Annotated in this window: 104 protein-coding genes, 1 other RNA gene and 1 pseudogene (2 of these 106 cut by a window edge); 36 read left to right on the forward strand and 70 right to left on the reverse strand. The window is 63.0% G+C overall.

Translation table 11 applies throughout. From position 1 onward, the window contains the following. From BC360_RS01420 to BC360_RS01430, 3 genes are all read right to left on the reverse strand, one after another. Window positions 1-329, reverse strand: partial view of a VOC family protein gene (locus BC360_RS01420; protein WP_065793980.1) — the 5' portion only. It extends 46 nt beyond the left edge of the window; the window shows 329 of its 375 coding nt (coding positions 1-329); it begins with the start codon at window positions 327-329; its stop codon lies beyond the left edge, outside the window. 134 nt (window positions 330-463) lie between these two features. Then, window positions 464-1,735, reverse strand: coding sequence for an FAD-dependent oxidoreductase (locus BC360_RS01425; RefSeq protein WP_065793981.1), 1,272 nt, complete (start codon window positions 1,733-1,735; stop codon window positions 464-466). Between the two features lie 18 nt (window positions 1,736-1,753). Next, window positions 1,754-2,158 carry a winged helix-turn-helix transcriptional regulator gene (locus tag BC360_RS01430; RefSeq protein WP_065793982.1) on the reverse strand — a complete coding sequence of 135 codons (405 nt, stop codon included), beginning with the start codon at window positions 2,156-2,158 and terminating at the stop codon, window positions 1,754-1,756. A gap of 222 nt (window positions 2,159-2,380) precedes the next feature. Here BC360_RS01430 and BC360_RS01435 point away from each other — a divergent pair, with 222 nt between their 5' ends. After that, window positions 2,381-3,268, forward strand: coding sequence for an SDR family oxidoreductase (locus BC360_RS01435; RefSeq protein ID WP_065793983.1), 888 nt, complete (start codon window positions 2,381-2,383; stop codon window positions 3,266-3,268). A 104-nt stretch (window positions 3,269-3,372) separates the two neighbouring features. Here the strand turns inward: BC360_RS01435 and BC360_RS01440 are convergent, their stop codons facing one another. Both BC360_RS01440 and BC360_RS01445 read right to left on the reverse strand, forming a co-directional pair. Next, a complete protein-coding gene (locus tag BC360_RS01440; protein ID WP_065793984.1) occupies window positions 3,373-4,587 on the reverse strand; it encodes a multidrug effflux MFS transporter in 1,215 nt (404 codons plus the stop codon). Between the two features lie 452 nt (window positions 4,588-5,039). Further along, window positions 5,040-5,792, reverse strand: a complete 753-nt coding sequence (locus BC360_RS01445) for a pyridoxine 5'-phosphate synthase (protein ID WP_065786871.1) — start codon at window positions 5,790-5,792, stop codon at window positions 5,040-5,042. Window positions 5,793-6,252: 460 nt separating this feature from the next. Here BC360_RS01445 and BC360_RS01450 point away from each other — a divergent pair, with 460 nt between their 5' ends. From BC360_RS01450 to BC360_RS01460, 3 genes are all read left to right on the forward strand, one after another. Beyond that, entirely contained in the window at window positions 6,253-7,365 is a 1,113-nt protein-coding gene (locus BC360_RS01450) for a hypothetical protein (protein ID WP_065793985.1), read from the forward strand. A 418-nt stretch (window positions 7,366-7,783) separates the two neighbouring features. Beyond that, window positions 7,784-8,464 (forward strand): MerR family transcriptional regulator, encoded by a 681-nt coding sequence (locus BC360_RS01455; protein WP_065793986.1) that lies wholly within the window; start codon window positions 7,784-7,786, stop codon window positions 8,462-8,464. A 228-nt stretch (window positions 8,465-8,692) separates the two neighbouring features. Next, window positions 8,693-9,367 (forward strand): MnmC family methyltransferase, encoded by a 675-nt coding sequence (locus BC360_RS01460; protein ID WP_065793987.1) that lies wholly within the window; start codon window positions 8,693-8,695, stop codon window positions 9,365-9,367. 55 nt (window positions 9,368-9,422) lie between these two features. Here BC360_RS01460 and BC360_RS01465 read toward each other — a convergent pair whose 3' ends face one another. Beyond that, window positions 9,423-9,782, reverse strand: coding sequence for a VOC family protein (locus tag BC360_RS01465; RefSeq protein WP_065786867.1), 360 nt, complete (start codon window positions 9,780-9,782; stop codon window positions 9,423-9,425). Window positions 9,783-9,821: 39 nt separating this feature from the next. After that, window positions 9,822-10,949 carry an ATP-dependent DNA helicase gene (locus BC360_RS01470; RefSeq protein WP_065787029.1) on the reverse strand — a complete coding sequence of 376 codons (1,128 nt, stop codon included), beginning with the start codon at window positions 10,947-10,949 and terminating at the stop codon, window positions 9,822-9,824. A gap of 396 nt (window positions 10,950-11,345) precedes the next feature. Between BC360_RS01470 and BC360_RS01475 the strand changes: the two genes are divergently transcribed. The 4 genes from BC360_RS01475 to BC360_RS01490 all read left to right on the forward strand — a co-directional run bounded on the left by BC360_RS01475 (window position 11,346) and on the right by BC360_RS01490 (window position 14,362). Then, the gene (locus BC360_RS01475; protein WP_065793988.1) at window positions 11,346-12,434 is read left to right on the forward strand and encodes an AbrB family transcriptional regulator; all 1,089 of its coding nucleotides are present in this window, start codon (window positions 11,346-11,348) and stop codon (window positions 12,432-12,434) included. Window positions 12,435-12,634: 200 nt separating this feature from the next. Further along, window positions 12,635-13,006 (forward strand): hypothetical protein, encoded by a 372-nt coding sequence (locus BC360_RS01480; RefSeq protein ID WP_065786865.1) that lies wholly within the window; start codon window positions 12,635-12,637, stop codon window positions 13,004-13,006. Further along, window positions 12,990-13,544, forward strand: a complete 555-nt coding sequence (locus tag BC360_RS01485) for an RNA polymerase sigma factor (RefSeq protein ID WP_065786864.1) — start codon at window positions 12,990-12,992, stop codon at window positions 13,542-13,544. Before BC360_RS01480 ends, BC360_RS01485 begins: the two co-directional genes overlap by 17 nt. Then, a complete protein-coding gene (locus BC360_RS01490) occupies window positions 13,541-14,362 on the forward strand; it encodes an anti-sigma factor family protein (protein ID WP_065793989.1) in 822 nt (273 codons plus the stop codon). The genes BC360_RS01485 and BC360_RS01490 overlap by 4 nt, the downstream gene beginning before the upstream one ends. A 366-nt stretch (window positions 14,363-14,728) precedes the next feature. Here BC360_RS01490 and BC360_RS01495 read toward each other — a convergent pair whose 3' ends face one another. The 6 genes from BC360_RS01495 to BC360_RS01520 form a co-directional block, all read right to left on the reverse strand. Beyond that, window positions 14,729-15,436 (reverse strand): DUF2092 domain-containing protein, encoded by a 708-nt coding sequence (locus BC360_RS01495; RefSeq protein ID WP_244512650.1) that lies wholly within the window; start codon window positions 15,434-15,436, stop codon window positions 14,729-14,731. 399 nt (window positions 15,437-15,835) lie between these two features. After that, the gene (locus BC360_RS01500) at window positions 15,836-16,225 is read right to left on the reverse strand and encodes a nitrile hydratase accessory protein (RefSeq protein WP_413813714.1); all 390 of its coding nucleotides are present in this window, start codon (window positions 16,223-16,225) and stop codon (window positions 15,836-15,838) included. Then, window positions 16,194-16,853 carry a nitrile hydratase subunit beta gene (gene nthB / locus BC360_RS01505; RefSeq protein WP_065786858.1) on the reverse strand — a complete coding sequence of 220 codons (660 nt, stop codon included), beginning with the start codon at window positions 16,851-16,853 and terminating at the stop codon, window positions 16,194-16,196. The genes BC360_RS01500 and nthB overlap by 32 nt, the downstream gene beginning before the upstream one ends. Next, a complete protein-coding gene (gene nthA / locus BC360_RS01510) occupies window positions 16,850-17,494 on the reverse strand; it encodes a nitrile hydratase subunit alpha (protein ID WP_065793991.1) in 645 nt (214 codons plus the stop codon). Before nthA ends, nthB begins: the two co-directional genes overlap by 4 nt. Window positions 17,495-17,666: 172 nt before the next feature. After that, window positions 17,667-18,260 carry a LysE family translocator gene (locus tag BC360_RS01515; protein WP_065786856.1) on the reverse strand — a complete coding sequence of 198 codons (594 nt, stop codon included), beginning with the start codon at window positions 18,258-18,260 and terminating at the stop codon, window positions 17,667-17,669. A gap of 161 nt (window positions 18,261-18,421) precedes the next feature. Further along, window positions 18,422-18,652, reverse strand: coding sequence for a hypothetical protein (locus tag BC360_RS01520; RefSeq protein ID WP_065793992.1), 231 nt, complete (start codon window positions 18,650-18,652; stop codon window positions 18,422-18,424). Between the two features lie 288 nt (window positions 18,653-18,940). On the opposite strand from BC360_RS01520, the gene BC360_RS01525 reads away from it, so the two are divergent. Next, window positions 18,941-19,786, forward strand: a complete 846-nt coding sequence (locus tag BC360_RS01525) for an aldo/keto reductase (RefSeq protein ID WP_065793993.1) — start codon at window positions 18,941-18,943, stop codon at window positions 19,784-19,786. Window positions 19,787-20,001: 215 nt separating this feature from the next. Here the strand turns inward: BC360_RS01525 and ilvN are convergent, their stop codons facing one another. Both ilvN and BC360_RS01535 read right to left on the reverse strand, forming a co-directional pair. Further along, window positions 20,002-20,574 (reverse strand): acetolactate synthase small subunit, encoded by a 573-nt coding sequence (gene ilvN / locus BC360_RS01530; RefSeq protein ID WP_065786853.1) that lies wholly within the window; start codon window positions 20,572-20,574, stop codon window positions 20,002-20,004. Between the two features lie 22 nt (window positions 20,575-20,596). Next, window positions 20,597-22,375, reverse strand: coding sequence for an acetolactate synthase 3 large subunit (locus BC360_RS01535; RefSeq protein WP_065786852.1), 1,779 nt, complete (start codon window positions 22,373-22,375; stop codon window positions 20,597-20,599). A 771-nt stretch (window positions 22,376-23,146) separates the two neighbouring features. On the opposite strand from BC360_RS01535, the gene BC360_RS01540 reads away from it, so the two are divergent. Beyond that, entirely contained in the window at window positions 23,147-24,346 is a 1,200-nt protein-coding gene (locus tag BC360_RS01540) for an NAD-dependent formate dehydrogenase (protein ID WP_065793994.1), read from the forward strand. Window positions 24,347-24,488: 142 nt separating this feature from the next. Here BC360_RS01540 and BC360_RS01545 read toward each other — a convergent pair whose 3' ends face one another. Beyond that, window positions 24,489-25,022 (reverse strand): SRPBCC family protein, encoded by a 534-nt coding sequence (locus BC360_RS01545; RefSeq protein WP_065793995.1) that lies wholly within the window; start codon window positions 25,020-25,022, stop codon window positions 24,489-24,491. Between the two features lie 411 nt (window positions 25,023-25,433). Between BC360_RS01545 and BC360_RS01550 the strand changes: the two genes are divergently transcribed. Together BC360_RS01550 and BC360_RS01555 are read left to right on the forward strand one after the other, a co-directional pair. Continuing rightward, on the forward strand, window positions 25,434-27,482 hold the full coding sequence (locus tag BC360_RS01550) for an ATP-binding protein (RefSeq protein ID WP_065793996.1): 2,049 nt from the start codon (window positions 25,434-25,436) through the stop codon (window positions 27,480-27,482). Between the two features lie 292 nt (window positions 27,483-27,774). Beyond that, complete coding sequence (locus BC360_RS01555) at window positions 27,775-28,575, forward strand: hypothetical protein (protein ID WP_065793997.1); 801 nt, start codon at window positions 27,775-27,777, stop codon at window positions 28,573-28,575. A 63-nt stretch (window positions 28,576-28,638) separates the two neighbouring features. Here BC360_RS01555 and cax read toward each other — a convergent pair whose 3' ends face one another. The 3 genes from cax to miaA form a co-directional block, all read right to left on the reverse strand. Continuing rightward, window positions 28,639-29,739: a calcium/proton exchanger gene (gene cax / locus BC360_RS01560; RefSeq protein WP_065793998.1), complete on the reverse strand. Its 1,101-nt coding sequence runs from the start codon at window positions 29,737-29,739 to the stop codon at window positions 28,639-28,641. Between the two features lie 60 nt (window positions 29,740-29,799). Beyond that, window positions 29,800-30,141, reverse strand: coding sequence for a potassium channel family protein (locus tag BC360_RS01565; RefSeq protein WP_208858142.1), 342 nt, complete (start codon window positions 30,139-30,141; stop codon window positions 29,800-29,802). Between the two features lie 299 nt (window positions 30,142-30,440). Continuing rightward, window positions 30,441-31,352 carry a tRNA (adenosine(37)-N6)-dimethylallyltransferase MiaA gene (gene miaA / locus BC360_RS01570; RefSeq protein ID WP_065793999.1) on the reverse strand — a complete coding sequence of 304 codons (912 nt, stop codon included), beginning with the start codon at window positions 31,350-31,352 and terminating at the stop codon, window positions 30,441-30,443. Here miaA and serB point away from each other — a divergent pair. Further along, on the forward strand, window positions 31,351-32,238 hold the full coding sequence (gene serB / locus BC360_RS01575) for a phosphoserine phosphatase SerB (RefSeq protein WP_065786845.1): 888 nt from the start codon (window positions 31,351-31,353) through the stop codon (window positions 32,236-32,238). The two genes, miaA and serB, sit on opposite strands and share 2 nt — an antisense overlap. Next, the gene (locus tag BC360_RS01580; protein ID WP_065794000.1) at window positions 32,235-32,810 is read left to right on the forward strand and encodes a GNAT family N-acetyltransferase; all 576 of its coding nucleotides are present in this window, start codon (window positions 32,235-32,237) and stop codon (window positions 32,808-32,810) included. The genes serB and BC360_RS01580 overlap by 4 nt, the downstream gene beginning before the upstream one ends. A 447-nt stretch (window positions 32,811-33,257) precedes the next feature. Here the strand turns inward: BC360_RS01580 and BC360_RS01590 are convergent, their stop codons facing one another. Next, window positions 33,258-34,160, reverse strand: a complete 903-nt coding sequence (locus BC360_RS01590) for a LysR substrate-binding domain-containing protein (protein WP_065794002.1) — start codon at window positions 34,158-34,160, stop codon at window positions 33,258-33,260. Between the two features lie 94 nt (window positions 34,161-34,254). Here BC360_RS01590 and BC360_RS32070 point away from each other — a divergent pair, with 94 nt between their 5' ends. Next, window positions 34,255-34,392, forward strand: a complete 138-nt coding sequence (locus tag BC360_RS32070; protein ID WP_161491352.1) for a hypothetical protein — start codon at window positions 34,255-34,257, stop codon at window positions 34,390-34,392. A gap of 379 nt (window positions 34,393-34,771) precedes the next feature. On the opposite strand, the gene BC360_RS01595 is transcribed toward BC360_RS32070, so the two are convergent. The 8 genes from BC360_RS01595 to BC360_RS01630 all read right to left on the reverse strand — a co-directional run bounded on the left by BC360_RS01595 (window position 34,772) and on the right by BC360_RS01630 (window position 41,078). Further along, window positions 34,772-36,211, reverse strand: a complete 1,440-nt coding sequence (locus BC360_RS01595) for a DegQ family serine endoprotease (RefSeq protein WP_167590799.1) — start codon at window positions 36,209-36,211, stop codon at window positions 34,772-34,774. Window positions 36,212-36,572: 361 nt separating this feature from the next. Continuing rightward, on the reverse strand, window positions 36,573-36,959 hold the full coding sequence (locus BC360_RS01600) for an ACT domain-containing protein (RefSeq protein ID WP_053253329.1): 387 nt from the start codon (window positions 36,957-36,959) through the stop codon (window positions 36,573-36,575). A 6-nt stretch (window positions 36,960-36,965) separates the two neighbouring features. Then, entirely contained in the window at window positions 36,966-37,151 is a 186-nt protein-coding gene (locus BC360_RS01605) for a DUF2065 domain-containing protein (RefSeq protein WP_025427670.1), read from the reverse strand. A gap of 7 nt (window positions 37,152-37,158) precedes the next feature. Next, window positions 37,159-38,082 carry a protease modulator HflC gene (gene hflC / locus BC360_RS01610; protein ID WP_065786840.1) on the reverse strand — a complete coding sequence of 308 codons (924 nt, stop codon included), beginning with the start codon at window positions 38,080-38,082 and terminating at the stop codon, window positions 37,159-37,161. Then, window positions 38,079-39,164, reverse strand: coding sequence for an FtsH protease activity modulator HflK (gene hflK, locus BC360_RS01615; RefSeq protein WP_065794004.1), 1,086 nt, complete (start codon window positions 39,162-39,164; stop codon window positions 38,079-38,081). Before hflK ends, hflC begins: the two co-directional genes overlap by 4 nt. Before the next feature lie 251 nt (window positions 39,165-39,415). Next, a complete protein-coding gene (locus BC360_RS01620; protein ID WP_065794262.1) occupies window positions 39,416-39,958 on the reverse strand; it encodes a dihydrofolate reductase in 543 nt (180 codons plus the stop codon). Beyond that, on the reverse strand, window positions 39,951-40,556 hold the full coding sequence (locus BC360_RS01625) for a glutathione S-transferase (protein ID WP_053253333.1): 606 nt from the start codon (window positions 40,554-40,556) through the stop codon (window positions 39,951-39,953). The genes BC360_RS01620 and BC360_RS01625 overlap by 8 nt, the downstream gene beginning before the upstream one ends. Before the next feature lie 258 nt (window positions 40,557-40,814). Continuing rightward, window positions 40,815-41,078, reverse strand: a complete 264-nt coding sequence (locus BC360_RS01630) for a hypothetical protein (RefSeq protein ID WP_065794005.1) — start codon at window positions 41,076-41,078, stop codon at window positions 40,815-40,817. 470 nt (window positions 41,079-41,548) lie between these two features. On the opposite strand from BC360_RS01630, the gene BC360_RS01640 reads away from it, so the two are divergent. Further along, window positions 41,549-43,198, forward strand: a complete 1,650-nt coding sequence (locus BC360_RS01640) for an arylsulfatase (protein WP_413813715.1) — start codon at window positions 41,549-41,551, stop codon at window positions 43,196-43,198. Between the two features lie 137 nt (window positions 43,199-43,335). After that, on the forward strand, window positions 43,336-45,777 hold the full coding sequence (locus BC360_RS01645) for a spermidine synthase (protein ID WP_244512651.1): 2,442 nt from the start codon (window positions 43,336-43,338) through the stop codon (window positions 45,775-45,777). Between the two features lie 126 nt (window positions 45,778-45,903). Here BC360_RS01645 and thyA read toward each other — a convergent pair whose 3' ends face one another. Both thyA and BC360_RS01655 read right to left on the reverse strand, forming a co-directional pair. Beyond that, entirely contained in the window at window positions 45,904-46,833 is a 930-nt protein-coding gene (gene thyA, locus BC360_RS01650; protein WP_065794008.1) for a thymidylate synthase, read from the reverse strand. Window positions 46,834-47,298: 465 nt separating this feature from the next. Beyond that, window positions 47,299-47,607, reverse strand: coding sequence for a DUF2853 family protein (locus tag BC360_RS01655; protein ID WP_065786832.1), 309 nt, complete (start codon window positions 47,605-47,607; stop codon window positions 47,299-47,301). Window positions 47,608-47,770: 163 nt separating this feature from the next. Between BC360_RS01655 and ssrA the strand changes: the two genes are divergently transcribed. The 4 genes from ssrA to BC360_RS01675 all read left to right on the forward strand — a co-directional run bounded on the left by ssrA (window position 47,771) and on the right by BC360_RS01675 (window position 49,404). Continuing rightward, window positions 47,771-48,134, forward strand: a transfer-messenger RNA (tmRNA) gene (gene ssrA / locus BC360_RS01660). A gap of 111 nt (window positions 48,135-48,245) precedes the next feature. Then, complete coding sequence (locus BC360_RS01665; RefSeq protein ID WP_065786831.1) at window positions 48,246-48,761, forward strand: SspB family protein; 516 nt, start codon at window positions 48,246-48,248, stop codon at window positions 48,759-48,761. A gap of 20 nt (window positions 48,762-48,781) precedes the next feature. Beyond that, complete coding sequence (locus tag BC360_RS01670; protein ID WP_065794009.1) at window positions 48,782-48,991, forward strand: DUF4169 family protein; 210 nt, start codon at window positions 48,782-48,784, stop codon at window positions 48,989-48,991. Between the two features lie 176 nt (window positions 48,992-49,167). Beyond that, window positions 49,168-49,404, forward strand: a complete 237-nt coding sequence (locus tag BC360_RS01675; RefSeq protein ID WP_065794010.1) for a ribbon-helix-helix domain-containing protein — start codon at window positions 49,168-49,170, stop codon at window positions 49,402-49,404. Here BC360_RS01675 and BC360_RS01680 read toward each other — a convergent pair. Together BC360_RS01680 and BC360_RS32940 are read right to left on the reverse strand one after the other, a co-directional pair. After that, window positions 49,384-49,779, reverse strand: coding sequence for a diguanylate cyclase (locus tag BC360_RS01680; RefSeq protein ID WP_065794011.1), 396 nt, complete (start codon window positions 49,777-49,779; stop codon window positions 49,384-49,386). The genes BC360_RS01675 and BC360_RS01680 overlap by 21 nt on opposite strands. 82 nt (window positions 49,780-49,861) lie before the next feature. Further along, window positions 49,862-50,023 (reverse strand): annotated as a pseudogene (locus BC360_RS32940) (diguanylate cyclase domain-containing protein); the annotation flags it as partial. Between the two features lie 488 nt (window positions 50,024-50,511). Between BC360_RS32940 and BC360_RS01685 the strand changes: the two are divergent. Beyond that, window positions 50,512-51,306: a hypothetical protein gene (locus tag BC360_RS01685; protein ID WP_413813722.1), complete on the forward strand. Its 795-nt coding sequence runs from the start codon at window positions 50,512-50,514 to the stop codon at window positions 51,304-51,306. A 210-nt stretch (window positions 51,307-51,516) separates the two neighbouring features. On the opposite strand, the gene BC360_RS01690 is transcribed toward BC360_RS01685, so the two are convergent. Next, window positions 51,517-55,254, reverse strand: a complete 3,738-nt coding sequence (locus BC360_RS01690) for an AsmA-like C-terminal region-containing protein (RefSeq protein WP_083222418.1) — start codon at window positions 55,252-55,254, stop codon at window positions 51,517-51,519. A 183-nt stretch (window positions 55,255-55,437) separates the two neighbouring features. Next, window positions 55,438-56,844, reverse strand: coding sequence for an FAD-binding oxidoreductase (locus tag BC360_RS01695; protein WP_065786826.1), 1,407 nt, complete (start codon window positions 56,842-56,844; stop codon window positions 55,438-55,440). Window positions 56,845-57,351: 507 nt separating this feature from the next. Between BC360_RS01695 and BC360_RS01700 the strand changes: the two genes are divergently transcribed. Further along, entirely contained in the window at window positions 57,352-57,792 is a 441-nt protein-coding gene (locus tag BC360_RS01700) for a DUF1772 domain-containing protein (protein WP_065786825.1), read from the forward strand. A 116-nt stretch (window positions 57,793-57,908) separates the two neighbouring features. Here the strand turns inward: BC360_RS01700 and BC360_RS01705 are convergent, their stop codons facing one another. Both BC360_RS01705 and BC360_RS01710 read right to left on the reverse strand, forming a co-directional pair. After that, window positions 57,909-61,046, reverse strand: coding sequence for an efflux RND transporter permease subunit (locus tag BC360_RS01705; protein ID WP_065786824.1), 3,138 nt, complete (start codon window positions 61,044-61,046; stop codon window positions 57,909-57,911). After that, window positions 61,043-62,227, reverse strand: a complete 1,185-nt coding sequence (locus BC360_RS01710; protein ID WP_065794013.1) for an efflux RND transporter periplasmic adaptor subunit — start codon at window positions 62,225-62,227, stop codon at window positions 61,043-61,045. Before BC360_RS01710 ends, BC360_RS01705 begins: the two co-directional genes overlap by 4 nt. 317 nt (window positions 62,228-62,544) lie before the next feature. Here BC360_RS01710 and BC360_RS01715 point away from each other — a divergent pair, with 317 nt between their 5' ends. The 3 genes from BC360_RS01715 to BC360_RS01725 all read left to right on the forward strand — a co-directional run bounded on the left by BC360_RS01715 (window position 62,545) and on the right by BC360_RS01725 (window position 66,594). Then, window positions 62,545-63,366: a cyclase family protein gene (locus tag BC360_RS01715; RefSeq protein ID WP_065794014.1), complete on the forward strand. Its 822-nt coding sequence runs from the start codon at window positions 62,545-62,547 to the stop codon at window positions 63,364-63,366. Between the two features lie 72 nt (window positions 63,367-63,438). Continuing rightward, entirely contained in the window at window positions 63,439-63,843 is a 405-nt protein-coding gene (locus BC360_RS01720) for a carboxymuconolactone decarboxylase family protein (RefSeq protein WP_065786821.1), read from the forward strand. 135 nt (window positions 63,844-63,978) lie between these two features. After that, complete coding sequence (locus tag BC360_RS01725) at window positions 63,979-66,594, forward strand: ATP-dependent helicase (protein ID WP_065794015.1); 2,616 nt, start codon at window positions 63,979-63,981, stop codon at window positions 66,592-66,594. A 32-nt stretch (window positions 66,595-66,626) separates the two neighbouring features. On the opposite strand, the gene BC360_RS01730 is transcribed toward BC360_RS01725, so the two are convergent. Together BC360_RS01730 and BC360_RS01735 are read right to left on the reverse strand one after the other, a co-directional pair. Continuing rightward, on the reverse strand, window positions 66,627-67,073 hold the full coding sequence (locus BC360_RS01730) for a DUF488 family protein (protein ID WP_065786819.1): 447 nt from the start codon (window positions 67,071-67,073) through the stop codon (window positions 66,627-66,629). Window positions 67,074-67,123: 50 nt separating this feature from the next. Next, a complete protein-coding gene (locus BC360_RS01735; RefSeq protein WP_065794268.1) occupies window positions 67,124-67,585 on the reverse strand; it encodes a GNAT family N-acetyltransferase in 462 nt (153 codons plus the stop codon). Between the two features lie 167 nt (window positions 67,586-67,752). Here BC360_RS01735 and BC360_RS01740 point away from each other — a divergent pair, with 167 nt between their 5' ends. Further along, entirely contained in the window at window positions 67,753-68,973 is a 1,221-nt protein-coding gene (locus tag BC360_RS01740) for an adenylate/guanylate cyclase domain-containing protein (RefSeq protein ID WP_139109876.1), read from the forward strand. A gap of 193 nt (window positions 68,974-69,166) precedes the next feature. Here BC360_RS01740 and BC360_RS01745 read toward each other — a convergent pair whose 3' ends face one another. The 3 genes from BC360_RS01745 to BC360_RS01755 form a co-directional block, all read right to left on the reverse strand. Then, entirely contained in the window at window positions 69,167-69,829 is a 663-nt protein-coding gene (locus tag BC360_RS01745) for a cysteine hydrolase family protein (RefSeq protein WP_065794017.1), read from the reverse strand. A 118-nt stretch (window positions 69,830-69,947) separates the two neighbouring features. Continuing rightward, window positions 69,948-71,027 (reverse strand): type I restriction endonuclease, encoded by a 1,080-nt coding sequence (locus BC360_RS01750; RefSeq protein ID WP_065794018.1) that lies wholly within the window; start codon window positions 71,025-71,027, stop codon window positions 69,948-69,950. A 200-nt stretch (window positions 71,028-71,227) separates the two neighbouring features. Then, window positions 71,228-71,902 carry a phosphoribosyltransferase gene (locus tag BC360_RS01755; RefSeq protein WP_065794019.1) on the reverse strand — a complete coding sequence of 225 codons (675 nt, stop codon included), beginning with the start codon at window positions 71,900-71,902 and terminating at the stop codon, window positions 71,228-71,230. 247 nt (window positions 71,903-72,149) lie between these two features. Between BC360_RS01755 and BC360_RS01760 the strand changes: the two genes are divergently transcribed. Next, window positions 72,150-73,394, forward strand: a complete 1,245-nt coding sequence (locus BC360_RS01760) for a sensor domain-containing diguanylate cyclase (protein ID WP_065794270.1) — start codon at window positions 72,150-72,152, stop codon at window positions 73,392-73,394. Between the two features lie 91 nt (window positions 73,395-73,485). Then, window positions 73,486-73,986: a CreA family protein gene (locus tag BC360_RS01765; protein WP_065786814.1), complete on the forward strand. Its 501-nt coding sequence runs from the start codon at window positions 73,486-73,488 to the stop codon at window positions 73,984-73,986. Between the two features lie 82 nt (window positions 73,987-74,068). Here BC360_RS01765 and BC360_RS01770 read toward each other — a convergent pair whose 3' ends face one another. The 3 genes from BC360_RS01770 to BC360_RS01780 form a co-directional block, all read right to left on the reverse strand. Next, window positions 74,069-74,365: a hypothetical protein gene (locus BC360_RS01770; protein WP_065794020.1), complete on the reverse strand. Its 297-nt coding sequence runs from the start codon at window positions 74,363-74,365 to the stop codon at window positions 74,069-74,071. A 397-nt stretch (window positions 74,366-74,762) separates the two neighbouring features. Next, a complete protein-coding gene (locus BC360_RS01775; RefSeq protein WP_018326507.1) occupies window positions 74,763-75,227 on the reverse strand; it encodes a chemotaxis protein CheW in 465 nt (154 codons plus the stop codon). 2 nt (window positions 75,228-75,229) lie between these two features. Then, entirely contained in the window at window positions 75,230-77,350 is a 2,121-nt protein-coding gene (locus tag BC360_RS01780; RefSeq protein ID WP_065794271.1) for a methyl-accepting chemotaxis protein, read from the reverse strand. Window positions 77,351-77,608: 258 nt separating this feature from the next. Here BC360_RS01780 and BC360_RS32285 point away from each other — a divergent pair, with 258 nt between their 5' ends. The 3 genes from BC360_RS32285 (at window position 77,609) to BC360_RS01790 (ending at window position 79,584) form a co-directional block, all read left to right on the forward strand. Beyond that, window positions 77,609-77,767 carry a hypothetical protein gene (locus BC360_RS32285; protein WP_167590793.1) on the forward strand — a complete coding sequence of 53 codons (159 nt, stop codon included), beginning with the start codon at window positions 77,609-77,611 and terminating at the stop codon, window positions 77,765-77,767. Between the two features lie 186 nt (window positions 77,768-77,953). Continuing rightward, window positions 77,954-78,553 (forward strand): SCO family protein, encoded by a 600-nt coding sequence (locus BC360_RS01785; RefSeq protein WP_065794021.1) that lies wholly within the window; start codon window positions 77,954-77,956, stop codon window positions 78,551-78,553. A gap of 155 nt (window positions 78,554-78,708) precedes the next feature. Beyond that, window positions 78,709-79,584 carry a 50S ribosomal protein L11 methyltransferase gene (locus BC360_RS01790; RefSeq protein WP_065794022.1) on the forward strand — a complete coding sequence of 292 codons (876 nt, stop codon included), beginning with the start codon at window positions 78,709-78,711 and terminating at the stop codon, window positions 79,582-79,584. Window positions 79,585-79,834: 250 nt separating this feature from the next. On the opposite strand, the gene BC360_RS01795 is transcribed toward BC360_RS01790, so the two are convergent. Next, window positions 79,835-80,107 (reverse strand): hypothetical protein, encoded by a 273-nt coding sequence (locus tag BC360_RS01795; RefSeq protein ID WP_065794023.1) that lies wholly within the window; start codon window positions 80,105-80,107, stop codon window positions 79,835-79,837. Window positions 80,108-80,670: 563 nt separating this feature from the next. On the opposite strand from BC360_RS01795, the gene BC360_RS01800 reads away from it, so the two are divergent. Further along, entirely contained in the window at window positions 80,671-82,506 is a 1,836-nt protein-coding gene (locus BC360_RS01800) for an aminopeptidase P family protein (protein ID WP_065794024.1), read from the forward strand. Window positions 82,507-82,891: 385 nt separating this feature from the next. Here the strand turns inward: BC360_RS01800 and BC360_RS01805 are convergent, their stop codons facing one another. The 8 genes from BC360_RS01805 to BC360_RS01840 form a co-directional block, all read right to left on the reverse strand. Continuing rightward, a complete protein-coding gene (locus BC360_RS01805; RefSeq protein ID WP_065786809.1) occupies window positions 82,892-83,131 on the reverse strand; it encodes a hypothetical protein in 240 nt (79 codons plus the stop codon). Window positions 83,132-83,389: 258 nt separating this feature from the next. After that, window positions 83,390-83,704: an AzlD family protein gene (locus BC360_RS01810; RefSeq protein ID WP_025427706.1), complete on the reverse strand. Its 315-nt coding sequence runs from the start codon at window positions 83,702-83,704 to the stop codon at window positions 83,390-83,392. A gap of 3 nt (window positions 83,705-83,707) precedes the next feature. Beyond that, on the reverse strand, window positions 83,708-84,427 hold the full coding sequence (locus BC360_RS01815; RefSeq protein ID WP_065794025.1) for an AzlC family ABC transporter permease: 720 nt from the start codon (window positions 84,425-84,427) through the stop codon (window positions 83,708-83,710). Between the two features lie 394 nt (window positions 84,428-84,821). Then, on the reverse strand, window positions 84,822-85,643 hold the full coding sequence (gene panB / locus BC360_RS01820) for a 3-methyl-2-oxobutanoate hydroxymethyltransferase (protein ID WP_065786806.1): 822 nt from the start codon (window positions 85,641-85,643) through the stop codon (window positions 84,822-84,824). Between the two features lie 2 nt (window positions 85,644-85,645). Beyond that, window positions 85,646-86,521, reverse strand: a complete 876-nt coding sequence (gene panC / locus BC360_RS01825; protein WP_065794026.1) for a pantoate--beta-alanine ligase — start codon at window positions 86,519-86,521, stop codon at window positions 85,646-85,648. 246 nt (window positions 86,522-86,767) lie between these two features. Beyond that, the gene (locus tag BC360_RS01830; RefSeq protein ID WP_065786804.1) at window positions 86,768-87,154 is read right to left on the reverse strand and encodes a VOC family protein; all 387 of its coding nucleotides are present in this window, start codon (window positions 87,152-87,154) and stop codon (window positions 86,768-86,770) included. 247 nt (window positions 87,155-87,401) lie between these two features. Next, window positions 87,402-88,001, reverse strand: a complete 600-nt coding sequence (locus BC360_RS01835) for an NADPH-dependent F420 reductase (protein WP_065794027.1) — start codon at window positions 87,999-88,001, stop codon at window positions 87,402-87,404. Window positions 88,002-88,126: 125 nt separating this feature from the next. Further along, a complete protein-coding gene (locus BC360_RS01840; RefSeq protein WP_065786802.1) occupies window positions 88,127-88,879 on the reverse strand; it encodes a 3-oxoacyl-ACP reductase family protein in 753 nt (250 codons plus the stop codon). A 109-nt stretch (window positions 88,880-88,988) separates the two neighbouring features. Between BC360_RS01840 and BC360_RS01845 the strand changes: the two genes are divergently transcribed. Both BC360_RS01845 and BC360_RS01850 read left to right on the forward strand, forming a co-directional pair. Continuing rightward, window positions 88,989-89,918: a LysR family transcriptional regulator gene (locus BC360_RS01845; RefSeq protein WP_065786801.1), complete on the forward strand. Its 930-nt coding sequence runs from the start codon at window positions 88,989-88,991 to the stop codon at window positions 89,916-89,918. 150 nt (window positions 89,919-90,068) lie between these two features. After that, window positions 90,069-90,479 carry a VOC family protein gene (locus BC360_RS01850; RefSeq protein WP_065794028.1) on the forward strand — a complete coding sequence of 137 codons (411 nt, stop codon included), beginning with the start codon at window positions 90,069-90,071 and terminating at the stop codon, window positions 90,477-90,479. 61 nt (window positions 90,480-90,540) lie between these two features. On the opposite strand, the gene ligA is transcribed toward BC360_RS01850, so the two are convergent. From ligA to aqpZ, 9 genes are all read right to left on the reverse strand, one after another. Beyond that, entirely contained in the window at window positions 90,541-92,694 is a 2,154-nt protein-coding gene (ligA, locus tag BC360_RS01855; RefSeq protein ID WP_065794029.1) for an NAD-dependent DNA ligase LigA, read from the reverse strand. Between the two features lie 235 nt (window positions 92,695-92,929). Beyond that, window positions 92,930-94,603 (reverse strand): DNA repair protein RecN, encoded by a 1,674-nt coding sequence (recN, locus tag BC360_RS01860; RefSeq protein ID WP_065794030.1) that lies wholly within the window; start codon window positions 94,601-94,603, stop codon window positions 92,930-92,932. Between the two features lie 20 nt (window positions 94,604-94,623). Beyond that, complete coding sequence (locus BC360_RS01865; protein ID WP_065786797.1) at window positions 94,624-95,490, reverse strand: outer membrane protein assembly factor BamD; 867 nt, start codon at window positions 95,488-95,490, stop codon at window positions 94,624-94,626. Between the two features lie 172 nt (window positions 95,491-95,662). Further along, window positions 95,663-96,616, reverse strand: coding sequence for a UDP-3-O-acyl-N-acetylglucosamine deacetylase (gene lpxC / locus BC360_RS01870; protein ID WP_065794031.1), 954 nt, complete (start codon window positions 96,614-96,616; stop codon window positions 95,663-95,665). A 337-nt stretch (window positions 96,617-96,953) separates the two neighbouring features. Next, window positions 96,954-98,726 carry a cell division protein FtsZ gene (gene ftsZ, locus BC360_RS01875; RefSeq protein WP_065794032.1) on the reverse strand — a complete coding sequence of 591 codons (1,773 nt, stop codon included), beginning with the start codon at window positions 98,724-98,726 and terminating at the stop codon, window positions 96,954-96,956. A gap of 106 nt (window positions 98,727-98,832) precedes the next feature. After that, window positions 98,833-100,164 (reverse strand): cell division protein FtsA, encoded by a 1,332-nt coding sequence (ftsA, locus tag BC360_RS01880; protein WP_065786794.1) that lies wholly within the window; start codon window positions 100,162-100,164, stop codon window positions 98,833-98,835. Further along, window positions 100,161-101,102, reverse strand: coding sequence for a cell division protein FtsQ (gene ftsQ / locus BC360_RS01885; protein ID WP_274533900.1), 942 nt, complete (start codon window positions 101,100-101,102; stop codon window positions 100,161-100,163). The genes ftsA and ftsQ overlap by 4 nt, the downstream gene beginning before the upstream one ends. After that, entirely contained in the window at window positions 101,099-102,025 is a 927-nt protein-coding gene (locus BC360_RS01890; protein ID WP_065794034.1) for a D-alanine--D-alanine ligase, read from the reverse strand. The genes ftsQ and BC360_RS01890 overlap by 4 nt, the downstream gene beginning before the upstream one ends. A 374-nt stretch (window positions 102,026-102,399) precedes the next feature. Next, complete coding sequence (gene aqpZ / locus BC360_RS01895; RefSeq protein ID WP_065786791.1) at window positions 102,400-103,125, reverse strand: aquaporin Z; 726 nt, start codon at window positions 103,123-103,125, stop codon at window positions 102,400-102,402. A gap of 323 nt (window positions 103,126-103,448) precedes the next feature. On the opposite strand from aqpZ, the gene BC360_RS01900 reads away from it, so the two are divergent. Further along, window positions 103,449-104,759 (forward strand): MFS transporter, encoded by a 1,311-nt coding sequence (locus tag BC360_RS01900; RefSeq protein ID WP_065786790.1) that lies wholly within the window; start codon window positions 103,449-103,451, stop codon window positions 104,757-104,759. Between the two features lie 835 nt (window positions 104,760-105,594). Here the strand turns inward: BC360_RS01900 and murB are convergent. The 8 genes from murB to BC360_RS01940 form a co-directional block, all read right to left on the reverse strand. After that, window positions 105,595-106,569: a UDP-N-acetylmuramate dehydrogenase gene (gene murB / locus BC360_RS01905; RefSeq protein WP_065794035.1), complete on the reverse strand. Its 975-nt coding sequence runs from the start codon at window positions 106,567-106,569 to the stop codon at window positions 105,595-105,597. Window positions 106,570-106,571: 2 nt separating this feature from the next. Continuing rightward, complete coding sequence (murC, locus tag BC360_RS01910) at window positions 106,572-107,981, reverse strand: UDP-N-acetylmuramate--L-alanine ligase (protein WP_065794036.1); 1,410 nt, start codon at window positions 107,979-107,981, stop codon at window positions 106,572-106,574. Continuing rightward, the gene (murG, locus tag BC360_RS01915; protein ID WP_065794037.1) at window positions 107,978-109,102 is read right to left on the reverse strand and encodes an undecaprenyldiphospho-muramoylpentapeptide beta-N-acetylglucosaminyltransferase; all 1,125 of its coding nucleotides are present in this window, start codon (window positions 109,100-109,102) and stop codon (window positions 107,978-107,980) included. The genes murC and murG overlap by 4 nt, the downstream gene beginning before the upstream one ends. Before the next feature lie 3 nt (window positions 109,103-109,105). After that, a complete protein-coding gene (gene ftsW, locus BC360_RS01920) occupies window positions 109,106-110,260 on the reverse strand; it encodes a putative lipid II flippase FtsW (RefSeq protein WP_065786786.1) in 1,155 nt (384 codons plus the stop codon). A gap of 102 nt (window positions 110,261-110,362) precedes the next feature. Continuing rightward, complete coding sequence (gene murD, locus BC360_RS01925; RefSeq protein ID WP_065794038.1) at window positions 110,363-111,754, reverse strand: UDP-N-acetylmuramoyl-L-alanine--D-glutamate ligase; 1,392 nt, start codon at window positions 111,752-111,754, stop codon at window positions 110,363-110,365. Between the two features lie 7 nt (window positions 111,755-111,761). Then, window positions 111,762-112,862, reverse strand: a complete 1,101-nt coding sequence (gene mraY, locus BC360_RS01930) for a phospho-N-acetylmuramoyl-pentapeptide-transferase (protein WP_065786784.1) — start codon at window positions 112,860-112,862, stop codon at window positions 111,762-111,764. Window positions 112,863-113,100: 238 nt separating this feature from the next. Continuing rightward, window positions 113,101-114,540: a UDP-N-acetylmuramoylalanyl-D-glutamyl-2,6-diaminopimelate--D-alanyl-D-alanine ligase gene (locus BC360_RS01935; protein WP_065794039.1), complete on the reverse strand. Its 1,440-nt coding sequence runs from the start codon at window positions 114,538-114,540 to the stop codon at window positions 113,101-113,103. A gap of 1 nt (window position 114,541) precedes the next feature. Next, window positions 114,542-115,343, reverse strand: the 3' portion of a protein-coding gene (locus BC360_RS01940; protein ID WP_065794040.1) for a UDP-N-acetylmuramoyl-L-alanyl-D-glutamate--2,6-diaminopimelate ligase. Its footprint extends 662 nt past the window's final position; the window shows 802 of its 1,464 coding nt (coding positions 663-1,464); its start codon lies beyond the right edge, outside the window; its stop codon occupies window positions 114,542-114,544.

The raw sequence follows: 115,343 nt of genomic DNA on the forward strand, positions 1-115,343 counted from the left end.
TTGCCCCAGGGATCGCGAACCTGGCACATCCACAATTCGTCTTCGATCGCCAGCGGACCGCGATAAAGCGGCGCGCCGAGATCGTTGAAGTGGGCAAGCGCCCGGTCGAAATCCTCGACCTGCCAATAGACGACCGAACCGGCCGCGCCGCTTGCCACCTTCTCGTCCGCCGGCACGATTTCCAGATGGGTCGAACCGATCTGCAGATACTCGAAATCGAAGGCGTCCAGCCGGCGCCGTTCGGCCCGTGGGAAGGCACGCTGGTACCAGGAAAGCCCAGCCTCCACGTCGGCGACATGCACCAGAACCGCAGCCACAAAATCAGTCATCGCAACACCTCGCCAGCGCAAAGAATCATTTGGGGATCGGTATCACCGCCCCTGCAGGGAGCGGGCCTTATACAGGGTTTCATCCGGCGTCCAAGACGATGCGTTGCACGCTGATGCGGGGGCTCGCGGTGCGCTCAGGCCGACATGGCGAGAGCGTTTTCGGCGAGAGGCTGCGCGCGAACGGCGTGCCAGTCGCACTCCTCGAGCCCGGCAGCCGCGAAGGGGTCGATCAGCGTGCCCGAGACGATTGAGGCCAGCAGCGCCGGTGCCGGCGGGATGCGTGCGATGGTCGCCACCAGCCGGTCGCGCAGCCAGGCAAGGGCTGTCGAATCCGACTGGTAGAAGGGTGTGAAGGCCAGCGACAGCAATTGGAACAGCGCCATATGATTGCGCCTTGCGCGGCCATAGGCGGCAAGTGCTGCATTGATGTTGTCGGTCACCGACAACGCCTGGGCAAGGGTCGCGGCATCGATCAGCGCCATGTTCGCGCCCTGCCCCAGTTGCGGACTGGTCGAATGGGCGCTGTCGCCGACAAAGGCGACACGGCCCGACACGGGCGGGCGCATGGTGCGGTGGGCATAGCGCGCCAGCGTCAGCTGGTCCCAATCATCGATCTGGTCGAGCAGGGGCGCGCAATCCGGCCAGTAGCCGCGAATGCCCGCCTTCCATCTGTTGAGGCCCGCCATCTTCACGGCGTTGGCATCGCAGACCTTGACGCTCCAGAAGAAGGCAACATGGTCGCGCGCTGCCGGCCGTGCCCGGCCCGCCGGCAGAATGCCGATCATCACCTTGGCGCGGTCGTAGCGCTGTGTCAGCGCGTTTCGGTCATGGGTCAGGCCGTCGCTGTCGAGCGTCGCCCAAAAGGCGCCATAGGCAAGCTCGCGCACACCGGGCGCCGTCGTTGCCCCCGCCGCAATTGTCGAGCGCGCGCCAGTCGCGTCGATGACGAGATCATAGCATCCGGTTTCCCGGCCGGAGGCATCCACCAGCACCGCCTTTGCACCAAGGGTCGTGGCCGCGGCAAGCGTCACCCCGGTGTGAACAGGGATGCCGGCCGCCGCGACGGCATCGTGCAGCACCCCGAACAGCGCCGCGCGCTGCACCGCCAGCCCGAAACGGCCGCCCGAAAGTGCGTCATAGCGCACGTCGAGCACGGTGCGGCCGCTCGTCGCGTCGGCGCCGTGCAGCCGGTCGATGCGGCTGCCGAGCGTCATCATCGCCGGCAGCAGCCCGAGCGCGTCGAGCGCCGTCAGCCCGGTCGGCTGCAACATCAGCCCGGAGCCGACAGGCGAGGCTTCCGCGAAACGTTCCAGAATTTCAACGCGGTGGCCCTGCCGGGAAAGCATGAGCGCTAAGGCGAGCCCGGCCGGCCCGGCGCCGGCAATGCCGATATCGAGTCTCTTCATGAGGTCGGCAATAGCCGCTCACGGCGCGCCGTCATAGGTGTCGCGGGCCGTGCGGATTGCCGCATGGTTGGCAAGCGACCAGTCGACGAAATGCTTCAGCAATTCCAGGAGTGAGCGCCCAAGATCGGTCAGCGCATATTCCACGCTCGGCGGCTGCGTCGGAAAGACCGTGCGGCTGATATAGCCGTCGCGCTGCAGGTCGCGCAGCGTCTGCGTCAGCATGCGCTGGGAAATATCCGGGATCAGCCGCCTGAGCCCGGAAAACCTTAAAGGCCCGTCGGCCAGGGACAGGATCATCAGCGAATTCCACTTGCCGCCGATATTGTCCATGACATCGCGCACCGGACAGTTCTCGACATCCATCGGCACGCCGCAGACCATCGCCACGCGCTTGCCCTTCACATCACCGGTCAGCTTGTTCATGCCAGCCTGCCCATCTCGGTTTGCCCATCTCGGTTTGCTCATCTCGGTTTGCTCATTGGGGGGGGCGGTACCCTTTGTGTAACCACAGCAGAAAAAACTGCCTCCTTTACAGCTCTTACCAGATTACTAGATTAGAGCAACTCTCAAAAAGAGACCTACAATCAGCATGGATGCTCTACACGGGGCAAATCGGCTGACATCACAGAGAAGAAGGAAAAGTTCATGTCCGAAACATTGCTCGTGACCGGCGCCACCGGCCAACTCGGCAAGCTCGTGCTTGATGCGCTGCTGGCATCCGGCAAGGTCGAGCCGGCCAACATCATCGCCACCAGCCGCGATACGGCAAAGCTTTCCGACTATGTCGGCAAGGGCGTACAGGCACGCGTTGCAGACTTCGACGCTCCGGCCTCGCTCGACGCGGCTTTTGCCGGCGCCGATCGCATCCTGATCATTTCCACCGACGCGTTGGACCAGCCGGGCAAGCGCCTACGTCAGCACCTGGCTGCCGTCACGGCCGCCCAAAAGGCCGGCGCGAAGCACATCCTCTACACCTCGATGCCGAATCCGGAGACCTCGGTCATTCCGTTTGCGCCTGATCATCTGGGCACCGAAAACGCCATCAAGGCAACCGGCATCCCCTACACGATCCTTCGCAACGGCTGGTACATGGAGAACCTGTTCATGGCGCTGCCGCATGCGCTTGAAACCGGACAGTGGTACTCGTCCTCGGGCAAGGGCCGCCTCGCCCACCTCGCGCGCGCCGATGCGGCGCAAGCCGCCGCCGCCGCCCTGCTTTCGGCCGGCAATGAAAGCCGCATTTACACGCTGACCGGCCCGGAGCTGCGCTCGACCGACGAGATCGCCGCTCTCGTCTCCAAGGCGGCCGGCAAGCCGCTCGATGTCGTGCACATTTCCGACGACGCGCTGGCCGGCGGGTTGAAGGGGGCGGGCCTGCCCGACTTCCTCATCCCGATCGTCGTCTCCTTCGACGCCAACACCCGCGAGGGCCATATCGACATGGTGACAAGCGACGTGACGACCCTGACCGGCACCACGCCGCTGCCGCTCGCCGCCTTCCTCGAAGCCAGCAAGGCAAGACTTGCCGGCTGAGCGGTTACCATTGAAACGAAGAGGGCCGGCAAATGCCGGCTCTCAATCTGTCGACAACCCATCGCCTGCAGACTTTTCGCAGGGTCTGTCGAGCTTCGCCCCGTCTATCGTATGGCTTCCACCGGTGAGGCATCTGCCCGCACCGCTATTTCGGCCAGAGCGAGCGCGCTGACACCCGCGATAAAGAACCCCGCCGACAGGTTAAGCGTCGAACCATCGTAAAAGGCGCCCATCGCGATCGCGAACAGGGTGGCGACAAGGCTCGATCCGGAGGCGATCAGCGACGCCCCCAGCCCCGCAACCTGTCCAAGCGAGCGCATCGCCATGGCATTCAGGTTGCCAAACAGCACCCCGATCGCAAAGAACGCCGCAAAGCCGAGCACCATCAGCACGGTCAGTGGCGGCCGCCCGCCCCAGAAGGTTGACGCTGCCAGCATCACCAGTCCCGCCGCCGCCAGGCCAACAAAGCCGGAGCGCGCCATGGTCTCCGCGCCAAAGCGTTGCACGAGCTTCGCATTGAGGAACGAGGCAAGTCCGATGCCTGCGGCCAGCATCGCAAAATACAACGGGAAGGTTTGTCCGATCCCATAGGCATCAAAGAAGAGATCGGCCGCCGTGCTGAGATAGAGGAGCTGCGCACCGAAGACGAGCCCGGTCGCCACGATCAGCAGCGTCACGCGCCGATTTGACAGGATACGCCGCCCGTTCAGCAGGAGAAATCTCGGGCGAAAGGGAATGCGCTTGGCGGGGGGCAATGTTTCCGGTTGCCGCATGACCAGCCATAGCCCGAGAAGGCCCGCCACCCCGAGATAGACCGCGAAGACGCTGCGCCAGCCTCCGATGGCAATGATGCCCTGCGCCAAGGCAGGAGCCAGCATCGGCACGAGAATGAAGAGCGTGAACATGAACGACATGACGCGGGCCATCGCATCGCCCTCGAACTGGTCGCGGATCATCGCCCGTGTGGCGATCTTCGGCCCTGAAACCCCGATCCCCTGAAGAAACCGGCCGAAGATCACCATTTCGAGTGATCCAGCCGCCATGGCGACGACCGTTCCGAGCGCATAGACGCCAAGGCCGAGAACCAGCGCCTTCTTTCGTCCCATCGCGTCGGAGAGCGGCCCCAGCAGCAACTCTCCGAACGCCATGCCAAGGATGAAAAGGGAAATGATGTGCTGGGTGGAGAGTGGCGGCGCAACGCCGACATCAGCCCCGATCTGACGCAACCCCGGCAACAGCGCATCGATGCTGATGGAGGTCAGCGAGGTCAGAAGGGCATAGAGAGCGATGCGCTCGCGGAAACTGGTGGGAAATGTCATTGGCCGCACACAAGGGAAAAGATAGGCTCGACCTATAGCAGTCCTGCCGCAAAATGCGCGCGCCAGTCGCAAGACCGTCCACAAAACTTTGTTTTTTGCCGCTGATATTTGCGACAGACATGGTCCCGAAAATTCAGCACCGCCTGCGGGATTTCTGCCGCGCTTAGAAATTGAGGTGTGAAACATCCACCAGGCTGACAACCGCCCGATTTTGTCGCAAGGACGCTGTAAGCGAAAGCTTCACCGACCGGTTTTCAGGGCGCAGCGACTGCATGCCTCCGTAAATCGAAATCGATTTATGGAGAAAATTATCCAGCAATTTTAAAATGTTACAGCGCCGAGCGGCGCTGCCGGAATGAGCATTCCGCCGCAGGCAGGCTCTGTGCCCGCCAGCCGCCTCATCCGGCAGCCCGGTCTGCAGCGGCGTCGGGCGTCGCGGGCAACCGGTCAGGTCAAACCGTCTGGCCGCAGGCGCGGCGGAAGCGGCGCACGGTTTCGGCCATGCCGTATTCCAGCGCATCCGCCGTCAAGCCGTGGCCGATCGACACTTCGGCCAGGTTCGGGATGTGCTTGGCAAGCAGCGGCAGGTTGGCGACCGTCAGGTCGTGCCCGGCATTGACCTCGAGCCCGAGGCTGGCGGCGATTTCCGCCGTGCGGCCGAGTTCGGCGGCGATCTTTTCCGCCTTCTCCGGGTCGTCATAGCAGCCGCCATAGGGGCCGGTATAAAGCTCGATGCGGTCGGCGCCGGTTTCCTTGGCGATGCGCAGCGCCTCCGCGTCCTCGTCGCCGTCGGCAAACAGCGAAACGCGAAAGCCCTTCTTCTTCAGCCGGCCGACGACATTGCCCAGAAGATTGTGGTTCTTACGAAAGTCCCAGCCGTGGTCCGAGGTCGCCTGCGCCGGATCATCAGGCACCAGCGTCACCTGCTCCGGCTCATGGCTTTCGACGAGGCGCAGAAATTCCTCGTTCGGGTAGCCCTCCATGTTGAATTCGGTCGAAGCGAATTCGTCGTCGATGAGATCACGGATCGGCTGCAGATCGGAAAAGCGCACATGGCGCTGATCGGGGCGCGGATGCACCGTCAGCCCGCTTGCGCCGGCTTCGAGAGCGATGCGGCCGAGCGCGGTGACGGACGGCCAGGGGAGATCGCGCCGGTTGCGCAGCATGGCAACGGCATTCAGATTCACGGACAGTTTTGCGGGCATGTCGGAACTTTCCAAAGGCGGGCAATGTCAATGCAATCTTCTACTGCATAATTGCAAAAACCGAAAACGGTTTGAGGCAGGATTATGCAGCAATTCCAAAGAGTACGTCCGCCGACAAAAGTCGGCTCCCGACACCGCTCGTTTGTCAGCCGTGTCTTGACGAAACCTTGACATTGGTGAGGTCTGACATGCAAGGCGTCCCATCCGGCCCTGTGGATCAAGGCAGCAACCAGCGCGGATGCTGCCCGTTCCGGGCCGAAAATGTCGCGCCGCTACGTTCTGCCACAGGGGAAGGACGCAATTCCTGCGTTTATTTCAGATAAAACTCAAGTTTAGAGACGAGCACTCCTGACAACACCTTTTTTTGGGCCTAAATTTCCGAATCATATCGAAGTGCGGCAGTCTGCCCTTCGATCACATTGATAAAGTTTCGCGGCGAATGAACCTGGAGCAACAACCGATGACGACGGTCGAAAGACCCTGCGACGAGACGATACGGCGGAACCTTCGCCGCATCCTCGAGAGCAAGGCTTTCGCGCGTTCCGAACGCCTGCGCGCCTTTCTCGCCTATGTCGTCGAAAAAGAGATGATCGGCGAAGGCCCCCAGTTGAAGGGCTATTCGATCGCCATCGACGTCTTCGATCGCCCTCAGGCGTTCAATGCCGACAGCGACCCGCTGGTGCGGGTGCATGCGGGCAAGCTGCGCAAATTGCTCAAGGCCTATTACGAGACCGACGGCGCCGAAGACGAATGGCACCTGATCATTCCGAAAGGCACCTATGTCCCGGAATACAGCCGTCAGCCGATCGACGCGGCCAGCCCCGCCCAACCGCGGGCCCGCCAGCCGAAGCTGACGAGGAAGCGCCTTCCCGGCCAGAAATCGGCCTGGCCGCCGGCACCGTTGTCATCGCCGCTCGCCGTCCTATCGGTGCTGCCGCTGCTCTTGTTTGCGCCCCTGCCCTCGCCGGAGATGACGCTGGACATCGATGCACAGGCGAAGCTCTTCAACGGCCGCCATTCGACCGAGCGCGTCCTGCCCTCCGTCAACGTCACCATATCCGGCGACCAGAACAGCGATGTCAAAGCCTTCGCCACCGCCCTTCGCACCGCCGCCCAGCGCCACAAGACGCTGGCGCGCGCGACCGACGGCGACACCGGGCGACCGGAATCGCGCAATGCGGCGCTGTCGTTTTCGCTGGATCTGACTTGGTACGATGTGCCCGCAGCCGGTGTGCGCGTGACCCTCAAGCATGACGGCGAAGGCGTGCCGCTGCGGCAGGATTTCATCACCCTCGAACGGCTGAAGAGCGAACCGGACCTGCTGTTTGAAAGCATGTCGCTGGCATCCGAACTGTTCTCTCTCGATGGCGATATCTACACCCATGCGAGCGAGGAACAGATCCAGAGCCCGCTGATGGATTGCATGACGGCGACCGCTCAGTATCGCAAGCTTTTGACGCGCGACAGCTTCGAGCGGGCCTGGTCCTGCCAGCAAAGCCTGGCACCGCTGCGCGGCGATGAGCCTCTGTTCATCCTCAGCGCAAACAGCCCGCTCCGGGTCATCGGCCACTGACGCAAGCCACGGTTCTCTCGGCCGAAGAGGCCCAGCCGCCACGGCTCAGACCAGAGTTCCCCCTGCAATATTAAGGACTATTCATATATGCGATTCGCGTATACGGTGTAGTCATGCGTTGGGAATTGGTGCCTGGTTGCTCGTCAGGCAAGCACAATTGTCAGCAGTAACCGCGCCCTTCGCGCGGTGTGCCCCAGCCGAGCAGCAGGCGCTATCGTCGACGAACGGCGGTGGCCTCGGAGCGTGGATCGGTTCCGCTCCGGTTGCACCGCACGGTCGCGGCAGGTTCCGGATGCCTGCGGCATAATCCCGTAAATCGGCAGCGATATCGGGATCAATTATGCAGCAAATCGAAGCGTGACGGCCGCCTTCGCGCCCTGAAGGAGCGCCAAGGCACCGTCAACCGGGGACAATCGATATGCCGCGAGACTACTGGAAATACGAGGGCGTGCTGGCGGCGCCCGAGCGTGTCGGCTACCTGCCCAAACTGCCGCTTCCTCACCACGATCCCTCCAGTCCGCTTGCAATCGCCGATATGGCCGATGCTTTCGGCGTCACCCATCGGGCCCTGCATTTCTATGAGGAGAAGGGCCTGCTGATCGCCGCCCGCATGGGGCCGATGCGGGTCTATGGTCCGGACCATATCCGGCGCATGGCCGTCATCAACGCCTGCCGCGAAATCGACATGCCGATCGCGGCCATCCAGGAGTTGCTCTCAAGTCTCGCCGGTGCAGACGACCAGACTGAGGCCGAGCGGCTGTTCAAGGAAGCGTTGCTGTCGCGACGCCGCGAACTGGCCGCCCAGCAATCCAACCTGCGCCGCCAGATGCAACGCATCGCCGAACTGCTGGAAAGCGAGGCCGGATATGGCGAGGCCTCGCCCAACGACGGCGAACACGTGCATCTCTCGCCTCTCGAAAGCGAATGCCTCACCTTCATGGCCGAAGGCTATCCCGCCTCGCGCATCGCCCGGCTGATGGAGATGGACCTGGCGGCCGCCCTCACGCTCGAGGCAGGAATCATCCGCAAGTTCAGCGCCCACAACCGCTTCCAGGCCATCGCCAAGGCGGTGCTATCCGGCATGATCGCCGCGGAGTAACCGCAGGCATCTTTCTTCGCGCCGGCGCGGTTTTCTCGCCTTCATCCCTGTGCTCGCCGCAGGGATGAAGCAGTGCCGCGTCTGCGGTGCGACCAAGGTCAAAAAATCTCCGGCCATCGGTGGCGGGGTCAATTCGGGCGCAATTCCCCCTGGTTCATCAACAATGTGATGTTCTCAGCACCACGCTCATGTTACGAGGCGCTCAAACAACGTAAATGAGATACCCCGATGCTTCCCTGGATCCAGCTAGACCGCGCAACCATTCCCGGTGACGGCGACGAATTGCGCTTGAAGCAGCGCGGCAGCGAATTTTCCATCATGCTTGGCTCGACGGAATTGATGAACAGCCGGCTGAGCGGCTCGGAAGAGGCACTGGCGACACTGAGCTGCGAGCGGATCGCAGGCCGGAAAAACGCCAGCATGCTGATCGGCGGCCTCGGCATGGGGTTTACGTTGCGCGCCGCACTCGGCGCGCTGCCGGACGATGCCCGGGTCGTGGTCGCAGAACTCGTGCCCGCCGTCGTCGAGTGGGCGCGTGGTCCCATGGTGGATCTCCACAAGGGCACGCTCGAGGATCCACGGGTCGATATCCATATCGGTGATGTCGGCGCGCTGATCCGCTCGAAGACGGCCGCTTATGATGCCATCCTGCTGGATGTCGACAATGGCCCCGACGGGCTGACACGCGCCTCCAACGACAGCCTTTACAACCATACAGGTCTTCGCGCCGCCAAAGCTGCCCTGCGCGCGAACGGCGTGCTTGCCGTCTGGTCATCCGCGCCGGATAGCGCCTTTACACGCCGATTGCGCGAGGTCGGCTTTGCCACCGACGAGGTGAATGTGCGTGCCAACGGCAAACGCGGTGGCGCCCGCCATGTCCTGTGGATGGCGACCAAACGGTAGAAAACCTGTTCAGCGACCAGCTTTTGGTTTGCCAAGACGCCATTGCGGTCGACTGCTACATTTTGCGGAACGCGCGGCTTGAGACCGAGATCGGGTTGTCGTTTGGGTCCTTCGCGTTGGCGAACTGATAGCCGTCTGCCTGGTGGATCGCTCCGAACACCAGCCCTTCGGCAGCGCTACGCTCGCAGAAGGCCCCGACATCCCTGACATCGAATACCAGCTTGACCAGCGACTGGCCGCGTCGCTGTCCCTTGGCCGCCGGGTGGATCATCAGGCTGGCGCCGCCCTCCCCTGAGATCAGCTCGATGATCCGGTCGCCCGCCTCACGGGATGCCCGAAAGCCGAAGTGCTTCTCGTAAAAGCGAACGGTTGCCTCAACGTCGTGCGCGTAAAGGATGATCCTGTTGATCGGCACGGAGGGCTCCTTGCTGGAAGGCTCGGCACCCGCCGGCCGTCAGCGAACGATCGTCAGGCGTTCGGCGGCACGGGTGATCGCGGTATAAAGCCAGCGTTCACGGGTATCGCGGAAGGCCCAGCTTTCGTCGAACAGCACGACGTTGTTCCACTGCGAGCCCTGGGCCTTGTGCACCGTCAGCGCATAGCCGAAGTCGAACTCGTCGTAGCGCTTGCGCGTCGACCAGGGGATTTCGCCCTCGACCTCTTCGAAGGCCGCCTTCAACAGCTTGATCTTGGCCGCACCGCGATCCATGTCGTCGTCTTCCGGGCGGATCATCAGGTTGATGCCCGGCTTCACCGTTTCCTTCGACGAGCTCATGACCTGCCAGAGCGAGCCGTTGAGCAGCCCCTTGGCCGGGTCGTTGCGCAGGCAGACCAGCTTGTCGCCGGATTGCGGATATTCGCTGGTAAAGCCCTTGAGTTCGCGAAGCCGCTGGTTGTAGCGCCGCCGGGTCTTGTTGGTGCCGACCAGCACCTGGTCGGCCTCCAGCACCAACTCCTGGTTGACCTGCCCACGGCCGATCACATGCGTGGTGCCGTAGTCGCCATGCATGATCTCGTTGCCCTCGCGCACCTGCATCGCCAGCCGGATGATCGGGTTGTCGCGCGCCTGGCGATGGATGTCGGTCAGCAGGTAGTCCGGTTCCTGGTTGGTGAAATAGCCGCCGCCGGTAACCGGCGGCAACTGGCCGGGATCGCCCAGAACCAGGATCGGCGTGCCGAAGCTCATCAGGTCCTTGCCGAGCGCTTCGTCGACCATCGAGCATTCGTCGACGATGATCAGTGCCGCCTTGGCGACCGGGCTTTGGCGGTTGATGGAAAACATCGGCGCGATCGAGGTCTTGCCAGTCTCCTCGTCGGAAACCTCCTCCTCGCCGCGCGGCCGGTAGATCAGCGAATGGATGGTCTTGGCGTTGCTGGCCCCCTTGGAGCGCAGAACCTGGGCGGCCTTGCCGGTAAAGGCGGCAAACAGCACGTCGCCATCCACATGCTCGGCGAAATGGCGCGCAAGCGTCGTCTTGCCCGTGCCGGCATAACCGAACAGCCGGAAGAGCTGCGAGCGGCCCTCTTTCAGCCATTGCGAAACGGCCTTGAGGGCCTCGTCCTGTTGCGGTGCAAATTGCATGACGCGAAGTGTCAGGATTCGGGGCGCACAAGCAAGCCCGGATTTTGGACCGTCAAACCGCAACGACCGCCCGGCGCCGGCCGACTTGGCGCCCTCCATTGTGAAATCCTCACCAGATCAAGGCGATATCGCCGATCTATCGGCGCGAGGATGCACAGCGCGGCTGCACAATGGCGCACGCCATGTCACGGTATTGCGTCTCCCAGCCAGTCGCTCGGCCTCCCGCCAAATCCGCTGTGGCACTTTCTTGCCCTGTGGCCTGCCTGCCGCTTGAATGCCCGCGCGCAATGCTGCTAACGAGCGGTTGCAGGCGTCTCGATCCCGAGACGGTCCGCGCCATCCTGATCAGGCAGGCACGAACGCGCCAGCCGACTGAGGCAATGCCGGAGAATGCCCTTGAAGCCCGACCAGCCCGCCACGCCCTCGTCTTCTGAAGCCGTCGGCATCGGCCGCCTTGCACCGGCGCTGCAATGGCTGCTGCTCACGCTGGTTTCCGTGGTCTTTACGGTGGTCCTCGAGCTGATCGGCATCCCCGCCGGATTGCTGATGGGGCCGATGCTGGCGGCCGTGCTCTTCGGCATGAACGGCTGCACCATCCGCCTGCCCAAGCAGATGTTCTTCTGCGTGCAGTTCATTCTTGCAATGATGATCGCCGGCGCGATGACACCCGGTATGCTCGGCACCTTTTCCGGCAATTGGCCGCTGTTCCTCGGCGTCATCCTCTCCGTCATCGCCGTCAGCACGCTGTGCGGCTGGGTGATCACCCGCATGCGCATTCTGCCGGGCACGACGGCGATCTGGGGCTCGTCGGCAGGTGCCGCCTCCACCATGCTGCTGATGGCGGATGCCTATGGCGCCGATGCGCGCCTGGTCGCCTTCATGCAGTATCTGCGCGTCATCTTCGTTGCCAGCACCGCAACGATGGTCGCCCATCTCTGGGTGACCGGCGCGGCGGCGGAAACCGCGATCGTCTGGTTCGAGCCGGTCTCCGCATTGCCGTTCCTGGCAACGCTTGCCGTCGGGCTCGGTGCGGCCTTTGCCGGCCGGATGCTGCGTGTGCCGGCCGGCGCCTTCCTGCCGCCGTTCCTCGTCGGCGCCGCCCTCAATGTCAGCGGCGTCATGACCACCGAGCTGCCGCAATGGCTGCTGGCGCTCTGTTACGCGCTGCTCGGCTGGAACATCGGCCTCGGCTTCACCCGCTCCATCCTTGCCCATGCGCGCCGCGCGCTGGTGCCGACGGTGATCTCGATCGTCGTGCTGATCTCGTTTTCCGGCCTGCTTGCCCTGCTCCTGATCAAGGTCGCCGACATCGACCCGCTGACCGCCTATCTCGCCACCAGCCCTGGCGGGCTCGATTCGATCGCGGTGATCGCCGCCTCCAGCAATGTCGACCTCTCCTTCGTCATGGCGCTCCAGAGCGCCCGCCTGATGATCATCACCATGATCGGCCCGGCGCTCGCCCGCTTCGTCGCCGATCGCGCCTGAACGCGGTACAGCTCGTCTGCGTCGGCGCTCGAGAAATTTGTGACGATGCAACACATCCGGGAATAATCCCCGCCCTCCCCGTGTCTCATGTCAGGATCCGCGCGCCTGCGCGCTCCGCTGCAGCGCCGCGGGTCAAAGATGACGCGCAAAGGACGCTGAAGAATGATGCAGTAGAAACAACTTGAGGAAGGAAAGCTCCCATGAGAACGTTACCCCTAGCGATTGCCATTTCCCTTGTCGCCGGCGCCGCCTTTGCGGCACCTCCGGTCAAGACGGTGGAAACGGCAAAGGGCAATGTGCTGGCCGCAGCAAACGGCATGACGCTTTACACCTACAAGGACGACAAGGGCGGCGTTTCCAGTTGCTATGACGAATGCGCGAAGAACTGGCCGCCGTTCATGGTCGAAGGCGATGCGGCGGCCGAAGGCGCCTTTACGATCGTCGAGCGCAAGGATGGAGCCAAGCAGTGGGCAAAGGACGGCATGCCGCTCTACTTCTTTATCAAGGACGCGAAGATGGGTGACATTACCGGAGACGGCTTGAAGGGCGAATGGGATGTCGTCAAGCCGTGACGGCGCAAATGCGGATGCGGGGGAGCATGACCCCGCATCCGACCGGTTCGAGGAGGACGTGCTGGCGCTGATGCCGGCGCTCCGGCGCTATTCGCGCAGCCTCGTGCGCTCGGATCCGGACGGTGAAGACCTGCTGCAGGATTGTGTCGAGAAGGTTCTGGCGCGCCGCGCCCAGTGGCGTGGCGTCAACCTGCGCGCCTGGGCCTTCACCATCATGACCAATCTCAGCCGCAACCGGCACCGGCACACGGCGCTGCACCCGCAGGTCGAGCTCGACGACGATCTCGGCCTGCAGGCGGAAACCCATGAGAGCGATCCGCTCGAACGCTCGCGGCTGGAACGGGCGCTGAACGGCCTTTCGACGGAAAACCGCTCGGTGCTGATGCTCGTGGTGATCGAGGGATACCGATACCAGGATGTGGCCGACATGCTGGCCATTCCGATCGGCACGGTGATGTCGCGCCTGTCGCGAGCGCGCCACCAGCTTGCCGAAGCGATGAAGGACGACAACGTGATCAGCATGCGGAGACCGAAATGACGGACGAATTGAACACCGTCTCCGACGACGACCTCCACGCCTATGTCGATGGCTTCCTGAGCGAGGCGGACCGGGCGCGGGTCGAGTTATGGCTTGGGCGCAACCCCGCGCGCGCCGAGGAAGTCCGTCAATGGCAGGGCCAGGCAACCGAGCTTCGTGCCATGTTCTCCACCTATGCCCGCAGCGACGAGCGCGACCGGACGCTGCTTTCAGGCGCGAGCGGCAGGCAGGCTGCCCTTCCTTCGGGCAATCGATGGAATGCGAGCCTTGGTGGCCGTATTGCCGCCGGTCTGCTGCTCTTTGCCGCCGGCGCCCTCACCGGGCTTTATGCCCCGCATATCCTCGCCCCCGGACGCCCTGAACAGGTGGCCCAGGTGGGTGAAAGCCTGCCGCGGCAGGCGCAATCGGCCTTCCTGATTTATGCAAGCGAGGTGCGCCACGCCGTCGAGGTCGGGCCGGACCAGCAGACCCACCTTGCCACCTGGCTCGGCAAGCGGCTCGATCATCCGCTCAACATCCCCGACCTGTCGAAGCTCGGTTTTTCGCTCGTCGGCGGCCGGCTTCTGCCGGTCAACGGCAAGGCGGGCGCGCTGTTCATGTATGAGGACGCGAGCGGCCAGCGGCTGACGGTGCTTCTCGGCCGCAACCCCGACAACCGCGAAACGAGCTTCCGCATCGACAGCAGCGGCGGCGTCGAAACCTTCTACTGGATCGACGGTCCGATCGGCTACGCCGTCACCGGCGAAGTGCCGCGCGCGCTTTTGCAGAAGGTCGCCGACGAATGCTACCGCCAGTTCGAGAAGACTGTGGCGTCTTGAACGCCGTTCCTGCGCCGGCGTCTCTCAAGATCGGATATTCGGCTGCGGCGTCCAGGACCTACCTTCGGCGCGCGTCGTGTTCGGTCAACGGCGTGAGCCTTCAGGGACACCTGTAATAAATCCGCCCGTATGCATCGACAGCCTGCACGCAGCCGGGGGCGTAGACTGCTGCGCCGACCGCAGTTCCCGCGGCAACGGTCCGGCGCGTCGTCCGGCGCGCCACTCCGGCGTAGCTTACGGGCGTCAGCGGGCGTCCGACACGGGCCTGGGCTTCGGAGATGAAAGAACCGGTCCCATTTGTCGGAAGATCGCCCAAGAGCATCATGGCAATACCGCCTGTCAGGGCGGCGAGTCTTGTGCGGCGGGTCATTGGTTCGCTCCTTCTGGAACTTCGTCGATATGGGGCATCGCCTTCGCATCCACCTGCTTGCTGTCGGCCGGCGGTGCGAACGAGAAATCATCCTTCGCCCCTCCACTCCAGGAATTGATGACGAGCGTATACTGCGGCGCAGCCCCCACGGCCTTGGAGGTGATGACATACTTGCAGGGAATTGGTTCTGGCCCGGTGCGCACCCACAACTGCCAGTCCGTATCCGCGTTGCGGAAGGCGAGGTGCTCGCATTCCACTCCGCCAACCACGCCGGTGCCTATATGCTTGGCATCGATGACGCCGGCATTGAGCGCATCGTAGACGTTCGACAGAATCAGGTCGGCTCCGGGCAACGCATGGCCGTCTGCTTCAAGCTTCGAAACCAGATCGTCGATCGTCCCCGGCACATCGGTCTGCATAAAGACTTTGGCGTCCTTCGCGTGAATAGTCATCTGCTTGCCGTCGAAAAACATCTCGATATCGGCGAAACCGCCTGTGCGGGCGGCATGCACCTTGTCCGGGCGGCTGACGGAAACCTGACCCGAACTCGCGAACTGAACCTTCTGCATTTCGGGCGTCACAACCTCAATGTCGGAGTTGAAGGTTGCAGTGAAGGCCTGCTGCTTCGCCAGGTAATCCGACATGGATTTAAGAATGGCGCGGGCATCATCCTCCGCATGCGCAGCAGGCACGAACAGTGCCAAGGCGAGTATTCCTGTGGCTAGTCGACTTTCGGATCTCATGTCTTCCTCCGCTATTGATACGACCTGAATGGACTCAATCGCTGGGACTTTGCACGGATGGTCTTGAACAACTTGCTGGTCAGGAGGGATGTTGGGACGGCCGGCGCCGCATCGCGCAATTCTTTTGGATGTGATCAGCCGGCGACCTCATCCTCGCATTTGATCATCGTTGACAAAGCCGCGTTCGCCAACATCTTTTCCTTGCCATGGCTCAAGCGCCGGATTGCATTGGCTTCTTTCTTCCCTAGCAGAGGCTATCGGAGGCATGCCCTGGGCCGCGTAGCGCCCTTGACGTTGCAGTCATCGATGACTGCGCTGCTCGTCCCGTCTTGGCGTCGAGCCAACAACTGCCCGGCACAATCACCGCAGCGGATCGTTCTCAATGAGGATCGGCTTTCCGTGCGGGGTCGCTTCGGCCGCGCGCTGCCAGCTCTTCGTCAGGGTGTCCAGCTGACCGTTGGAGGTGATCGAAAGCTCGGTGACGAGCCGCGACAGCGCCGCCACCCAGCAATCGAAATAATCGCTGGCATCGGCCTTGCGGCCGGGCTTGTAGAGTTCGGCCGAAAGCGCCTCTGCCCATTCGTTCCAGGAAAAGACGCCCTTTTCGTGCAGCCGCACGGTCATGGCGAAGGCGGAAGCCTGCCACGGCTCGGCAAAGACCGGATCGCCCTCGGGCGATTTCGGCAGCTCGGCGGAAGCGGCAAGCGGCGATGTCGTCTTACAGGTGCTCAAGATAACTCTCCCAGGCATCGATCGAGACGATCAGCGTCGGATCGGCGCCCTCGCCCCAGATCTCGTCGCCGTCGAACACCACGGTATAGAGCCACTGCGCATTCTCACCCCGGCCATGGGCGTTGTCATCGGGAAAGACGAAGGAGCCCTGCACCGCCTCGATCGTGCCGACCTTGGCGCGCGCGTAACGTGGCAGCCGCGTATGGGTCGTCGGATTGAAATTCTTCGTCCGCACCCGCTCACCGACGACAAAGCGCGGGCGCGCATCGACCGGCCGGTCGCAAGGGCCGCCCTTGGCAAGGGCCGCCGGCACCATATCGGCCTTCAGCACGCGCTTGGGCTCGGCGCCTTTTTCGAGCATGTGGCCGCCGTCGAGCTCGGCCTGGGTGACGAAGCCGTGCCGTTTCAACAGCGCTTCCAGCGCCCGCGTCCAGATCTCGTAATAGCTCGCCGAAAGGTAGGTCGCCGGCGGCAGGCATTCGCGCGCGTGCCGGCTCTCGTCGATCGTCCAGGCACCGAAAGCGCCGCAGGAGAGCGTCACGCCGAGCGCCCGCTTTTCCCATTCGGCGTGAAAATAGGGCTCGTTCGTCTCGGGCGCTACCGGACCCAGCCCATGCTGCCCGCCGAGATCGTGCGGGCCGTTCATCGCTGCGTCTCCGGAGAAAGCGCAAGCCCGGTGCCGATCATCGAGTCGCGGGTCACGAGGTCGGCAAGCTCTTCCTCGCTGAGACCATCGGTCCCCGCTGGCCGCTCGGGCACCACGAGATAGCGCAGCTCCGCCGTCGAATCCCACACGCGGATGCGCCTGTCCTCGGAGAGCGTCAGCCCGAATTCCGCAAGCACGCCGCGCGGGTCGATGACCGCGCGCGAACGATAGGGCGGCGCCTTGTACCAGACCGGCGGCAGGCCGAGCACCGACCAAGGATAACAGGAGCAGAGGGTGCAGACGACGAGATTGTGCGTGTCTGCCGTATTGAAGACGGCGCGCATGTGCTCGCCCTGCCGGCCGGTATAGCCAAGGCTGGCGATCGCCGCCGTCGCATCGCGCTTCAGCCACTCGGCGAAATCGGGATCCACCCAGGCCTTCGCCACCACCCGGGCGCCGTTGCGCGGGCCGATCTTCGTCTCGTAAGTCTCGACGATGGCATCGATCGCCGCGAGATCGATCAACCCCTTTTCCGTCAACACGGTCTCCAGCGCCTTCACCCGCGCTTCCATGTCGGTAAAATGGTTGTCGTGATGATGATCGCCGTGATCGTGGTCATGCCCGTGGTCATGCGCAGACATTCCGTGGCTCCTCTGCCGGCAACGCCGTTACAGCGCCGCGCGTCTAACATTGCGCATCAAGGACGCCGTAACACATTAAACTTGCTGTATAATTCTATCCGTCATTCGACGCCGACTTGAAGAACTGGGCACTAGTCCTACCGCATAAACCGAAAAACCGGAATCGTTTTCGCTATTTTAGCATCGGCCAGAGGCTGACGACGAGCAGCACCGCCATGGTGATATTGAACCATTTGAGCCGTGCCGGCTCCGACAGCCATTGGCGCAGGACCGAGCCGAAGCCGGCCCAGGTCGAAACGCTCGGGAAGTTGACGAGCGCGAAGACGAGTCCGACGACGAGAACGCTGAAGAGATAGCTTGCGCTATCGGTATAGGTCGCCATCGCCGAGACGGCCATGACCCAGGCCTTCGGGTTGACCCATTGGAAGGCGGCCGCCTGCAGGAAGGTCATCGGGCTCGCACCGGCCGTGCCTTCGCCAAGCGAGCGCGAGGTGCCGATCTTCCAGGCGATCCAGACGAGATAGGCGCCGCCGGCAAACTTCAGCGCGGTGTAGAGAAGCGGAACGGAATGCAAGAGCGCCCCGAGGCCGAAGCCGACGGCGATCAGCAGCACGAAGAAGCCGGCACCGATGCCGAGCATATGCGGGATGGTCCGCGTAAAGCCGAAATTCACGCCCGAGGCAAAGAGCATCATATTGTTCGGTCCCGGTGTGATCGACGTCGTAAACGCGAACAGAAACAGCGCCAGGAGTGTGTCGGCTTGCATGGTCTTCCTCCGATTGCATTAGGTCAACATAGCTGACCTAATTCCCGCAACCAGCCCGGAATTGTCACGGTGACAACATCAGGCAACCACGAGCCCGATAGAGTTAAACAGGAGCGAATACCCCCCGCACCTTGGCAAGCAGGTCGCGAGGGGCAGCGCCATCAAAGCGGCTTCTTACCAGCCGGTTGCCTATTCGGGCTCTTGTCCTGCCGCTCACGCGTGTAGAAGTTTCCCCCCGGCTTCCTGTTTCCGTCGGCGACTTCGACCGCTTGTGACTTGCCCTGATTTACGACAACGTCCGTGTCGTTGAACGACACGGACGGGGACGTTGCGGCCAGCGCCGATCCCGCCAGTGCGATCGACGTCAACGCTGCTATGATCACCTTGTTCATTTCCATCTCCTCGGTTCATCGAGAATGCTCGCTCGCGAGCAGCGTGCCACGGTTGTAGACACCACGTCGCGGTGTACGCTCCGAGGGGGGGACGTGACATACGGCATCTGCCGTATTTCGGCGCCGGTGTCGGTGGAGAAGCCGGCCATGGTTAGGAATTTGTTGACGCCGCATCATGGCGGACGATCGCAACAAACTGGCCAAATCCAGCGAGCGGTCTAAATTGCAGGAGGCCCGGCCGATTCCGGTTCGAGCCTTCTCGATCGGTCGTTTACGAGGAAGTCCGCGATGCATGATCCGATACCGACGACCACCCTGCCCGACGGACGCTCCGTCCCGGTTCTCGGCCAGGGCACCTGGCGCATGGGCGACGAACGCTCGCGCGCTGCAGACGAGGTAAAGAGCCTGCAGGCCGGGCTCGACCTCGGCATGACGCTGATCGACACCGCCGAAATGTACGGCAACGGCGCCTCGGAGCGCATCGTCGGCGAAGCCGTGCGCGGCCGGCGCGACGACGCCTTCATCGTCAGCAAGGTGCTGCCGTCCAACGCCAGCCGGATCGGCACCGAGGCCGCCTGCGAGCGCAGCCTGAAACATCTCGGCATGGACCATATCGATCTCTATCTGCTGCACTGGCGCGGCGGCTATCCGCTCGCCGAAACGGTGGCCGCCTTCGAAGCGTTGAAGAAGGCCGGCAAGATCGGCGCCTGGGGCGTTTCCAACTTCGATGTCGACGACATGGAGGAGTTGCTGGCGGTTCCCGGCGGCAGACACGTCGCCGCCAACCAGGTGCTCTACAATCTGTCGCGGCGCGGCATCGAATACGACCTCCTGCGCTGGTGCCAAGAGCGCGGCGTCGCGATCATGGCCTACTCGCCGCTCGACGAGGGTCGATTGCTGCGCAATCCCGACCTAGTCCACATCGCCAAGGCGCATCAGGCAACCCCGGCGCAGATCGCGCTCGCCTTCCTCAAAACCCGCCCCGGGGTGATCTCGATCCCCAAGACCGGATCGGCGACACGCGCCCGCGAAAACCGCGACGCGATGGACATCCACCTGACGCCTGAAAACCTCACCGCCCTCGACAACGCCTTCCCGCCGCCGAAGCGCAAGCGGTCGTTGGAGATGATTTGAGGAGAAAAGCAGAAAAATCGACGGCTGCAGTCAGGGCTCCGCCCGCCCCTCATCGGGCCTGCCGGCCACCTTCTCCCCGCCTGCGGGGAGAAGGATAGACGCGGCAAACTCGAGGTCGCTACCCCCTCTCCCCGCTTGCGGGGAGAGGCTGGGGGGAGGCGCACCCCCACCTGCCTGGCTCAGATAAAGGTCACCCCCTACCCGCTGACCGAAAATCACATGCCCTGCGGGCCGCGGTTCATCGCGGCGATGCCGGTGCGGCAGACTTCGATGAGGCCGAGCGGCTTCATGATGGCGATGAACTGCTCGATCTTCGAGGGCTTGCCGGTGATTTCGAAGACGAAGTGATCGATGTTGGCGTCGATGACCGAGGCGCGGAAGGCGTCCGCCAGCCGCAGGGCCTCGACGCGATGGTCGCCCGAGCCATGCACTTTGACGAGCGCCAGTTCGCGCTCGACCGGGCGGTCATGGCCGAGCGTGCCCGCACGCACGGTCAGATCGACGACGCGGTGCACCGGAACCAGCCGCTCGAGCTGGTTCTTGATCTGGTCGAGCACGTGCGGCGTGCCGCGGGTGACGATGGTGATGCGCGACAGATGCGCCTCATGTTCCGTTTCCGAAACGGTCAGGCTCTCGATGTTGTAGCCGCGGCCGGAAAACAGGCCGATAACCCGGGCGAGAACGCCCGGTTCGTTGTCGACGAGAACCGAAAGCGTATGCGTTTCGGCGACCTCGGTTTCCTTGGCGATGAAATAGGCGGAACCGGTCGGTTGAAGGTGTGCGCTCATTGTCTTGTTTCCTGTCCCTATCTCAAACCAGCTGGCGGCCCTTGGCGTCGATCGCGTTGGCGACCGCTTCGTCGGTGGCTTCGTCCGGCAACAGCATCTCGTTGTGGGCCTTGCCCGATGGGATCATCGGGAAGCAGTTGGCGAGGTTGGCAACGCGGCAATCGAAGATGACGGGTGCCGGCGTGTCGATCATCTGGCGGATCGCAGCGTCGAGTTCGCCCGGCTTGTCGCAGCGGATGCCGACGCCGCCATAGGCTTCGGCCAGCTTGACGAAATCAGGCATCGCCTCGGTGTAGGAGTGCGACAGGCGGTTGCCGTGCAGCAGCTGCTGCCACTGGCGCACCATGCCCATGTACTGATTGTTGAGGATGAAGATCTTGACCGGCAGGCCGTACTGAACCGCGCAGGACATTTCCTGGATGCACATCTGGATCGAGGCGTCGCCGGCGATGTCGACGACGAGGGCGTCGGGATGGGCGACCTGGACGCCGATGGCGGCCGGGAAACCGTAACCCATGGTGCCGAGACCACCCGAGGTCATCCAGCGGTTCGGCTGCTCGAAGCCGAAGAACTGGGCGGCCCACATCTGGTGCTGGCCGACCTCGGTGGTGATGTAGGTGTCGCGGCCCTTGCTCAGCTCATAGAGCCGCTGGATCGCGTATTGCGGCATGATGACGTCGTCGTTGGCCGCATAGGCCAGCGAGTTGCGCGCCCGCCACTTGACGATGCCTTCCCACCAGTCGGCCAGCCGCGTCTTGTCGTCGGCCTTCTTGGCCGCGCGCCACAGCCGAACCATGTCTTCCAGAACCGAGCCGACATCGCCGAGGATCGGCACGTCGACGCGAACGTTCTTGTTGATCGATGACGGATCGATGTCGATGTGGATCTTCTTGGAGTTGGGCGAAAAGGCGTTGAGGCGGCCGGTGATGCGGTCGTCGAAGCGCGCGCCGATGCAGACCATGACGTCGCAGTCATGCATCGCCATATTGGCTTCGTAGGTGCCGTGCATGCCCAGCATGCCGAGCCAGTTCTTGCCGGAGGCCGGATAGGCGCCCAGACCCATCAGCGTCGAGGTGATCGGGAAATCGGTGAGCTCGACCAGTTCGCGCAGCAGGTGCGAGGCCTGCGGGCCGGAATTGACGACGCCGCCGCCGGAATAGATGATCGGACGGCGGGCCGTCTTCATCAGCTCGACGGCTTCCTCGATCTTCTTCAGGTCGCCCTGCGTCTTCGGCTGGTAGCTCGTCTGGGCCGGAACGGCGGACGGCGGCGTGTAGGTGCCGGTCGCAAACTGCACGTCCTTCGGGATGTCGACAACGACCGGGCCCGGACGGCCGGACTGGGCGATGCGGAACGCCTCATGGATGATGCGGGCGAGATCGTTGACGTCGCGAACCAGCCAGTTGTGCTTGGTGCATGGCCGGGTGATGCCGATCGTGTCGCATTCCTGGAAAGCGTCCGAACCGATCAGCGAGGTCGGAACCTGGCCGGAGATGCAGACGAGCGGGATGGAATCCATCAGCGCGTCCTGCAGCGGCGTGACGGCGTTGGTCGCTCCGGGACCGGAGGTGACCAGCATGACGCCGACCTTGCCGGTGGAGCGGGCATAACCTTCGGCCATGTGGCCGGCGCCCTGCTCGTGGCGAACGAGGATGTGCTGGATATCCTCCTGCTGGTGGATTTCGTCGTAGATCGGAAGCACGGCGCCACCGGGATAGCCGAAGATATGCTCGACGCCGTTGTCCCTCAGTGCCTGGAGAACGATCTCCGCGCCTGTCATCTGGTTCTCTGTACCGCTCATTGACTTGCTTCCGTCCCTTTTCCCAGTTGGGTGCTTAGCTTGTTTGAAGGCATAAAAAAAGGCCCCGTCAGGAGCCTCGTTTAGCGCATGGGTGGCTACCGCCGGATGGTTACACCATCCTGCCCATGCGCCGTCCCACCACAAGAATAACCGCAAAATTTATCATGGGACGATTTGATAAACACAAAGAGCTAAAGCGTCAACGCTTTTTCGGAACCGCCGCGCATGACGGCGCCCGGCGCCGAAGCGAGCGTGCATCGTCGGGATGCGCGCCTGCGACGTCTGTTCGCACGCAGCGTCGGGCCGCGCCACTTGAAACCTTGCGCGGCTCCTCCACTTTCCTTACTGCATGTTTCCTTAAATCGTACCGGATTTAAGGAAACATGCAGTACTTCAAAGTGCTACAGCGACCTTTACGTGTCTGATAAGACGCGCGGCGCTGTAGAGCGGGATGAGGAAAAGTGTATGCGGTTTTCCGCCCGCATCCCGCTCGAACTTATGAGAAGCGATCACGTTTATGATCTTGGGTCGATCCGACCCAAGATGATCGTGATCTAAGAATGTTGCCAACGCTACGAACATGGGAGCCCTGCTGCATCATCCCGAAATTGGCATCGATCGAAGGACATGCAGAAAGCCAAGCGTTACAGCGACCTGCCGGCCACAGATACTTCAACAGAGCACATCGCCCTGCTGTTCGTCCGCGTTGACCGGCAGCGTTGAGAGTGTCGAGGGCCTCCCTCTTCGTTTTCTCGATGAAGGGAGATGGAAATGGCAAAGGTCGTTTGCGTCCTCTACGACGATCCGGTCGAGGGATATCCCACAAGTTACGCGCGGGATGGGCTGCCGAAACTCGAGCGCTACCCCGGCGGCCAGGCGCTTCCCGCGCCCAAGGCCATCGATTTTCAGCCGGGAATGCTGCTGGGCAGCGTCTCCGGTGAACTGGGCCTGAGGCCGTTTCTCGAAAGCCTGGGACACAGCCTGGTCGTCACCGCCGACAAGGACGGTCCCGACAGCGTCTTCGAACGCGAGCTCGTCGACGCCGAGATCGTGATCTCGCAACCCTTCTGGCCGGCCTACCTGACCGCCGAAAGGATCGCCAAGGCGAGCAAGCTGAAACTCGCGATCACCGCCGGCATCGGCTCGGATCACGTCGATCTCCAGGCCGCGATCGACCGCGGCATCACCGTCGCGGAAGTGACCTACTGCAACTCGATCAGCGTGTCCGAACACGTGGTCATGATGATCCTCAGCCTGGCGCGCAACTATATCCCCTCCTACCAATGGGTCGTCAAAGGCGGCTGGAACATCGCCGATTGCGTCGCGCGCTCCTACGACATCGAGGGCATGGAGATCGGCACGGTCGGTGCCGGGCGGATCGGCAGCGCCGTGCTTCGCCGGCTGAAACCGTTCGACGTCAAGCTGCATTATACCGACCGCCACCGCCTCCCCGACACGGTCGAGAAGGAACTCGGCGTTGTCTTCCACAAGACGGCGGCCGACATGGTGCCCGTCTGCGATGTCGTCACCATCAACGCGCCGCTCCACCCGGAGACGGAAGACCTCTTCGACGAAGCGATGATCGCCAGGATGAAGCGCGGTGCCTATCTGGTGAACACGGCTCGCGGCAAGATCTGCAATCGCGACGCCGTCGCGCGGGCACTCGAGACCGGCCAACTTGCCGGCTATGCCGGTGACGTGTGGTTCCCGCAGCCACCGCCGAAGGACCATGCCTGGCGGTCGATGCCGCACCACGGCATGACGCCCCATATTTCGGGATCGTCGCTATCCGCCCAGGCGCGCTACGCCGCCGGCACGCGGGAGATCCTGGAATGCTGGTTCGAAGGCAGGCCGATCCGCGAGGACTATCTGATCGTCGCCGGCGGCAAGCTCGCCGGCACCGGCGCGCACTCCTATAGCGCGGGCGATGCGACGCGAGGGTCTGAAGAGGCGGAGCGCTTCAAGGGCTGAGAGCGGCCGGTTGTCTTGGGCGCTCCCAGCCGGGCCGACAGGCGGCACCAGGCCATGCTTGCCACCGCCATGGAAACAAAGCCGATGGTCATGGCGCCGGAGACGCCGGTGCCACACGCCTGTTGTGACCGGGCGCCCCTCCTCAGGCCGGAAGGCGCTCCTCGTAGTCCTTCATCAGCCGGCTCCAGCCGTCCCAGAAAGGTTGCGGTTCCTCGCCGTTGGCACGAGCAGCCAGAACGTCGAGATGCATGTGCCAGCCGGCACCGAACATCAGCATGGTGGCGCGATCGGCAATGCTGCGATGGGTCACGGTCAAGAGCACTTTGTTGCCCACCGGCGCGAGCTCGAAGGAAACGTCGCCGCTGCCGGCCCAGCTTATGGAGAGTTTTCGCGGCGGGTCGAGTTCGGTGATTTGGCTTGCCATCCGGTGCTCTTCCGGGAAGCCGGCCGGGCGCTCGCCGGGCGGGTTGCTGAGCTCGTCGTTCCGCCACACGAGCTCCACCGGCGCGCCAACCTGCATCTGCATCTGCCCGGACGCCAGCCACTGCTTGCGCAGGTCGCTTTCGGTCAGATAGGCCCAGACCCGCTCGATCGGGCCCGGCAAGAGCCGCGTCAGCTTCAAGGTGTCGGGTTCGCTCAGCACGCCATAGGCGTCGAGGCTCGCGAGATCGTTCATCGGTCGTCTCCTTTTTGGGTTTGCGGGGCTTGGGTTTGTCGGGCTTGGGTTCAGCGGGCCGGGCTCGGCCGGCTGAGTTTCGATTGGACGTGAGCCGGTCTGTCCGCGGCCGATCGGGCCATGGCTTTCAGCGGATGGATGCACATGCTGGCGCAACACCCTTTCGAGACGGTCGAGACGGCTGGTCCAGAAGCGTTCGTGGGCATTCGGCAGGTGATCGGGGTGAAAGACGAACATCATCTCAGGCACCTATAATTCAACCAGTTGGTTGAATGTACGCTCGCGCAACCAGATAGTCAACCGTTTGGTTGAATGATTGATCGTCCCCCTCTCCACCGGCGCGCAAATGCACGAAACCACTTGTTAAATCCCCGGCGCTAACATGGAGAACCGTTGTGCCGGGGTTTTGCGTTGCTGAACAATGATCTTCATTCCTCGATCCGTGCCGGAGAGCAGGATCGCCGTGACGGCTTGAAGCGAGGCAACCGCTTTCTCGGGCGCGTCGTCGCCTGCAGCGGCTCGCGCGCAACCATCGCCGCCGTCGCCGAAAACGGCGAGACCTCGCTGACGGAACTCTGGTCGGTCGGCCGGCTGATCTCGATCACGGTTGGAAAGAACCGCGTCGTCGCGCTGGTCTATTCCATGCAGACGGCCAGCAGCGAATGGGGCGAAGAGACCAACAACACCTTCCGCATCGAGGTCGAGCTGATGGGCGAAGTCCATGTCGGCCCCGGCGGCCGCGAGGAGTTTTCCGCCGGCATCAGCCAATACCCCTATCTCGGCGCCGTCGCCCACCGCATTCGTGCCGCCGATCTCGCCCGCATCTACGATTCCGGCCAGGATGATTGCTGCATCATCGGCAAGCTGACCCAGGACGAGAGCCTCGATGCGACGATCCACGTGCCGTCGATGCTGGCCAAGCATTTTGCCATCGTCGGCACAACAGGCGTCGGCAAATCGACCGCCGTGACGCTGCTGCTGAACAAGGCGATTGCCGCCGATCCGAAACTGCGCGTGCTGATCCTCGATCCGCACAACGAATTCGCCGCCGCCTTCCCGGAACTCTCAGTCGTCATCGACCCCGATACGCTCGACCTGCCCTTCTGGTTCTTCCGCCTGGAAGAGTTCGCCGAGGTGATCTTCCGCGGCCGGCCCGCGATCCCCGAAGAGCTCGATATCCTGCGCGACGTCATTCCCGACGCAAAGAAAGCGTTCAAGGGCAGCGCCGAATCCGGCCTCGTGCGCCGCCAGACGGAAAAAAGCTCGATTACCGCCGATACGCCGGTGCCCTATCGCATCGCCGACCTTTTGGCGCTGATCGACGAGCGCATCGGCCGGCTCGAAGGGCGAAACGACAAGCCGCACCTGCGCTCGCTCAAGGTCAGGATCGTCTCGGCGATCAACGATCCGCGTTACCATTTCATGTTCTCGTCGAACACGATCTCCGACACGATCCAGGACACGATCGCCAAGGTCTTCCGCATCCCCGGCGAAGGCCGGCCGATCGCCACGTTCCAGCTTGCCGGCATCCCTTCGGAAGTCGTCAACTCCGTCGCCTCGGTTCTCTGCCGCATGGCATTCGAAATCGGCCTTTGGAGCAATGGCGGCATCCATATGCTGGTCGTCTGCGAAGAGGCCCACCGCTATGTGCCCGCCGATCCCTCGCTCGGCTTCCTGCCGACGCGCCAGGCGATTGCCCGCATTGCCAAGGAAGGCCGCAAATACGGGGTCTCGCTCGGCATCATCACCCAGCGTCCGGGCGAACTCGATCCGACGATCCTGTCGCAGTGCTCGACGGTCTTTGCCATGCGGCTGGCCAATGACCGCGACCAGGACATCATCCGCTCGGCGATCCCCAATTCGTCGACCTCGACCACCAGCTTCATCTCGTCGATCGGCAACGGCGAAGCCATTGCCTTCGGCGAGGCAGTCGCCGTGCCGATGCGCATGCGCTTTGCCCGCGTCAACGAGGAGCGGCTGCCCCGCGCCCACGGCATCACCGACCGGATCGACGAGGACGCGCCGCCGACCGTCGACATCCGCTCGATCGTCAACCGCATGCGGGCAATCGCCGGCCCGAACATCTCGAATTTTCAACAGAGCTATCTGGCGGCAACCAGCGCCGGCGAACAGGAAGAGCGGCTCTGGGCCACCGAACTCGGCCCCGAGGCGCGCGACGAGCCCGAGGATGCCAGGTTCGACGAAGCCACAGCCGAGATCGAGCCCTACCGCCTCGATATGCTGCCGCGCGCACCCGAGCCCAGCAATCCGCAGCTCGAGCGCTTCAACCAGATCCGCCAGCAGCTTCTGACCGAAACACCGGAGCCGACGGCCGGTCATCGCCCACAGCCACCGGCCGATCCCTATCCTGCCCGCCCCGCTGCCGAACCGCGACGCGAGGGTTCCCTGCGTGACAGCCTGTTCAAGCGGCCGCTCGGCAGCATCATTCGCAAGCCCTGAGGCGCGCCTGCGCCTTGGGCGCCGGCTCGGCAGCATCTTGAAGGCGGCTCCGAACTTTGCCGGTCGGATAACCGGCGATAGGGACGCTTCACCCGGGTCAAGTATCGCTTTGGCATCTCTTGCAAATCAATCCGCCTGAGCAGACAGGCGGACCGCGCCATCCTTCTACCTCCGGTTTAACCCCCGGTTTCTTGGCGTTGCTAAATTGCCGCTACGCGCCCAAACTGATGGCATAGAATCACGGCCGGGGTGCACGGAGTCGGTGCATGAAAGCCGACTGAGGGGATCAAACATGCGACACGCCGGGTTGAAATGCGCTGTAGCCTTGTCCGCCATCTTCGCCACGACGGCGCAGGCGCAGGATTCGAACCAGGAACTGGCCAAAAAGCTATCGAATCCCGTCGCCGCGATGATCAGCGTTCCCTTCCAGTTCAATTATGACCGCGGCTATGGACCGAACGACGGCAGCAAATCGACGCTCAATATCCAGCCGGTCATTCCCTTGTCGGTGAACGCCGACTGGACCGTGATTTCGCGAACCATTCTGCCGGTGACCTCGCAGAACGACATCGAGGGAGCGAGCGGCTCGCAGTTCGGCCTCGGCGACACGACGCAGAGCTTCTTCGTCTCGCCGGCCAAGCCGACGGAAAGCGGTATCATCTGGGGTGTCGGCCCGGCCTTCCTGATCCCGACGGCGACCGACGATCTGCTCGGCAGCGAAAAATGGGGCATCGGCCCGACCGTCGTCGTGCTCAAACAGGAGGGCGAATGGACCTACGGCGCGCTCGCCAATCACATCTGGTCGTTTGCCGGCAGCGACGAGCGCAACGACATCAGCTCCACCTTCCTGCAGCCGTTCCTGTCCTACACCACGAAGGATGCCTGGACTTTCTCGCTCAACACCGAATCCACCTATGACTGGAAGGCGGACGAGTGGACCGTCCCGATCAACGTCAACGTCTCCAAGCTGTTCACCATCGACAAACAGCCGATCAGCCTTGGTGCCGGCGTGCGCTATTGGGCAGCAGCGCCCGACAACGGCCCCGAAGGCCTGGGCGTCCGGTTGACGCTGACCTTCCTGTTTCCGAAATGACGCCAGAGAACGGGCGCGCTGCAACGCCGCGTCTGTCGCGGGCATGCGTGCCTATGCGCGAGCTCACAAAAGCTTGGGCGGCAGCAGGTAGAGCGTCATGGCGAAGATGAGATAGACCATCAGCATCAGCACGCCCACAAACCAGGCGGCACGGCCGCTGATCGTGACGATGATGGCCGTCATCGTGGCGATGAGCACCATGATCACCGCGCCCGGCCAAAACTGCAGGTCCATCGGCGTTGGGCCGATTACGTAACTCAACAGCACGAGAACGGGAGCAACGAAAAGGGCGATCTGGGCCGCGCTGCCGAGCGCAATACCCACGCTCAAGTCCAGCCGGTTTTTGCGAGCACCTGAAAATGCCGAAGCCATTTCCGCGGCCGCTCCCACCAGTGCCACGACGATAAAACCCACGAATGCGGGCGTCATTCCGAACGTCTCTGCCGCCTGCTGCACCGATTCCACGAACACTTCGCTGACCAGAGCGACCATGACCGTCACGGCGGCCAGCGTTGCAAGGGCCACACTCAACGGCCATGGAGCCTCATCCGAGGCAGCGGCGTGGTCTACACTACCGAAGAATTCGCGATGGCTCTTCAGGGAGAAGAGCAGACCCAGCCCATAGGCGATGATCAGAAGGATCGCCAGACCGAAGCTAAGTTCTTGCATGAAGTCGGGTGCTGCCGCGACACTGTCGGCCCCCGCCAATGCCGACGGTACGATCAGTGCGATCGTCGCCAGGAAGAGCAGGTTCGTTTGCAGCCGAGCGCTGACGTGATTGTAGTCCTGAACGTGATATTTCAGCCCGCCGAGCAGGAATGAAGCACCGAGCATGAAAAGCGTGTTGCAAACGATAGCGCCGGCCAATGAGGCCTTCACCAGCGTGTATTGACCAAGCCGCAAGGCGGCCAGCGCAATGATAAGCTCGGTCAGATTGCCGAGCGTCGCGTTGAGAAGGCTGCCAACCGTGTCGCCGGTCCTGGCGGCGACGGCTTCGGTGGCATGGCTCAACAAGGTTGCCAATGGAACGATCGCCAAGACCGAAAGCAAAAAAAGCAGCGTGTGCGCATCGGGTGCAGCGCTGTGCGCCACAAGCACCAGCGGCGCCAGGACCAGGAGCCAGAGAACCGGAGTGTGCCGAATTTCTTTCCAAAGCTGACTCATGACACCCCCAACTCATCGAGGCTTCTCGACCGGACGGCGGACGGCGACAGTGAACAAGGCTCAGTCTAGCGGCTCTCGCTCGGTGCGACCATTCGCCGTGGCCCTCAGCGCCTGGACACTGACGGCTGCAACAAGGCCAGTGAGCACAATCCCCGTAAGACCGATCATGACGGCCAGCACGCGCGAAGAAGCATGGCTCGGCACCAGATCGCCGTAACCGATGGTCAGACCAGTGACGAAGGTGAAATACAGGGTGTCGGTCATCCGCCATCCCTCTATCCGCCCAATCAAGAGGCCGCACCCAACCATGATGCAAAGAACGCCGGACAGGATTGGCCAGACAACGCCAAGCTGTCGATAGAGCTCGATAAAGAAGATCCGTCTTATGTGCTTAGACCCCATCGGACCCTGCCCGAGAAACGAAAGCCGGCTATCCCTACTGCATGTCTCCTTAAATCGTATCCGCTTTAAGGACAAAAACATGCAGCAATTCAAAGTGCTACAGCGACCTTTGCGCGTCCGATAAGACGCGCGGCGCTGTAGGATGACCGTCTGAAAGACATTTCCAACTTATGCCGACGACCAGATTACCGCTGCAGTCCATATACAATTTAGGGTGATCTAATGTGGATAAATGTCAACTCGGTAACGGTAACGACCTATGGATTCTGTCATCGTGAGACGATCACATCTGGCAGAGCTCACATTGCCTCGGCAGCACTCTCGATGCGCTGCCAGCTATCGTCGAGCTGGTTGCGGAACCAGGTCATCTGCCGCTTGGCATATTGCCGGGTTGCCGCAGAGCCGGTCTCGACCACCTCGGCCTCATCAATCTCGCCGCGCAGGAGTGCTGCAATTTGGGCAACGCCGATCGCCTTCATCACCGGCATGTCCTGATTGAGGTTCAGCGCCAAGAGCGCTCGCACCTCGCCGATCGCCCCGCCTGACAGCATCAAGCCGAAGCGGCGGTTGATGCGGTCGTGCAGCACCTTGCGATCCGGTAGCACGACCAGCTTTCGCGCCCGCTGCGGATCGATGATCTGAGGGCCGCTTTTCTGCTGGTAGACGCGGATCGACTGGCCGGTCGCCTCCACCACTTCGAGCGCACGCACGATACGCTGGCCGTCGCCGACCTTCAGCGTGCCTGCCGTCTGCGGATCGCGCACGGCAAGCTCGGCATGGAGCCCTTCCGGCCCCTCTTGCCTCAGCCGCTCGCGCAGCCCGTCGCGAATGGCGGCTGGAATTTCGGGCATGTCGGCAAGCCCACCGGTCAGCGCCTTGAAATAGAGCCCAGTGCCGCCGACGAAGACCGGCAGGCGACCGTCCTTGCGCAGCGCGCCGACCAGCGCCTCGGCCTCGCGCAGCCATCCCCCGGTCGAATAGGCCTCGCCGGCCGGCACATGGCCGTAAAGACAGTGCTCGACACCGCCCATGTCGGCCTCGTCGGGGCGCGCCGTCAGCACCCGCAACGTGTCGTAGACCTGCATGCTGTCGGCGTTGATGACGACGCCGCCATGCCGGCGCGCCAATTCGACCGCAAGCGCGGACTTGCCGCTGGCGGTCGGCCCGGTTATCAGGATCGCGTCCGTATCGGTTTCAAGGTTGTTGTCCATGGCTCTCGTTGCCACGCTTATCGCCAATCCGTCAAATCCTGTTCTGACGCCAGCGCTCGCGGAAGCCGCCGCTGACGCCGTCAAGGCATCCGGTCTCTATTGGCTTGCCGATGGCATCGCCTGCGACCTCGCGCTCACCGACGGCACAGATCCCTTTGCCGCCGAGGCGGCGCTGCGCGGCGCCCTCAGCGGCTTGGCCGTCGATGTCGCCGTCCAGGACACCGACACCAGGCGCAAGAAGCTTCTGATCGCCGACATGGATTCCACCATGATCGGCCAGGAATGCATCGACGAACTTGCCGCCGAAGTCGGGCTCAAGGACAAGGTCGCCGCCATTACCGCGCGCGCCATGAACGGCGAGATCGCCTTCGAGCCGGCGCTGATCGAGCGCGTCGCGCTGCTGAAAGGCCTGCCCTCGAGCGTCGTCGGCGATGTCATCGCCAGGCGCATCACGCTGACGCCGGGCGGCCCTGAGCTGATCGCCACCATGAAGGCCAAGGGCTACTACACCGCGCTCGTATCCGGCGGCTTTACCGTGTTTACCGGCCCGGTCGCAGACATGCTCGGTTTCCAGGAGAACCGCGCCAATACGCTGATCGAGAAGGACGGCACGCTGACCGGCGAGGTCGCCGAACCGATCCTCGGCAAGCAGGCCAAGGTCGACGCCCTCCTCGACATTGCCGGCCGGCTTGGTATCTCGACCGACGAAGCGCTTGCCGTCGGCGACGGCGCCAACGACCTTGGCATGCTGCAGCTGGCCGGCACCGGCGTCGCGCTGCACGCCAAGCCCGTGGTCGCCGAGCAGGCGAAGGTCCGCATCGACCATGGCGACCTCACGGCCCTTCTCTATCTGCAGGGCTATCGAAAGACCGATTTCATCAGATGATCGTTTCCGAGACCGAACGGCTGCGCATCCGCGCCTGGAAGGAAAGCGACCGTGATCTCTTCTTCGAGATCAACAGCGATCCCAAGGTGATGGAATTCTTCCCCCATCGCCGCAGCAGGGAGGAATCCGACGCGCTGTTCGACCGCGTCGGCCGCGGCATTGCCGAAACCGGGCTCGGCTTCTTTGCGGTGGCGCTCAAGGCCGACGACCGCCCCATCGGCTTCTGCGGCCTCGCTTATACCGACCTTGAACCCTGTCTGCCGCAAGGCACCGTCGAGATCGGCTGGCGGCTCGCGCTACCCTTCTGGGGCAAGGGCTATATCAGCGAGGCCGCGCGCGATCTCCTGCGCTACGGCTTCGAGGAGCAGGGTCTTCGCGAAATCGTCTCCTTCGCCATCCCCGAAAACACCCGCTCGACCGCCGTCATGGCCCGCCTCGGAATGCACCGGGACCCGGCACGCGACTTCAACCACCCGCGCATTCCCGCCGACAAGCCACAGCTCGTTCGCCATGTGCTCTACGCGACGACCAGGGCGGACTGGCAGGCGCAGCGGGCAAAGCGCGGAGCGTGATCGCGCCATAAGCTGCGGCTTGCGGAGTTCGCTGCTGCATGTTTCCTTGAATCGTAGCCGTTTCAAGGACAAAAACATGCAGCAATTCAAAGTGCTACAGCGACCTTTGCGCGTCTGATAAGACGCGCGGCGCTGTAGTTGCTCGCCGCTTGTCGCCTGGCGCTTGCCCCTCACTGTCCTGCCGGACATCTCTCCCCGCCAGCGGGGAGAGAGACGCAAGCCGCACTCATCTCGCCAACCCGCAACGTTTGAGCGGCGCCAACCGGTTGCATCCGGGCCTTCTCCCGCCTGCGGGGAGAGATGTCCGGCAGGACAGTGAGGGCCCAATCCATTGTTTCCGTTGAAACGGTCAAGACCATCGGCCTTCTCCCCGTGCGCGGGGAGAAGGTGCCGGCAGGCGGATGAGGGGCAGCCCCACCCAGCGCACTTCACAGAACCACTCGAAGCTCAATTCCCGCGCCCTGCCCCCGGATATGTCCGCTCGACCCACGCCACAAACGCCTGTGCCGCCTCCGACAATGCGTCGAAACGCCGGACCACCAGCCACAAGGCGCCATAGGGTACGGAGATATCGAACGGCTGCAGCAAACGCCCCGCCTCAACGTCGTCGCACACATGATCGCGGTCGATCAGTCCGACACCGTTGCCGCGCAGCGTCGCCTGCAGCACCATGGCGCCATCGTTAAAGATCGCGCCGCGTTCGATGCGCACCGGCCCCGCCCCGGCGGCGGCAAACCATTGCTCCCAAAGCTCGCGATTGTCCTCGGACAGGAGCGCATGCTGCATGAGATCAACCGGCGTCAAAAGCGGCCTGCCGGACCGGGTGAGCTCCGGCGCAATCACGGGGATCATCTCGACCTCAGCAAGTCGTCGCGCTTCGACGCGCGGCCAGGACGAGAACTTGACGCTGTGGCGAATGGCGATATCGGCGTCGCCGCTGCGAAACTCCACCAGCCGTGGGTCGGCGTCGATCAGCAGGTCGATCTCCGGATGCTCGCCCTGGAACTCAGCCAGATGCGGCACCAGCCAGCAACCGGCAAAGGAAGGCTCGGCGCTCACCCTCAGCACCTGGTTCGCCTTGCGCCCGGAGAGCGCCTCCAGGCTGTCGCCGACCATGTCGAAGGCAGAGGTCAGCACCGAAAGCAGCGACCGCCCCTCCGCCGTCAGGCTGACGCTGCGGTGGCGCCGTTCGAACAGCGGCCGGCCGACAAGGTCTTCCAGCTCGCGGATCTGCCGGCTGATTGCGGCCTGCGAGACGAAGAGTTCGCCCGCAGCCAGCGTGAAGCTTTCGAGCCGGCCCGCCGCCTCGAAACTCCGCAATGCTGTCAGGGGCAGACGGCCGCGCTTCATGCATAACCTCAAGTCATCCGAAGCCGACTGTAAACTCGTTTGAGACCTGGCGGCAAGTGCGTTGAAATGAGGGGACAGAAAGGAGGATCCTGCCATGTCTGCCATCCTCGAGATCCTGATCGACGCGTTGCGCCTGTTGACCTTTCAGCCGCCAACGCGCCAGACACGCCACACCGGATCGGACGAGGCAGCTTGTGCGGGTGCACGCTACAGCGCCGCGCGTCAAATATGACGCGCAAAGGACGCTGTAACTCCTTAAATCTGCTGCATAATTTTCTCCTTAAATCGATTCCGATTTAAGGAATTATGCAGTATGCCGGCGACTGATCTGGCTTGGCCCGCCATGCCGTCCTGCCGGCAAGATGCGGCACGGGGTACCTCAAAGTGATCGGTCGATAAGAGCCCGTCGCCGCAGCACGCGAACTGCCAAAACGGGACGCGCAAAGGATGCTGTTCACTTGCAGACAGCCGCGTGCCTCCCTCTTCAAATCGATGCCGGCTCAGCGCACGGGCCGCATTGAATCGAAATCTCAGGGATCGGAATCGACCTGCGAAAGAGTGGCGCGATGGACCTGAAAGGATTCAGGAAAATGCCATCGCGCCGCGCCGTCCTATTCCATGCGCACCGTGACGAAGCGCAGTTCGCCGGTCTTGTTGGAAAGCATCAGCAGCGCATTGCGCCGGCCGTCGGATTTCAGCTCTTCGACGCGCTCGGACACGTCGTCAGGCGTATCCATCGCCTCCTGGCCGACCTCGACGATAACGTCGCCCGGCTCCACCCGGCGTTCGGCCGCTGCAGATCCCGCCTGCACCTCGGCGATCACCACGCCTTCGACATCGTCGGAGATGCCGAACTTCTTGCGGCTTTCGGCATTGAGCGTGGTCAGCTTCATGCCGAGCACCGTGTCGGTGGCGGGCAGCACGGCCGCAGGCGGCTGGTCGCCCTTCTTGTCCTCGCCGCCTTCATCATTGGTGGTCGCCGCGGCGTTGGCGATGTCCTCGCCGTCCTCCAGCCGCCCGAGCGTGACCTTGACCGTCTGCTCCTTGCCATCGCGTATGATCACCACGTCGACGGCCTTGCCGACGGTGCTTTCGGCGACCGCGCGCGGCAGGTCGCGCATCTCGCTGACATCCTTGCCGTCGAACTTGATGATGACGTCGCCGGCCTTGATCTCACCCTTGGCGATCGGCCCGCCCTCGATGATGCCCGACACCAGCGCGCCGCGCGGCGAGGCCATCTTCAGGCTTTCGGCGATATCGTCCGTAACCGGCTGGATGCGCACGCCGAGCCAGCCGCGCCGCGTCTCACCGAAGTCCTTCAGCTGCAGCACGACGTTAGCGGCAAGCTCGGTCGGAACGGAAAAGCCGATGCCGATCGAGCCGCCCGACGGCGAAATGATCGCCGTGTTGATGCCGATCACTTCGCCCTGCATGTTGAACAGCGGGCCGCCGGAATTGCCGCGGTTGATGGCAGCGTCGGTCTGGATGAAATTGTCGTAGGGGCCGGCATTGATGTTGCGGCCGCGCGCCGAGATGATGCCGACGGACACCGAACCGCCGAGGCCGAACGGGTTGCCGATCGCCATGACCCAGTCACCGATGCGCATCTTGCGGGAATCGCCGAAGGGAACCGCCTTCAACGGCGTTTTCGGCTCGACCTTGAGCACCGCGAGGTCGGTCTTGGGATCCTTGCCGACCAGCTTGGCCTTGAGCTTGCTGCCATTGGCGAAGATCACCTCGATATCGTCGGCACCTTCGATCACGTGATTGTTGGTGACGATGACGCCGGCCGGATCGATGACGAAGCCGGAGCCGAGCGAATTGACGGTGCGCTGGCGGTTGCCGCCCTTGTCGCCCTGCCCCTTGAAGAACTCATCGAAGAAGTCCTGGTAGGGCGAGCCTTCGGGCACCTGCGGCGTCGGCGCATTGTCGTCGTTCTTGACGCTCTGGGACGTCGAAATGTTCACGACCGCATCGAGCAGGCCGGCCGCAAGGTCGGCGACGGATGCGGGGCCATTGCTCGGCGGACGAACGGCGGCCGTCTGCGCCATCGCCGTGTTGGAAAGAAGCAGCGTGGCGGCCAGCGCCAGCGCGCCGAAGGTTTTCGATCGAGTGGACAATTCGCGGAGCTCCTCACGTTGTCTCGGCGGTGCGGTACCGGCAGCGATACCGCGTCATGCGATGCTCTGCAGCCCCATGCGCCCGACGAAGCGCAAGGGTCGCTGCAGCGACTTTGGTTTGCCGCATAGCTTATCCCGCGATCGATCCAGATCGAAGGAATTATGCAGTGGCGACAGCGACGCGATCCGGGGATCGCGCTCCGCCCGATCTTCCAGTGAAGATACGGCGGAATTCAGAAGCGTCCAGACACGATTTTCTGATCCGCCCGAAAGAGCGGATGCTGGGCGGCGATCAGATGGTGATCTCGTGCCCGTGTTCTTTCAGCGCCTGCACCGCCTTGTCGAGATCGGAACCGGCCACGAAGATATAGTCGGTGCTGAAGGTCGAATTGGCAAAGACGCCGACACCCGCGGCCGATAGCGGCCTGAGCACGGAAGAAAGCACGCCGGGCACGTCGAAGCTGAAATGCTGTTCGATGCGGAAGCAGCGCCAGCCGAGCGAACTCTGGGTGCTGGAGGGCACGCGCGCGGCGCGGCAGACGAGGGTCATTTCCTCTCGCGAGCTGGACACGGTCCAGAAACCCGGCCCCGGCAGCCATTCCGGCATCTGGGAACCGACGTTGAGACGGGTGATCGCATATTCGGCATCGACCAGCCGGATCAGCAGTTTATGTGGCATTTCGCATTATCCTCGAAGCAACCAGACAAGTCCGACCCCGGCGGCGACGGAAAATACCCCGGCCAGTCGAAGCTGATGCTCCGGGACATACGGCAAACGCTTCGCCAATTCTACTAAAACCAAAGGGGCCAGTGCGTACACCAGCCCCTCGATGATCAGGAAAAAAGCAATCCCGGTCAGAAAGTCGGACATTGTCCGCCTAGTTCCCGGTCGTCGGTTGCGTGGTTGTCGCAGCCGGTGCGTTGCCTTCCGAGTCATTGAAGTAACGGAAGAACTCCGAATGCGGCGACAGCACGAGCGTCGTGTCCGAGCTGCCGATCGACTGCGTGTAGGCGGTCATCGAACGGTAGAATTCGAAGAACTTCGGGTCGCGCGCAAATGCGTCGGCAAAGGTCTTCGTCCGTGCGGCTTCGCCTTCACCACGCAGGATTTCCGATTCGCGCTGAGCGTCGGCGACGATCTCGACGACCTGACGGTCGGCGATGGCGCGGCGACGCTGGCCGGCTTCGTTACCCCGGGCGCGGATCAGTTCGGCTTCTGCCAGACGCTCGGCCTTCATGCGGTCGAAGGTCTGCTGCGAGACTTCCTGCGTAAGGTCCGTGCGACGGATGCGAACGTCCTCGATGTTGAGGCCGAGCGATTCGGCGTCGGTTTTGAGGTCGGCGCGAACTTCGCGCATCATCGATGCACGCTCGTCGGACAGGGCCGCCTCGAAGCCGCGCAGACCGTAGACGCGACGCAGCGATGCGTCGAGACGGGTGCGCAGACGTGCCTCGGCAGAATCGCGATCGCCCGAAACGGTTTCGCGGAAGCGGCGGGGATCGGCGATCTTGTAGACGACGAAGGCGTCGACTTCATAGAACTTGCCGCCCGAGACCTGGACGCGGATGTTGTCGAGATCGAAGCGCAGGGCCTGTGCCTCGACATACTGAACGCGGTCGGCATCCATGAAGGCGAAGGGCAGCTTGAAGTAGAGACCCGGCTCCGTCTTGACGTCCTGGATCTGGCCGAAGCGGACGACGATCGCCTGCTGGCGCTGGTTGACCACGAAGATCGACGAATAGAGACCGACGAAGACGACGGCGAGCAGGATTAGGATGATTGAAGTACGATTGTTGATCACTGTGCGCCTCCCGACTGTGCCGGCCGACCGATTTCATTCAGCGGCAGATAGGGCACGACGCCCTGCCCGTTCTTCTCGTCGATGATGACCTTCTTCGACTTGCCGAGGATGCCCTGCATCGTTTCGAGATAGAGACGCTTGCGGGTTACGTCAGGCGCCTTGGAATATTCGTCATAGACCGAGATGAAGCGCTGGGCCTCACCTTCCGCTTCCTTGACGACGCGATCCTTGTAGGCGGCTGCCTCTTCGCGGATCTGCGCGCCCTGACCGCGGGCCTTGCCGAGGATCTGGTTGGCGTACTGGTTGGCTTCTTCGACGAAGCGGTCTTCGTCCTGCTCGGCGCGCTGCACTTCGTCGAACGCGTCGGCGACTTCGCGCGGCGGAGCCGCATCTTCGATCGCCACGGTGTTGACGGAAACGCCGGCGCCGTAGCTGTCCATCGTTGCCTGGATCGTGCTCTTCACGTCGGCGGCGATCGCCTGACGGTTGTCGCGGAAAATATCCTGGGCCGGACGACGGCCGACCACTTCGCGCATCGCGCTTTCGGCGACCTGCTGCAGCGTGTCAGCCGGATTCTCGACGTTGAAGAGGTAAGCCTTCGGATCCGTGACCGAGAACAGCACCGAGAACTGGACGTTGACGATGTTCTGGTCGCCGGTGAGCATCAGGCCGGCATTGGACTGACCGCTGTTGCGGCCGCCGATATTCTGCTGCTGCTCGGTGATCTTGACGAATTCAACGGTTTCCAGCGGCCAGAAATGATAGTGCAGGCCCGGCATCGAGATCTCGTCCTTCGGCTTGCCGAAGCGCATTTCGACGCCCCGTTCATCCGGCTGGACGGTATAGATCGAGTTGATCAGGATGAAGCCGACGATCAGCAGGCCGACGATGGCGAAGACGCCGCCGTTGAAACCGCCGGGAACGACGTTCTTCAGCTGATCCTGGCCACGGCGAATGATCTCCTCGAGATCCGGCGGGCCGCCTTTGCCGCGCGGCCGGTTCGGCCCCTGGCCCCATGGCCCCTGATTGCCGCCGCCGCCGCCCCAAGGGCCGCCGCCGCCATTCTGATTGCTCCAGGGCATCAAAACCTCTCTTTTGAAAACTTCTCACGATGAACTGCCGTGCGAGCGCACGTTCGTCCACGATCTGAACCCGTTATAAGTATGACAGGCATCGCTTTCAACGCGATACGCCAGAGTTCACCGTAAATGGTTCAAAATAGTTGACGAATGGGCCATTCCAGCGCCGCGCGTCGCTTATGCCGCACCAAGGACCCTGCAACACGTGAAGATCGCTGCATAACCCCTCTTTCAACCGGCACCGACCTAAAGGGTTATGCGCCAGCGGCAACCCGGCGGCGCCAGGTCACGAAATGCATGGCATGGCTGTCTTTCTCGCCCTGCGGCAGATCTTCCTCGAACACCTTATCGAAGATGGCGGGATCGATATCAGGAAATCGGGCGTCGCCCTCGACGTCGGCCGGAACCTCGGTGATATGAAGGATATCCGCCACGCCGATCGCCTGGCGATAGATCTCGCCGCCGCCGACGACGCAGACTTCGTCGACGCCGGCCACTGAGGCGGCGCGGCGCGCCGCGGCCAGCGCATCTCCCAGCGAATGCGCGACGATCGCGCCCTCGGCGGAAAAATCGGCACTGCGGCTGATGACGATGTTCGCCCGGCCCGGCAGCGGACGGCCGATCGAGGCCCAGGTCTTGCGCCCCATGATCACGGGCTTGCCCATCGTCAGCGCCTTGAAGCGCTTGAGGTCGGTCGGAAGCCGCCACGGTAGATCGCCCTCGCGCCCGATGACGCCGTTGGCCGCAACCGCGGCGATAAGGGAGATTTTCGGCTGTTTGGTGCTGATATCAGTCATGGAACCCATTCGGTTTGCTGTCGATTTCTCTTGCCCTGACATAGGCTGCCCGGTCCGTGACCACCCGGATGTAGCGGTCGACCACCTCGCTCTCGGGCAGGATCTTTCGCATCCATTGCAGCGCGCTTGCAAGCAGCAGGTCGGCCGCGCTCATCGTCGGGCCGAGCAGATAGGTCTGCCGGCTGAGCACATCGATCACATGGGCGCACATTTCGCTGTAGAGCCGCGCCTGCGCCGGATTGTTGATCGTCGCGCCGGTGATATGCGCAAGCGCCGTCGGCTCGATCACGCCGGCATAATAGGCAAGCCAGGAGAGATAGGCGCCGCGCTCGGGATGGCCAGGCGCCCGGCCGAGGCTGCACTCCGGATGAAGATCGGTGAGGTATTGCACCACGGCCGCCGATTCCCAGATCAGCGCGCCCTTGTGCAGGAGCGCCGGCACCTGCTTGTGCGGATGCGGGTTGTCATCGTCGGGCGCGCCGGTGCCATCCCAGCGGCGGATCGAGACATAGCGGATCTCGTATTCCGCACCGATCTCCTCAAGCAGCCATACGATGCGCGACGAGCGCGACAGCGGTGCGTGGACGAGCGTCAGCATCGAAACCTCCCGGCAGCGCCGCGCGCCAAACAAGACACGCAAGGAACACTGCAACGCTTGAATTATGTAAGCGGCGGCAAACCCTCCCGGTCTCCCGCCGTCACGCGAATGCCCGTATCGACGGCCCTGCCCTCACCGCCCGGACCGGCGCCCCGTCAGAGTTGCTGCATAATTCCTTAAATCGATTTCGATCTAAGGAATTATGCAGTAGCAGTAAAGACGGGACCGCGCGGTGAGCTCCGAGGATGGCGTCAATACTCACCTGCCTCCCGCCTTGATCAAGCAGATCGCAAGCACGTCTTCCTCGATGCCCCGACAGATGGATTCGAATTCGGCGATGAGATCCTTGTCGCGTCCTCCGAGGCGGCGCTGCCTTTCCAGCATCTCGCTTGCCTCGCCATAGGCCTCACACAGGCCAGCAACAGAAGCGTTGCTGGCGCTGAGAAGCTGCAACTGGCCGCGAACGCCAGGCAGTTGCAGCATGAGTCTGAGAAGTCCCAGTTGCTTGTTGTCCGAAGCCATGAGTCAGTTCCGCCAAAACGATGTCAATGCCCCTTGCCGATCTGCCGTGAAGCCGTCCGACGCAACGCATCCGGGCACCTGGAGCCGCCGATTATCGCTTGCTCTTGCCTTCAGCCGCTTCGCGCTTCCCTTGTTCTTTTCCGAGAGCATGCCGAGCCTTTGCCGGTTCCGAAAGTACGTAACGGTAACGGACCGCGTTTGCGGCGTGCAAGACGGTCGCATCGATGGCATGGCGTTCGCCCAGGTGACTGCGAGATGGCACGACGCGGGGCGAAAAAGCACCTTCTAAGCAAGGCTGGTCATCGCGACCGAACGGCCAGTCTCAGGGACGCTCCCCGCGGCGTCTTTCGGCTTTCGTTACTGTTACGTACTTGTGCGTGCGACCATTTCTCCCAAACTGCCGGCGTTCCTTCGAGACTTTACCTTCCATCACGAGAGCAACCTACTTATTGACCTCAGGGAGACACTAGATGAGCATGGACTTGAAGCGTGGTCTTGCGCGGTTGGCTGCGTCCGCAGCCGCCCGTGCAGGCAAACCCAAAGCTTTGGCCTTGGCCGGGACCGTTTTGTTTTCGACCATATCGGCCACCGCCGTTTCCGCCTACGCGCAGGACGCCGCAAAGCCGAACATCCTCGTCATCTTCGGCGACGATATCGGCCAGACCAACATCAGCGCCTATTCCTTCGGCGTGACGGGATATAACACGCCGAACATCGACCGGATCGCCAGAGACGGCATGAAGTTCACGGACTACTATGCCGAGAACAGCTGCACGGCAGGTCGCTCCACCTTCATTACCGGGCAGACGGTGCTGCGCACGGGTATGTCGAAGGTCGGCGTGCCCGGTGCGCCAGTCGGCATTCAGGACCGTGACGTGACGATCGCCCAGGCACTGAAGCCGCTCGGCTATGCGACCGGCCAGTTCGGCAAGAACCACCTTGGCGACCAGGACCGCTTTCTTCCGACCGCCCACGGCTTCGACGAGTTCTTCGGCAATCTCTATCATCTGAACGCCGAGGAGGAACCCGAACGACCCTACTGGCCGAAGGACGACCCGGCGTTCCTGAAGAGCTACGCGCCTCGCGGCGTCCTGCACTCCTTCGCCGATGGCAAGGTGGAGGACACCGGTGCGCTCAACACCAAGCGCATGGAGACCATCGACGACGAAACGACTGCAGCGGCGATGGAGTTCATCAAGAAGCAGACACAGGAAAAGAAGCCCTTCTTCACCTGGATGAACACCACACGCATGCACCTCTTCACGCACGTGCGAGACCAGTACAAGGGGCAGAGCGGCATGCCGGGCAACGACTACGCCGACGGCATGATCGAGCATGACAATGATGTCGGCAAGCTGCTCGATCTGCTCGACGAGTTGAAGATCGCTGACAACACGATCGTCGTTTACACGACCGACAACGGCCCCAACCAGTTCTCCTGGCCGGATGCGGCAACCACGCCGTTCCGCAGTGAAAAGGACTCGAATTGGGAAGGCGCATTTCGTGTTCCCGCGATGATCCGCTGGCCGGGCAAGATCAAGCCTGGCACCAGCACCGAGATGATGTCCGGGCTCGACTGGTTCCCGACATTGCTCGCAGCCGCCGGCGACAAGGACATCAAGGAGCGCCTGCTGAAGGGAACTACGCTTGGCGACAAGGACTTCAAGGTGCACCTCGACGGCTATAACCAGCTCCCCTATCTGCTCGGTGAACAGCCGAAGAGCGCCCGCAACGAGTTCTTCTATTTCAACGATGACGCCAAGCTCGTCGGCATGCGCTACGAGAACTGGAAGTACGTCTTCTGCGAGATGCAAGCGCCGGGTGGCTTCGCAGTTTGGCAGGACCAGTTCGCTTGCCTGCGTGTTCCGAAGGTCTTCAACCTGCGCATGGATCCTTACGAGCGCGCCGATGTCGTCTCGGACCAGTACGATGACTGGCTCACCAAGAATGCCTATCTGACCGCACAAGGCGTGACGAAGTCTGCAGCGTTCCTGGAAACCTTCATCGAGTACCCGCCGAGCCAGAAGCCGGCCAGCTTCTCGATCGACCAGATCGAGGAAGGCGTGCATGCCAAGATCGACGAAATCTTGAGCAAGGCGAAGGCCGCATCCGCGCAGTAACGGGATGAGGCGGCGGGTAACCCGCCGCCTCTCGGCTTTCAAGGAGTAGAAGCGTGCCAACAAGGGATCTTGCAGTCTCCTCAGCACTTCCGTCATCCCGGTCGCAGAACAGAACAGTCCCTGCGATTGCCGGGGTCATGCTGCTTTTATCGGGCGCTGCGGCACTGATATTTCAAGTCCTCTGGATAAAGCAGCTTTCTATTGTCACGGGCGTTGATGTCTACGCGGTCAGTACGGGCGTCAGCGCGTTCTTCATCGGCATGGCAGCAGGCAGCCTGATTATTGGCCGCCTCATCGACCGGTCCCGGCGTCCCTTGCGCCTCTACGCCCTGTTCGAAGTGCTGGTTGCCGTCCTCGGCCTTGCCGTCACCGTTTGCCTCTCCCATATCGCTCCGCTTTTTGTCTCGCTCGAACAGGCCACGCCGCTTACCGCTTGGGGGCTTCTCATTGGCCTGGTCGCCACCCCTGCTTTCTTGATGGGCGGCACCCTGCCAGTTGTTGTGAGTTCGCTTGCGTCAGTGCCTGGCGGCGTGGGGGTGAAGGGCGGAAGGCTCTATGCCGCAAACACCCTCGGCGCGATTTTCGGTTGCCTGGCCGTTCCATTCGCGCTCATTCCGGCTTTCGGCGTCACGGGCACAGCCTTTGCCGCGGCTGGATTTGCGATTGCGGCGGCGATGCTGGCACTGTCGCTGAATTCTTTTTCACACGCTGCTTCGCCACAACCGCCGAGCGCGACGGATCCAAAACACGGATCCATGCTCGCCCTTGTGTTGTACGCGATCGCTGGCGCTGTCGCCTTGGGATATGAAGTCGTCTGGTCACAGGCTGTTGTTCAATTCATATCGACCCGATCCTTCGCTTTTTCCATTGTGCTCGCGACCTACCTCCTGGGCCTCGCGGGCGGCTCCTTCTTGCTCTCGAAGCGGGCCGATCGCACGCCTGATCCCTGGGGGCTGTTCGGGCTGTTTATCTCCGGCGCGGGCCTCCTGGCGCTGGCCGAAATCGCCCTCCTCGGGCCCTGGCTGATCTCGCTGCAATCACTGGCCGAGACGTGGATGGTCGAAGGGACCGGCAGTCTCTTCGTCGGGATGTGCGCCCGCTTCCTGGTTGCCTCCCTTACGATCGTCTTCGGTCCGACGCTGCTGCTCGGCGCGGCCTTCCCCGTGGTGCTTCGTCTCGCGGTCGATACCCGCCATGCCGGCCGCGACACCGGCCGCGTTCTCGCCTTCAACACGCTTGGCGGAATTCTGGGGACGCTGGTGACTGGGTTCGTGCTGGTCCCGGCGCTCGGTATCGTTACCAGCCTCGGCATTCTCGCATCGATTGCGGCGGCGATCGGCATCGTCGCCGCTTACGAGGGATCAGGACGCAACAGGTTCAAGGCTCTTGTGCTCGCTGCGGGTGCGGCCGTCGTGGTGCTGACGGTCGCCACCCCCAAAAGCCATCTCGCGGACCTTCTCAACACAACGCGGGGCAACGGGACGATCGTCTCCTACGACGAGGGCCTGGGCGCAACCGTCGCCGTGATCGAGCAGGGCAAGTCGGACAGGCGCTTCAAAAGGCTGTATATCCAGGGCGTATCAAACACTGGCGATGCGATGCCGTCGCTCCGCTACATGCGCCTTCAGGCGTTGCTGCCGTTGATCATCCAGAGCGAACAGCCGAAATCCGCCCTCGTCATCGGACTTGGGACCGGGATTACCGCAGGCTCGCTGCTCGCCTACCCGGGATTGGAGCGGCGCGTCGTGGCGGAGTTGCTTCCGGCTGTCGTGGAGGCCTCCGCGCATTTCAGGGGGAACTTCAACGCCGCCAAGGATCCGCGCATCGAAGTGCGGCTGCGGGATGGGCGACGCGAGCTTCTGGCCAGCGACGAGCATTACGACCTCATCACGCTCGAGCCGCCCCCGCCGTCGGCTGCCGGGGTGGTCAATCTCTATTCGTCGGATTTCTACCAACTGGCACGGGAAAGGCTCACGGCGAACGGATCAGTCGCGCAATGGCTGCCGATCGCAACCCAGAACGACGAAGACACGCGGTCGCTCGTTCGCAGTTTTCTGGATGTCTTTCCCCACGTGACGCTTTGGACGACCGAGCTTCATGAAATGCTGTTGATTGGCTCCCTTGCGCCGCAGGTCCTCGCTGCAGACAAGATAGCACGCCGCTTCGATGACCCCGTCCTGGCGGCCGCCCTCGCCGAAATCGGTGTGCGCAACGAAGCCGATTTGCTGGCAACGTGGATGATGGATCGTGCGGGGCTCGAGCGTTATGCGGGAAACGCCCTGCCCGTCACCGATGATCATCCGCGGATCGAATACGGCACCTGGGTGCGGTCCGACGAAATCCAAAGAACGCTGCCTGCCCTGATCGGGCAGCGGACCGAACTCCCGATCACGGCGGCAGATCCGGATTTCGCGAAGTTGGTCTCCAAGTCGCACAATCAGCTGATGCTGTTCTATCAGGCTTCGCTCAATGCCTATGCCGGATACCGGGATGAATGGGCTCGGGACATGGACCTGCTGCAGCGGACCGATCCGGAGAACGGCTATTTCAACTGGTTCGTCGCCAAGGCCGACGACTGAGCGTCGGCCTGTTCAAACGGGGGAGAGCCCTGCGGACGCAGGGAGGTGTTCGGAGAGCGACCTTTGCGCGTCTAAACAGACGCGCAAAGGTCGCTGTAGTACGGAGACGCTGCAGGATACTCTGCGTTACACCGCCACGTCTGCTTGAATTGCCGGGTGAGGCTCGTATCCGGAAACCACGAAATCGTCGATGTGGTACTCGTCCAGCGAGGCTGGCTGGCGCGACAGGCTTAGCCTGGGTAGCTGCGTCGGCGAACGCTTCAACTGCTGCTTAGCCTGTTCGACATGATTCAGGTAGAGATGGACATCACCACCTACCCAGACCAGCTCTCCCATATCCATGCCGACCTGCTGCGCTACCATGGCCAGCAAAGCCGCACCGCCGACCAGATTGAACGGCAGTCCGAGCAACACGTCGCAGCTGCGTTGGTAAACCAGGAGGTTCAGGCGAGATCTAGGATCGGCTCCATCCTGACCGCCGTTCCTCGGCCCGGAAACATGGAACTGGTACACCATATGGCACGGCGGCAGCGCCATTTCCGGCAGCTCGGGCACGTTCCAGGCGTGGAATAACATCCGCCGACTTGTCGGGTTGGTTCGCAGCGTGGCAATCACCTCAGCGATCTGGTCATGTTCTGTTCCATTCGCATCTGCCCAACGCCGCCACTGCTTGCCGTAGACCGGGCCGAGATCTCCCCATTCCCGCGCGAAGTTCTCGTCCGCGACGATCCGCGCCTCGAAATCGGCCTGCGAGATATCACTCCCCGTGGCCTCGCGGTACTTCTTAAGCGGCCAGTCTGTCCAGATCCTCACATTCTCCTGCAGCAGCGGCCGGATGTTGGTCTGCCCCGTGAGGAACCAGAGCATCTCCTTGATGGCGAGCTTCCAGTACACGCGCTTTGTCGTCAGGATAGGAAACGACCCGTCGGACAGATCGAAACGCATCATCGCACCGAAAGACGAAAGCGTGCCCACGCCAGTTCGGTCGGTTCTCTTATCTCCCTGTTCCAGGAGATGAGCCATAAGATCAAGATATTGCGTCTCGGGGTGTCGCATGTTGCTCCCTTGTTGACTTGCCGAACGATAGCGATTTGCGGGGCCTGCTCAACCCTGAGTATTCTTACGCTCCCGACAACCGCCGTGCGGAAATGATAACGCCATCCTTTCCGCGACGGATTTTCGCCTTGCCTGTCAATGCGCTCGTTCGGAAGATCGAACTGTTATCCCTGAAAAGTTCGCCACGCCGAGGAAGATGCCGGTTCGGCTGGTCATCACATGGTCGAGATATTGCTGCATGGTCTTGCGCCGCCGATTCGTGTTGCCCCAAATTTAGGGTGAAGCCGGCGGCAAACCAATGTCTTGGGGGTGTTTATCCCGCAAATTCAGCCGCGCTCAAGGCGGGATTAAGGAAAAGTGCGCGCGGTTTTTCCGCCCGCATCCCGCTTTCACTTGTGACAATCGATCGCGTTCATGATTTTGGGTCGATCCGACCCAAAATCCCCGACCCAAAATCAGCGTGATCTAGAGCGTCTGCAGCTTACCGAGGTTCTTGGCCACAAGGTAATAGAAGGTCACGCGCGACTTCGAGCGATCCGCCGACATGGCCTTCGCCGTGGCCGAAATGGCTGCATCCGCTTCCGCGCCGCTGATGCCGAGCTTTTTCTCGCACCATTTTTCCCGGACGCGCTCGAGTTCCTTCGGGTCGGTGGCCGAAACAAGCGAGGAATCCTTGTTGCGCAGTGCAATTCCGAGATGGCGCACGATCTTGTTCACAACAGCTTCGTCGGCGCCGCTGTCATACTTCTGCACATCTGCGAGATAGTCGGTCATGATGCCTCCACATTGATCTTGCTCGAAAACTGCAGCATGCCCCGGCATGCCTTGGCGAGCCGCCGGAGTTTTTCATGGCTGCCAATCATGTCAAGGCTTTTGGCATGTCAGGGGTTTTGGCATGTCAGGGGTTTTGGAAAAGCAGCGATATATCCGCTTCCTCCCCCTTTTCTTGGGCGCCGGAAAGACCTATATGACACATGCCGTCTTCGGGCGGCTATGGCAATAAACGGGCGGTGAAATAAACCCATTGGACCCGGGGGCGGTACCCGGCGCCTCCACCAAAAACCGGTCGATATGTCGATGACCGGCTTTTGATGGGGGCGAAATAGGATCGACAAGGGCGTAAAGATCGACTTTTTGCTCGGCATTGTACCACCGTTATCGGGCTAAACTTATAGTTGCAAACGACAACTATGCTGAAGCACGTCTCGCTGCCTAACGGCGGTGCGACACTTCAAATCAAGTCCTTCCGGGTAGCACCGTAAGGCGGGGTCCGAAGGCACCTGGCAACAGAAGCCTTCACCTTCTCCCCCGCTTCGAAATGGTCTATAGATGCTTGAATAATTGACTCGTCATATTGAGACGGGCAATGGAAAGCCGACAGTAGAATTGAGTTCGAGAAAGACGGGAATCCCATGGGCCAGGACCACATTCGCTACGACATTCTGGCGCAGGACGCGCTTCGCGGCGTCATCCGCAAGGTGCTGACCGAGGTTGCAGCCACCGGCCACCTGCCCGGCGAGCACCATTTCTTCATTACCTTCCTGACCGGCGCGCCGGGTGTTCGCATCTCGCAGCACCTGAAATCCAAGTATCCCGAGCAGATGACCATCGTCGTGCAGCACCAGTTCTGGGAACTCAAGGTTTCCGAAGCCGGCTTCGAGATCGGTCTCTCCTTCTCCGACACACCGGAACGGCTCGTCATTCCGTTCAATGCCATTCGCGGCTTCTACGACCCCTCGGTCAATTTCGAACTCGAATTCGACGTGGCGACGGCCGAAGAGGAAGAGGCCGAATCGGCGGAGATCACCGCCTATCCCGTGCCCGAAACCGATGGCGAAGTGCCGCCCAAGGACGCGGAGAAATCCGGCGACGCCAAGAACGGCGGCGGCTCGGTGGTCTCGCTCGACTCCTTCCGCAAGAAGAACTGAGGCAAGCGAAAGGACGCGGCATGAGTGGTGACGTCGTCAATCTACGCCAGTTCCGCAAGCGCAATGCCCGCGCCGAAAAAGAAAAGCAGGCCGAACAGAACCGTATCTCGTTCGGCCGCACCAAAGCCGAGAAATCGCTGACCGACGCCTTGAACGTGAAGGCGGCAAAGGCGCTCGACCAGGGGCGCCGCGAGCCTGCCGGCGATCGACCTGATGAGGCAGAGGACTGAGCAGTCCGGCTTGACCACCACTGCATAGCGCTTCTGATCGGGATCGACTTGAGGCGAGCGCCTCTTACGCGCACCATTTGATGCGCGACACCGCAAAAACGATTCCGGCACAAGCGCTTACGCCCGCTTTCCGAATCAAACCGCCAACGACTTGAATCAATCTGCGAGCTCCGGCGATGATCCGAAAACACTCCGCCACCTTGCACGGACACCGCACCAGCTTCTCGCTGGAGGATCCGTTCTGGCTGGAGCTGAAGACGATCGCGGCCGCCCGTGCCATGCCGATCGCACAGCTGATCGTCGAGATCGACGATGTGCGTGGCGCCGACAGCAACCTGTCTTCGGCGCTCCGGGTCTACGTTCTCGACTGGATCAAGTCGAATACAGAGCGGTCAGCGGCCGGCGACATGTGACGGCTCCTCGCCTCGATCATCAAGGCCGCTCCCGAATGCGTCTGTCAGTGCGCCGGCAAGACCCTCGCGCAGCTGGCTCGCCATCGCCCTGATGCCGCACGGCAGCCGCAAGGACTCCACCAGGCAAACCCGGTTGCGTCCCGTGTTCTTGGCGAGATAGAGCTGGTCGTCGGCGATCTTGAAGATATCCGCATACTGCGCGGGATAGGTGAACAGCGCCACACCGACGCTGACCGTCACCGGATCTGCGCCCAGCGCGATCGCCTGTCCGCGCTCTGCCACCGCCAGACGGATGCGCTCGGCCATCGCCCCGATCGTTTCGGGGCGGGCATGGAAAACGAACACGCCGAACTCCTCGCCGCCGTGACGCCCCACGACTGCATAATTCCTCAAATCGGAATCGATTTAAGGACGAAATTATGCAGCAACTCAAAGTGTTACAGCGACCTTTGCGCGTCTAATTAGACGCGCGGCGCTGTAGACCATTGTTGGCCACCGCCTCGCGCATGCCGGTTGCTATCGCCACCAATGCCCGATCGCCGGCGAGATGGCCGTGGTGGTCGTTGATGCGCTTGAAGTGGTCGGCATCCAGCACCATCAGCGCCGACGTGGTCGGAGAGGGTTTGACGTCCTGCTCTGCAAAGAACGCGGTGACATCCGATGTGAAGGCGGCACGATTGAGTCCTGCTCAAGAGACGTCATGCCACCCCCCGTTGCAAACCACACTGTGATGGCCGGAAGCTAACTCCGGCTCAATCAATCCATTAGAATTTTAGGGGTTTCCGCATTTCGCCCCGTGAATGCGGGCTTTCCGCGCGATGGTCGAATTCCATTGGGAATCGGCAATTGCGGCCCAGCCTCGCGAATCGACGGCACCAATCTTCGACGAGCACGGGATCCAAACGGTCAAAAACACGGACTTCTGATTGCAGATTGCCTCGACCTCAGCAGATTATGTGTGCTTGGCGCAACAGGCCTCTCAATTCCGCAAGGTGCGACGCATGGTTCAGCACGAATAGCCTTGCTTAGAATATTCTAATTCAAAACAATGACATGACTGTCGGCGGGTCGCAACCGCTGGCATTCGTGAGACACATGAGGGGTGGAATCATGGGACTGTATGCTCGGATTGGTCTGGCCACGTGCTTGACCCTGTCATCGGCTGTTATCGTCAACGCCGCCGACATCACGCCGCTTCTTGCGCCTGCCGCGCAGCCGCAGGAGACGGAGAGCGGCTGGCAGTTCACCGTTGCACCTTACTTCTGGATCGCTGGCCTTACGGGCGATACCGCGCAGTTCGGTCTCCCGGATGTGCACATCGATTCCAGTTTCAGCGATATCTTGGACAATCTCGATTTCGCCTTCATGGCCATGGGCGAGGCCCGCAACGGCCCCTACAGCATCTTCGGCGACGTGATCTATTCCAAGCTGTCGGCCGACGGCAGCACGCCGGGCGGCATTCTTGCCGATAGCGTCGAAGTCGAATCGCAGACCTTCGTCGGGTTGCTTGGTGTCGGTTATGCGATCTACGAGGATCAATCGTCCCATCTGGATTTCGTCGGCGGCCTGAAAGTCTGGTCAGTCGATACGACGCTTTCGTTCTCCGGTGGCCTGCTCGGTGGCATCAGCCGAGACGACAGTGCGACCTGGGTCGATGCGGTCGCGGGCCTGCGCGGCGCCTACTACTTCACGCCCGAGATCTATCTGACGGGCTGGGGCCTGGTCGGCGCAGGCGGTGCAGACCTCGACTGGGATGCAGCACTCGGCCTCGGCTACAAGTTCACGGATACGATCTCGGCCGTCGCCGGCTATCGCGCACTCGGCGTCGACTACAGCAACGACGGCTTCAAATTCGACGCCGTGCAGCACGGACCGATCCTGGGCGTCGCCATCCACTTCTGAACTGCCGCACATGGCGGCTCGGCGATCCCTGGCGCGAGCCTGCGGACCGCCGAGTTTGACGGCGAAGCATGATGGTTCGGTTCGAGCACAGGGACGATCGGCCCACTGCCGCGGCCTTGCGTAACCGACGTCACACGCGGCGACCTCACTCCCTGTCCACGCAATGCCGCCACGCGACAGTGGCACACAGATCCACCGGGGCACACAAATCTACTGGACGGTGATGTCCGGCAGCACGTCGAAATTCAGCCCCTGCCCGCCTGGCCGCTGCAGGCCTCCGCCCTCGCCCGTTCCCGGCTGCACCTGCGATGGTGCCCCCAGCTGCTGTTGCTGCTGGCGCTCGCGTTCGGCGCGTGCAGCCTCCTCGGCGGTCTTGCGCTCGGCCTCGGCGCGGGCGGCGAGATCAGCCTTTACACGCTCTGCCTCAACTGCGGCCGCCGCGCGCCGCCGCTCTTCGGCGATCGTCCGCAGGCGCTCGATTTCACGCTCCTGCGCCTTTGCCTTGTAGAGCTGCACCTCGCGGCGCAGCCGCTGCTTCTCAAGCACGTTGGCCTGCAGCGTCTCGACGCGCCGGCGCTCACGCTCGAACGCCCGAAGCGAGAGGAAATTCGAGAGGTCGGCAACATCGAGGCTGACGCCCGGCGACGCCAGCAGGCCGGCAAACCCGAGCCGCACACGCGGCTCGGCACCGGTCAGCGCCTCGTCGCCCGCACGGAAGGTCATGTCGATGCCGGCATCGATGCGTTCCGCCGCAAGGTCGAACGACGCCTCGCCGGCAAAGGCTGCGTTGCCGTCGGCGGCCGTCACGTTCTGCGCCCGCAGCACGCCGCCGGCGATGCTGAAGGGAACCTTGACGACACCGACGACCGACTGGCCCGAAAACACCGCCGCCGCCGCCGTCTGACGAATGGCGTCAGCCGAAATCTCCGTCTTCAGCGCATCGGCGGTCGCCATCAGTTGCGGCAGGGCCGCGCTGTTGACGCCATTGAGCGTCACGCCGTTGAAGGTCGCGGTGCCCGAGCCGCTTGCCGAATGCGCCATGGCTTCCGCGTTCGCACCCGATGCCTCGAGCGCCACCGAGAGGTCGAAGGTGCCGGTCGCGACCGGGGCGGCCGCACGCATCCAGCCCGCCTGCGCCAGATCCCCGCCCTTGACGTCGAGCCGCGAGCGCAGGAAGCCGGAACCATTGGCATTGCCGAGCTGCACCCGGCCCTCGAGCTTGCCGCCGAGCCAGTCGCCGGTGGCTTCGGTGAAGGCGATCTCTTCGCCCTTCCACTCCATCTTGCCGGCAAAATTTCCGATGGCGCCGTAAAAGCCCGGCCAGAAATTGGCGGCCTGCACGTCGAGCGCCACGTTAAGACCGGTCCAGGCGGCCTGCGCCACCGGCGCCTCCGACAGCGCCCCGCTCGACATGTCCTGAACCGGGCCAAGGATGCCTTCGGCGAGCCAGGCGAGGTCGAGCGTCGCAAGGTTGATCTGGCCCTCCGCCTTGCCCGGGACCTTGCGGTCGATCGTCAGTGCGCCGGCAAAGCCGTTGTTGTCGGCCCTGCCTTCGAGCGTTGTCAGGGCGATCGCCTCCGGGGTCGTCGCCACATCGGCCGAAACCGAGATCGGCAGGCCGCTGCCCGTCTGCGGCAGGGCAATGCCCTGCTGCAGCAGATACGGCTCAAGGTCTTCCGTCTGGAGCGTCAGCTTGGCCTGGCCTTCAAGGAAATGGTCGCGCGAGAGATCGAAGCTGCCCTTGGCGGCAAGCGACGTCTTCTCGGTGGTAAAGGTCACAGTGCCATTGGCGTTGTTGCCATCGGTGCTCTGCAGCTTGACCGAGAGGATGCCGTTGGCATCGGCATCGAACGGCAACGGATCGAACCCGGCCTGCCCAAGCAGCAGCAGCGTCTGCGGGTTTTCGAGCGTCGCTTCGAGCAGCATGCCCTTGCCGGCGAGCGCCTGGGCCATGTCGGGCGCCTGATAGCTGGCGGCAATCTTGGTGCCGTTGGCCGTGCCGAATATGCCGAAGGTCGCCGGCGCGTTGCCTTCCTTGTTGCCGGCCGTCAGCGTTACGTCGAAGGCGGCGTCCGTATAGTACGGCCCTGCCTTGGTCAGGCGGCGAAGAGCGGGATGATCGACGGCGTGCCGGCCGATCATGTCCAGGAACGGCGTCAGGTCGTTGGCCGCGAGCTTCATCTTGGCCGAAATGACGGGCTTTTCGAGATCGCCGCTGGCGCGGCCGGAAAAGGCGAGTTGCGCACCGGCCAGCGAGCCGATCGCCACGCGCTCGGCCTGTAGCTGGCCGTTTTTCAACGTAACCACCGCCTGAACGTCTCGCGCGTCTTCGCCGAAGGCGGAGAACTCGTCGGCCGAAAGGTCGGCAGCGATCGCGTGCTGCATCAGCGTCGAGGTCGAGGCGTCGCCGGCGACCAGGCCGGCAAGCGCCTGCAAGGCTTCGAGATCGATGCGATTGCCGTTCAGCTGCAGCGAAAGGTTCGGCTGCTGCTCGGCGAAGGACTGGCGCTCGAGCCGCCCCTTGAGGCTCGCATCGCCGGCGGCAACTTCCAGGTTTTCGAACTGCTGCAGCGTGTCCGTCAGGTTGACGGTTGCCGAAAAGCCCGCGGTCTTCAACTTGCGGATCGCCGGATCGACTGAGCCCGCCAGCCAGCTTGCGAGGCCCGAAGGCTGGTTGGACGCCAGCAGCAGGTCACCGCGGAAGGAACGCTGGCCCTTGAGGTTGAGCCGTCCCTTGGCCTCGAGCTGCGTGCGCCCCGGCAAAAGTGCCACGACATTGTCGATCACCCAGCCGGCGCCATCCGGTTGCACGTCGATGCGCACGTCACGCACCGTCGTATCGCCGATGACGATCGCCGGCAATTTCAGGCTAGCCCGTCCCGGCACCTGCGGAATTGGAATGTCGGCGACAATCGCCAGCATCGCTTCCAGCCGCTGGCGCATGGAGATTGCCGGGTCGCGCCCGGTCTTGCCGTCGTTGCCGGAATTGCCGATGCGGCTGACGTCGATCTGCTGGCCGTCGGCAATCAGCAGGAACTTCTGGTCCTTGCCGGTGTCGAGCGTCGCCTCGCCGGTCACCACATAGGGATCGTCCGAGGGACCGACCTCGAAGCGATATTCCGGCACGTGGATGCTCTCGTTGGTCAGCTGGAAATCGCCATTGATGCGCAGCGGCGCATGGCCGTCGACATCCTTCGCCTCGCCCCCCGGGCGGTTCTCCGTCAGCGTGAAACGGCCGCCGTAAAGCGGCTTGAAGTCGACGATCTTCAGTGCGCCGTCGAGCTCGATGCCGAAGGGGCGCTTGTCCGGTGTCACCCGCGCCTTGAGGCTGAGCGCGCCCGCCTCATCCACCTCGTTGCTGGAGAGGGCGAAACTGCCGGCCTCGCCGTCCAATGCCGCGCGGCCTTCCACCTTCCAGGGGCCAGCCAAGGTGCGGGCCGATAGATCGGCGGAGAGGTCGGTCACGCGCCGGGTGCGGCCGGTCTGCTCGTCGATGAATTCGATCTCGCCATGGGTGATCTCGACGTTTTCAAGCACCACGGTCTTGGCAGGGATTGCCGTGCGCGCGCCGCGCGCCCAGTCCAGCGTGCCGTCCGAAAGCAGCCGCACCTTGGCCTTCGGCCGGTCGAGACGCATGTCGAAGATCAGCGCTTCGCCGCTCAGGAACGGCGCAAGCTCCGCACTCATCGAGAATTGCGCGACCTGGATCAGCGGTTCACGGGCATCGCTACCGCCGACGCGCACATCGTTGAGCGTCACGGTCGGGAACGGGATCAGGCGTGCGTCGACGCTGCCGTGGACGACGACGGGCTTGCCCATGATGCGGCTTGCCTCGCGCTCGAATTCCTTGCGGAATCCCGTCCAGTCGATGAACCACGGGGCGATCAGCGCCGCAAAGAGCGCAACGACCACAAGACCGCCGATGGCAACCAGAATTCGCGAAAGCACCGTGCCCACATTCCCATCAAGTTCTCAGGCGCCCGTCGGCGCCGTCTGCGCCCATATGAACGCCAAAGGGACGTCTCCGTCCATTACATTTGGACGTCTTCGTCCATACCAATTGCGCGGGCGTTGCCTGCCGCCCCGAGGGGCGGCTGCTTTGCCGCGCCTCCCCTCGCCCGTTGCCTCGCGTCAGGCGAAGATCTTGCCGGGGTTGAAGATGTTCTGCGGATCGAGAGAACGCTTGACCTGCCGCATCAGATCCAGCGCGTCGCCGAGTTCGGCCTCGAGAAACGGCATCTTGCCCTGACCGATACCATGTTCGCCGGTGCAGGTTCCATCCATCGACAGCGCCCGCGCATTCAGCCGCTCGACGAAGGCCTCGGCCCGCGCCACGTCGACAGCGTCCTTGTCGTTAAACAGCAGGCCGACATGGAAGTTGCCGTCGCCCGCATGCCCGACGATCGGCGCCGTCAGACCGTGCGCCGCGATATCCTCATGGGTTGCCGCAACGCAATCGGCCAGCCGCGAGATCGGCACGCAGACATCCGTGGAGAGAATTGCCGCCCCGGGGATCAGGCTCTTCTGGGCCCAGTAGGCATTGTGCCGCGCCTTCCACAGCCGCGCCCGCTCTTCCGGGTTGGTCGTCCAGAGGAAACCGCTAGAGCCGAAATCGGACGCTATTTCGGCAAAGTGCCTCGATTGCATCTCGACGCTCTCGCTGTTGCCGTGGAATTCGACGAAAAGCGTCGGCGTCTCCTCATAGGATAGGCCGGAATAGTTGTTGCAGGCCTTCATTTGCAACGCGTCCAAAAGCTCGATGCGGGCAACCGGAATGCCCGACTGGATCGTCAGGATCACCGCGTTGCAGGCGTCCGCAATCGTCGGAAACGGGCATACGCCGCCGGAGATGACTTCCGGTATGCCCTGGAGCCGGAGCGTGATCGAGGTGATGATGCCGAGCGTGCCCTCGGCGCCGACGAACAGCCGGGTCAGGTCGTAACCGGCCGACGACTTGCGCGCCCGATGCGCGGTGCGCACCTCGCGCCCATCGGCTGTCACCACGGTCAGCGCCAGCACATTGTCCTTCATCGTGCCGTAGCGCACCGCATTGGTACCGGAGGCCCGCGTCGAGGCCATGCCGCCGATCGAGGCGTTGGCACCGGGATCGATCGGAAAGAACAGGCCGGTGTCGCGCAGATAGGTGTTCAACTCCTCGCGGGTGATACCCGGCTCGACCCGGCAGTCCAGATCTTCCGCGTTGACCTCGAGCACCCGGTTCATGCGCATCATGTCGACGGAGATGCCGCCGTTCGGCGCGTTGACGTGACCCTCGAGCGAGGATCCGGTGCCGAAGGGAATGAGCGGCACGGCATTCGCAGCGGCGATCGCGACGATCTCGCGCACCTCGTCGGCGCTTTCGGGGAAGACAACGCCATCGGGAAGCTGCGCCGGAATATAGGTGGTGGTGTGGGCATGCTGGGCGCGGATCGCCTCACCCGTCTGGAACCGATCGCCGAATCGGGCGGCAAGCTGCGCCTTAACGGTGTCGATCCCGGTTTCGTTTCTCGAGCCAGCTCTGATCGCCTTCAACGCCACGGAAAACGTCCCTTCTTCATGCCATTACAGCGCCGCGCGTCAAACATGACGCGCTAAGGACGCTGTAACACTTTAAACTTGCTGCATAATTCCTCAAATCGATTCCGATTTGAGGAATTATGCAGCAGCACCGCCCCGTTCCGACCTCAGGGAAGCGCTTTCATTTCAAGGCGCTACTGTGCAAATCGGAATCACTTTGTCCAGACGTTCACGCCGTCTCCGGCAGACTATCGCGTGAAAACGCCGGCGGTGAGACCTGAGTGTCACAAAGCTTTCGTTTTGCGGCGGATAACCCGCATCCATAATCTCCTCCTGAAATCGATTCCGAGGCCGGGACCGATGCAGTTGTTGCTGTCTGCCGACGACACCGGCCCGTCACAAGGTCCTGCCAAAGCGCCGGGCGGCCCTTTTCCCGGCGCCACTCGCGAAAGATGCGATTTCAGAGAAAACACCTATCGTTTGGCCGCCCTTGGCATATTATACTGAAGGACGGGAGGAGAAGGTCAAATGCTCGGTCTGCTCGCTTTGCTCACCGCCTCGGTATTCTTCGGCGCCGCCATCTACATCAACGTGGCCGAACACCCGGCAAGGCTTCACCTCGATGATCGCGCGGCCCTGGCCCAATGGGTGCCGGCCTACCGGCGAGGTTTCGAGATGCAGGCCTCGCTCGCAATCATCTCGGGCCTGCTCGGCGCTGCCGCATGGTGGCAGAGCGACAATCCGCTCTGGGGTCTAGGGGCAGCAATCATCATCCTGAACTGGCCCTACACGATGCTGTTGATCATGCCGGTCAATCAGCGTCTTGAGACAACGCGACTGGACGAGGTGAACGAGGAAACCCACGAGCTTCTCCTTCACTGGGGCAGGCTTCACGCCGGCCGGAGTGCGCTCGGCGCGATCGCGGCGGTAGTCTTTCTTGTCGCCGCCTGGCTCGGTCTTCAGGGTTAGGTTTTCTACAGCGCCGCGCGTCGAATATGACGCGCGGCGCTGTAACACTTTAAATTATGCAGTAGCGCGCCGTCATCGTTGGCGTCTTGATCGACGAGGGAGCGTCGTGGTCAGGCTCAGCGCGTTTCGAGCGCGGCTGCGGCTTCCATTTCCTCGTGCAGCTTGCGCTCCTCGTCCGCATGCGGCTTGGTAAGCCCGGCAATGACCAGATAGGCGACGGGCGTCAGGTAAAGCGTCACGACCACCGCAAGGCCGAGACCACCGACCAGCACCCAGCCGAGCGCAATGCGCGCCTCGGCACCGGCACCGCTCGCCATCACCAGCGGCACCGCGCCGACGATGGTGGCGATCATCGTCATCATCACCGGCCGCAGGCGAATGTTGGCGGCGTTCTCGATCGCCGTGCGCACGTCCTGGCCGCGGTCGCGCAGCTGGTTGGCGAATTCGACGATCAGGATGCCGTTCTTCGCCATGATGCCGACCAGCATCACCAGGCCGATCTGGCTGTAGATGTTGAGCGTGTTGCCGGTCAGGATCATCGCGAAGACGGCGCAGGCAAGCCCGAGCGGCACCGTCGCCATGATAATCAAGCCGCTGATGAAGCTTTCGAACTGCGCCGCCAGCACCAGGAAGATGATGACAAGGGCAAAGCCGAAGGTGACGATGAGGCCGTTGGCATTCTCGTTGAGGGTCGCAGCCTCGGCCAGCGGCATGATGCGCGAGCCCGGCGGCAAGAGCGGTTCTGCCATCTGCTCGACCATCGTCAGCGCTTCGCCGAGCGCCAGGTCGGATTTGAGTCCTGCCGAAAGCGATACGGCGCGAAGCTGGGATTCCCGCGACAGCTGCGGCGCCACAGCCGTTTCCTCGACGCTGGCGATGGTCGACATCGGCACGATCTTGCCGTCGCCGGCCTTGAGGAAGATGTTCTGCAGATCCGTCGGGTCGTTGACCGGGTTGGTCGAGGACAGAAGCTTGACCGGGTAGGACTCGCCGTCGACGAAGACGTCGACGACACTGTTGCCGTCGAGCATCGCCTGCAGCGCCCAGGCAAGGCCGCCGATATCGACGCCCATGTCGGAGGCGCGCTCGCGGTCGATGGTGATCGAAAGCTGCGCCTGGTTGGCCTCGTAGTTCAGCCGCACATTCTCGAAGCGTCCGGTGTCTTCCATCTGGCGCACGAGTTTTGCCGCGGCATCGCCGAGCTTGGTGTAGTCGTTGCCGACCAGCGCCACCTGCAGGCCGCTGCCGGCGCCGCGAATGCCAAGGCTGTTGGGCTGCATCGCAAACACCCGCACCGAGGGGATGCGCGCCGTCACCTTGTTGATCTCGGAGACGATCTGCTGCTGGCTGCGTTCGCGTTTTTCCCAGGGAGCAAGCGTCAGCACCATGAAGCCGCTATTGGCCGAGCCGCCCTGGCCGGAGATCGAAAAGATGTTGTCGATCTCGCCGGATTTGACCAGCGGCTGCAGCCCATCCTCGATCCGGCGCATCTGCGATTGCGCATATTCGAGCGATACGCCCTGCGGCGCGTTGATGCGCATCATCACCTGCGAGCGGTCCTCGCTCGGCGTCAGCTCCGATTTCAGCGTCATGAAGCCGACGCCGCCCATGGCGGTGAAGAAGGCGGCAACGACGAAGACGATCAGCGGCGCATTGAGGCCGCCGCGCAAGGTGACGCGGTAGAACTCGGATGCACGCGCGCCGAAGCGGCGCATCGGCCCCGGCTTCGCATGGTTTTCCTGCGTCAGCATGCGCGACGCCAGCATCGGGCAGAGCGTCAGCGACACGAAGGACGAAAGCAGGATCGAGAAGGCGAGCACGAAGCCGAACTCGCGGAAGAGACCACCGGTCTGCCCCGGCAGGAACGACAGCGGCACGAACACGGCCGCAAGCGTCGCCGTCGTCGCCAGCACGGCGAAGAACACTTCGAGCGTGCCGTGCACGGCCGCGGCCCGCGGGCCCAGCCCCTCGGCCCGTCGCCGCACGATGTTTTCCAGCACCACGATCGCGTCGTCGACCACGAGCCCCGTCGCCAGAACGATGGCGAGCAGCGTCAGGATGTTGATCGAGAAACCGGCCATGTAGATCGCCGCCACGGTGCCGATCAGCGCGATCGGCATGGTGATGGCCGGGATCAGCGTCGCACGCCAGTCGAGCAGGAACAGGTAGATGACGAGCGTGACGATGAAGATCGCCACACCCAGCGCGATCTCGACCTCGTGGATGGCGCCGTTGATGAACACCGCGTCGTCGCTGGTGATCTTGAGCTCGGTGCCCTCCGGCAGGATCTGCGTCTGGATCGTCTCGACGACCTTGCGCACGCCTTCGGAAATATCGACGGTGTTGGATTGCGCCTGGCGGATGATGCCGAGGCCGATGCCCTGGCGACCGTTGGAGCGAAGCGCCGTCGTGCCCGTATCCGGCCCAAGCGTCACAGTGCCGATGTCGCGCAGCCGGACATTGTTGACCAGGATCAGGTTTTCGAACTGCTCCGGCGTCTGCAGGTCGGCCGTCGCCCGCACCGAAATATCCTGGCTGGCGCTGGTCAGCTTGCCGGCCGGCACGTCATAGGAGGCGTTGGCAAGCGCCGTTCTGAGGTTTGCCACCGTCACCCCGCGCCCGGCAAGCTTGGCCTGGTCGAGGTCGATGCGGAAGATCTTTTCCTGGTCGCCGTAGACGGCAACGTCGGCGACCCCTTCGACGGCAGCCAGGCGGTCGCTGATCTCGTTTTCGACGAGCAGCGTCATGTCTTCCATCGACATGGTGTCGGAGGTCAGCGCCAGGCGCATGATCGGCTGGCTATCGGCGTCGGCCTTGACGATGCTCGGCTCGTCGACATCCTCAGGCAACTGGTTGCGCACGCGGCCGAGCGCGTCGCGGATATCATTGGCGGCCTGGCCGATGTCGGTGGTGTCGGAGAATTGCAGCGTCACCCGGCTGCGGCCGAAGGACGAGGTCGAGGAGATATCCTTGATGCCCTGAACGCGCGACACCGCACCTTCGACCACCGAGGTGACCTCCCGGTCCATGGTCTCGGGCGCAGCGCCATCGAGCGTCGTCGTTACCGAAATGACCGGCTGGTCGACCTGCGGCAACTCGCGGATCTCGATGCCGTTCCAGGCCGCAAGGCCGGCAACGACGATCAGCGTATTGACCACAAGGGCGAAGATCGGCCGGCGGATGAAAAGTGCGGTGAAGCCGGTCTTGCCGGCCTCGCGCGCGGTCTGGTGGCCCGGTTCCTTCGCGCCGCTCACTTCACCTCCTCCGCGACCTTCTGCGCGGCATCGCGGCGCTCGCGCCCGGCGATGCGGACCTCGCCGCCGTCGCGCAATCGTTGCACGCCTTCGGTGACGACTTCGTCGCCTTCGCTCAAGGCCGCATCGACCAGCACCTTGTCGGGGTTGCGCTGGATGATCTTGACCGAAACTTTTTCGCTCTTGTCGCCATTGACGCGCCAGACATAGGAGCCTTCCGAACTCCACTGGATGGCGAGCGGATCGACGGTCGGATAGGTGTCGCCATCGAAAGCCATGGTGACGGAGAAGGACATGCCGGCGCGCAGCGTGTCGTCAGGGTTTTCCAGCCGCGCGCGCACGCGCAGCGTGCGGCTTGCCTGGTCCAGGCGGTTGTCGATGGCGTGGATGACGCCGTCGAGCTGGCTGCCGGGCTGGGCGATGGCGTGCGCCGTCACCGGTTGGCCGACGACGATCTTGTTGGCAAAGCGCTCCGGTACCCAGAAGTCGACGAGGATTTCCGAACGGTCGTCGACCACCGCGATCGGCGTCGTCGTGGTGACGTAGTCGCCGACATTGACGGTGATGATGCCGACGACACCCTTGGAAGGCGCGACGATATCGCGACGCTTGAGGTCGAGCTCGGCGGTCTTGAGTGCCAGTTCGGCCGCCTGCATGGCGATTTCGGCGTCGCGCACTTCGACGGCGGTCATCGCGCGTGCGTTGCTCAGATTGCGGTAACGCTCGGTCTTTTCCTTCGCGCTGTCGCGCGTCAGCCGCGCCTGGTCGGCGGCAATCTTCTGGTCGTCGCTGTCGAGCCTGGCGATCACCTGGCCCTGGGATACCTTGTCGCCGGAGCGCACGAGAATTTCGGTCAGGTTGCCGGTGGCCGTCGGCGTCACGGTGACGGAATGGATCGCCTCGCCATTGCCGATCGCGTTCAGCCGGTCGTTGACGACGGATGTCGCCGACGGGCGCACCACGACGAGGATGGCGTCATTGCCGCCCTGCCTGCGTCCGCCATTGCTCTGGCCGCCTTCGCCGCCGGCGCCGCCTTCCTGCTTGGAAATGGCATCGATGAATGGATGCGAGACACCGATCGCAGCCAGCGTTTCGCCTGCTCCGGGCACGAACCGCACCCAGACGCCGGCACCCACCAAAAGCACAACGGCGCTCACCGCCAGCTGTTTCCAAACCCGCATTCATGTCTCCAAATATGCAAAGCGCGCTCCTGCGCGGCACGCGCCGGCGGAACGTTCCGATTTGCCCTGAGTATCGTTGTTCGGACCTTTGGGGGCAACGGCGGAATGCCATCATTACGCAATTGTAATAAAAGCGAATTTGTTGGCGGCATGATGACGTGCGGGCCATTATCGCACCGGCAGCCGCGACCACCGCGCTATTCCCCAGAAATGCACTAGACAATCGCCGTTTACAGCCACTGCCACTAAGGTATCCTGCAACCGCCGACAGCCATTGCCACTCGGTTTCGACCGGTTCTTGAGAGGGGAGCAAAGACATGTGCGATGCGTGCGTCATGGAATCCGTAAAGCAGAAAATGTTGTCCCGCCGCAGCTTCTTCAAGGCAGCAGCCGTCGGAACGGCCGGGATCGCGGCGGCAAGTGCTGGCATCGCCCCACCGGCGCTCGCCCAGGGCCACACCGGCGTCACCGATCTCACCCACGAACTCTACGAGGAATTCCCGACCTTCTTCGGCCAGCAGCAATTCTTCCGCGAGCAAAAATTCAACTACGCCAAGGACAAGTTCAACCTGTTCGAACTCAGGGTGAACGAGCATACCGGCACCCATGTCGATGCGCCGCTGCATTTTTCGGCCGATGGGTTGTCGGTCGCCGAGCTGCCGGTCGAAAAGCTGGTCGTGCCGCTGTGCGTCGTCGACATTCGCCAGAAGGCATCCACCGACGCCGATGCGCAAGTGACGCCCGACGACATCAAGGCCTGGGTCGCCGCCAATGGTGATATTCCGGAGAACGCCTGCGTTGCCATGCTCTCGGGTTGGGACACCCATCTCGGCACCGACAAGTTCCGCAACGCCGATGGCGGCGGCAAGCTGCATTTTCCCGGCTTCCACGTCGAGGCGGCGAAGTATCTGCTGGAGGAAACCAAGGCGGCCGGCATCGCCGTCGACACGCTTTCGCTCGACCACGGCGCCTCGCCCGATTTCGCCACCCATTATGCCTGGCTGCCGGAAGGCCGCTGGGGGCTGGAGGCGGCTGCCAACCTCGACAAGGTGCCGGCCAAGGGCGCCACTCTCGTCCTCGGCGCTCCGAAACATCGCGGCGGCACCGGCGGCCCGGCCCGCGTCTTTGCGCTCGTCTAAACCTTCGCCTGCCGATCCGGCGGCTCTCGGTCGCCGGAAGCATCCCATGACGCATCCCCTTTCGGAGAGACCATGAGCACCATCGCCCCGCCCGCCAATCCGGAATCAGACCCGCGCGTCAAGGCGGTGTTCGACGACATCCGCGCCACCCGCAAATCGGATTTCATCAACAATATGTGGCTGTGGCTGGCCTTCGATGCCGACCTGCTGGAGCAGACCTGGCGCGACGTCAAGGCGGTGATGGCAACGCCCTCCGCACTCGATCCGCTGGTCAAGGAAATGCTCTACATCGCCGTTTCCGTCAGCAATGGCTGCGGCTACTGCGCCCATTCCCATACGGCCGCCGCCAGAGCCAAGGGCATGACTGACGCCGAGCACGCCGATCTCTTGCGGGTGATCTCGCTTGCCGCCAGAACCAACCAGCTGGCAACCGCATTGCAGGTGCCGGTGGACGCCGCCTTCGACCGGACGGCCTGATGGCGGGTGGGCGGAGAATGAGCGGCTTCGAAATCGCCTGTCTTTCCACAGGCTTGGTGCGGCTGGCGCAGAAAACGGAATAAAAGAAGAACATCCTTTCTGGCCTTTCGCCTCCGAATCACTACATTGAGCCGCATGATGAGTGGTTTCGACGACATTCCCTTCTTCGACGAAGAGCCGGCCCCGCGCAAGCAGGCACCGGCAACGGGCGGCATCGCCGCGCGCGCCATGGCGGCCCGCGACCGCCAGCAGCGCCCGGATTATCTCTCCGGCCTCAACCCGGAGCAGTCCGAAGCGGTCGAGTCGCTGGATGGCCCGGTGCTTGTTCTCGCTGGCGCCGGCACCGGCAAGACCCGCGTGCTGACCACCCGCATCGCCCATATTCTTTCCACCGGCCGCGCCTTCCCCTCGCAGATCCTCGCCGTGACCTTCACCAACAAGGCGGCGCGCGAGATGAAGGAGCGCATCGGCGTGCTTGTCGGCCATGCGGTCGAGGGCATGCCCTGGCTCGGCACCTTCCACTCGATCGGCGTCAAGCTGTTGCGTCGCCACGCCGAACTCGTGGGCTTACGCTCCGACTTCACCATTCTCGACACCGACGACGTCGTCAGATTGATCAAGCAGATCATCCAGGCCGAAGGTCTGGACGACAAGCGCTGGCCGGCCAAGCAGTTCGCCGGCATGATCGACGGCTGGAAGAACAAGGGCCTCGACCCGGCGCAGATCCCCGAGGGCGACGCCCGCGCCTTTGCCAACGGCAAGGGCCGCGAGCTCTACGCCGCCTACCAGAACCGCCTGCGCACGCTCAACGCCTGCGACTTCGGCGACCTGCTGCTGCACCCGATCCGCATGTTCCGCACCAATCCGGATGTGCTGAAGGACTATCACGACAAGTTCCGCTACATCCTCGTCGACGAGTATCAGGACACCAACACCGCGCAGTACATGTGGCTCCGGCTCCTGGCGCAACGGCCAAAGCCGTCGACCGCCGCCACCCATCCAGGCGAAGCCCGAGCCAGCCAAGGCGGCGTTTCATCCGGTCAAGCGGCGCATAGCGGCGAGAATACCTTTGTCGTACGCGACCCCTCCTCTGGAGATGTACGGGAAAGCTCCACGACGAAGCGGGCGCGCGTGGATGCTAGAGGCCCCACACAACAGATTAACATCTGCTGCGTCGGCGACGACGACCAGTCGATCTATGGCTGGCGCGGCGCGGAAGTGGACAACATTCTGCGCTTCGAAAAGGATTTCCCCGGCGCCAAGGTGATCAAGCTCGAGCGCAACTACCGCTCGACCGAGCATATTCTCGGCGCCGCCGCCCATCTGATCGCCCACAACGAGGGGCGGCTGGGCAAGACGCTGTTTACCGAACGCACCGATCCGGACGACGAGAAAGTGCAGGTGCACGCCGCCTGGGATTCCGAAGAAGAAGCCCGCGCCGTCGGCGAGGAAATCGAACAGCTGCAGCGCAAGAGCCACAAACTCAACGACATGGCGATCCTGGTGCGCGCCTCGTTCCAGATGCGCGAATTCGAAGAGCGTTTTATTACTCTAGGGCTTAACTATCGCGTGATTGGAGGGCCGCGCTTCTACGAGCGGCTCGAGGTTCGCGATGCTGTTGCCTACATGCGCGTTCTAGTAAACCCGTCAGATGACCCCGCATTCGAACGCATTGTGAATACTCCCAAGCGTGGGCTAGGCGACGCAACGATCAGTACCCTCTATCAATTCGCACGAACTCGGGGCGTCCCAATGCTGGCGGCAGCCTCCGAGATCATCGAGACCGACGAGCTGAAGCCGAAGGCTCGCAAGGGGCTGTTCGACGTCGTCGCCGATTTCCGCCGCTGGCAGAGCCTGCTCGAAACCACGCCGCACACCGAACTTGCCGAGCAGATCCTCGACGAGAGCGGCTACACCGCGATGTGGCAGAACGACAAATCGGCCGAAGCGCCGGGTCGGCTCGAAAACCTCAAGGAACTCATCCGCTCGATGGAAGCCTTCGAGAGCCTGCGCGGCTTCCTCGAGCACGTCTCGTTGGTGATGGACGCCGAGCAGAACGAAAATCTCGATGCCGTGTCGATCATGACGCTGCATTCGGCCAAGGGGCTGGAGTTCGACACGGTCTTCCTGCCCGGCTGGGAGGAAGGCCTGTTTCCGCACCAGCGCGCTCTCGACGAGGGCGGCCGCTCCGGCCTCGAGGAAGAACGGCGCCTCGCCTATGTCGGCATCACCCGGGCAAAACACCGCTGCCACATCTGGTTCGTCTCCAACCGCCGCATCCATGGCCTGTGGCAATCGACCATGCCCTCGCGCTTCCTCGACGAGCTGCCGATCACCCATGTCGAAGTCGCCGAAACCGAGCAGTCCTATGGCGGCTACGGCCGCGGCGGCTATGGCCAGTCACGCTTCGACAAGGCCGATCCGTTCCAGAACAACTATTCCACCCCCGGCTGGAAGCGCGCCCAGCAGCACCGCTCGGACGCGACACGCGACAACTGGGGCTCGCGCTCCGGCCACGCCGTCGAGCGCATCGGCTACGGCGAAAGCGGCCCGCGCAGCCGCACCATCGACGGCGAGCTGGTGGCGAAATCCACCAGCACCGAGCCCTCACGCTTCACCGTCGGCGACCGCGTCTTCCACATGAAGTTCGGCAACGGCAACATCGCGGCGATCGAAGGCAACAAGCTGACGATCGACTTCGACAAGGCCGGGCAGAAGCGCGTGCTCGACGGGTTCGTCGAGAAGGTGTGAGTGGGTAAAGCCCTCGGCGGCTATCGGCCGCCCTACAGGTGCTCGACGCGAAGACGCCCGCCCCAATGGTCGTTCAGGTATTCGCAGACGAGGCTGCGGTGGCAGCGGTGCGGCTTGTCCTCGGCGCAGAGCAGGCAGGCGCCCTGCAGCGCCTCCGGCTTGACGTGCTGCTCGACCTTGCGCTCCGCCATGAGATCGAGAAAGTCTCGCGAAAAGGTCTTCCAGTCGCCCTTGTCGGTCTTGTAGGCCTTCATGATCGCCTCGGTGGGCGCGAAGAGCGGCTGGTGCACATAGTCAATGCCGCCGATCCGTTTCAGGAAGAAGGCAAGGTCATTGGCCTTGGCGAAGCCGGCAAGCTGCGAGGTGTTGTGCAGACGCACATCGACAACCGTCTTGACACCGGCCTTCTGCAGGCGATCGAAGAAATCTTCGGCCGATGACTTGGTGAAGCCGATCGTCGAAACCTGCACGTTCTCCATGGCGCTCACCCCAGTTGCCCACTGTCACACAGCCCCGGCGAAGCTGAAGCCTAGACCATCTTGCGGTAGACGATAAAGCCCGAACGCTCCGCCACCTTGTCGTAAAGTGCCATCGCGGTGGCGTTGGTCTCGTGCGTCTGCCAGTAGACGCGCGGCGAGCCTGCCGCTTGCGCCGCCGCATAGACGCCTTCGATCAAGGCCGCGCCGACGCCCTTGCCCCGCACAGCTTCACTGGTGAAGAGATCCTGAAGGTAGCAATTGGGGTGGATGGACGTCGTGCTGCGGTGGAAGAGATAATGCGTCAGCCCGACGAGCCGGCCTTCGCTTTCGGCCACCAGCGCATGCATCGGCTCGTAAGCATCGAAGAAGCGCGACCAGGTCATCGCGGTAATGGCGGGATCGAGCGCCGTTGCACCGGAGCGACCATAAAAGGCGTTGTAGCCATCCCAGAGCGGCAGCCACTGCTCGTAGTCGCCGCGGGCAAGCGGGCGGATGCGAACTGCGTCGGTCATGTCTCTATCCTGCTCTTTGGCGGCGAATATGGCTTCGCTCCCAGCATCTGCGAATTGTGCGCGCAGCACATCTTTGAGACTGACTTTTCCCCTGCAAATTGAAATATTACACTCACCTAATGTAATTGCGAAATGCCTGTCTCAACAATCAAAATGCGAGCGGCGACATGTCTTGGACAAGCACGACACATTGGTTGGCGGAACTGGGCCTGACAGAAGCGCGCGAGGCCGATCGGCAAGGCATACTGGTCGCCAATCTGGCGGCAGCCGTTATTGCAGTCTCGTCGAGTGGTTTCGCTGTCATCTACGCACTCTTCCAGCAACCAAGCCTGCAGGGTTTGGTGGTTTGCAATGTTCTGCTCGCGACCGCTGCCACCATCACACCTCTGTTCCATCGGTTTGGAAAGAGAGCATCGGCACTCTGGGAGTTCACCATATGTGCCGTGGCACTCACGGTCGTCAGTGCGCATCTCGGCCGGGACTCCGGGGTTTTATTCAATCTTCTGGGCGTCACACCCGTCGCATTTGCAATATTGGGCCTGGACCATTGGCGGATGGTCGCCAGCCTCGGCCTCCTCACCGCCATTGTGATCATCGTGGGAGGCATCGCCTTTCCGACGCCACTGCCCGGTATCTATGCCGACGAGAGCTTCCTCCAGCTCGTCAACGCCTCTGCGATCCTGACCGTCACCCTTCTGATGTTCGCGACCATGCACTATGCCCTCACGCTGGCGCGCGATGCCCAGATGCGTCTGAGCAATCTCATGTTGTCGATCATGCCCGCCGAGATCGTCGACCAGTTGCGCAGAGATGACCACGCCGCCACGATCAGGAAATTCGATACGGCTGCGGTGCTGCTCATCGATATCGTGCAGTTCGTCAGGCTTTCCAACGAGCTCGGTCCGGAACGGACGGTCGCGCTGCTCGACGATTTCTTCTCGCAGCTCGACGCGGCATCAGCCTGGTTCGGCGTCGAGAAGATCAAAACGATCGGCGACGCCTATCTGGCCGCAGCGGGCGTACCAAGCGCCCATCCCAATAGCGTAGAGGCAGCCGCCGGCTTCGGCTTCCTCGCGTTCGAGATCGCCGAAAATGTCGGCAGGACGCACGGGGTCGTGCTGCATTTGCGCATCGGCATGGCCTCGGGATCCGTCACTGCCGGAGTGCTGGGCCGCACCCGCTATGCCTACGACATCTGGGGAGCACCGGTGAACCTTGCGGCACGGCTCGAAGCGATCGGCCACGCCGGGTGCATCGTCACGACGCGCGACGTCAAGGCCGCCCTCGACGGCAAATTCGCGTTTGAAGCCGGCGAAATCACCAACATCAAGGGATTTGGCGATACGGAAACATGGCGCATGAGCCTACAGCGCCGCGCGTCTATTTAGACGCGCAAAGGTCGCTGTAACACTTTGAGTTGCTGCATAATTCCTTAAATCGATTCCGATTTAAGGAATTATGCAGTAGCCCGCTAGCAGCGGACTTCGCCCCTTGCGGCACGTTGCCGCCGCCGGCAGTGTCAGGCGCCCGGCGCAAATCCACGAAGCGGCGCAGCGATCTGGCGGTCGCTGACCCGGACGGTCAGGCGGCACCCGGCATGGCGACCTCATCTCTTGCCATCACATTGATGATCTCATCGACGCCGGTCAGGATCGCGTCGCCCATGAAGGCGATGTTGTCCATCGAGCGCTCGCCCGCCTCATGGTGTCCGGCACCGCAGGCGTCGCGGATAACGATCGGCACAAGCCCAAGGTCGGCGCCATGGCGCACGGTCGGGTCGATGCCGATCTCTGTGGCGATGCCGCAGATGGCAAACGAGGTCAGTCCGAGATCGCGCAGGATGATGGCCAGTGGTGTGCCCTCGAAGGCCGAAAACGTAATCTTGTCCAGGATCGCTTCGCCCTCGCGCGGCGCCAGTTCCGGCACCAGCTCGAAGCCCGGCGTGCCGCGCAGGAACCAGGGCTTCACCGCATCAGGATCATCCGTGCGCTGCCAGGCCATCGCCTGGCGCAACTGGAACGCGCCCATCAGCGGTTTCGGCATCGACAGGTGCCGCAGAAAGATGACGGGATAGCCGCCGGCCGGTGCCGTCTCCAGAACCTTCAGCACCTCAGCCAGGATCGCCGGGCCATTCTTGACCTGGTTGGCGATCCCCACCTGCATGTCGTAGACGACCAGCGCCATCCGGTCCGGCCGGCAAAAATCGGCAAGCGTTTTCCCAATTTCCAGTGAAACTGCCATCATTCCCCCTTCCGGCCCCCTCCTCAGGCGGCCGTCCCACGCTTCAATCAAGCACCGGCAATGTGGCGCGGCGGTTCCAAGGTTTCAATACGGCCGGCAGCAGATGATGGCAGGCAAGACCTTAGGCAGCACCGTTCTTCATATAGGACTGGATCAGCGTCTGGATCTCACCCTTGACCTTGTAGATATCCGACACGCGATCGACGTCGAAGCGCGTGCCATTCTTGTCCGCGTCAAAAACGGTCAGGAATTTTGTCTTCGAATTGAAGTGCAGGCGCAGGATCGGTTTCCGATTGTTATCATCGAAATTAATGCCGCAGTAGGACTTCTGATCGCGCATGACTATCCGGGAAATGTCAGCAAATTCTGCTCCTATCGCGCGCACAATGTTGAAACCATCGACCTCCTCCTGCGTCGTTTCAACCGCATCTTCGTCCGCGTCTTTAAGTTCTGGTGCCGAAGTCGGACTTGCCGCCGGGATACTGACGCTATCGTTGAAAGCAGCGGTCAATTTGCGCTGAATCTTCTGACGAACCAAATCGTCAAATGCTCGCTTAATGATTGGTTTGAATTCGGTGACAACGGCCGCCGTGAGTTTGCCATCATAAATATTCTTCGAGATCAACCGCACGAATTCATCGTCGGGTTCGTTGAATTGGGCCTCGATACAACTAATGGCCGCCTTCATACGCTTCAACGTATTGGCAGAGCTCTTGATGTCTTCAATTGAGAAGCGGTCCTTGTGAAATTTCTCCAACTCGCGCAGATCGTTCTCGTCGTAGTCGAAAAGATCGAATTTGAAGAACGGATTGATGTCCAGTTTGTTCGGCGCATCAAGGTCTGTAAAGAACCAGATTTGAATGCCATTCGTGAGGATCGCAATCGAGCAATCGGTTGTCGAGAAATAGCGGTAAAGTTGGCTGTATTGTGCATCCGAAAGGTTGGCACTCACTGCCTTCGCTTCGACAATGTACTGGATTTTGCCGTCCAGCTTGACCGCGTAATCTACCTTTTCACCCTTTTTGAGCCCGACATCTGCAACGAATTCCGGGATAATCTGCGTGGGGTCGAACACATCAAAACCAAGCGTCCGCAAGAAGGGCATGACCAGCGCGTTCTTCGTTGCCTCTTCCGTTAGCGCAATTGTCTGCGCCGATACCGCCCGCTTCGAAAGTTCGGTTACCTGTTCTTTGAATGACATGCCGCTTTCCCCTCGATAGCGTCTGCCCGAATTAAACTCAGGAACGAGTTACACTGCAAATACCCACAATCATTGATTGATTCCCGCTGACTTGCAAGCCGGCAGTATGCCGCTCAACGAAGCAACGTTTAGTTGCCGTTGAAATTGATCGATTGCAGCGGAATATCGAGCGGCAGCATAACCAACAATGGCGGGTACATTCACGCGCTTCCGTCCCCGCCTGTCCTCGCCTTGCTGATCAGCGCCATGACTTCGGCATCGGAGGTTTGCTCGAAGTCGCGATAATGCAGGCCGACGGCGCGGAAGAAGGCGGGGGTGGAGAGGCAGACGATGCTATCGACCGATGACCGCAGGCGGGCGATCGCGCTGGCCGGCGCGACGGGAACCGCCACCAGCAGGCTGCGGACACCGGCCCGGCGCAGCGCCTCGATCGCCGCGCGGATCGTGCCGCCGGTGGCGATGCCGTCATCGACGAGCACCACATTGCGATCCCTTGGCGAAAGCGGTTCGCGGTCACCGAGATAGAGTATGCGCCGCCTTGCTATCTCGGCGCGTTGGCGCTCGGTTTCGGCGGCGAGGTAGCCACGCGGCGGCCGCACCAGGCGCACGGCCTCGCGGTTCAGCACCAGTTCCGCCTCTTCGCCATCGACCAGTGCGCCAAGGCCGAATTCCTGATGGCCCGGTGCGCCGATCTTGCGCACGATCAGCACCTCGAGCGGCGCATGAAGATGCATGGCAATCTCGAAGGCAACCGGAACGCCACCACGCGGCAGCGCCATTATCAGGGGCTCCGGCGGCGCCTCGGCCGCCACCGCCTGCGCCAGCCGGCGGCCCGCATCGGCCCTATCCTCAAACAACACCGGTCCCGTGAACATGTCGCCTCTCCCAATCAGCGGAAAGCCTTTTGACACACTTGGCACCGCGTCGCGACCAACCAAACACCCCACCGTCCGGCAGTTGTCATCCAGCATCGCTGGACAACCGCGCCAATCGTAGCAATCGCTAAAATTGCAGCGAATTTCGCCGGATTTCGTTAAGGCGCCAAAGCTACCAATTGACCATGCATATTTGGCTTTGTCGCAAGCCGCCTTCCTCGATTTTAGCACGACGGGCCGTTTCGAAATGAGCTTTCTCCCCGCCCTATCGATCATCTCCCTGCTGCTGATGCTGCCGGTGCTGCTGTCGCTGCGGAAATCCTCGACCCCGGGCGCCGCGGAGTTCGCTTCAGGCTGCGCAACGACGGCCGTTGCCATGGCGCTGGTGATGTTGTCCGAGGTTTCGTCGCTCCGGCCGCTGGCGCTTGTCGGCTATGCGTTTCTTGCCGGCGCCTGTCTCTTCGTTCTTGCCGGGTTCCGCGCATTCTTCGCTCTACCCAGCTGGAGGTCGGCAATCCTGTCGCTCGGCGCAGCCTTGGCTGCCACCATATCGGTTCTGGCAGCCTCGGGCCCGGAGAGTGTCGCAACTCGGGCGCTGATCGCGCTCGGCATCGCGGCCGCCGTCTTCGTGATCGCTTCCATTTTTGTCCTGAGGCTGCGCACGGCCAGCGATCCGACAATACGACGGGCGATCGTCGTCGGGGCTGCCGTTGCCGGCGTGACGCTCCTGCATATCGCCGCACACCTGCCAGCCGCCACCGTGAACCAGACCGGCCCGTTCGCGCAGGTCGCCTGGAATTTCGCGCTGGCGGCCATGTGGCTGCTCTACATGCCGATCCTGTTTCTTGGCGTCATACTCATGGCGCATGACCGCCTTATCGCCGATCTCAAGACCACGATCGCCCGCGACGAGCTGACGGGAGCGCTGTCCCGACGCGCCTTCATCGATCTCGGCGAGCGCCTGTTCGTGTCGTGTCTCGCCCGCACGCGCCCGGCCGCCTTCCTGCTGCTCGACCTCGATTATTTCAAGCAGATCAACGATCGCTACGGCCATGCCGCCGGCGACGCCGCGCTCGGCCATTTCGCCGGTATCGTCGCAGCCTGCCTTGCCGGACGCGGCACCTTCGGGCGCATCGGCGGCGAGGAATTCGGGATCGTTCTGTCCGATCACACGGAGGGGGAAGCGTTTCTGCTCGCCGAGGAGATCGGCCGCACGGTCCGTGACACGCCTATCGGCCGCTTCGGCCAACCGATCCGGTTGACGGTCAGCATCGGCATTGCAAGCGCGGGTCAGGGCGACACCATGACCGACGTGATGGTCCGGGCTGACATGGCGCTCTATGCGTCCAAGGCCGACGGCCGCGACCGCTGCACGATCGCCGGCCGGCTGCAGCCGGATGCGAGCGCGCGCGTGCTTGCCGCCGCCGCCGCGCAGCTTCGCGCTGCCGAAGACTATTCGCGCGCACCGCAACTGCTGCGCGACGCCGGCTGAGGCAACCTCCGCACGGCCCGCCTCTTGCCACCCTTCTTGCAATGACAGCGGCAGAACCTATGTGAACGGGGCAGTCCATCGGAGGAAATCCATGTCCCGTTCGTTCCGCGTCTCGATCCTGGCCGGCCTCGCCGCTGTCGTGACGACCGTCTCTCCCGCCCGCGCCGAAACCGTCGGCGAAGTCGGCGTCGACTGGCTCGGCAACGACATCATCGTCGACGCGGTCAGCGACCCCAAAGTCAAGGGCGTGACCTGTCACGTCACCTATTTCGATCGCGGCGTCATCGACCGGCTGAAGAACGGCAACTGGTTCGAGGATCCCTCCAACAACTCGATTGCCTGCCGCCAGACCGGCCCGATCGAGATCGGCGACATCGATCTCTCGAAGGAAGGCGAGGAAGTCTTCCGCTCCGGGCTGTCACTGATCTGGAAAGATTTGCTCGTCACCCGCATCTACGACCGCAAGAACGACACGCTGATCTATCTCGCCCACTCGCGCGAACTGACCGACGGCTCGGCCAAGATGTCGATCACGACGATCCCGCTCTACGGGCAAACGGTCAATTGGCAGGAAGGCAAACCCAAGCCTTAGAAAAACGGACCCTCCCGGAACGTCGTCCCAGGAGGGTTTTGTCACTCGCCAGTCCCCACACCTGGCGTCAGACCTTCAATGCTCAAAAGGTAGGCGGGACGATACCCTGGTAGTACTCGCCATCACCACCCTGGTAGCGATCAAAAGACGGCTGCTGGTAAATGATACGCGGCGGAGCGGTTCTGTAGATGCTGCCGGTCGGCATGCGGTCAACGGACCCAGAGTCGTACATCATCCTCGGCTGCGCCGTCGTGCGCGGCTGGATGGCATGGGGGTCGATACCCTGGTAATAGCTGTCGGCGAATGCCGGAGCAGCGACACCAGCGATCGCAGTCGATAGAACAAGTGCAGCAAGTGAGTTTCTCAGAGACATTTTCATGACATCAACTCCTATGTCGTTGTCTTTGCATCACCCGGCCTCCGTTCGGGTACGAGCAAGAACGTACCATACACCCACTTGCTCCCCTGATGTAGTTGACGTTTCGCTCACATAATCTCGTGCAACGGTGATGAACATTACGCAACTGTAACTTGACCGGCTCGGCCATGTGGAGCCACAGGCGCCGATACATTTCAGCAAGCATCTGAAAGTTCATGATTTTTTTACAGCCGAAAGGGCGCGCGAAAACGCCGTGCCGTTTTGCGCCGTCGCCGGTTTTGACGACGAGAATGCTGAAAACCATCCGCGACCGTGGAAAGTTCCCGAAGAAAGAAAACGCAAACGGCCCGGAACTTTGTCCCGAGCCGCCTCGAATTGCGTTGCGATGTCGCTGCGATCAGGCCGCCTGGGCCAGTTCGTCCGCAATCACCGTGTCGAGGTTGAGGAAGCAGACCATGGTCTTTTCCAGCGCGACGATGCCGCGGCAGAAGGCCCGCTGCGCCTCCGGAATGATCTCCGGTGCTGGCTGCAGGTCTTCGCTCTTGATGGTCATCATGTCGGAAACCTGCTCGACGAGCAGACCGACCAGCTTGCCGGCGATATCGGTGACGATGATCGCCGAACGCTCCGACGGTTCGGTCATCTTCATGCCGAGGCGGCAGGCCATGTCGATGACCGGGATCACCGCGCCGCGCAGGTTGATGAGGCCGAGCACATAGGGCGGCGTGTGCGGCATCGGCGTCACCGGCGCCCAGCCGCGGATTTCGCGGATCGCCATGATGTCGATGCAGAATTCCTGGTCGCCCAGATGGAACGAAACGATTTCGAGATAGGCACCCGACTGCTTGATTGCGTTGGACATGATCAGAATTCTTCCCAATTCTCACCGGAGGCCGACGTCGATGGCACGGAGCCCGGTTGGTTGCCGAAAGCGCCCGCAAGCTTGCCCATGAGGGCCTTGGCGGGGGATGGAGCTGGACGCGACGTCGATTTCGCCGAGGCGAGGTTGCGCAAAGGCACTGCCCTGTCGGTGCCTCTCGGCACCAGCCGTGCCGATGCCGGCGTTACCGATGTCGGTGTCGCCGTCGTCTTGGTTTGGACAGGAGGAGGCGCCGCCGGCTTCACGCTGGCGGTTACCCGCGAGGGCGCGCTGGAGCGCATCGATGCGTGGGCTGCACGGCCCTCGTGGAACTGGCCGACGAGCTGCGTCAGCTTTTCAGCGTCCTGCGCCAGCGTATGGCTTGAGGCGTTGGTCTGCTCGACCATCGCGGCGTTCTGCTGAGTCATCTGGTCGAGCTGGCCGACGGCCGTGCTGATTTCGTTGAGCCCGGTCGACTGCTCGCGCGCCGCCATGACGATGGAACTCATGTGTTCGTTGATGCGGGCGACGTCGGCACCGATGCGGCCGAGCGCCTCGCCCGTCGCCTGCACCAGCCGGACGCCGGTGCCGACCTCGTTGCCCGAGCGGCTGACCAGCGTCTTGATATCCTTGGCGGCACCGGCGGCGCGCTGCGCCAGCTCGCGCACTTCCTGCGCCACGACGGCAAAACCCTTGCCGGCTTCCCCTGCCCGCGCTGCCTCGACGCCGGCGTTCAGTGCCAGAAGATTGGTCTGGAAAGCGATCTCGTCGATGACGTTGATGATCTTGCCGATCTCGTTCGAGGCATCCTCGATGCGGGCCATGGCGCTGATCGCCTCGCCGACGATGCGGCCGGATTCCTGCGCATTGGTGCGCGTGTCGTCGACCATGCGGCTCGCCTCTTCAGCGCGCTGTGTCGCCGTGCGCACGGTCACCGTGATCTCGTCAAGGGCGGCGGATGTCTGTTCCAGCGAGGCGGCCTGCTTTTCGGTGCGGCGCGCCAGGTCGTCGGCGGCGGTTCGCATCTGGCGGCCGTTCGATTCGATCGAGAGTGCGTTTTCCTTGACGTTGAAGAGCACGTCGCGCAGGCGCTCGACCGTCTGGTTGAAGTTGCGGCGAAGCGTGTCGAGATTGCCGTCGAAGGGCCGGTCGATGCTGACGGCCAGATCGCCTTCGGCAAGCTGCGTCAGCGCCAGGCCGAGGCTGTCGACCGCCGCCTGGATGCGGCGCACCGCCTCATCGCGTTCGCCCTGCTGCTGTTCACGTTCCTTCTCGATCTCGCGGCGGCTGGCCGCGGCATTCTGCTCGAGCGATTGCTTTTCGATGGCCGAGGCGCGGAAGAGGTCGACGGAGCGGGCCATGACGCCGATCTCGTCGCCGCGCTCGAGCGCGTCGACCTTGGAACCGAGCTCGCCCTTCTGGATGCGCTGCATGCTGTCGCGAAGCCCGAGAATGCCGCGGCGCAGCGTGGCGCCATGGAACCAGAGCAGGCCGAGCAATGTCGCCATGGCGACGAGGCCGGCGACGCTCTGCAGCAAAAGCGCATCGGCCGAAACGGCGCGTGCTTCGTCGACCCGCGTCTGAACCAGCTGGGTCGCCGCTTCGGAGAGCTGCGAAAGTGCTGTGCCGAGCCGTTCGCCGGCGCCGTCGATCGCATCGTCGATCTTGCCGAACTCTTCGGTCGAAGCCTTGCCTTCCACCAGCGCCTTCAGGTCAACGCCGATTGCCTGGCGAAGTTCGGCCAGATCCGCGTCGAAGGTCGAAAGCGCGTCGGCCCGGCCGAGCAATGTCGCAAGGGTCTTGATATCGGCCTTGCTCGCCTCGAGGAGGCCGAGCGTGGTTGCTATGCTCGCAGCGCGTTCCGGGTGGATGACGCCTTCGTCGCGGTCGACGATCGTATCCATCGCATTGAGGACGAGATTGGTGGTGGCGAGCCGCATCTCGTCGACGGTGGTCAACCCGCGTTGCGCGGTGATGGCGCCGTTCAGCGCCTCGTTCGAGCGCATGTCGTCATACCAGCCGACGCCGAGCACCGAGCCGAAGCCGACGAAGGCGGCACCGGCGAGCGTGGCAAGCCGCTGGCTGACGGAGAGGTTCTTCTTCAGGGGCGCAGACGTTGCAGTCATAGAGCAGTCCATGGTGACGGACCTGCCCAAAGCCAGGCGAAGTCCTCCGTTAAAATCGATGCGGAAAGCCGGGCTCGATCAAACCGGATGACGTCATGTCATGTAGAGGTGAAGCACTTCACCCGCGTTGGCAAAACACTGGCAAACAGACCTTAAGCATTCGCTAAGGCGGGCACGCAAGTCTGAGGATAAGCCTAGGGTCACGGTCTAAAGCCTGCCGTCCCTTCCCCTCGCCGTTTCCGATGCTATGATGGGACCATGAACACGAGAACGCAGAGATCGATCCGCCTCCCGCTGCTTGCGGGTCTTGCGATGGCGCTCGCTGTCGTGACGCTTGTCGCCTTTCGCGGCTGGATGTCGAACGGCGCCGATATCTTCCTGGCGCTCGCCCAGTCCGGCATTGCCTGGTGCTTCTGATCTGACGAGCCTGTCGGCCGGAGCATTTCCAGGAAAAGTGCGAAGCGGTTTTCCGTCGGGAAATGCGTCAAAACAAAGAGATTGCCTGCGGCAATTGTCCCATTTGCGTGGCCGCGATGGAGACGGTATCAAAAGCCGATCAACCTGATATGGCCGGCCAAGGCCCCAACAAAATCGGTAGCACGCATGAAAACCATTCGCATCGCCCTTTGGGCCGCCGTCGTCGTCATGGCCGGCGTTCTCGGCTGGCTGACCTATGAGATGACCCAGTCGAAGCAGCAGGCCGCCTCCGGCCCCTTCGGCGTGCCCTTCACGCTGGTGGCGCAGGACGGCAAGGAGATCACCGAAAGGGCCTTCGCCGGTAAGCCGACCGCGCTGTTCTTCGGCTTCACCCATTGCCCCGAGGTCTGCCCGACGACACTGTTCGAGCTGAACGGCTGGCTGGAAAAGGTCGACCCGGAAGGCAACAAGCTGCAGGCCTATTTCATCACCGTCGACCCCGAGCGCGATACGCCTGAAATTCTCGGCCAGTACGTCTCCAACGTTTCCAAGCGGATCACCGGCATTTCCGGCCCGGCCGACAAGGTGCTGGATATGGTCAAGGGCTACCGCGTCTACGCCAAGAAGGTGCCGCTCGATGCGGAAAAGCCCGACGGCGACTACACCATGGACCACACCGCCTCGGTGTTCCTGCTTGACGCCGACGGCCGTTTCTCCGGCACGATAGCCTACGAGGAAAACCCGGAGACGGCAGTCAAGAAGCTCGAGAACCTCGCTAAGGGCTAACGTCGGCTTCAGCGCCAATCGAACAGTTTTGAAAGCGCCGGCATCGCCCGGCGCTTTGCGTTTGCCAAGCATTCATGGTAGCGGCGGGGGCTTGCAGCGCCGCGCGCCGGATAGGGCGCGCGAAGATTATGCAGTGTCAGTCGAAGGACAGAGCCTTGAGCGAGATCAGACTTTTCGTCACCACCACCGAGAAGCAGGCGGAAGCCGTGCTCGACCGCATGAGCGAGGTCTTCGGCGAAGAGGATTTTGCCATCGGCACGACGGAAGTCGACGAAAAGCGCGACGTCTGGGAAGCCTCGATCTACATGATGGCGGCCGACGAGGAGAGCGTGAACGAACGGCTGGCCGACGCGCTTGCCGACGGTTTCTCCCATCTTCCAATCGCGCGTGAAGTGCTGCCGGATATCGACTGGATCGCCAAGTCGCTCGAAGGGCTGGCGCCGGTGCGTGCCGGCCGCTTCGTCGTGCATGGCTCCCATGACCGCGACAAGATCCGGACCGGTGAAATCGCCATCGAGATCGAGGCCGGCCAGGCCTTCGGCACCGGCCACCACGGCACCACCGCCGGCTGCCTCGAAGTGCTGGCGACCGTGGCGCGCACCCGCACCGTGCGCAACGTGCTCGACCTTGGCACCGGCAGCGGCGTGCTGGCGATCGCCGCCTGGAAGCTCCTGCATGTGCCGGTGCTCGCCACCGACATCGATCCGATCGCCACCCGCGTTGCCGAGGAGAATGCCCGCCGCAACGGCGTCGTCACCGGCATGACCTTTGCGACGGCCCCAGGCTTTCATTCCACCGCCTTCAGCGGCAACGGCCCGTTCGACCTGATCATCGCCAACATTCTCGCCCGCCCGCTGATGAAGATGGCGCCGCAGCTGACGGCCAATCTCGCGCCCGGCGGCTCGGTGATCCTGTCGGGCATTCTTGCCGAGCAACGCTGGAAGGTGCTTGCCGCCTATAATGGCCAGCACCTGCGCCATGTCCGCACCATCTGGCGCAACGGCTGGGTGACGATTCACCTGGAGAAGTGATTTCGGCTTTCGCCGGCGCGCTCGCGGCTGCCCCTCATCCGCCTGCCGGCACCTACTCCCCGCAGGCGGGGCGAAGGGACCTGCCGCCCCGCTCCACCCAAAGATCAAGCTCCAAACGGCAACGGCCGCCATGGGGCACGTCCCCTCGCCCCGCCTGCGGGGAGAGGGCTAGGGTGAGGGGCTTGGGTCGACATGAAAACGCACACTAGGTAGCAACTGCCGCCTGGGGATTGTGGGTATTGAATGGCTGCTACACAGCAGGATGTAGGGTTTCCATCAGCCAATCAAGCCTGACCAGCGCTTCGCGCTCGGCCAAGTCTGCACTTCCAAAGAGGCCGAAGTCACCATAAATCGGTTTCCACCCTTCTGCGACGAGTTCGCCCTCGATCACATTTTGATACCATTCCTCAGGCTTGATGACGTACACGCCATCGTCACGCTGGACGATCCAAACGCGCCTCAGGCTGTCACCGCCTTGAAGGAGTTTGACCGTTTTGTCTGCAGTGGCAGGCTGTGACTGCATCTTTCTGCCATTCTCCTCAAAAGTAGCATGGCATCCATTTAACGCATCGGAAGCACGACGAACAATGTCGGACCCGCTGTTATACCTAGCTGCGGAAAAACGAAAAGGCCGCCACGTCTATCATGACGGGCGGCCCTTCGAAACAAAGGCGATGCCAGGGGCATCGCCTGCTGGTCGGCTTGAGACCGACCATGCCCGCGAGCCTGAGGAGGAGGAGCGCTCGAGCGGGCGTCTACCGTTCCGAAATTGGCCACCCTTGAGGGAGGAGGAGAACAGAATGACCAACTATTCTCGGAACTGCAGGCTTTTGAACCACCGGATGTTCGTCCGTGTTCGTTGAGGCGGCTTATAAACTATTATTCCGATAGAGATAGCGGCTTCTTGGCATAGGAGCCATGCGCAAAGCGCATATGTATGGTAAATGAGCAATTGCCCTTTAATTCTGTGCACGCCTCGCTGCGGAATTGGTGGGCAGGATCTCGCCTCTTTCCTCCCAAGGGGCGTTTCCGCTAAGATCGCGCATCTTTCCCGCGGTTCTCCGCCCAATTTACCGGAAATCCCTCATGTTTCAGTCCTTTGAAGTCACCTCCACGCCGCAGTTCGGCAAGGAGCGCACCGAAGCCTTGCGTGCGTCTTTCGCCAGCCTCGGCATCGACGGTTTCCTCGTGCCGCGTGCCGACGAGTTCCAGGGCGAGTATGTGCCGGCGGCGTCGGAGCGGCTTTCCTGGCTGACGGGCTTCACCGGCTCGGCCGGCGTCGCCCTCATCACTGAGCGTCAGGCCGTCGTTTTCGTCGATGGACGTTACGTGACCCAGCTGAAGGAGCAGGTCGACGGCCAAGTCTTTACCGGCGGCGACCTCATCGGCGAGCCGCCGCATCTCTGGCTGGAACACAACGGCACCAAGGGCTTCAAGCTCGGCATCGACCCGTGGCTCCACACCGGCGCTGAAGTGCGCCGGCTGGAAAAGGCACTGGCCACGCTTGGTGGCGCCCTCGTCTTCCTCGACCACAACCCGCTTGACCGCATCTGGACCGGGCGTCCGGCCGCCCCGCTCGGCCGCGTCTCCATCCAGCCGATCGAGCAGGCCGGCGAGCTTGCCAAGGACAAGATCGCGACGATCGCAGCCGGTCTCGAAAAGGCCGGCGCCAGCGCCGTCGTCCTGACCGACCCCTCTTCCGTCGCCTGGACCTTCAATATCCGCGGTACCGACGTGCCGCACACGCCGCATCCGCTCGCCCGCGCCATCATCCACGCCGATGGCCGCGCCGAAATCTTCCTCGACAAGCGCAAGACCGGCATCGAGCAGGAAGCCTATCTCACCCAGATCGCCGAGATCGCCGCACCGTCGACCTTCGACGACCGCCTGTCTGCGCTGGGTAGCGCCGGCGCCGCCGTGATGATCGACCCGGACCTCGCCTCCTTCGCCATTTCCGAGCTGATCCGCGGCAAGGGCGGCAAAGTGGTCGAGGCCGTCGACCCGGCCCGCCTGCCCCGGGCCCAGAAGAACAAAGCCGAGATCGAGGGTTCGACCCGCGCGCATCTGCAGGACGGCGCCGCCATGGTCGAATTCCTCGCCTGGCTCGACAAGGCCGAGCCCGGCACGGTCACCGAGATTGGCGCTGCCAACCAGCTGGAGGCCGCCCGCGCCGCCGTCGGCGAGCGCATGCAGAACCCGCTCAAGGACATTTCCTTCGACACCATCTCCGGCGCCGGCTCGCATGCGGCGATCATGCACTATCGCGTCACGACCGACACCGACCGCGCGATCGAAGCCGGCACGATGTTCCTGATCGATTCCGGTGCGCAATATATCAACGGCACCACCGACATCACCCGCACGGTGGCGATCGGCGCTGTTCCGGAAGAGCAGAAGCGCTTCTTCACGCTGGTGCTGAAGGGCATGATCGCCATCAGCAACGCGCGCTTCCCCAAGGGCTCGCGCGGCGTCGACCTCGACCCCTTGGCCCGCATCGCACTGTGGAAGGCGGGCGCCGACTATGCCCATGGCACCGGCCACGGCGTCGGCTCGTACCTCTCGGTCCATGAGGGACCGCAGCGCATCGCCCGGCTTTCTACCCAGGAGCTGCTGCCCGGCATGATCCTGTCGAACGAGCCGGGCTACTACCGCCCGGGCGCCTTCGGCATCCGCATCGAAAACCTGATCGTCGTGCAGCCGGCCGAAGAGATCGCCGGCGGCGACTTGACCATGCTCGGCTTCGATACGATCACCTATTGCCCGATCGACCGCCGCCTGGTGCTGCCAGCACTGCTGACTGACGAGGAGCTGGCCTGGTTCAATGCCTACCACACTGAGACGCGCGAAAAGCTGATGCCGCTGTTGGTGAGCGACGAGACCCGCGACTGGCTGAAGGCGGCAACGAAAGAAATCGCACGCTGAGTCAGGCATTCCGAAAGGGCTGGAGAGTGTTTCCAGCCCTGCCAACGCGCGGCGCAATCGGCAATGCAGCAACCTCGAGCGGAAGAGACGCCTGAACAGCGCCTCAGGCGATCTTCGCGGCACCGATTCACGAAAAAAGGCATTCCAGGCGGCAGCCGCTTCCCGGCTATCCCTGGATCACGATGATGGAGCGGAAAACCGCACACACCTTTCCTCAGCCAGCGCTACTGCATAATTCCTTAAATCGGAATCGATTTAAGGACAAAATTATGCAGCAACTCAAAGTGTTACAGCGACCGTTGCGCGTCTAAATAGACGCGCGGCGCTGTAACGCCGGCTTCTCGAGAAGCAGCAGAAAGGCCCGGGAAAGCCCCGGCTTTTCCGGTCAGATTCCCAACAGCTTCTTAGCCTCGCCGAGCGTTGCCTCCGAAGCGGCGTGATCGCCGGCCTTGTGCTGGTCTTCGCCCTGCTGGCGCAGCTCTTTGACCTTCGCCATGTCGGCGTCGGAAAGAGAGGCGGTCGGCAAGGCCGCATCGATCGCAGCCATCAGCGTGGGGCACTGGCTGGCAAGGGCCGTCGCAGGCACAAGCGCCAGCAAAAGGGCAATCGAGATCCTGGTAATCATGGTCGCTCCTCCACCGCCGGGAGGCAACTGCATGTTTCCTTAGATCCTAGACGATTTGGGGATAAAACATGCAGCAATTCAAAGTGCTACAGCGGCATTTGCGCGTCAGACAGATGCGCGGCGCAGTAGTGCCTCTCCGGCAATCAAAAGATGATAATCCAGGACGCGCCCGCCGCCAATGCCGGTGAGCCAACAGCCTGCCCCGAGGCGTCTTCGACGAGATGACCAGCGGCAGGGATTGCCCGTGGGATGGGCGACCTACAGCACCAGATGGCGGATCAGCATCACCACCACCCAGCCGATGACGAGCATGCGCAAGGTGGAAAGGTTGAGCCCGAGCGCAATCGCGAAGGCGACGAACATCGAGACCGCGACGTCGAAGCCGCCATAGACGAAGGCCGGCGCCACCAGCGTCGTCAACACGGCCGCTGGAACGGCGTTCAGCGCCGATTCGAGCCGCGGCGGAATCTGCTTCATCTGGGTGATGAGCACATAGCCTCCGATGCGGGTTATGAAGGTCGCAACCGCCGCCGCGATGATGAGGTAGATGAGGTTGAGGTGCTGCGGATCCATGGCTCAAGCCTCCTTCTCGATGGCGACGGGCGTTGTTGTCACGGTTTCGGCCGGCGGCAGGCAGGCGGCAAGCAGAATGCCCGCCAGCGCCCCGATGCTGACATGCCAGGGCGAGCCGACGAAATGCATGCCGGCAACGGAGGCAACGGCAGAAACGGCAACGATCGGCAGGAAGCGGTCGCGCTTGCGGAAACCCATCACCAGGCCAAGGAAGTAGATCGGCAGCAGCACGTCGAGGCCGATTGCCTTGGGATCGCCGATCAGCTGGCCGAAGATCGCGCCAAGCAGCGTGTTGAAGATCCAGGGGAAATAAATCACCAGGCCGAAGCCGAGATACCAGGGGAAGGTCACCGGCAGGCCGCGCTCGCCGCGCTTCTCGGTCTCGGCATATTGCGGATCGACCAGCAGGAAGAAGGCGAAGAACTTCTGGACGAGGGTGAAATGCCGGACGTGCTTGGCGATCGAGGCGGAATAGAGCACATGGCGAAAGTTGACGGCGAAGACCGAAAGCACCACCAGCCAGGGCTGGACGTTGTTTCCGAACAGCTCGATGCCGACCATCTGGCTGGCGCCGGCATAGACCGTCGCGCTCATGAACACGGCGTCGGCGATGGTAAAACCGTTGTCGACCGCAAGCGCGCCGAACAGCGCACCGAACGGCGACGCCGCCAGCATGATCGGGAAGCCGCCGCGCACCCCTTCCCAGAATTCGTCTTTTCTCATGGTGTCCTCCCGCGGCACCGGCCGTGGGCGCCCACGGCATGCCGCCTTTAATCGGGATCGATCAAGGCCACATGCAGCATTTCAAAACTGCAACGACCGTCGCGCGCCTGACACGGCGCGTGGCTGTCGTCCTGTGCCGGACAGATAGGCGCTTCGCCCCTGACCAACAATTCAATTGCGCTTATGCAATGATTGAATTTTATGATGCCTGCCTGCTGCAGGCTTGAACGAAATGCGCACGGGCCGGCAAGCGGAGGCGGTTTTGTCCGCGCCGACGTTCTGTTTGCCGAAGATCACTTCCCGGTGGAATAAGGCGCAAGCCGCATGAACCTGCGCCCCACAAAATCGCGGTGTGTTCGTTTGGCGCCGCAAAGTCGCATGAAAGCAAGATGCGTTAGCGCTTGACCTGGAACGTATGCTCGACGCCCGGGAAGGTGCGCGCCTTGACCTCGTTTGCGTATTCCTCGGCCGCCTTGGAGATCGCCGGCGCCAGTTCGGCGAAATGCTTGACGAAGCGCGGCTTGAAGTCGTTGAACAGGCCAAGCATGTCGTCGGAGACCAGGATTTGGCCGTCGCAGGCCGGCGAGGCGCCGATGCCGATGGTCGGCGAGCGCAACTCGCTGGTGATTTCGCGCGCAACCGGCTCGACCGTGCCTTCGACGACGATCGCAAACGCGCCGGCATCGTCGATCGCCTTGGCGTCGCGACGGATCTTGGCCACTTCCTTCTCGTTGCGACCGACCGAGCGATAGCCGCCGGTGGTGTTGACGAGCTGCGGCATCAGCCCGACATGGCCGAGAACCGGAATGCCGCGGCTGACGAGGAACTCGACCGTCTCGGCCATCTCGGCGCCGCCCTCGAGCTTCACGGCGCTACAGCCGGTTTCCTTCAGAACGCGTGCAGCACTTCGGAAGGCCTGTTCCTTGGATTCCTGGTAGGAGCCGAAGGGCAGGTCGATGACGATGCACGAGCTTTCCGAACCGCGCATGACCGCCTGGCCATGGGCGATCATCATGTCGAGCGTGACGCCGACTGTGGTGTCGAGGCCATAGAGCACCATGCCGAGCGAATCGCCGACCAGCAGGAAATCGACATGCGGATCGAGCAGCCGGGCGATCGGTGTCGTATAGGCGGTCAGGCTGACAATCGGGCGCTCGCCCTTCAGCGCCTCGATATTGGCAGGGCTCAGGCGGCGTCTGGAAGTTTGTACGCTCATTCTCAGGCAACCTTTGCAAAATGGGCTGATTTCGGAGCAATCACGCGGTTGTCGAGCAGCTTCGTCGTGCCGAAGCGGACGAAGAGCAGCAGGAGCACCGGCTTGGCGCCGATCGCGCCAATGGTTTCGAGCGTGTCGGGGTCGCGCAGCGCCACGACCTCGGGTCGGGCCAGCGGCTCCGCGGAAAGAAAGGCCGTCACGGCCCGTTCCAGTTCGGCGACATCGGTGATCCCGGACGCGACCAGCCGTTCGGCCTCGGCAAGCGCCTTCGGCACGATGGCAGCCGCCTGGCGCTCCTCAGTGTTGAGGTAGACATTGCGCGACGAACAGGCGAGCCCGTCGGCCTCGCGCACTGTCGGCACGCCGATAATCTCCACCGGCTGGGCGAGATCCTCGACCATGCGGCGGATGATCTGCAGCTGCTGGAAATCCTTCTCGCCGAAATAGGCGCGGTCAGGCTGCACGATGTTGAACAGCTTGGTAACGACGGTCGCAACGCCGGCAAAATGGCCGGGGCGCACCGAGCCTTCAAGCTCGGAGCCGAGCTTCGGCACGTCGACGACCGTTTCCATCGGGCGCGGATACATGTCGGATACGCCGGGCGAAAACAGAAAGTCGACGCCGCCCTCCTCAAGCATCGCCTGGTCGCGAGCGAGATCGCGCGGATATTTGCTGAGGTCTTCGTTGGGACCGAACTGCAGCGGATTGACGAAGATGCTGGCAACGACCACGTCGTTTTGGCCGCGCGCACGACGCACGAGCTCCATATGGCCGACATGCAGATAGCCCATGGTCGGCACGAGCCCGACCGTCTTGCCCGCCCGCCGGTATTCGGCAAGGGCTGCGCGCAGCTCGGTGATGGTGGTGATGGTCTTCAAGTCCGGACCCTCCAATCCGCGAAGGCGCCGATCGCGCCCTGCCCCGCGGCATAGGGCGCTCGGCCGGCTCCGCGAAAAGGCAATTGCACAAAATTTGGCTGCAAACCTCTATCTTGTGCAGCGCAAAAAGACAAACGGAATTGGTGCCGCCGCGAACGGGACGAACCCGGTCATCGCCGACCCATCGCAGATCGGCGAGCGTGCCGCGCGGCCTGAACGGGCCCAAGCCATCTGGCACGCTCGGGCTCACTGGCCCGTAGAACTCGGCACCCGCCACGGCGGATCAAGCCGGTTGGCTCCTGCGAAATAGAGCACGATGCGGTTGCCGGCGGGATCGAAGACTTCGGCCTCCCGCCAAAGCCAGCTCTTGTCGGCGGGGCTGCTGGCAAACAGGATGCCGGCCTCGATCAGCCGGCTGACGGTCAGATCCAGATCGTCGCACTCGAAATAGACGGTGGTCCCGCCGCTGCCCGCTTCGCCCTGATGCAGTGAAAACGAACTGCCGCCATCCGGGCAGACGAAGCGCACGTAATGCGGCCGCGCATCGACGATCGGCCGGAGACCGAGCGTGCGGTAGAATTCCCACCCCGCATCGAGATCGGGCATCGTCACCGTCACCTGGTTCAAACGCATGGTATCCCCTCACATCATGAGCGCTGGCTGACGTCGCCAGCATTATTCGCTGCACCGCCTTTGCGCGAAGTTCAGGCCACGGAGCATCCGTCAGAACCGCTCGCTGTGCAAATGATACGGATCCCGGCACGAACCACTGCCTTGCGAGACGGCCAAGCCGCCCCGCAATCGTCGTTGCACCAAGCCGAATGCATATCTGCGCGGCCCATCGACTTGCACCGCTGCCGATCGGCTTAGGCTTCTCCCCTCACCCGAACTTGACGAGATTGAGCGCCGGCAGCGGCCCGCCCGGGAACTGCACCAGCCTGCCGCCGATCGCCAGCGACCCGAGGTCGATGCCGAAGAAACCGAGGCTGTCGATCAGCGCTGCGACCTCTGCCTTTGCGGCGTCATCATCACCGGAGAAGAACAGCACGCGGCTGCCGCCTTCGGCCTTCGGGTCGCCGGAAAGGAGCGGCGGCAGCAGGTGGTTGAATGCCTTGACGACGCGGGCGCCGGGTACGAGCCCGGCAAAGACCTCGCTCGACAATCGGCCATCGAGCTGCGCCGGCTTGAACAGCGGCGCCTCGATCGGGTTGTTGGCGTCGATGACGATGCGGCCGTTCCAGTCGGGCAGGCCCGCAAGCGCCGTCGGCAGCTTCGACCAGTTGACGGCAACGAGCACGATATCGGCGCTTGCCGCCTCTTCCCGCGTGCCGGCAGTGATGAAGGGTGCGAGTTCGCCGGCGAGCACCCTCAGGCTTTCCGGGCCGCGGCTGTTGGCGATGATTGCAGGGATCGATGCTTTGGCCAGCGCCCGGGCGAAGGCCGATCCGATATTGCCGGATCCGATGATACCGATGGACATGGACATTCTCCTTTGTGCGGCCGCTTAGGAAAGCAGCCGATCTCCAAGGGCTGCAGCGGCTGATCAGGGTTGGTAGGCGGTAGCGGGCGCCGTTTGCGCGCCCGCTGCCTGTCGATGCCGATCGGTCAGGCGGTAAAGCCGCCGTCGGCGACGATGTCGGCGCCGGTGACGAAGGCCGCCTCCGGGCTTGCCAGATAGGAAACGACGCTGGCGATCTCCTCCGGCTTGCCATAGCGGCCGATCGCCATGCCGGGGCCGACGATCTTGGAGACGGGGCCGCCATCCGGGTTCATGTCGGTGTCGGTCGGGCCGGGATGCACGGTGTTGACGGTGATGCCCCGGGGGCCGAGATCGCGCACCAGGCTGCGGTTGAAGCCGGCGACAGCGCCCTTGGTCAGCGTGTAGAGCGAGGCAGTCGGAAAGGCGGCATAGCGCACCATTGACGAGCCGATGTGGATGACGCGGCCGCCCGGCTTCATGTTGCGCACCGCTTCCTGGGTGGCGACGAAGACGCCGGTGACGTTGACGGCGATCATTCGGTTGTAGTCCTCGTCGGTGATCTCGTCGATCGACCCGCCGAGCGCGATGCCGGCATTGTTGACGAGGATATCGACACCGCCCAGCACATCTGCCGCCTGATTGACGGCAGCGCGCATCGCGCCGGCATCGCCTGCATCCGCCTTGATGGCAACGGCGCGGCCACCCTCAGCCTCGATCTCAGCCACCACGGAGGCCGCCTTCTCCGGCGAGCCGTGATAGGTGATGGCGACGGCCGCACCGTCTGTGGCCAGCCGCCTGGCGACGGCGGCGCCGATCGAGCGCGAGCCGCCGGTAACCAGCGCCACCTTGCCTGCAAGCGTCTTTCTATTCTCGGACATGAGCTTCACTCCTTCAGCGTTTCGATGGAGTGGATATTGCCATTTCATTCCGCTAACATAAGTCAGCAATTACTTTCATCATCTTCAACGATTGCTTGAATATTTAATCATGGAAACACTGGCCAATCTCGAATCCTTCGTCCGCAGCGCCGAACTCGGCGGCTTCTCCGGTGCGGCGCGCAAGCTGGCGCTGACGCCGGCGGCTGTCAGCCGCAACGTGGCGATGCTGGAACGGAACCTTGGCGTGCGACTGTTTCATCGATCGACCCGCAAGCTGACGCTGACGGAGCAAGGCGAACGTTTCCTCGCGGCCATCCGCGACAATCTCGAGGGGCTGCAAAGCGCGATCGCAGGCATAGCGGGCGAAAGTGGCGCGCCGGCTGGTTTGCTCAAGGTCAGCCTCAGCCCCACCTTCGGCGTCGACCATATCCTGCCGCTGATGCCGGCTTTTCTTGAGAAATACCCGTCGATCCGCATCGACTGGCAGTTCGACAACCGGCAGGTGGATCTGGTCGCCGAAGGCTTCGACGCGGCGATCGGCGGCGGCTTCGAACTTTCGCCGGGCATCGTCTCGCGACCGATCGCGCCGGCGCACATCATTGCCGTCGCCTCACCCGCCTTCCTCAAGAACCGCCCCCTGCCCGTCGACCCTTCAGGGCTCGCCGACCTTGATGGCATCGTCATGCGCGCCACCCGTACCGGCCGCATCCGCCACTGGACGATGCGCAACGCCGCCGGCGACGAGATGAGCGCTGCGCCGCGCGAAACCATCGTGCTCAGCGATCCCGCCGCCATGTGCCGGGCGGCCCTGCTCGGCCTCGGAGTTACCCTGGTGGCCGTTCCCGATGTGCTCGCCCATCTCGACAGCGGCGCCCTCGTGCGCCTAGCGCCGAAATGGTACGCCGACGCCGGCCCGATCTCGATCTATTATGGCAGCCGGACACTGTTACCGGCAAAGGCCCGCGTCTTCGTCGACTTCGTTGCCGAGCATTTCAAACGCCACCGCCTTGCCGAGCGATTTGCCGGCAGCCTCAGGTAAACATGGGTGGCTGAAAGCCTCCGATTGTGCTCCACATCAGCGGGGACACATCGCATTCCTCAAAAAAATGTCTGACCGGCTGTCGGCTGCGGGTCCCACCGAACGTCCTAGTTATGTCCAATCAAGAAAATCCCCTACGAGGAGCATTCCATGCGCATGATTTTTGTGAACCTGCCCGTCAAGGACCTGAAGGCATCGCGGACCTTTTTCGCCGCACTCGGCTTCACCTTCAACGAGCAGTTCTCCGACGACACGGCCGCCTGCACGGTGATCTCGGACAATATTTTCGTCATGCTTTTGACTGAACCGAAGTTCCGCGACTTCATCACCGGCGAGATCAGCGACGCCAGAAAGGGCACCGAGGTCATCACCGCCCTTTCCGCTTCAAGCCGCGCCGAATGCGACGACATGCTCGCCAAGGCACTCGCTGCCGGTGCCAAGCCCTGGAAGCCTGCGCTCGACTACGGCTTCATGTACGGCATCAGCTTCCAGGATCTCGACGGCCACGTCTGGGAATTCATGTGGATGGACCAGGAAGCCGCCCAGCAGCAGGCTTCCTGATCTGACGCAATGCCCCTTGGGTTGCGCCCGCCGCTAAAAGCGGCGGGCATTTTCGGGGGCATCAGCCCCCGATCAGCGCCAGCCATTCGTCCTCGTCCATCGTCTGCACGCCGAGTTCGCGCGCCTTGTCGAGCTTTGAGCCCGCCCCCGGACCGGCGACAACGATATCGGTCTTCTTCGACACGGAGCCTGCTACCTTGGCGCCGAGGCTTTCGGCCTTGGCCTTGGCTTCGTCGCGCGTCATCTTTTCCAGCGAACCAGTAAAGACAACGGTCTTGCCGGCGACCGGGCTGTCACTCGCAACCGGTATCTCCGCGCCTTCGGGCGTGACTTCGGCAAGCAGCCGCGTGACGACTTCCAGGTTGCGCGGCTCCTTGTAGAATTCGACGATGGCGCGGGCGACGACTTCGCCGATACCGTCGATGCTGTTGAGTTCGTTCCAGGCATCGCCGGCCAAGGTGCCGGCTTCGCTCATGGCCGCGCCGAAATGCTCGTAGCTGCCATAGGAGCGCGCCAGCAGCTTGGCCGTGGTCTCGCCGACATGGCGAATGCCGAGCGCGTAGATGAAGCGATGAAGCGCGATCGAGCGGCGCGTGTCGATGGCGTCATAGAGTTTGCGCACGCTGACGCGACCGAAGCCGTCGATGTTTTCGAGCTTCGTCAGGGACGTCTCCTGCCGCTTCTCCAGCGTGAAGATGTCGGCGGCCGTGCGGATCGACAGCGTCGGATCCTCGCTCTCGAAGAAGAACTCGATCTGCTTGGAGCCGAGCCCTTCGATGTCATAGGCATTGCGCGAGACGAAATGCTTGAGGTGCTCGACCGCCTGCGCCCGGCAGACGAAGCCGCCGGTGCAGCGGCGCACCGCGTCGACCTTGCCGGACTTCTCGTTGATGTCGCGCACCGCATGGCTGCCGCAGACCGGGCATGTCGCCGGAAAACGATAAGCCTCGCTGCCCTCCTTGCGCTCGTCCATCACCACGTCGACGATCTGCGGGATGACGTCGCCGGCCCGCTGGACGATCACCATGTCGCCGATGCGGATGTCGCGGCCCTCGCGGATCGGCTCGCCGCTGTTGCCGAGCCCTCTGATGTAATCCTCGTTGTGCAGCGTGGCGTTGGTGACGACGACGCCGCCGACGGTGATCGGCTCCAGCCTTGCCACCGGCGTCAGCGCGCCGGTGCGCCCCACCTGGATGTCGATGGCGGTCAGCCGCGTAAACGCCTGCTCGGCCGGGAACTTATGCGCCGTCGCCCAGCGGGGCGAGCGCGAGCGGAAGCCGAGCCGCGCCTGCAGGTCGAGCCGGTCGACCTTGTAGACCACACCGTCGATATCGTAATCGAGATCAGGCCGTTCGCGCTCGATGTGGTGGTAGTGCGCCAGCAGTTCGTCGGCGGACGAAATCCGCTGCATCAGCGGGTTGACCGGGAAGCCCCAGGCCTTGAACGCCTCGACCATACCGAATTGCGTATCGGCCGGCATGTCCGACATCTCGCCCCAGGCATAGGCGAAGAAGCGCAGCTTGCGGCTGGCCGTCACCTTGGCGTCGAGCTGGCGCAGCGAGCCGGAAGCGGTGTTGCGCGGATTGACGTAGAGCGGCTTGCCGAGCGCTGCCATCTCGGCGTTGAGGGCGGCGAAGTCCGATTTGCCCATGTAGATTTCGCCCCGCACCTCGACGATATCGGGCGCGCCAGCCGGCAGCGTCTGCGGGATCATGCCGATGGTGCGGATATTGGCGGTGACGTTTTCACCGGTCGTGCCATCACCGCGCGTTGCCGCCGTCACCAGTCGCCGGTTCTCGTAGCGCAGCGACATGGAGAGGCCGTCGATCTTCGGTTCGGCGGTAAAGGCGATGGAATTGTCCGGCAGCAGGCCGAGAAAGCGGTAGACGGAAGCGACGAAATCGCGGGCGTCCTCGTCGGAAAACGTGTTGTCGAGCGACAGCATCGGCCGGGCATGAACGACCGGCTGGAAGGTGACGGATGGTGCCGCGCCGACCTTCTTCGACGGGCTGTCCTCGCGGATGAGCGCCGGGAACCGTGCCTCGATCGCGTCGTTGCGCCGTTTCAGCGCATCATAGTCCGCATCCGTGATCTCCGGCGCGTCCTTGCCGTGATAGAGCGCGTCGTGGCGGGCAAGCTCGGAGGCGAGAAGGGCCAGCGCCTCGGCGGCTTCCGTTTCGTTCAGATTCTCGACGGGTTTCAGTTCACTGGACATGCGCGACGACTCCGGATTGGGAGTCGTTTTTTACTGCATAATTCCTTAAATCGGAATCGATTTAAGGATAAAATTATGCAGCAAGTTTAAAGCGTTACAGCGTCCTTTGCGCGTCATATTTGACGCGCGGCGCTGTAGAGCAACTGCCGGGAAAGAAAAGAGCAACCGCCATTGCACGATCATCCGGCTAAGGCGACGCTTGGCTCGATGACAGCGCCGATGCCGTCAGACGGCCCTAACCGTTGCCGGAAAGCAACCGGGCGGCAGCGGCCCTCGCCTCTTCGGTGATCGAGGCACCGGCGAGCATGCGGGCGATTTCCTCGGTGCGGGCCCTGTCGTCCATGCGGGCGACGCGGGTCGAGATCATCTCGGCCTTTTCCGCCGACGGTCCCTTGGAGATCAAGAGATGCGTTGCCGCGCGTGCGGCCACCTGCGGCGCGTGGGTGACCGAAAGCACCTGCACGGTGCCGGAAAGCCGTTTCAGCCGCTGGCCGATAGCATCGGCCACAGCGCCACCGACCCCGGTGTCGATTTCATCGAAGACGAGCGTCGGCGCCGAGCCGCGATCGGCAAGCGCCACTTTCAGCGCCAGCAGGAAGCGTGAAAGTTCGCCGCCCGAAGCCACCTTCATGATCGGCCCCGGCCGGGTGCCCGGGTTGGTCTGGACATGGAATTCGACGAGATCGATGCCATCGGCGGTCGGCTGCGCCGCATCGCTCTGAACTTCGACCATGAAGCGGGCGCGCTCGAGCTTCAGCGCCGGAAGCTCGGCCATGACCGCAGCCGAGAGCGCCGATGCGGTGTTCTGGCGCTTTTCGGACAAGGTGCGCGCGGCAGCATCGAAGGCCACCCGTGCGGCGCCCACCTGTGCGTCGAGCTGCTTCAGCTTCTCTTCGCCGGCATCGAGGTCGGCCAGATCAGAAATCATCCGGACGGCCAGCGCCGGAAGCTCGGCGACCGGCACGGAATATTTGCGGCTGGCGCCACGAAGCGCAAACAGCCGTTCCTCCACCCGCTCCAGCTCCTTCGGGTCGAATTCGGTGTTGCGCAGCGCCCGCTCGACGGCCATCTGCGCGTCGGAAAGCTGGTTCAGCGCCCCGTCCAGAAGCTCGACGGTCTCTTCCAGCAGCCCCGGCGCCTCGTGGCTCTTGCGCTCCAGCCGGCGCACCAGCGAGGCGATCAGCGGAACCGGCGATCCATTGCCGTTCAAGAATTCGGAGGCTTCGTTGATGTCGCCGGCGATGCGCTCGGACTTCATCATCCGGGCGCGCTTTTCGGCAAGCTCGTCCTCTTCGCCATCGCGCGGGCTGAGCTTTTCCAGCTCCTCGACCGAGGAGCGCAGATAGTCCGCCTCGCGGGCGGCGGCCTCGACACGTTCGCGGTGCTTTTTCAGTCCGCGTTCGGCATCCTTCCAGGCACGATAGAGGCCGGAGACCTGCTCGGCCTCGTCGGTGGTGCCGCCGAAGGCATCGAGCAGCGTGCGGTGGGCGTCGATATCGACCAGCGCGCGATCGTCGTGCTGTCCGTGGATTTCGACCAGCGTCTGGCCGAGCTGCCGCATCAGCTGGACGCTGACCGGCTGGTCGTTGACGAATGCCTTGGTGCGGCCATCGGCCGATTGCACCCGACGGAAAATCAGATCGCCGTCATCGTCGATGCCGTTGTCGCGCAGCATCAGCCGCGCTGAGTGCCCCATCGGCACGTCGAACACCGCCGTCACCTGCCCCTTGTCCGAGCCGTGGCGCACGAGTGAGCCGTCGCCGCGCCCACCAAGGGCCAGCGACAGGCTGTCGAGCAGAATGGATTTTCCCGCGCCGGTCTCGCCGGTCAACACGGACAGTCCGGCCTCGAACGCCAGATCAAGCCGTTCAATCAGGACGATATCGCGGATCGAGATCTGGGCGAGCATCCGGGGTCAAATCTTCCGTGTCAGGCGCCGATCAGCTTCTTGCCTGCGCGCGCAATCCAGGAACTGCCGCTTTCGCGCGGTTCGAGGCCGCCCGACTGCAACAGCTTGAACGAATCATTATACCACTGGCTGTCCGGATAGTTGTGTCCGAGAACGGCGGCAGCGGTCTGCGCTTCGGAGGTCACGCCCATTGCGTAATAGGCTTCGACCAGACGGGCCAGCGCTTCTTCGACCTGGTTGGTATTGGGATACTGCTCGACGACGGTGCGGAAGCGCGACACGGCGGCAAGGTATTCCTTGCGCTCGAGGTAGTAGCGGCCGACCTGCATTTCCTTGCCGGCGAGCTGGTCGCGGGCAAAGCGGATCTTCGCCTGGGCATCCTCGACATATTGCGAGTCCGGATACTTGTCGACGACGGCCTGCATCGCCTCGATCGCCTTGAAGGCCGGCTTCTGGTCCTGCGTCACGGCCGGGATCTGCTTGGTATAGGCAAGACCCTGAATGTACTGCGCATAGGCCGCATCTTCCGACTGCGGATAGAGGTTCAGGTAGCGCCCGGTGGAGTTGATCGCCTCCTGGTACTGGCCGTTGCGATAGCTGACGAAGGCGTTCATCACCAGCGCCTTACGAGCGTATTCGGAGAACGGATGCTGCCGGTCGAGCGCTTCGAACTTGCGCGCCGCTTCCGTGGTCTTGCCGGCATTGAGGTTGGCGAGACCCTGGTTGTACAGCACCTCCGGCGGATCGGTCTCGGCCGTCAGCTTGGTGATATCGATATCGGGATCGTTCTGGCAGGCTGTAATCAGGGCGCTGCCGGCAACGGCCGCGACTACCACGGCGAACACACGCGCTGACTTTCTCAAATCAACAGAAACTGCAAGAACCATCGGATATTCCCGTTCCATTCTGCGGGCATGGACCCCGCCAGACATGCGCTTTTAGAGCAAGTTGCCTCAAGACCGCAACGTCATGATCGGTGATTCATGCAAATTTGTGGCGGCGCCGACATGAAAATGCCGGCCTTTCGGCCGGCGACTGGAGGAGATAGTCCTTTTGTTGTTATGCGGACCAGGGCGCGAAGCCCGGAACTGCAACCGCAACCATGTCGCGCGCACGGGTGCGCTGGCGTGGCGTGGCGGTTTCGACGACCTCGTAGGCGGTCGGATCGCTGAGCAGAGCCTTGAGCGCATTTGCGTTCATCTTGTGGCCGCCGCGATAGGAACGGTAGCAGCCGATGAACGGTGCGCCGGCGAGCGACAGGTCGCCAACGGCGTCGAGCGTCTTGTGGCGCACGAATTCGTCGGTGTAGCGAAGGCCCTCGACATTGACGACCGTATTGTCGTCGGAGATCACGACCGAGTTCTCCAGCGACGATCCGAGCGCGTAACCGGCAGCCCAGAGGCGCTCGACATCGCGCATGAAGCCGAAGGTGCGGGCACGCGACAGTTCACGCTTGAACACCGAAGGCGTCATGTCGCCCTTCCAGGCCTGGCGACCGATGAGCGGGCAATCGAAATCGATCTCGACCTCGAAGCGCATGCCGTCATAGGGCGTGAACTCCGACCAGGAGGCGCCCGATTCGATTCGCACCGGCTTGATCACGCGGATGTAGCGACGCTTGACGGCAAGCGCGCGGACGCCAACCTGCTCGATCGCATCGATGAAGGGTTCGGAGCTGCCGTCCATGATCGGCATCTCGGCGCCGTGAACCTCGATGGTGAGGTTGTCCAGGCCGAGCGCGTAGATCGCGGCCATCACATGCTCGATCGTTGCGATCGAGGTGGCCGGCGACATGCCGAGGACAGTGCAGAGATCGGTGTTGCCGACCTGCGAGGAAACCGCCTTGAACTCGCTCACGCGGCCATTGGCGAGAACGCGCTGGAAAACGATGCCCGCATCGGCTTCGGCCGGATGAAAGGTGATCTCCACCTCGGCGCCGGAATGAACGCCAATTCCCTTGAGCGTTACCGGGCTAGCGATCGTGGTCTGAAACCCGAGCAGTTCGATTCCCATTCTCGTCTTCACTTTCAATACCTATGGCCATGAGGCCCAAACATCAGGCGGATGCAGCGGTTTTCAGGGCACAACAAAGGCGCCCGAGAGTTTCGGCACAAAGGCCGGAACTCTGCGTTTCAAACAGACAGCGCGTGATCGAATCGCATGCATCCCCAATTCCGAGTCTGAAAATAGAGGTTCTGAGGCACCATTCCAAATCACTGTTCGTTTCGCTTTGTTACGCATGTGCGACGGTCGGATCGAACGAAGCAACCTATTGAAACAATGATTGAAATGCAAAAATGCCCGGGCGGTAGCCCGGGCATTCGGCAAGGTGAAGGAACGGGCCTTCAAATCAGTTCGATTGACGGCGCAGGAACGCCGGGATCTCGAGCTGATCATCTTCGTGCGAGCGCGCCTGCGGAGCGGCGCGACCGTGATCGTCAAGCTGGCCGCGACGCGGCGCATAGAGGCTGGCTTCCGGCGACAGCGGACGGCGCTGCTGGGAAGCGGCGGCCGGCGCACCGGCCGTCATGTCGGCGGCCACGCTGTGGCTTTCCCTGTCGCGCAGGCCGAGCGAGCTGGTGATGCGGTTGAGAAGGCCCATGGGCCCGCGCTCTTCCTGCATCTGCGGCGCCGGCTGGGCGCGCTGGTCCATCTCGGCCTTTACAACAGGCGGAAAGTCCTCGACCTTCGGCATGCGAACCGGCTCGGCCTGCTGGCGCACGACCGGAGCGATCGGCTCCTGGCGCTGGACCGGCTGCGGCTGGACCTGTGCGTGAACCGGCATTTCGACCGGACGCTGAACCGGAGCCGGCTGGCGCATGACCGGAGCGGCTTCTACGGGTGCTGCACCGGCAAAAAGCTTGCTCTGGGGACGAAAGTCCTCGTGAGCCGGCTGCACCGGCGCCGGAGCCTGGGTGGCTGCACGGGTCGCGATGTCGAGTTCGCGTTCCATTTCCGCTTCGCGGATCGCAAGCGCGATCTGGTCGACGGAATTCTGCTGCTGCTGCACCGGCTGGGCGACCGGCTGCTGGACCGGAGCGGGCTGGTGGTGGGCAACCGCCGGCTGCTGTGCCGGAATGGCTGCGGACGGACGAACGATCGGCTTCTGTGCTGCTACCGAACGAAAGTCAGCCGAACGACCGGCCACCTCCGCGGCCGTGCGATCGATACCGGTGGCAACGACCGATACGCGAATCAGGCCTTCGAGTTCTTCGTCGAATGTGGCGCCGAGGATGATGTTGGCGTCCGGATCGACTTCTTCGCGGATGCGGGTCGCAGCTTCGTCGAGTTCGAACAGCGTCAGGTCGCGGCCGCCGGTGATCGAGATCAACAGGCCCTGTGCGCCCTTCATCGAGGTTTCGTCAAGCAGCGGGTTGGCGATCGCAGCTTCGGCGGCAGCCATTGCGCGGCCCTCGCCCGAGGCTTCGCCGGTGCCCATCATGGCGCGGCCCATTTCGCGCATCACCGAGCGGACGTCGGCGAAGTCGAGGTTGATGAGACCTTCCTTGACCATGAGGTCGGTGATGCAGGCAACGCCCGAGTAGAGAACCTGGTCGGCCATTGCGAACGCATCGGCAAACGTCGTGCGGTCATTGGCGATGCGGAAGAGGTTCTGGTTCGGGATGACGATCAGGGTGTCGACCGACTTCTGCAGTTCGGCAATGCCCTGGTCGGCGAGCCGCATGCGGCGCTGGCCTTCGAAATGGAATGGCTTGGTGACGACGCCGACGGTCAGGATGCCCTTGTTGCGGGCGGCCTGCGCGACGATCGGGGCTGCACCGGTGCCGGTGCCGCCGCCCATGCCGGCGGTGACGAAGCACATGTGGGTGCCGTGCAGGTGATCGATGATCTCGTCGATGCACTCTTCCGCGGCTGCGCGGCCGACTTCCGGCTGCGAGCCGGCGCCGAGGCCCTCGGTCACGGCGACACCCATCTGGATGATCCGTTCTGCCTTGGTCATGGTCAGCGCCTGCGCGTCCGTGTTGGCAACGACGAAGTCGACGCCTTCCAGACCCGCGGTGATCATGTTGTTGACGGCATTGCCGCCGCCGCCGCCAACACCAAAGACGGTGATGCGGGGCTTCAGCTCCGTGATATCCGGCTTCTGCAAGTTGATAGTCATAGTACCCGTTCCTTCTGTTTTCTGGCCGCCTTGCCGAGCCGGCCAAATCCTTGAAATTCCAACTTTGTCTTCACCGGGCGCCGTCCCTGTTCGGCGCCCGCTCTACTCAAAAACTCTCTTTCAGCCACTGCCCCATGCGGGCGATGCGGCCGTTGCCGTTGCCGAGCGACGAGAACATGCCGCCCTGGGCCGCATGCGTTTCGAGGTCGGCGACCTGCGGATAGATCATCAGACCGACGGCCGTGGAGAACGCCGGTCCCTTGGCAGCCGCCGGCAGCCCGGAAACGCCGAGCGGGCGGCCGATGCGAACGTTGCGCGCCAGGATGCGGCGTGCCGCCTCCGGCAGCCCGGTCAACTGGCTGGCGCCGCCCGTCAGCACGATGCGCTTGCCGACGATCGGGCTGAAGCCCGAGCGCTGGATGCGATCACGGATGAGCTCCAGCGTTTCCTCGATGCGGGCGCGCACGATCCGCGACACCAGCGCGCGCGGCACGTGGGTCGGCTGGTCGCGGTCGTCCTCGCCGATCGGCGGGACCGAGACGATGTCGCGTTCATCGGCGCTGTTGGGCAGGGCCGAGCCGTGCACGACCTTCAGCCGTTCGGCGTCTTCGATGCGGGTCGAAAGACCGCGCGCCAGATCCGTCGTCACATGGTGGCCGCCGAGGCTAACCGCGTCGGCATGAACCAGCTTGCCTTCGGCAAAAACCGAGATCGTCGTCGTGCCGCCACCCATGTCGATCGCGGCGCAGCCGAGTTCGACTTCGTCATCCACAAGAGCCGCCAGACCGCTGGCATAGGGCGTCGCGACGATGCCCTCGACCGAGAGATGCGCTCGGTTGACGCAAAGTTCGAGATTCTTCAGCGCCGCCCGCTCGGCGGTCAGCACGTGCATGTCGACGCCGAGAACGTCGCCGAACATGGCCAGCGGATCGCGGATGCCGCGCTCGCCGTCGAGCGAAAAGCCGGTCGGCAGCGAATGCAGGATGGCACGGTCGGAGCGCAGCGATTGCTGGCCGGCGGCCGACAGCACCTTCTTCAGGTCGCTGGCGTCGACTTCCTGGCCACCGAGATCGATGGTCGCGGTATAGACGTCGCTCTGCAGGCGGCCGGCGGAGATGTTGACGATGAGGCTGTCGATGGTGAGGCCGGCCATGCGCTCGGCCGCATCGACGGCGAGCCGCACGACGCTTTCGACGGCATCGAGATCGGCGACGACGCCGTTCTTCACGCCGCGGGATTTCTGATGGCCGATGCCGATGATCTCGACGCTATGCGTGCGGTTCGGCAGGATCTGACTTTCGGCGCGCGGCGTCAGCCGGCCGATCATGCACACGATCTTCGTCGAGCCGATATCCAGCACCGAGACGACATGAGACCGCTTCGAAGAAAGCGGCTTCAGGCGCGGCAGGCCAAAGCTGGAGGATCCGAACAAACTCATATCCGCCCCTCTTTCTTCTTCTCCGTCTCTTGCGCCTTCAGCATCTTGTCCCTCGCCTTCAAGGCAACTTCGCGCCGGGTGACCGCATCCGGCGTCAATTGAACTGTGGTTCGATCTTCCAGCCGCAGGTCGACGGCGGCGATGTCGCGCTCGAGCAGCTGGTGCTGGCTTTCCATCTCGAACAGAACCTGCATCGCGCGGGCGACATCGTGTTCCGGCAGCTTGACGACGATGCCGTTGTCGAGACGCAGGTCCCAGCGGCGGCCGGCAACGCGCACGAAGGCCTTCACCCGCGAGCGGATCTCCGGCCAGCGGGAAAACTCGTCGTAGAAATCAGCCGCAGCCGTCTCGGCGTCGCGGCCGACGAACAGCGGCAGGGCTGCAAACTTGTTGTCGCGCAGCGGCGCGATCGCGCTGCCGCTGCGCTCGATCAGCGACAGGTCGGAGCCGTGCTGCCAGATGCCGAAGGCCTTGCGCTCGGTCAGCGTCACTTCGATCGTGCTGGGATAGACCTTGCGGACCGTGACGCCCTGCACCCAGGGCAGTTCGGCGATCAGCTTGCGCGCCTCGACGATGTCGAGCGCGACCAGCGACGTCGTGCCGTCCAGGCCAAGCTGCTGCAGGATATCGATCTCTGACGTCTGCTCGTTGCCGGAGACGCGCACGTCCTCGATGGCAAAGCCGGCCGCGGTCGTCGAAGCCTGCGCGACGTTCTGCGTGTGGCCGCCGAGCGACATGCCGTAAAAGCCGGTGGCGGCAAAGAAAGCGACTGCAGCGATCGTTCCGGTATGGGCGGGAAAGCGGATGCGCCCGGTGCCGAGGCTGACCAGAAAGCGAACGGCCTTGCGAAGCGGCCGCGGCAGAACGCGTGCGCCATCGGCCTCGGCAGCAACTGCGCCCAGCGGGTCACGAACTCTCTTGGCCCTTTTGCCCCTCACCGCAAGCACGAAGCGTCCTCCACCATCCAAGTCAGAAACTCGCCAAAACCAAGGCCCGCATGCTGGGCCATTTCAGGCACAAGGGAGGTCGGGGTCATGCCGGGCTGGGTGTTGATTTCCAGCCAGATCAGTTCGCCTTCACCGGAAATACGGTCGTCGAAGCGAAAGTCGGATCGGCTGACGCCACGGCAACCGATTGCCTGATGCGCCTTCAATGCGAGTGTTTGTATTTTTTGGTAAATATTTGGTGAAACCTGTGCCGGAATGACGTGCTGCGAGCCACCTTTTACGTATTTGGAATCATAATCGTAGAAGGCGTGGCCCTGCGGGATGATCTCGGTGACGCCAAGCGCCCTGTCGCCCATGACGCCGCAGGTGAGCTCGCGGCCGGCGACATAACGCTCGACCATGATTCGGTCGCCGTAGCGCCACTCGCTCGAGGTGACGACCTGCGGCGGGTGCGACTGGTCCTCCTTGACGATGACGACGCCGAAGCTTGAGCCCTCACGGACGGGCTTGACGACGTAAGGCGGCGGCATCGGGTGCTTCGGGCCAAAGCCCTGGCGATCCATCACCAGCGCGTCGGCGACCGGGATACCGGCGGCGGCGGCAACGTATTTCGCCTGCGCCTTGTCCATGGCGAGCGCCGAAGCCAGAACGCCGGAATGGGTGTAGGGAATCTCCAGATATTCGAGAATGCCCTGGATCGTACCATCTTCACCGAAGGGGCCATGCAGGGCATTGAAGGCGACATCCGGGCGCAGTTCGGCAAGAACCGAAGCGATGTCGCGCGCGACGTCTACACGCGTAACGCGGAAACCTTCCGCTTCCAGAGCATCGGCGCAAGCAGCCCCGGACGACAGGCTCACCGGTCGCTCCGAAGAAAATCCGCCCATAAGGACAGCTACATGCTTGCCGTTCATTCATACCCCCGAAAATACGCCACTATCGCAACGCTTGCTTGCGCCTGGCTGATTCCGGCATCGCGAGTCACCGGTGGCCATCGGGGGCACTAGAGCGGCATTATAGTTAATGAACCGTTTACTTTTGTTAACCTTAGTCGGGAAACGATCGACGGCTGCGCCCGAAAACGCTGCGAATACAACACTTTCTGGCGCAAAATCAGCGTGTTGTCAGCGCCTGTTTACGCAAAACAAAAGCTGCTAAAAAATGAAGGCCCCGCACCAGTTCAGTGCGGGACCTTAACGATTGACCGTCTTTCAGCTGACAGCACCACGCGTCGAACGTGATGCGCCGAGGACGCTGAACAGCTCAAACTTGCTTCATAATTCTCCCGTTAAGCCGATTCCGCTTTAAGGGAATTATGCGCGAGCGATAAGTCGTCTTCGCCGACAATCTTCCAGACGATTCCGGCGATCGCCGCCCCGACGATCGGCGCCAGCCAGAAGAGCCAAAGCTGCGCCAGTGCCCAGTCTCCGACGAACAACGCCTGCCCCGTCGAACGGGCCGGATTGACCGACGTATTGGTGACCGGGATCGACACCAGATGGATCAGCGTCAGCGCCAGACCGATGGCGATCGGCGCAAAGCCGGATGGCACGCGGCCATGGGTGGCGCCAAGAATGATGAACAGGAAGAAGAAGGTCATCACCACCTCCATCACCAGCGCGGCGGTCAGCGAATAGCCGCCGGGCGAATGTTCGCCATAGCCATTGGCGGCAAAGCCACCGAGCTGGAAGTCCGCCTTGCCGCTGGCAATGATGTAAAGCACGGCTGCCGCGACGATCGCACCCAGCACCTGGGCGATGATGTAGCCGATGAGATTGGCGGCCGGGAACTTGCCCGCGACCGTCAGACCAACGGAGACGGCCGGGTTGAAATGCCCGCCGGAAATCCCGCCGACCGCATAGGCCATGGTCAGAACAGTCAGGCCGAAGGCGAAGGAGACACCGAGCAGGCCGATACCGACCGCCGGAAAAGCAGCTGCCAGCACGGCACTGCCGCAACCGCCGAAAACGAGCCAGAATGTACCGAGAAATTCCGCAGAAAGCTTCTTGAACATGCATTCGCTCCTGAAAAACGAAGCCGATCGCTTCAATTGCCCAGAGTTTGCCACATTTTGATTCCGGTCAACCCCGGTTGTGACAATGACTTCATCGCCCGTAAAACACGAAATCGGACACCGGCCCCTCACTGATCTGCCTATTTTGAAAGCGGCAGGAGCTGCAATCCGTCTCAGCCGTGCAGCTCTGGAAGAATGCTGCGCCACCCCTCGGATTCGTTCGCATTTCTTACGACTTCAGGGTTTCATCGTGCCGAAACTTGCGTTAAGACGCCTCGACCGCCTCCCAAGACGGCATGACATCCATATCAGGAACGACAACAATGACAGACGCGACAACCTCCCTGTCGCCGAAGGATAGCGCGTTGCAGACGCCGGCAGTGAACTCCCCTGCCCGGGTGCTGTTCGCCAGCCTCGTCGGCACGACCATCGAATTCTTCGACTTCTACGTTTACGCCACCGCAGCGGTGCTCGTATTCCCGCATCTCTTCTTCCCGACGGCCGATCCGACATCGGCCATGCTGCAGTCCTTCGCGACCTTCTCCATCGCCTTCTTCGCCCGCCCGTTCGGTGCCGTGATCTTCGGCCACTTCGGCGACAAGGTCGGCCGCAAGGCGACGCTGGTGGCAGCACTGATGACCATGGGCATTTCCACCGTCGTCATCGGCTTGCTTCCGACCTACGCGTCGATCGGCGTCGCAGCCCCCCTGCTGCTCGCCCTTTGCCGTTTCGGCCAGGGTCTCGGTCTCGGCGGCGAATGGGGCGGCGCAGTGCTGCTCGCCACCGAGAATGCGCCGGAAGGCAAGCGAACGTGGTACGCCATGTTCCCGCAGCTCGGCGCACCGATCGGCTTCATCCTGTCGGCCGGCACCTTCCTCATCCTTGGCGAAATGATGACCGACGAGGCCTTCCTCGCCTGGGGATGGCGGGTGCCCTTCATTGCCAGCATCCTGCTGGTCATCGTCGGTCTTTATGTGCGCCTGAAGATCACCGAGACGCCGGAATTCCAGAAGGCGATCGACAAGCACGAGCGCGTCCAGGTTCCGATCGCGCAGATCTTCCGTTTCCACAAGCGCAGCCTCGTGCTCGGCACCTTCGTGGCGCTCGCCACCTTCGTGCTGTTCTACCTGATGACGGTGTTCTCGCTGTCCTGGGGCACGGCCAAGCTCGGCTATTCGCGTGAGCAGTTCCTCGTGGTGCAGATGACCGGCGTCGTCTTCTTCGGCCTGATGATCCCGGTTTCGGGCATCCTGTCGGACCGCTACGGCCGCCGCCTGGTGCTGATCGTCACCACAATCGGCATCGGCGCCTTCGGCCTGGTCATGGCGCCGCTTTTGGCCGGCGGCCTCGGCGGCGCCTTCCTGTTCTCCATCCTCGGCCTCGGCCTGATGGGGCTCACCTATGGTCCGATTGGTGCTGCGCTCGCCGCCCCGTTCCCGACCTCGGTGCGCTATACCGGTGCGTCCATGACCTTCAACCTCGCCGGCATCTTCGGCGCGTCGCTAGCACCCTATATCGCCACCTGGCTTGCGACCAACTACAGCCTCGACCATGTCGGCTACTACCTGCTGGCGGCCGCTGCGATCACGCTTCTATGCCTCGTGCTCTCCTCGGAGGAAGAGGTCTCGGCCTGATCAGGGTCGGCCACGCTACTGCATAATTCCTTAAATCGGCTTCGATTTAAGGAGCAAATTATGCAGCAGATTTAAGGCGTTACACCGTCCTTTACGCGTCATATTTGACGCGCGGCGCTGTAGCGCGTCAGACACCCGAAAAAGAAGGGCCGCAGCGGCAACGCTGCGGCCCTTTCCATTGACGACAGGGTTGTCCGCCTCCCCAGCTTCGACCTCTCCTCCCGCCGCTATGACGTGTCATGCCATCAGCCTCAACGTCTCCTCCCATCAAGCTCGACCTCTCCTCCCGTCAAGCTCGACCTCTCCTCCCGTCATCCTCGAACTTGACCCGAGGATCCAGCCTCCGTGCAAGAGGGACGACCTGGGGCCGTGGATGCTCGGGTCAAGCCCGAGCATGACGGAGAGAACGGGACTGTTCGGAACAGGGCTCGGCAAACAAGGTCAAAAGCCGCAGCGATGCCCCGGCGCCCTTTGAATTCATTGGAGGGTCGTCCGCCCGCTCTTCCCGCCGACTTCCACGTCTCCCCCGTTGCCTCGACGCCTCACCCGGTCAGCCTCAACATCTGCGCCCATCGGCCTCGGCCTCTCCTCCCGTCAGCCTCTCCTCCCGTCATCCTCGGCCCCTCCTCCCGTCATCCTCGGGCTTGACCCGAGGATCCAGCCTTGGCGCAAGCGGGACGACCTGACGTCGTGGATGCTCGGGTCAAGCCCGAGCATGACGGAGAAGGCCGGCATTGCTCGCCTGAAAAGGAAACCGCCCCAGGGAGGCACCAGACAAACAAAAAAGGCCGCAGCGTCACCGCTGCGGCCCTTCCCGTTGAATTATCCTTCAGCCTCAGGCGATGCCGCGGCCGAGGAATTCCTTGATCTCGTAGCCCGGCATGAAGGTGCCGATGCGCTTGATCTCCCAATCGAGCCGAACGCCTGAATGTTCAAGCACGCGGTTGCGCACGGTCTCGCCGAGATATTCCAGCTCGTAGCCGGTCGCCTGTCCGGTATTGATCATGAAGTTGCAGTGCAGCGGCGACATCTGCGCGCCGCCGATCATCATGCCGCGGCATCCCGCTTCGTCGATCAGCTTCCAGGCCGAATGGCCTTCCGGGTTCTTGAAGGTCGAGCCGCCGGTTTTTTCGCGAATCGGCTGCACGGTTTCCCGATGCTGGCGCACGGCGTCCATGTCGGTGCGGATCTTGTTCTTGTCCTCGGGATAACCTTCGAAGATGGCATGCGTGAAGATCAGGTCCTTGGGCGCCGAGGAGTGGCGATAGCCGTAGCCCATGTCAGCATTCGACAGCACATGCGTGTTGCCCTGACGATCGACCGCATGCACTTCGACGACGCGCTCGCACGTCTCGGTGCCGTTGGCGCCGGCGTTCATGCGCAGGGCGCCGCCGATCGCGCCGGGAATGCCATAGTAGAAATAGAAGCCGCCGATGCCGTTATCGAGCGCCATCGCCGCAATGTTCTTGTCCGGGCAGATGGCGCCGGCCTTGATGCGGTTCTCGCCGACGAGTTCGAGATCGCCGAAGCCCTTGGCCGACAGCCGGATGACGACGCCCGGAATGCCGCCGTCGCGAACCAGCAGGTTGGAGCCGACGCCCATGACCATGACCGGCACGTCAGCAGGAACCAGCTTCAGGAAGGTGACCAGATCGTCGGTATCGTGCGGCTGGAACATCAGCTCGGCAAGGCCGCCGGCGCGGAACCAGGTCACGCGATCCATCGGCGCGTCGGGCGTGATGCGGCCGCGAACGTCGCTTATTCCGCTTCCGAGTGCTTCGAGTAGTTTATGACCGTTGACCTGTTTCATGCTCAATTTCCTGAAATGTCTGCGAGTTCCCGTGGCAAGGCGGCGGCCCAGTAGGTGATGCTACCAGCCCCCAAGAGAACCACAAAATCACCCGGCTGCGCAATCTTGCTGACAACCGGCGCGATTGCTTCGGGGCCAACCACGTACCGGGCGTCGCGATGACCGCCGGCCTTGATGCGGTTGACGAGTTCTTCGGCATTGACGCCGTCGATTGCCTCCTCGCCGGCCGCGTAGACCGGCGCGATCAGGACCGTGTCGGCGTCGTTGAAGCAGGCGGAAAAATCTTCGAACAGGCTCGCAAGGCGCGAGTAGCGGTGCGGTTGGTGCACGGCGATGATTCGGCCCTGGCACGCCTCGCGCGCCGCCTTGAGCACGGCCTTGATCTCGACCGGATGATGGCCGTAGTCGTCATAGACACGCACGCCGTTCCAGTCGCCGGTAAAAGTGAAGCGCCGCTTGACGCCGCCGAAGGAGGCGAGCCCCTTGGCGATCGCCTCGGGGCTGACGCCGAGGCGCTGCGCAACCGCGATTGCGGCCGTGGCGTTCGACACATTGTGGCGGCCGGGCATCGGCAGGCGCAGGTCCTTCATCGTGATCACCTGGCCGGTGCGGCGACGGCGGATCTCGATGTCGAAGACGGAGGTGGCGCCGTCCATGCGGATGTTGTGGAAACGGACGTCGGCCTGCGGGTTTTCGCCATAGGTGACGACCTTGCGGTCCTCGATCTTGCTGACCATGGCCTGCACCTCGGGGTGATCGAGGCAGAGCACGCCAAAGCCGTAGAACGGCACGTTCTCGACGAACTGGCGGAAGGCGGCTCGCACGGCATCGAAATTGCCGTAGTGGTCGAGATGTTCCGGGTCGATATTGGTGACGACGGCGACATCGGCAGGCAGCTTGAGGAACGTGCCGTCGGACTCGTCGGCCTCGACCACCATCCACTCGCCCTCGCCCATGCGGGCATTGGTGCCGTAGGCATTGATGATGCCGCCGTTGATCACGGTCGGGTCGAGCTCGCCGGCATCAAGGAGGGCGGCAACCATCGAGGTCGTCGTCGTCTTGCCGTGGGTGCCGCCGATGGCGATCGCATTGCGGAAGCGCATCAACTCGGCCAGCATTTCGGCGCGGCGCACGACCGGCAGCAGCTTTTCACGTGCCGCGATCAGTTCGGGATTGTCCTTCTTGATCGCGGTCGAAACGACGACGACTTCGGCATCGCCGATGTTCTCGGCCTTGTGGCCGACGAACACCTTGATGCCCTTGTCGCGCAGGCGCTGGACATTGGCGCTGTCGGACTGGTCGGAGCCCTGCACCCGGTGACCGAGATTATGCAGCACCTCGGCAATGCCGCTCATGCCGATACCGCCGATACCGATAAAATGGACCAGACCGATCGTCTTCGGCATTTTCATGAGCGTGTTTCCCTGAATTTCTCGACTGTCGAACCGCTGGCAATAGCCTCAACCATGGATGCAAGCAAGCGCGCGGCGTCAGGCTTGCCGGTTTCGCGCGCATTGGCGGCCATCTGCGCCAGCGATTGCGGATTGGCCATGGCATCGGCAAGAATGCCGGCAAGGCGTTCGGCGGTCAGTTCCGCCTGCACGATCACCTTTGCCCCACCCTTGGCGGCAATCGCCGCGGCATTGGCCGCCTGATCGTGGTCGAGGGCGTAAGGGTAGGGAACGAGGATCGCCGGCCGGCCGATGACGGCAAGCTCGGAAACCGTCGAGGCGCCCGAGCGGCAGATCACGAGCTGGGCGCCGGCGATGCGCTCGGCCATGTCGGTGAAGAACGGCGAGACGTCGGCGGGAACGCCGAGCTTCTCATAGGTGGCGATGACACCGTCGCGATCTTCCGGGCGCGCCTGCTGCGTCACCTTCAGCCGCTGGCGAAGCCCATCGTCGAGACGGCAGATCGCCTGCGGGATCGCCTTCGAAAAATATTGCGCGCCCTGGCTGCCGCCGAAGACGACGAGATGGAACGGCGCCTCGCCGGCGGCCGCGCCATAGGGGACCTTGGCAGCCTCGAGCACGGCGGGGCGTACCGGGTTGCCTGTCGTCACCGTCTTTCCGGCAAAGGCGCCGGTGCCCTCGGGCAGGAAACCGCCGGCAATCGCCTTGACGCGGGAGGCGAGCGCCTTGTTGGCACGGCCCATCACCGCGTTCTGCTCATGGATCATCGACGGCACGCCCATGCCCGTTGCCGCCAGAAGCGGCGGCACGGTCGGGTAGCCGCCGAAGCCGACGACGGCTTTCGGCCGCAACCGGGAGATCAGCCGGCGCGCGGCGCGCATGCCGGTCCAGAGCGTCCACAGCGAGCGTACGACATGGATGGGGTTCTTCGAGCCGATCGTCGCCGACGGCACCACATGCACCTCATCGGCCGGGAACTTGCCGGCAAAACGCTCGGCGCGGCTGTCGGTCACCAGATGCACCGAATAGCCGCTGGCCTTCAGCTCATGGGCAAGCGCCTCGGCTGGAAACAGATGGCCGCCGGTACCCCCGGCGGCAAGAAGGATGATACCTTTGGTCATGTCTTACTCCGCCGGCACGCCAATGCCGGACCGAAACAGGCTGCGCTCCACGGCGCGCTTCTCCGGGCGATGGCGCGTGAGCGCCAGGATGAAGCCGGCGGTAACGCAGATAGCCACCATGGACGAGCCGCCATAGGAGATCAGCGGCAGGGTCATGCCCTTGGCCGGAAGCAGTTCGAGGTTAACGCCGATGTTGATCATCGACTGGATGCCGATCTGCAGGACAAGGCCTGCGACGGCGAAGCGGTTGAAGTCGTTGCGCTCGCGGAAGGCGTGGTTGAGGCCGCGCAGCACCAGAAAGGCGAAGATCATCACGATCAGCATGCAAAAGACGATGCCGAACTCTTCGGCCGCCACCGAGAACACGAAGTCGGTATGGCTGTCCGGGATGATGCGCTTGACGATGCCTTCGCCCGGCCCCCGGCCGAACCAGTCGCCGCGGATGATCGCTTCGCGCGCCGTGTCCATCTGGAAGGTGTCGCCCTCCCCGGTCAGGAACTTGTCGATACGACCGGCCACGTGCGGCAGCATGGTATAGGCGACGAAGAAGCCGCCGAAGGCAGCGCCGGCGAGCACGATGATCCAGAGCCACGGCATGCCGGCCATGAAGAACATTCCGCCCCAGACCGCGGTCGTCAGGATCGTCTGGCCAAGGTCGGGCTGGGCGACGAGCAGCGCGCCGACGATGCCGAAGAGCAGGATTGCAAAGAGGTTGCCGGGAATTTCCGGCTGGCGCGCATGCTCGGAGAACAGCCAGGCGCAGACGACCACGAAGGCCGGTTTCATGAATTCGGAGGGCTGGATGGAAATGCCGGCGATCGAGATCCAGCGCATCGAGCCCTTGACCTCCTGACCGACGAACAGCACCAGCACCATCATGGAAAGCGAGACGCCGAGCAGGATGATCGCGGTGCGGCGCACCTGCCTCGGCGACAGGAACGAGATGGCAACCATCACCACCAGCGACGGCAGGAGGAAGACGGCATGGCGCTTGACGAAATGGAAGCTGTCGAGGCCGATGCGCTCGGCGACCGCCGGGCTTGCCGCAAAGGACAGCATGAATCCCACGCCCATCAACAGGATGAAGGTCGCCAGGAAGAACCTGTCGATTGTCCAGAACCAGTCGGCCACAGGGCCACGTTCGGCTCGGCTTACCATCTTGTCAGTCCCCTTTATCAGGCGCGCTTGCGCCAAACGTCCGAAACCCCGGCATCACAGCCACCCGTCGCGCGCCAGTTGGGGCGCGCAGACAGGGCAACGTCAGATCAGCATCGTCACGCCCTGCAACGCCTTGACGTGGCCGACGAAGGCATCGCCGCGTATTTCAAAATTCTTATACTGGTCGAAGCTTGCGCAAGCCGGGGATAACATCACCGCCGACGCGCCCTTGTCGTCACCTTCCGCATCCGCCGCGGCGTGAGCAACCGCCTTCTCCAGCGTCCCCGAGATCTCGAAGGGCACCGCCTCGCCCAGCGTCGCGGCAAAGGCAGGTGCGGCCTCGCCGATCAGGTACGCCTTGACGATCTTCGGGAAGAACGGCGACAGCGAGGTGATGCCGCCCTCCTTCGGAAGGCCGCCGGCAATCCAGTAGATGCGTTCATAGCTCGACAGCGCCGGGGCCGCCGCATCCGCGTTGGTCGCCTTGCTGTCGTTGACGAACACCACCGCGCCCTTGCGGCCGACCGGTTGCATGCGATGCTTCAGCCCGGGGAAGCTTGTCAGCCCCTGGCGTATCTCATCTTCGCTGACGCCGACGGAGAGGCAGGCGGCGATTGCGGCTGCCGCATTCTGCGCATTGTGGCCGCCGCGCAGCGTCTGGATGCCATCGAGGTCGACGAAGAGCCGCGAGGTTCCGCCTTGCGCCTGGAGGATGCGCGAGCCCTCGGCATAGATCCCGTCGGCCAGCACATGCCGGCGCGAGATACGGACCACCTTGGTGCCTGCCCGCTCGACGCGGTCGGCAATCAGCGCGCAGAAACTGTCGTCGACGCCGACGATGGCCGTGCCGCTGCCGGCCACCAGCCGCTCCTTGATGTCGGCATAATGCTGCATGGTGCCGTGGCGATCGAGATGATCGGGCGTGAGATTGAGCAGGATGCCGGCCGTCGGGTTGAGCGTCGGCGCCAGGTCGATCTGGTAGGACGAGCACTCGACCACATAGAAACGGCCAGCCTTCGGGGACCCAAGCGTCAGCACCGCCGTGCCGATATTGCCGCCGAGCTGTGTGTCGCGGCCGCTTTCTCTCAGGATATGGGCGATCAGCGCCGTCGTCGTCGATTTGCCGTTGGTGCCGGTGATGGCGATGAACGGGCAATCGGGCGCCTGCGCCCGGCGCTCGCGCACGAAGAGCTCGACATCGCCGATGATTTCGACGCCGGCGGCATGCGCGAGGTCGACGGTCCAATGGGGTTTGGGATGGGTCAGCGGCACGCCGGGCGAAAGCACGAAGGCGGCATAAGCGCGCCAGTCGATGCCATGCAGGTCCGCCGTCGGCACACCCGCCTCGCCGGCCTTGGCGACGCTGTCGGGATTGTCGTCCCAGGCAGTGACGTCGGCGCCGCCGGCGACGAGCGCCTCCGCGGTCGCCAGCCCCGAGCCGCCGAGCCCGAAGAGAGCGACCTTCCTGCCCCTGAATGTACTGACCGCGATCATCGTCCGCTCACCGCAGCTTGAGGGTGGACAGGCCGATCATCGCCAGGATGACGGCGATGATCCAGAAGCGGATCACGACCTGGCTTTCCGTCCAGCCCTTCTTTTCGAAGTGGTGGTGGATAGGCGCCATCAGGAAGACGCGGCGGCCGGTGCGTTTGAACCAGAACACCTGGATGATCACCGACAGGGTTTCCATGACGAACAGGCCACCGATGATGACCATGACGACTTCATGCTTGACGGCGACGGCAACGGTGCCGATCAGGCCGCCGAGTGCCAGCGAACCGGTGTCGCCCATGAAGATGGCGGCGGGTGGCGCGTTGAACCAGAGAAAGCCGAGGCCGGCGCCGATGACGGCGCCGAGGATGACCGCGAGCTCGCCGGTGCCGGGCACGAAATGGATCTGCAGGTAGTTGGCGAAAACGGCGTTACCGGCGAGATAGGCGATAAGGCCGAAGGCGGCCGCCGCGATCATGACAGGCACGATGGCAAGCCCGTCCAGACCGTCCGTCAGGTTCACCGCATTGCCGGCGCCGACGATGACGAAGCCACCGAACAGCACGAAGAAATAGCCGAGATTGATCACGAGGTCCTTGAAGAACGGGAACGTGACCGAGGAACCGAAGGTCGAACCGGCAGCACCGCCCGAAAACGACGCCTGCATCATGAAGAACACGGCAATCGCGGCGATGACGAACTCGATGCCGAGACGCGCCTTGCCGGAAAAGCCCTTGTCCGACTGCTTGGTGACCTTGAGATAGTCATCGTAAAAGCCGATGGCGCCGAAGCCGAGCGTGACGAGAAGGGTCGACACCACGTAGACGCTGGAAAGATCGGCCCACAGAAGCGACGAAACGACGATGCCGGCAAGGATCATCAGCCCGCCCATCGTCGGCGTGCCGGCCTTCTTGAAATGCGTCTGCGGTCCATCGGCGCGGATGGGCTGGCCCTTGCCCTGACGGATGCGGAGCGAGGCAATCATGCGCGGACCGAAAAGGAATACGATCAAAGCCGAAGTGAAAAGCGCTGCACCGGTACGGAACGTGATGTAGCGAAAGAGATTGAAAAATTGAAAGTGGTCCGCCAGTTCCACAAGCCAGATGAGCATTAAGGGACCTTTCCCCAAAGGTTTAAAATCGGACACCGTCCTACAGAATCATCTGAAAAACGATACGCGCTTGTACGCGAAAGTGTTAGGCCGCGCTGCCTAACCTAAGGCTGTATCCACCGCCGCCAACATCGGCGGCGACCGCTCGAACGCCGCGCGCCGCATGAGGCGCGCAAAGGTCGAGGTCGTCATTTCATCGGCTGCGTCATTGCCCCCTGAACCGCTTGCGGCCCGGCAATCACGCGGTCGCTTCGTTCCCCTCGGCCCCAGGCTCCGGATAGGCTTCGATCAGCGCATGGACGATCTTGCCGCAGCCCGTGCCCTTCGAAGACTTGATCATCACCACGTCTCCGGCTGCAACCGCGCCGAGTGCATAGGCCCTCAGTTCGTCCACGCTCTCGCGGTAGACGACGGAGGCTTCCGGCGGCAGCGCGTCGCGCAGGTGGGCCATCAGCGGCCCGGCAAGCCAGACATCGGTGATGCCGGCTTCGACCAGCGGCCGGGCGAGCGCGGCATGGACGTCGACGGCGTGGTCGCCCATCTCCAGCATGTCGCCAAGCACGGCGATACGACGGCCGCCCGGTGCCGGAGCGGCATCCTGCAGCAGCGAAATCGCCGCGCGCATGGAGGTCGGGTTGGCGTTGTAGCTTTCGTCGATCAGCGTCAGGGTGCCGGCGCCAACCAGCAGCTGATGCCTGCGGCCCCTACCCGTTTCGGCTTGCATGGTCGCCAGCGACGAGGCGGCATGATCGACGTCTGCGCCGACGAGCTTCACCGCTGCCAGCACCGCAAGCGCATTTTCGGCGATATGACGACCAGGGGCACCGATGGTGATTTCCATCGTCCGGCCGCCAAGGGCTGCCCAAAGCACCGATCCATCAGCAGCACCGGCGAACTCGACGAGGCGGAACTCCGCCTTCGGGTTGACGCCGAAGGAGTGGATATAGCTGACGCCGGCCGTGCCGGCAGCCCTCTCAAGCAGCTTATACTGGGCACTGTCGTGATTGATGACCGCGTGGCCGCCGTTGACAACGCCCTCGAAGATCTCGGCCTTGGCCTCGGCGATCTGCTCCAGGCTCTCGAAGTTTCCGAGATGGGCGGCGGCGATGCTGGTGACGATTGCCACATGCGGGCGGACCATCTTCGTCAGCGGCCGGATCTCGTCCGGGTGGTTCATGCCGATTTCGAAGATGCCGAAATCGGTGGCCTCGGGCATGCGCGCAAGCGTCAGCGGCACGCCCCAATGATTGTTGAACGAGGCCACGGATGCATGCACGCGGCCTTGCGGCACCAGCACATGCCGCAGCATCTCCTTGGTGGTAGTCTTGCCGACCGAACCGGTGACGGCGATGATCTTGGCGGCACTGCGGTCACGCGCGGCGCAACCGAGCCGGATCATCGCTTCAAGCACATCGTCGACGACGATCATCGGCGCACTGAGGCGGCCGAGCGCCGGCAGCTTGCCTTCGCTGACGACGAGCAGTGCCGCGCCATTGGCGAGCGCAAGGCCCGCATAGTCGTGGCCGTCGACCCGGTCGCCCTTGATGGCGAAGAAGGCTTCGCCCTTGCCGACGGAGCGGCTGTCGATCGATATGCCGCTTACTCCTTCGGGCAGGTTTCCAACCGGACGGCCGTGCATTGCGGCCAGAAGATCGCTGCTTGTCCAGAGCCAGTTCAAATCACAGACCTCCCAATGCCTTGCGGACTTCCGCGTGATCCGAGAACGGCAGCGTGACGGAACCGACCGTCTGTCCTTCCTCGTGTCCCTTGCCCGCGACGATCAGCGTGTCGCCGCTTTGGAGCATGCCGACCGCGGCGCGAATCGCTTCGGCGCGGTCGCCGATTTCGGTCGCACCCGGGGCGGCAGCCATGATTTCCGAGCGGATCACCTCAGGGACTTCGGAGCGGGGATTGTCATCGGTGACGATCACCACGTCGGCAAGCCGCGTGGCGACCTCGCCCATGATCGGCCGCTTGCCCTTGTCGCGGTCGCCGCCGCAGCCGAAGACCACGATCACGCGGCCCGTCGTGAACGGCCGCACCGAGGCCAGCACGTTTTCGAGCGCATCCGGCTTGTGGGCATAGTCGACATAGGCAAGCGCGCCGTCGCGGGTCTGGCCGACCAATTCAAGGCGGCCCGAGGCACCCTGCAGCTTTTCAAGCGCGGAGAACGCCGCCTTGGCGCTGATGCCGGTAGAGATCGCAAGGCCTGCGGCGACAAGCGCGTTGGCCACCTGGAAGTCACCGGCAAGCGGAATGTGGATTTCGAAGATGTCGTCGCCGACATGCACTTCGGCAGATTGCTTGTGACGGAAATGCTCGACCCGCTTCAGCGAGATGAAATCGCCCTTGCGGCCAACGGTGCGCACGTCGAGCCTGGCCTTGCGGGCTGCGGCGATCGCCTGTTCCGACCACTGGTCGTCGGCAAAGATCACCGCCGGCGCGCCCTTCGGCAACAGCGCCTCGAACAGCCGCATCTTG

Origin of the sequence: Ensifer sp. LC163 (assembly GCF_001695855.1) — a bacterium.
GTDB lineage: Bacteria > Pseudomonadota > Alphaproteobacteria > Rhizobiales > Rhizobiaceae > Ensifer.

Coding starts and splice junctions, on each gene's coding strand:
- BC360_RS01425 (WP_065793981.1), bottom strand. CDS start 1,735: ATGAAGAGACTCGATATCGGCATTGCCGGCGCCGGGCCGGCCGGGCTC.
- BC360_RS01430 (WP_065793982.1), bottom strand. CDS start 2,158: ATGAACAAGCTGACCGGTGATGTGAAGGGCAAGCGCGTGGCGATGGTC.
- BC360_RS01435 (WP_065793983.1), top strand. CDS start 2,381: ATGTCCGAAACATTGCTCGTGACCGGCGCCACCGGCCAACTCGGCAAG.
- BC360_RS01440 (WP_065793984.1), bottom strand. CDS start 4,587: ATGACATTTCCCACCAGTTTCCGCGAGCGCATCGCTCTCTATGCCCTT.
- BC360_RS01445 (WP_065786871.1), bottom strand. CDS start 5,792: ATGCCCGCAAAACTGTCCGTGAATCTGAATGCCGTTGCCATGCTGCGC.
- BC360_RS01450 (WP_065793985.1), top strand. CDS start 6,253: ATGACGACGGTCGAAAGACCCTGCGACGAGACGATACGGCGGAACCTT.
- BC360_RS01455 (WP_065793986.1), top strand. CDS start 7,784: ATGCCGCGAGACTACTGGAAATACGAGGGCGTGCTGGCGGCGCCCGAG.
- BC360_RS01460 (WP_065793987.1), top strand. CDS start 8,693: ATGCTTCCCTGGATCCAGCTAGACCGCGCAACCATTCCCGGTGACGGC.
- BC360_RS01470 (WP_065787029.1), bottom strand. CDS start 10,949: ATGCAATTTGCACCGCAACAGGACGAGGCCCTCAAGGCCGTTTCGCAA.
- BC360_RS01480 (WP_065786865.1), top strand. CDS start 12,635: ATGAGAACGTTACCCCTAGCGATTGCCATTTCCCTTGTCGCCGGCGCC.
- BC360_RS01485 (WP_065786864.1), top strand. CDS start 12,990: ATGTCGTCAAGCCGTGACGGCGCAAATGCGGATGCGGGGGAGCATGAC.
- BC360_RS01490 (WP_065793989.1), top strand. CDS start 13,541: ATGACGGACGAATTGAACACCGTCTCCGACGACGACCTCCACGCCTAT.
- BC360_RS01500 (WP_413813714.1), bottom strand. CDS start 16,225: ATGCCTGGGAGAGTTATCTTGAGCACCTGTAAGACGACATCGCCGCTT.
- nthB (WP_065786858.1), bottom strand. CDS start 16,853: ATGAACGGCCCGCACGATCTCGGCGGGCAGCATGGGCTGGGTCCGGTA.
- nthA (WP_065793991.1), bottom strand. CDS start 17,494: ATGTCTGCGCATGACCACGGGCATGACCACGATCACGGCGATCATCAT.
- BC360_RS01515 (WP_065786856.1), bottom strand. CDS start 18,260: ATGCAAGCCGACACACTCCTGGCGCTGTTTCTGTTCGCGTTTACGACG.
- BC360_RS01520 (WP_065793992.1), bottom strand. CDS start 18,652: ATGAACAAGGTGATCATAGCAGCGTTGACGTCGATCGCACTGGCGGGA.
- BC360_RS01525 (WP_065793993.1), top strand. CDS start 18,941: ATGCATGATCCGATACCGACGACCACCCTGCCCGACGGACGCTCCGTC.
- ilvN (WP_065786853.1), bottom strand. CDS start 20,574: ATGAGCGCACACCTTCAACCGACCGGTTCCGCCTATTTCATCGCCAAG.
- BC360_RS01535 (WP_065786852.1), bottom strand. CDS start 22,375: ATGAGCGGTACAGAGAACCAGATGACAGGCGCGGAGATCGTTCTCCAG.
- BC360_RS01540 (WP_065793994.1), top strand. CDS start 23,147: ATGGCAAAGGTCGTTTGCGTCCTCTACGACGATCCGGTCGAGGGATAT.
- BC360_RS01545 (WP_065793995.1), bottom strand. CDS start 25,022: ATGAACGATCTCGCGAGCCTCGACGCCTATGGCGTGCTGAGCGAACCC.
- BC360_RS01555 (WP_065793997.1), top strand. CDS start 27,775: ATGCGACACGCCGGGTTGAAATGCGCTGTAGCCTTGTCCGCCATCTTC.
- cax (WP_065793998.1), bottom strand. CDS start 29,739: ATGAGTCAGCTTTGGAAAGAAATTCGGCACACTCCGGTTCTCTGGCTC.
- BC360_RS01565 (WP_208858142.1), bottom strand. CDS start 30,141: ATGGGGTCTAAGCACATAAGACGGATCTTCTTTATCGAGCTCTATCGA.
- serB (WP_065786845.1), top strand. CDS start 31,351: ATGGCTCTCGTTGCCACGCTTATCGCCAATCCGTCAAATCCTGTTCTG.
- miaA (WP_065793999.1), bottom strand. CDS start 31,352: ATGGACAACAACCTTGAAACCGATACGGACGCGATCCTGATAACCGGG.
- BC360_RS01580 (WP_065794000.1), top strand. CDS start 32,235: ATGATCGTTTCCGAGACCGAACGGCTGCGCATCCGCGCCTGGAAGGAA.
- BC360_RS01590 (WP_065794002.1), bottom strand. CDS start 34,160: ATGAAGCGCGGCCGTCTGCCCCTGACAGCATTGCGGAGTTTCGAGGCG.
- BC360_RS32070 (WP_161491352.1), top strand. CDS start 34,255: ATGTCTGCCATCCTCGAGATCCTGATCGACGCGTTGCGCCTGTTGACC.
- BC360_RS01595 (WP_167590799.1), bottom strand. CDS start 36,211: ATGGCGCAGACGGCCGCCGTTCGTCCGCCGAGCAATGGCCCCGCATCC.
- BC360_RS01600 (WP_053253329.1), bottom strand. CDS start 36,959: ATGCCACATAAACTGCTGATCCGGCTGGTCGATGCCGAATATGCGATC.
- BC360_RS01605 (WP_025427670.1), bottom strand. CDS start 37,151: ATGTCCGACTTTCTGACCGGGATTGCTTTTTTCCTGATCATCGAGGGG.
- hflK (WP_065794004.1), bottom strand. CDS start 39,164: ATGCCCTGGAGCAATCAGAATGGCGGCGGCGGCCCTTGGGGCGGCGGC.
- BC360_RS01620 (WP_065794262.1), bottom strand. CDS start 39,958: ATGACTGATATCAGCACCAAACAGCCGAAAATCTCCCTTATCGCCGCG.
- BC360_RS01625 (WP_053253333.1), bottom strand. CDS start 40,556: ATGCTGACGCTCGTCCACGCACCGCTGTCGCGCTCGTCGCGCATCGTA.
- BC360_RS01630 (WP_065794005.1), bottom strand. CDS start 41,078: ATGGCTTCGGACAACAAGCAACTGGGACTTCTCAGACTCATGCTGCAA.
- BC360_RS01640 (WP_413813715.1), top strand. CDS start 41,549: ATGAGCATGGACTTGAAGCGTGGTCTTGCGCGGTTGGCTGCGTCCGCA.
- BC360_RS01645 (WP_244512651.1), top strand. CDS start 43,336: ATGCTGCTTTTATCGGGCGCTGCGGCACTGATATTTCAAGTCCTCTGG.
- thyA (WP_065794008.1), bottom strand. CDS start 46,833: ATGCGACACCCCGAGACGCAATATCTTGATCTTATGGCTCATCTCCTG.
- BC360_RS01655 (WP_065786832.1), bottom strand. CDS start 47,607: ATGACCGACTATCTCGCAGATGTGCAGAAGTATGACAGCGGCGCCGAC.
- BC360_RS01665 (WP_065786831.1), top strand. CDS start 48,246: ATGGGCCAGGACCACATTCGCTACGACATTCTGGCGCAGGACGCGCTT.
- BC360_RS01670 (WP_065794009.1), top strand. CDS start 48,782: ATGAGTGGTGACGTCGTCAATCTACGCCAGTTCCGCAAGCGCAATGCC.
- BC360_RS01675 (WP_065794010.1), top strand. CDS start 49,168: ATGATCCGAAAACACTCCGCCACCTTGCACGGACACCGCACCAGCTTC.
- BC360_RS01700 (WP_065786825.1), top strand. CDS start 57,352: ATGCTCGGTCTGCTCGCTTTGCTCACCGCCTCGGTATTCTTCGGCGCC.
- BC360_RS01710 (WP_065794013.1), bottom strand. CDS start 62,227: ATGCGGGTTTGGAAACAGCTGGCGGTGAGCGCCGTTGTGCTTTTGGTG.
- BC360_RS01715 (WP_065794014.1), top strand. CDS start 62,545: ATGTGCGATGCGTGCGTCATGGAATCCGTAAAGCAGAAAATGTTGTCC.
- BC360_RS01720 (WP_065786821.1), top strand. CDS start 63,439: ATGAGCACCATCGCCCCGCCCGCCAATCCGGAATCAGACCCGCGCGTC.
- BC360_RS01725 (WP_065794015.1), top strand. CDS start 63,979: ATGATGAGTGGTTTCGACGACATTCCCTTCTTCGACGAAGAGCCGGCC.
- BC360_RS01730 (WP_065786819.1), bottom strand. CDS start 67,073: ATGGAGAACGTGCAGGTTTCGACGATCGGCTTCACCAAGTCATCGGCC.
- BC360_RS01735 (WP_065794268.1), bottom strand. CDS start 67,585: ATGACCGACGCAGTTCGCATCCGCCCGCTTGCCCGCGGCGACTACGAG.
- BC360_RS01740 (WP_139109876.1), top strand. CDS start 67,753: ATGTCTTGGACAAGCACGACACATTGGTTGGCGGAACTGGGCCTGACA.
- BC360_RS01745 (WP_065794017.1), bottom strand. CDS start 69,829: ATGATGGCAGTTTCACTGGAAATTGGGAAAACGCTTGCCGATTTTTGC.
- BC360_RS01750 (WP_065794018.1), bottom strand. CDS start 71,027: ATGTCATTCAAAGAACAGGTAACCGAACTTTCGAAGCGGGCGGTATCG.
- BC360_RS01755 (WP_065794019.1), bottom strand. CDS start 71,902: ATGTTCACGGGACCGGTGTTGTTTGAGGATAGGGCCGATGCGGGCCGC.
- BC360_RS01760 (WP_065794270.1), top strand. CDS start 72,150: ATGAGCTTTCTCCCCGCCCTATCGATCATCTCCCTGCTGCTGATGCTG.
- BC360_RS01765 (WP_065786814.1), top strand. CDS start 73,486: ATGTCCCGTTCGTTCCGCGTCTCGATCCTGGCCGGCCTCGCCGCTGTC.
- BC360_RS01770 (WP_065794020.1), bottom strand. CDS start 74,365: ATGAAAATGTCTCTGAGAAACTCACTTGCTGCACTTGTTCTATCGACT.
- BC360_RS01775 (WP_018326507.1), bottom strand. CDS start 75,227: ATGTCCAACGCAATCAAGCAGTCGGGTGCCTATCTCGAAATCGTTTCG.
- BC360_RS01780 (WP_065794271.1), bottom strand. CDS start 77,350: ATGACTGCAACGTCTGCGCCCCTGAAGAAGAACCTCTCCGTCAGCCAG.
- BC360_RS32285 (WP_167590793.1), top strand. CDS start 77,609: ATGAACACGAGAACGCAGAGATCGATCCGCCTCCCGCTGCTTGCGGGT.
- BC360_RS01785 (WP_065794021.1), top strand. CDS start 77,954: ATGAAAACCATTCGCATCGCCCTTTGGGCCGCCGTCGTCGTCATGGCC.
- BC360_RS01795 (WP_065794023.1), bottom strand. CDS start 80,107: ATGCAGTCACAGCCTGCCACTGCAGACAAAACGGTCAAACTCCTTCAA.
- BC360_RS01800 (WP_065794024.1), top strand. CDS start 80,671: ATGTTTCAGTCCTTTGAAGTCACCTCCACGCCGCAGTTCGGCAAGGAG.
- BC360_RS01805 (WP_065786809.1), bottom strand. CDS start 83,131: ATGATTACCAGGATCTCGATTGCCCTTTTGCTGGCGCTTGTGCCTGCG.
- BC360_RS01810 (WP_025427706.1), bottom strand. CDS start 83,704: ATGGATCCGCAGCACCTCAACCTCATCTACCTCATCATCGCGGCGGCG.
- BC360_RS01815 (WP_065794025.1), bottom strand. CDS start 84,427: ATGAGAAAAGACGAATTCTGGGAAGGGGTGCGCGGCGGCTTCCCGATC.
- panB (WP_065786806.1), bottom strand. CDS start 85,643: ATGAGCGTACAAACTTCCAGACGCCGCCTGAGCCCTGCCAATATCGAG.
- BC360_RS01830 (WP_065786804.1), bottom strand. CDS start 87,154: ATGCGTTTGAACCAGGTGACGGTGACGATGCCCGATCTCGATGCGGGG.
- BC360_RS01835 (WP_065794027.1), bottom strand. CDS start 88,001: ATGTCCATCGGTATCATCGGATCCGGCAATATCGGATCGGCCTTCGCC.
- BC360_RS01840 (WP_065786802.1), bottom strand. CDS start 88,879: ATGTCCGAGAATAGAAAGACGCTTGCAGGCAAGGTGGCGCTGGTTACC.
- BC360_RS01845 (WP_065786801.1), top strand. CDS start 88,989: ATGGAAACACTGGCCAATCTCGAATCCTTCGTCCGCAGCGCCGAACTC.
- BC360_RS01850 (WP_065794028.1), top strand. CDS start 90,069: ATGCGCATGATTTTTGTGAACCTGCCCGTCAAGGACCTGAAGGCATCG.
- ligA (WP_065794029.1), bottom strand. CDS start 92,694: ATGTCCAGTGAACTGAAACCCGTCGAGAATCTGAACGAAACGGAAGCC.
- recN (WP_065794030.1), bottom strand. CDS start 94,603: ATGCTCGCCCAGATCTCGATCCGCGATATCGTCCTGATTGAACGGCTT.
- BC360_RS01865 (WP_065786797.1), bottom strand. CDS start 95,490: ATGGTTCTTGCAGTTTCTGTTGATTTGAGAAAGTCAGCGCGTGTGTTC.
- lpxC (WP_065794031.1), bottom strand. CDS start 96,616: ATGGGAATCGAACTGCTCGGGTTTCAGACCACGATCGCTAGCCCGGTA.
- ftsZ (WP_065794032.1), bottom strand. CDS start 98,726: ATGACTATCAACTTGCAGAAGCCGGATATCACGGAGCTGAAGCCCCGC.
- ftsA (WP_065786794.1), bottom strand. CDS start 100,164: ATGAGTTTGTTCGGATCCTCCAGCTTTGGCCTGCCGCGCCTGAAGCCG.
- BC360_RS01890 (WP_065794034.1), bottom strand. CDS start 102,025: ATGAACGGCAAGCATGTAGCTGTCCTTATGGGCGGATTTTCTTCGGAG.
- aqpZ (WP_065786791.1), bottom strand. CDS start 103,125: ATGTTCAAGAAGCTTTCTGCGGAATTTCTCGGTACATTCTGGCTCGTT.
- BC360_RS01900 (WP_065786790.1), top strand. CDS start 103,449: ATGACAGACGCGACAACCTCCCTGTCGCCGAAGGATAGCGCGTTGCAG.
- murB (WP_065794035.1), bottom strand. CDS start 106,569: ATGAAACAGGTCAACGGTCATAAACTACTCGAAGCACTCGGAAGCGGA.
- murC (WP_065794036.1), bottom strand. CDS start 107,981: ATGAAAATGCCGAAGACGATCGGTCTGGTCCATTTTATCGGTATCGGC.
- murG (WP_065794037.1), bottom strand. CDS start 109,102: ATGACCAAAGGTATCATCCTTCTTGCCGCCGGGGGTACCGGCGGCCAT.
- ftsW (WP_065786786.1), bottom strand. CDS start 110,260: ATGGTAAGCCGAGCCGAACGTGGCCCTGTGGCCGACTGGTTCTGGACA.
- murD (WP_065794038.1), bottom strand. CDS start 111,754: ATGATCGCGGTCAGTACATTCAGGGGCAGGAAGGTCGCTCTCTTCGGG.
- mraY (WP_065786784.1), bottom strand. CDS start 112,862: ATGCTCATCTGGCTTGTGGAACTGGCGGACCACTTTCAATTTTTCAAT.